Source organism: Brevibacterium sediminis, from assembly GCF_013623905.1.
Taxonomy (GTDB): domain Bacteria; phylum Actinomycetota; class Actinomycetes; order Actinomycetales; family Brevibacteriaceae; genus Brevibacterium; species Brevibacterium sediminis.
In genome coordinates, this window is the sequence record NZ_JABKDD010000007.1 from 1 (window position 1) to 115,343 (window position 115,343).

The following is a 115,343-nucleotide window of genomic DNA, read 5'->3' on the forward strand; positions in this document are numbered from 1 at the left end:
GATCAGATTCAGTCGATGCAGGATCAGCTCAACCGCAGGCCGCGGAAGGTCCTCGGGTTCGCGACCCCGGCCGAGGTCCTGGCTGATCTGTTGCATGAGCAGGTAGCCTGAGACCAGCCCACTGTTGCACTAGAACACTGAGCCCACCGGCTTCAGAGTGGCAATCTGCGCACACTTAACACGCACCGAGGCAAGGCGAGGAGCGCCCAGAGATTACTGGAGGAACTCTCCGCAGGCTTCAGTGAGGTAGTCGCCGGCGACTCCGCCCTCTTCGCCGAGGCTGATAGCGGTCATCTGGATGCCCCACCACACGCGCGGCGAACCGCCCCACTGTTGGCGGAACTCCTCGCGACGACCGGGATCTTCGGCGAGGTCGTCGGCGGCCAGGCCGATGCGGTCCTGGGCATCATCGGCGGTGCAGCGCTTCTCGTCATCCGGGCCCTTCGGGTCGAGCTCGGGGATGTCTTCGTCATCGACGGTCTTGAGGGTGTAAGCCGAGTTGCCGATCTCTTCGACCTCGAAGGTGCCGTGGATGAGCAGGAACGGGGAGGCACCGTCGTCGACGTTCTTCGAGTCGACGGTGACGCTGACGCTGTCGGGGCTGTCGGCGGTCACGGTCGTCTCGCCGGAGTCGGGGACTTCCGGGTTGCCGGTGTGCACGTAGACCTTGAGGTAGGCCTCGGTCTTCTTCTCGGCCGCCTCGGCGAGGCCCTGCCACAGCGGGTCGGTGTCCTTCGCCCCACCTGGCGAGGAATCGACGATGGACACCTTCGGTGCATCGTCTGGCGTCTCGATCGGGGTGACCTCCTCCTTGCTCACCGAAGGGCGCGGCTGGGGTCGGGTCTCATCGGGAGTCGACACGCAGGCCGTTGTCGTGGCCAGCAGTGCTGCGGCGGACAGCAGGGCAAGGGGGCGAAGTCGCATGGTTCCTCGAGGTATCTTCAGCGTCCAAGTGGTGTCGCTTCCAGCGTAATGCGCGGGACGGTCCGAGCCCGGGTGGACGCGCGGCGAGGCGGTGAAAGCAGCGCGGGTGCGAGACTTCTGCGCCGGGGTGCGACGCACTGACCCTGACGTCACAGGCCGGCCGCCCAACCGCGGCGCCCGACCCTGCTGCCTCAGCCGCGGCGCGCTGCGGCGATGAGTTCGCGCAGGCTCTGCCGCTGGCCGCCCGCGGCATCGAAGTTCGCTTCGTCGAGCCACTGCTCATACGCCGATCGCAGCGCCGGCCATTCGCTGTCGATGATCGAGAACCACGCGGTGTCGCGGTTGCGGTCCTTGTACACGAGGTGCTGTCGGAACACTCCTTCGAAGGTGAACCCGAAGCGTTCGGCGGCCGCTTTCGACGGGGCGTTCGCGTCATCGCACTTCCACTCGAAGCGTCGGAAACCGGAGGCGAAGGCGAGATCGGCGCAGAGGAAGAGCGCCTCGGTGGCTGCTCGCGTCCGCCGCAGCGCCGGACCCCAGAGGATGTGCCCGATCTCCATGACTCCGTTGGCGGTGTCGATGCGCATCAGTGCCTGCCGCCCCTCGGCTCGACCGGTGGATCGGTCCACGACGGCGAAGAAGAGGGGATCGGACGACGTGGCCGCCTCGGCGATCCAGGTATCGAAGTCGCTGCGTTCGGTCTGCGGAGACTGCGGCAGGTAGCGGAACCGCTCCTCGATCCCGTCGGCAACTGAGACCGCGGCGAACAGATCATCGTCGTGGACGGCAGGATCCAGGGGTTCGAGATCGACGTAATGACCGTGGATGGGCTCTCGCCGAGGCGGCTGTGCACCTGTGAAATTCGTGAGGTCGTCGTTCATGGCTGGGTCCTCGTCATCGGGGTTCGGATGGGTTTCGTGTGTCCGTGTCTGTGGTTGGGCAGGTGTGACTGTGCTCGGAGTGGGTTCAGTCTTCGCTGCCGTCGAAGCCGGTGGACAGCTCGCGCAGAAGTCCGGCGAGCTTGCGGCTGCCGGCGGAGGTGAGGCCGCTGAGGATCTCGCGCTCCTTCACGAGCAGGTCCGCCAGGGCGGAGTCGACGGTGGCGCGGCCGCTGTCGGTGAGGTGGACGAGCACTCCGCGGCGATCACCCGGATCGGGGCGACGCTCGACCCATCCGCGGGCCACGAGGCGGTCGATGCGATTGGTCATGGTGCCGCTCGTGACAAGCGTCTCCTGCAACAGGGTCGAGGGGGAGAGCTGATAGGGCTCACCGGCCCGGCGGAGGGCGGAGAGCACGTCGAAGGCCCATCCCTCGATTCCGTAATCGGAGAAGCTCGCCTTCCGTGCCAGGTCCAACTGCCTGGCCAGCCGCGAGACTCGGGAGAGGATCTCCATCGGGGAGACGTCGAGATCCGGACGCTCACGTCGCCAGGCTGCGACTATTCGATCCACTTCGTCCATGAATCGATTTTACGTCCATATCAAGAATCTTGAGCGCAAAGATACTTTTTGACGAGAGATTCCTTACTCTCAGGGTCCGTTTAACCTGCAGGTTTGGATGGACGGGTGCGTTTGGGAATATGGTTGTCCTTGGTTGTTGCATCCGTCAACGAACCTGCAGGGGCCAACCACCCGGCAGCAGAAACGAAGGAAAACACGTGGATCTTTTCGAGTATCAAGCACGTGACCTGTTCGAGAAGCACGGAGTGCCCGTGCTCAAGGCCCAGGTCGCGACGACGCCAGAAGCAGCGAAGAAGGCAGCCGAAGATCTTGGCGGCGGTGTCGTCGTCGTCAAGTCGCAGGTCAAGATCGGCGGCCGTGGAAAGGCCGGCGGCGTCAAGGTCGCCAAGAACCCCGATGAGGCCGAGGCTCGCGCCAAGGACATCCTGGGACTCGACATCAAGGGCCACATCACCGAAAAGGTGATGATCGCCGAGGGTGCCGACATTGCTGAGGAGTACTACTTCTCCGTCCTCCTCGATCGGTCCAACCGCACCTATCTGGCCATGTGCTCGAAGGAAGGCGGCATGGAGATCGAGCAGCTGGCCGTGGAACGTCCGGAAGCGCTCGCCAAGATCCCCGTCTCCGCCATCGACGGCATCAACGATGCCAAGGCAGCAGAGATCGCCGAGGCGGCCGGCTTCGATGCCGACACCGCCGCGAAGGTCGCCCCCGTGCTGACCAGCCTGTGGACCGTCTTCGAGAAGGAAGACGCTACCCTGGTCGAGGTCAACCCGCTGGTCAAGACCGGTGCCGGCGACATCATCGCCCTCGACGGCAAGGTCTCGCTCGACGACAACGCCGACTTCCGCCAGAAGGAGCACGAGGAGCTGCGCGACATCAGCGCAGAGAACCCGCTGGAGCTCAAGGCCAAGAAGCTCGACCTCAACTACGTCAAGCTCGACGGTGAGGTCGGAATCATCGGCAACGGCGCAGGACTGGTCATGTCGACCCTCGACGTCGTCGCCTACGCAGGTGAGAACCACAACGGCGTCAAGCCCGCGAACTTCCTCGACATCGGAGGCGGCGCCTCGGCTGAGGTCATGGCCAATGGACTCGACGTCATCCTCGGCGATGATCAGGTGAAGTCCGTCTTCGTCAACGTCTTCGGCGGAATCACTGCCTGTGACGCCGTGGCCGACGGCATCGTCAAGGCCCTCGAGATCCTCGGCGACCAGGCCACAAAGCCGCTCGTCGTCCGCCTCGACGGCAACAACGTGGAAGAGGGACGCGCCATCCTCCAGAAGGCCGCGCACCCGCTCGTCACGCTCACTGACACGATGGACGGTGGAGCCGACAAGGCCGCCGAACTGGCTGCTGCCAAGTAAGGAAAGGTCTTTACAACAATGTCTATCTTCCTGAATTCCGATTCGAAGATCATCGTCCAGGGCATCACTGGCGGAGAGGGCTCGAAGCACACCGCCCGCATGCTCGCAGCCGGATCGAACGTCGTCGGCGGTGTCAACGCCCGCAAGGCCGGCACCACTGTGAAGCACAACGACCAGGCCGGCAACGAGGTCGAACTCCCCGTCTTCGGGTCCGTCGCCGAGGCGATGGAAGCCACCGGTGCCGACGTGTCCGTGGCCTTCGTGCCGCCGGCGTTCTCCAAGGACGCCGCGATCGAGGCCATCGACGCCAAGATCGGTCTGCTCGTCATCATCACCGAGGGCATCCCGGTGCAGGACTCGGCAGAGGTCTGGGCCCGTGCGCAGGCGGCCGGAAACGCCACCCGCATCATCGGACCCAACTGCCCGGGCATCATCACCCCCGGTGAGTCGCTGGCCGGCATCATCCCGGCCAACATCACGAAGAAGGGCAAGCTGGGCCTCGTCTCGAAGTCCGGCACCCTGACCTACCAGATGATGTACGAACTGCGTGACCTCGGCTTCTCGACCGCCATCGGCATCGGCGGAGACCCGGTCATCGGCACCACGCACATCGATGCGCTCGAAGCATTCGAGGCCGACCCGGAGACCGAAGCCATCGTCATGATCGGCGAGATCGGCGGAGACGCCGAAGAGCGCGCAGCAGCCTTCATCAAGGAGAACGTGACGAAGCCGGTCGTCGGCTACGTCGCAGGCTTCACCGCTCCCGAGGGCAAGACCATGGGCCACGCAGGCGCCATCGTCTCCGGCTCCTCGGGAACCGCTCAGGCCAAGAAGGAAGCCCTCGAAGCTGCAGGCGTCAAGGTCGGCAAGACCCCGACCGAGACCGCCGAGCTCATGCGCGGACTCCTCGGCTGAGTCGAGCACTCCCGCATCGGGTGAGCGCCTGACCGGCACTGATCCGAACCACACTGCGGCCCGCCTCCACAAACGGAGGCGGGCCGCAGTGCGTCTCGGTCGGTTGGGGCGGCGCAGAGCCCTGCAACTGGTTCAAAGTGTGATTGCCGCGCACGAATGATCTGCGTATGCATTTTGAAGCCGTTATTGCCCGCAGGAGGGGCGTCTGAAGCTCCGTTGACATCGCGCGGACCGTCGTGTCAGGGCCCCGCGGAGGGTCTAGGCTGGGATCGTGAACTCTCAGACATCTGATCAGACAGCGCAGTCGACGAACCCCGCGGACCTTCTCCCCGACACCGGCACCGCAGCCCCACCTGTCGACCCCAGCCCCGAGGCGCACCCGCGCAACTTCGGGTCCGATAACTGGGCCGGGGTCCACCCCGAGGTCATCACGGCCATTGCCGAGGCCAACGTCGGCCATACGCCCGGCTACGGCGGAGATCCGTGGACACAGCGCTTCCACGACATTATGGCCCACCACTTCGGGCCCGAGGCTCAGGCGTTTCCTGTCTTCAACGGCACCGGCGCGAACGTGCTCGCCCTGCAGTCGGCGCTGCCGCGGTGGGCGGCGGTGATCACGGCCGCCTCGGCGCATATCAACTACGACGAGACCGGCGCCCCGGAGAAGGTCGGCGGGCTCAAGATCATCGGTGCTGCCACCGAGAACGGCAAACTCACCCCCGAGACGGTCAAGGGTGCGATCATCGGCCGCGGCAGCGAACACAATGCGCAGTCGTTGGCCGTGTCGATCTCCCAATCGACCGAATGGGGCACGACCTACACCCCGGACGAGATCGCGGCGATCGCGTCCACCGCGCACGAGAACGACATGATCCTCCACATCGACGGATCCCGACTCGGCAACGCGGCCGCCCACCTCGGCGTCGGCCTCGGCGACATCACGACCGCGGCCGGAGTCGACATCGTCAGCCTCGGCGGAACGAAGAATGGCTTGCTCGGCGCCGAGGCGGTCGTCGTCCTCAACCCGGAGATCGGCCAGGGACTGCGGTTCCTGCGCAAGATGAACCTGCAGCTGGCCTCGAAGATGCGCTACCTCTCCGCCCAGCTGAACGCCCTGTACGAAGGGGACCTGTGGCGAACCTCCGCCACCCGGTCGAACGAGATGGCTCAGTATCTCAATGAGAGACTCGCCGAGGTGGCCGGCAGCGGCCGTGTCCCCGGACTGGAGATCGTGCAGAAGGTCGAGTCGAACGTCGTGTTCGTCCGCATGCCCGCCGAGGTGGCCGCTCGCGCCCGGCAGAAATTCGCCTTCGCGGACTGGCCCTTGGAGAAGGACATCGTCCGCCTCATGTGCGCCTTCGACACGACGGCCGAAGACGTCGACGCCCTCGTCGCCGCCATCGCAGGGGACTGAAAGACCTCAGGCGCGGCGCTGGGAGTCCTTCGCCGCAGGCTACTTCTTCTTCCGGCGATCGACCTTGACGGAGACGACGGGGACGTCGGAGTCGAGGATGATGCGCTGGGCCGTCGAGCCCATGATGAGCTTACCCACGGGGGAGCGGCGGCGTGATCCGATGACGATCATGCGGGTGTCGGCGGTCGCCTCGGCCAGCGCCAGAAGCTCTTCGACGGGGTCATTGCCGCGGAGGAACTGAAGGATCTCGTGGGAGACCTCGGAAGACTTCAGCGTCTCCTTGAGTTCCTCGATGTCTTTGCTGGTGGCGACGCCGCGCTCGTCGGGAGTCTCACCGATTCCGGCATTGAGCACGACGAGGACATCGTCGAATGCGCGGGCCTGCTCGATGCCGAATTCGACAGCGGCCTTGCCTTCGGGCGAGGGGGAATAACCGACGAGGATTGTCATGATCTCTCCTGGTGCGACATTGGACGAAGCTCTCTCAATTAGTAGCATATCCGCGCTGTTCGGACGGGCGGCAGCTCACTCTGCGACGGGGGAAACGGGGAGCTTCGACTGAGATCTTCCTCACCTCACCAGGTGCGGGATCGTCAGCCTCGAGCGACTTCTGCTCTGTAACCGCGCGTAAACCGTGCGAAAACCCCGCGGAATCGGGCCTCCGACCCCAAATCTCAATTACTGACTGAATCGTCAGTTCGATTGACTCGGCAGTAAGGTGACCTGGGCGCTGCGTGCGCCGCGTACGAGTGAGAAAGAAGAAGCATTGACAGATCAGAATACGCATCTCGACCAGGCAGAAGCCGGTGAGACCCCAGCGCAGAAGAAGTCGGAATGGAAGACGGTCAAGGCCATCATGGCTGCCTCTTCGGGCAACCTCGTCGAATGGTTCGACTTCTACATCTACGCCTTCTTCAGCGTCTACTTCGCCGACCAGTTCTTCGTCGCTGACAACCAAGCACTGTCACTGATGCAGGCTGCCGGCGTCTTCTTCGTCGGCTTCCTCATGCGTCCCATCGGCGGCTACATCTTCGGTCGCGCCGCCGACCGCCTCGGGCGCAAGAACTCGATGCTCATCTCCATTCTGCTCATGTGCGCCGGTTCGCTGATGATGGCTCTGCTGCCCACGAGTGCGGTCGTCGGCTCCTGGGCCGCGATCCTGCTGCTCATCGTGCGCATGATCCAGGGGCTGGCCGTCGGCGGCGAGTACGGCGCCACCGCCACCTACATGTCCGAGGTCGCCACCGAAGGCAAACGCGGCTTCTACTCCTCCTTCCAGTACGTCACTCTCATCGGCGGCCAGCTGCTGGCCAGCCTGCTGGCCGTCATCATGACCCACACTCTGGGCACCGACCAGATCGAAGCCGGCTGGTGGCGACTGCCCTTCGCCATCGGCGCTGCCGCCGCGATCGTCTCCCTGTGGCTGCGCCGCGGACTCGAGGAGACGACCTCGGCGGACACCCGCAAGGACGAGAACTCCGGCAGCTTCCGCGAAGTGCTGCGCCACCCGCGCGCCTTCTTCGTCGTCCTCGGCATCACCAGCGTCGGATCGCTCGTCTTCTATGTCTTCACCACTTACATGCAGAAGTTCCTGCTGCTGCAGAACGAAGGCACCCCGGGCGAAGCCGTGTTCAACAAAGGCTCCATCGCTGACCTCATGACAATCTGCCTGCTCATCTTCGTCGTCATGCAGCCCATCGCGGGCAAGATCTCGGACAAGATCGGCCGTAAAAACAACATGCTCATCTTCGTCATCGGCATGATCGCGCTGCCCATCCCGCTGCTCGGCATGATCGGCAAGGCCGATTCCGTCCTCACTGCAGGCATCCTCATCGTCATCGCCATGGCGTTCATCAGCATGTACACCTCGATCTCCGGAATCGTGAAGGCCGAGATGTTCCCGGCCCACATCCGCGGAATCGGCGTCGGCTTCACCTATGCGGTCGGCAACTCGCTGTTCGGCGGCTCCGCCGAATACGTCGCGCTGTGGTTCCGCAACGCAGGAATCGGCACCTGGTTCGCCGTCTACGTCGTCGTCATCGCGATCGTCGGCTTCGTCGCCGTGGCTTTCATGCACGACAACCGCAAACACTCAACGATCGACAACGCCGATTCCTCGGCGTACAAACGCATCGGCAGCTGAGTGACAGACGGCTGATCCCATCACCGAGGCGGCTTACCCGGTCCACTGATCCCATCGCCGAGGTGGCCCACCCCGACCGTGAACGACGAGTGCCCCTGAACGCTGAGTTCTGGGGCACTCGTCATTCATAGATCTCGCCGCCTCGGCCGAGCCGCCTCGGCCGAGCCGCCTTGCCGGGTCGACCACTAGGTGATGTGGGAATAATTGGAAAGATGTTGGAATGTGATTGACGGTGCGTGAATAGAGTCCTAAGATCGTTCAAACCAACAGATAACCACGTGGTTATTCGTCCGTATGACGATGAGCCGCGCGAAGGGAAAGGCCGGACGTGTTCGCTGAAGAACGGCAACGACGCATCGCTGAGCTCGTCAGCGAAGCGGGCCGGGTCAATGTCACCGATCTGGCCGCCGATTTCGACATCACGACGGAAACCGTTCGACGCGACCTCGCCGCCCTCGAAAAGGCCGGAGCCCTCCAGCGCGTCCACGGGGGAGCGGTGCCTTGCCGTCCCCACAGCCTCGAAGAGCCGGCCTTCGACGACCGCGAGATCCACAACCTCGATGAGAAGACAGCGATCGCCCGGTCAGCGCTGAGCCTGCTGGAGGAGACGATGAGCATCTCCGTGGACGGCGGCACGACCTGTGCGGCCTTCGCTCGCGCGATCGCCGACGAAGCCCATGGCCGCCTCGTCGCCGGACAGGCACCGCGACAACTGCGCGTCATCACGAACTCCCTGTCCGCCATCGACAGCCTGGCCGGAGCGCCCGGCGTCGACATCTTCGTCCTCCCCGGCCGGTTCCGACCGGTCACCCGGGCCATGGTCGGACCGCAGACGATCACGGCCATCGAGGGCCATCGAGTGGATCTCGCGGTGCTCGGCACCAATGGACTCACCGGCGACGGCGTCTCCACGCCCGACCATGACGAGGCGGCGACGAAGTCAGCGTTCGTGCACTCCGGACGCAGGGTCGCCGTGCTCGCCGACTCAGCGAAGTTCGATGCCATCTCTCTGGTGCGGTTCGCGGAACTCGACCAGATCGATGTCCTCATCACCGATGACGCGCCGGAAGAGTCGTTGTCGGCCGATCTGGAGACTGCGGAAGTCGAGGTCGTCACTCCATGATCCTCACCCTCACCGCCAACCCCAGCCTCGATCGGACCATCGAAGTGCCCGGCCCCGTTCTCCGCGGCCAGGTGCAGCGCGCCGTCTGGGCCGGACAGCAGCCCGGCGGCAAGGGAGTCAACGTCTCCCGTGCCGTGGCGGCCTCCGACCGTGACACCCTGGCGGTCCTGCCCGGAGACATCGACGACCCGGTGCTCACCGGACTCGACGCGACCGGACTGGCTCATCGCTCCGTTCCCACCGGCACGCCGCTGCGGTCCAATATCACCGTCACCGAACCCGACGGCACGACGACGAAGATCAACGAACCAGGCTCGCCTCTGAGCCCGCAGGCTCAGGACGAACTGCTCGATCTCGTGGCCGAGCAGGCAGTCGGTGCGAGCTGGGTCGTCCTGGCCGGTTCGCTGCCTCCAGGAGTCGACGATGACTTCTACGCCCGCGCGATCAAACGTATCCGCCAGCTTGATCGTCCGCCGCTGATCGCCGTCGACACCTCCGGTGCTCCTCTGACTGCGGCCCTGATGGCCTCACCAGATCTCATCAAACCCAACGCCGAAGAACTCGCCGAGCTCCTCAACGCCGCCGGCCTCCTGCACGCCTCCGGTCTCCGGGACGATTCTGACCCACGTGTCGCCGTCGAATCCCTCGGCACCGCCGAACTGCAGACGATCGCCGACCGCCTCGAGTCCTCACCGCAGCTCACGGCTCGCGCCACATCGACCCTGCTCAACGCGCGCGGCCCCCGCCCGCGGTCGATCCTTGCGACCTTGGGCGCCGGCGGCGCAGTGCTCGCCCAGCCGGACGCTGCCTGGCATGCCCAGCATCCGCCTACGGACGTCGTGAGCACCGTGGGCGCGGGCGACTCCACCCTCGCCGGGTACCTGCTGGGTCTGACCGACGGCCGTGAACCCGATGCGGCTCTGGCGCGAGCCGTCGCCTACGGATCCGCAGCCGCCCGGCTGCGCGGCACCGGAGTGCCGAGCCCGGCGGACGCCCGGACCGACGCGGTGACCGTGACGTCACTGGAGACATCCGCAGCACCGCTGACAGGTAGTCCCACAGCACATACAGACACGCATACCGACGACACTTCCCACCGACATGAGGGCACAGCCCCCGAAGCCGAGGAGGCACGATGACATCGCTCATCACAACAGACCTGGTGGTCCTCGACGCGGATCAGGGGACGGCGTCGTCCGCTGTCATCCGCGCTCTGGCCGCCACGATCGCCGAACAGGGCCGCGCGAACTCCGCAGACGGATTGGCGGACGCGGCGATCGCCCGCGAAGAGAAGACCCCGACCGGCGTTCCCGGCGGCATCGCCATCCCGCACGCCCGCACCGAGGCGGTCACCGAACCCAGCCTCGCAATGGCGCGACTGAACCCGCCGGTCGACTTCGGTGCCAAGGACGGCCCCGCCGACCTCGTGTTCATGATCGCCGCCCCCGAGGGCGCCGGGAAGGACCACCTCAAGCTCCTGTCGAAACTCGCGCGGTCACTGGTGAAGAAGGACTTCGTCGCCTCCCTGCGCGCGGCGACGACCGAGCAGGAAGTCGTCGACCTCGTCGAAACCGCCCTCGGCCTACGCGAGACGCCCGAAGAGCAGACCAGCACCGAGGCGGCCCCTACCGGCGCACCCACCACCGGTGCCGCTGGGGCCCCCACCGAATCCGCCTCATCCTCGACCGACCACCCCCGCCGCGTCGTCGCCGTCACGGCCTGCCCGACGGGAATCGCCCACACCTATATGGCCGCCGACGCCCTCGTCCAGGCCGGAGCCGAGATGGGCATCGACGTCGTCACCGAGACTCAGGGCTCGAGCGGCACGACTCCGCTCGACCAGTCCGTCATCGATGCCGCCGATGCCGTCGTCTTCGCTGTCGACGTCGACGTCCGCGACAAGCCGCGGTTCGCCGGCAAACCCTATGTGCAGGTGCCGGTCAAGGCCGGAATCGATGATCCGCAGGGCCTCATCGCGAAGGCCCTCGCCGAGGCGGACGCTCCCAACGGCCGCAGGCTGGCCGCCGCTCACGCCGCCGCCGACGACGAATCGTCCACGGCAGGAAACTCTCGCGAAAGCATCGGCGCCCACCTCAAGCGCGTACTGCTGACCGGTGTCAGCTACATGATCCCCTTCGTCGCCGCCGGCGGACTGCTCATGGCACTGGGGTTCCTCCTCGGCGGATTCGACATCCCCGACTACGCCGAGGACATCGTTCTGGGCAACTCCCTGTGGAACCTGCCCACCGAATACGGTGACCTGGCATTCGGACCCGTCGGCGCCTACCTGGGCGCCGTGGCCTTCCAGATCGGCAACCTGTCGATGAGCTTCCTCGTCGCCGCCCTGGCCGGATACATCGCCTACGGCATCGCCGACCGCCCCGGAATCGCTCCCGGCTTCACCGTCGGCGCCGTCGCCGTGCTCATGGGCGCCGGGTTCATCGGCGGCATCATCGGCGGACTCCTCGCCGGCTATATCGCCCACTGGATCGGCTCCTTAGCCGCACCGAGGTGGCTGCGCGGACTCATGCCTGTCGTCATCATCCCGCTGGTGGCCTCCCTTGTCTCCTCCGGCCTGATGTTCATGGTCCTCGGCGGGCCGATCAGCGCCCTGACCAAGGGTCTCGACAGTTGGCTGAGCTCGATGACCGGAACCGCCGCCATCGTCCTCGGGCTCATCCTCGGCGCGATGATGGCCGTCGATCTGGGCGGCCCCGTCAACAAGGTTGCCTACTCGTTCGCCGTCGCCGGCCTCGCCGCAGGCTCCGTCGGCAACCCCGTGCCGTGGGAGATCATGGCCACGGTGATGGCCGCCGGAATGGTTCCGCCCCTGGCCATGGCGCTGGCCACCGCCGTCCGCCCACGCATCTTCTCCCAGGCGGAGAAGGAGAACGGAAAGGCCGCCTGGCTGCTCGGCGCCGCGTTCATCTCCGAAGGCGCTATTCCCTTCGCCGCCTCCGATCCGCTGCGCGTGATCCCTGCCTCGGTCGTCGGTGCCGGCGTCACGGGCGGCATGACGATGGCCTTCTCCGTCACCAGCCAGGCCCCGCACGGCGGCGTGTTCGTCTTCTTCGCCATCGACTCGTTCCTGCTGTTCCTGCTCTCCGTCGTCGTCGGCACGATCATCAGCGCCGTGCTGGTGCTCGCGCTCAAGATCCTCGTCCGCAAGGGCGGAGCGGCGGGCCTCGCCGAGGCGGCCGACCGGTCCGCACCGGCGACGACCGCAGCCACGTCGACCGGTTCGACCACCGGATCCGGTTCGGCCGGTGAGGCTCAGCCGGCCGAACCGGTATCGTCGAACGCTGACGCCACACGAGTCTGACCGCTCTCACCGACGAGGCAAGACAGGAAGGAATGGGGATGTCCGCAGAGTTCTCAGGCATCGGAGTCGTACCCGGACGGGTCATCGCCCCGGCGCTGACCATGCCCGACCCCGTGTCCGCACCCGTGGCGAAGCCCGCCCCGGCTGATCCCGAAGCGGAGGCGAACAGGATCCGAGAGGCCTCGGCCGCCGTCCACGCCGAACTGCGTGAGCGCGCCGAATCCGTCACCGGGGACGCCCGCGACGTGCTCAAGGCCACCGCCCTCATGGCCAAGGACCCCACCCTGGTGAAGACGGCGATCAGACGCCTGTCCGACACCGACGCGGAGACCGCGATCTGGACGGTGGCCGCGGAGACCGCTGCACAGTTTGAGAAGCTCGGCGGCTATATGGCCGAACGCGCAGCCGACGTCCTCGATGTCCGCGCCCGTCTCGTCGCCCATCTGCGTGGAGTGCCGGCCCCCGGCATTCCACACGCGGCCGAGCCCTTCGTGCTCATCGCCACGGATCTCGCTCCCGCCGACACCGCAACTCTGGATCCTGAGCTGGTCGTCGGACTCGTCTGCGCAGAGGGTGGACCGCAGAGCCATACGGCCATCCTCGCCAGGTCGTTGGGCATTCCCGCCGTGGTCGCAGCCGCCGGCGTCCGCGAGATCACCGACCACACACCCGTCTTCGTCGACGGCGGTGCCGGAGTCCTGCGCACCGAACCCGGAGCGACGGAGACCGGCCTCGTCGAGGCATGGGCGGAGACGGCTGGCCGTCTGCAGTCGTTCACCGGACCCTGTCTCTTGAGCGACGGCACCCGGATTCCGCTGCGTGCGAATGTCGGCGACGGCGCTCAGGCACGGGCAGCGGCAGCCGCCGGTGCCGAAGGCGTCGGTCTGCTGCGCACCGAGTTCTGCTTCCTCGATCGTGACACCGAACCCAGCGTCGAGGAGCAGGCCGAGGCCTATGGGCAGGTGTTCGCAGCCTTCGATGATCACAAGGTCGTCGTGCGCACCCTCGACGCCGGAGCCGACAAGCCTCTGCCGTTCCTCACCGACGCCGATGAACCGAACCCGGCCCTGGGCGTACGCGGATTCCGGACCAGTCGCCGGGCTCAGGGCGTCCTCGAACGTCAGCTCGAGGCGATCGCGCTCGCCGCCTCAAGGCATGCGGTGACCGTCCACGTCATGGCTCCGATGATCGCCACCGCCGAGGAGGCCCGACAGTTCGCAGACCTCGTTCGTGCGGCAGGACTCCCCACCGCCGGTGTCATGGTTGAGGTCCCCTCGGCGGCGCTGCAGGCGGCCACGATCCTCGAGGAAGTCGAGTTCGCGTCCATCGGCACGAATGATCTCACCCAGTACGTCATGGCCTCCGACCGCATGCTCGGCGGCCTGGCCGAACTCAGCGACTCGTGGCAGCCGGCAGTCCTGCAGCTCATCGGCATCGCCGCCGCCCAGGGCGCTGCGGCGGAGAAGTCGGTGGGCGTGTGCGGAGAGGCCGCGGCCGATCCGGCATTGGCCGTCGTGCTCGTGGGCCTCGGAGTCACCAGCCTGTCCATGGCGCCGCGGGCTCTGCCGGCAGTCGCCGAGGTGCTGTCCGGTGTCACCCTGGAGCGGGCACAGCAGATCGCCCGCAGCGCACTTGCGGCGCGCAGCCCGAGCGAGGCGAAGGCCATAGTCCGTGCCGAGCTGCCGATCCTCGACGAGCTCGGCCTGTGAGCCCGGACGTCAGGGGAGTGGCCCCGTGACGTACTCAGCACCACCGCAGACACCACCAACAGGAAATGCCGAGACACCGGTCCGGCCGAACCGCGGCCGGTCTGATCAGGAAGGACAACTCATGGCAGAGACCATCGCAACAGTCGGAAGCACCGTCGGCCTGCACGCCCGTCCAGCAGCACTGCTGGCCGAGGCTGCCGCAGACTATGACCTCGAGATCACCATCGCCCTGGAGGGCGAACCGGCCGAGGACGCCCTCGATGCGGCCAGCGTGCTCTCCCTCATGGGCCTCGGCGCGGAATACGGTCAGAAGGTCGTTCTGCGCGCCGAGGGTGACGGAGCCGATGAAGCACTGGCCAACCTCAAGCAGCTCATCGAGACCGACCACGACGCCGAAGGCTGAGCGGCACACCCTCGAGGAGGCGGCGACCGGTCCGCTCAGTTTAGACTGATCGAATGTCCGCCTCCCTGCTGCCCTCTGACTCTGCCGCCGCCCACCGCAGCCGGGGTCTGCTGGCGGTATTCCCTCAGCTGAGCGACTTGCCCGGCCTGCCGCAGGCGCGGATGCTCATCGACTACGTCATCGGTCGCCGCTGCGGAGCCCTCGACGTCTCGGGTCGTGACACCGAAGGCACCTTCGTCGCCGCCGAACTCTCAGCCGAGGTCCCCGAGAACCTCATCCTCGTCGACGACGCGCACGGTCTGCAGGCGACCCTGCTCAGCCGGCTGACTCAGGTATGCACATACAACGACCGGCTCGACGAGGCACGGACCTTGGCCGCAGCGGTCGAGTCCCTGGCCGGAGCCGGCGAATCCGCCGGAGAGGCCGGAGAGGCCAGTGCCGAAGCGGCCCCCGTGCTGGCGGTGAGCGAGCTCAATGAGATCGCGGGACTGGCCGAACTCGGCGTAGGGGAGACGTGGGCAGTCGTCAACGCTCCGAAGGCGATGAATGCGCTCACCGAGACGATCGCGGTACTGCAGCCGTTGGCGAGCACCATCATCGTCATCGGCCGCAGCGATGCGATGAGCCGGGGCGTCAACAAGGAGCTCGCCCGCGGATTCGGCCGAGTCGATGTCTCTCCCGGGGTCGGCAAGCACCGGATGATCATCGGCAGCCGCCCCCTGTCCTCTCCGAGCCTGCCGGAATTCCCACGCCGTGGGGCGATCACCCAAGGCGGTGTCGGTGAGCTCGAAGTCCGCGCACATGGGGCCTGCTTTTCCGGGACGAAGAGCGATGAGGGCTCGGAGCTGCTCATCGACTCACTGCTGAGACTGCTCCCAGGCGGGGCGCCGGAATCTGTGCTCGACCTCGGCTGCGGCAACGGCTGGCTGCTCACCGCAGCCATGCGGGCCTCGGGGGCGAATACGGGGCTCGGCGTCGATGTGTCGAAGGCGGCGGTCGCCTCGGCGAGGGCCACAGCGGAGGCGAACGGAGTCGGAGTCGATATCATCCTCGGTGATGCCGCAGATCCGGGAGAACCGGCGCTCGCGAACTTAGGCGAATTCGATGTCATCCTGCTCAATCCGCCGTTCCATCAGGGAACGGCCATCGAGACCGAGACGGCCGCGGCGCTCATGGCCACGGCCGCCGAGCATCTGGCGCCGGGCGGGCAGGTGCTCACGGTGTTCAATTCGCATCTGCGCTACCGGGATCGTCTCGAATCGATCATCGGACCGAGTCGGCAGCTGGCCCGGAACAAGAAGTTCACTGTCATCGCCAGCCGCCGCGACTGAGATCTCTCACCAGCTGTGCGATCGGGTCGGCAGGTGGCCGTCCCGATCGCACAACTTCACCGACGATTGCGGCGATAGATCCGCCAGGTGCTCACCTGATCCCAGACGGTGATGATCCAGATCGCGATGACCGTGATGATCTGCTGGAAGTCGGCGTTCCCGGTGTTCGTGAGCTCGGAGTGGAGGACCGGCTGAGTCAGCAGCGCGATGGTGAGGAAGACGGCCATGGCGATGTCGACGATCCCGCCGATGATGGCCACGGTCGGTTTCGCCGAGGCGGTCGTGAACTTGATGACCTCGACTGCGGCCATGAGCGCGAGGAAGGCCCAGTAGCCGAGCAGCCAGCCGACGCCGAGGTCGGGGTTGACGAACGTCTCCCCACCGTTGAGGTGGCCGACGTAGAGCAGAGAGGTCGGGATGAGCGGGACCATTGCCAGGGCGACGATGAAGACCAGCCCGAGCCCCGCCTCGGCGCGGATCTGCTTGCTGCGGGAATCACGTCGGTCGAGATCATCGATCGTCCACGTGCCCGGTTTCCGCTTCCGGAGCGAATCGGATGCGCCGCCGTCCATTCCGCGATCGCCGAGACCGATGATGATCGTGATGGCGGCGAAGGCGGTCAGCAGGGCGATGACAGTGTTGCCGGCCGTCTTGCCGATGATCTCTCCGATCTGGACTCCGGGGGAGACGGCGATGGTGGTCACGATGTTTGTGAGCACGGCGAGCAGACCGACGATGGGCAGGACCCAACGCAGCGCCCAGATATAGAGCGGGTAGGAATTCGGGCCGATGAGGTGCTGCGGAGAGTTCGAGTACTCCCGCGACAGCGCGACGGGATCGCCGAGCTCTTCGAGGACTTCGCGTTCGACGGTCGCCGTGTGATCCGGGGACGAATCCGCATCCTCGCCAAGGCGGGCGTCGACCATGTCGTCGATCGTGGCGGTGATCTCGGCGGCGATGTCGGGCCGGGAGTCTTCGGGCAGGTGGCGGGTGACGTTGTCGACGTAGATTTCGGTGAGCGCACTCATGGTGTGCCGTCCTTCCAGAGCTTGGTGATGCTGGAGTTGAGTTCGAGCCAGTGGCTGTGCAGTGCGGCGGCGACTTCGGCGCCGCTGTCGGTGAGTGTGTAGTACTTGCGGGGGCGGGCTTGTTCGGTGTTCCAAACAGCTGAGAGCAGGCCCTGTTTCTCGAGCCGCCGCAGGAGGGGGTAGAGGGTGTTGGCCTCGGTGGCGATGCCAGCTTCGGTCAGCGTCGTCAGCAGCGAGTAGCCGTACTGCGGCCGTCGACAGGCGACGAGGCTGGCGAAGACCACGGTGCCGCGTCGCAGCTCCTGTTCGTGGGTGGCCAGTGCCTTGTCTTCATCCTCGTTCATGCATCACACGATAGTGTGTGTCACACACTATTGCAAGAGGCAGGGTATTTCTTGCTGCGGCACGGTGCGCGGCACGGTTTAGGGTGAGCAGCCCACGTTGGAACATGGGCTATTCGCCTCAACCTGGGCTTTCCGGCACACGAGTAGCGCGGGCATCGGTAGGTAGTCTTGCCTCATGAGTTTGAGGAAGTGGGTGCTCTTCGATATCGGGGGAGTGCTGGAGGTCGTTGATGATGACACCTGGGGACAGCTTTTCGTTCGCCGGTGGCAGGAGCGCTCTGGATTCTCAGCGGAGGAGTATCGGGCGCGCATTCTGGCGGCGGACTTGCCGGTCATCGACCGTAGAGCGGACACGCGGGACGAGTACTGGTTGAAGCTGGGTCGAGCGCTCGAGATGGATTCGAACCTGATCGAGGCTATGCAGGCCGAGATGTGGCACGAATACTGCGGGAGTCTCAATACAGAGTTGTTTGAGTATGCAGCTGCGCTGCGGCCACGCGCCGGTGTGGCGATTCTGTCGAACTCAGTGGACGGGGCGCGGCGCGAGGAAGAACGGCGGTTCGGGTTCAGTGAAATCTTTGACCCGATTCTCTACAGCCACGAGACCGGTCTGCTCAAGCCGGAACCGGAGGCCTATGAGAATGCGCTTGAGCGGATGGCTGCGGACGCCGGAGCCGTGTTCTTCATTGATGACCACGAAGTCTGTGCTGAAGGCGCCCGTGCCGTCGGCATGGATGCGATCGTGCACCGTGACAATCGGTCGACGATTGATGAGATAGAGCAGTTTCTTCTTTAGGCGGCTTGACTGAACAGGAGTGAATGAAATGGCGAACAACAGTGCTTTGGCTGGTTTCATCCTCGGGCTGGCAGTGTCTGCTGGGGTGTTGATGCTGTTGATTCCTGGGCTTCTTGAAGGGCCTGAGGCATGGCAGGTGTGGGTAGCTTGGATGGCTGCCGGATGTGCCATCGCCTGCGCGCTCGGGACGAACAAGGCAATTAGCCTTCGATGATCAGAAAATCACCTTTCAGCCGAAGTTCACCGACCGTGATTACTTGGAGGTCGCCGACTACAAGCTTCTTCCGGGCGTTCTCTTCTTGGAAGTAGATGTCTTCGACGGCGGCGTCGCTCAGAAGCTCGATGGCTTCCCCGCCATCTGGTGTCGGTCTATAGGTGGCCATGTAGTGGTAAGCGTAGACGGTGTCACCGGGCTCGATCGTGTGCTCACCCGCATCCTTGACCTCACGTTCCTCCCAACTGATTTTGTATTCTGGCCGCTCCTTCTGGAGGCGAAGACAATCGGCCCCATCGGTGAAAATGCCGACCAGCGGATCTATCTTGACCTCAGGGTCGAATGGAGACGTCTGTTCAGCAAACAGAAGGTACACCGTTTGGTTGTTCATATGTCGACCATCTCTCTATTCCGGGGTGCACGGCGCCTGAGAAAGACACCCGATCCGACAGTTAACGCGACTCCCGCACCGGCCATGGCTCCACCGACTGCCACGTTCTTCTTCGCGTCGGCACGACATTGGACGATCCCATCCGACAGTGGATACCCGTTCGCTTCAGTGATCCGCATGGCGTTGGGGCCGGAGGGGCAAGCCCATATTCCCTGATCATCAATGTAGGACCCGTGCCAACCCATTTGGACGAAGAATCCACCAGCAATCAGACCGACTGAAGCCACTCCGAGCAAAGTGAGTGGCAACCATGCGTGCTGCCTTTTCATGATGATAGTCAGGAACCAGATCGCTACGGCGGCACCAACTACGAACCAGCCGAGCAACACCCATTCCGCCCACTGCACATCTTCCATGTGGTACAGCTCGACAGTGTCGTCGGTGGCTTTGATCATCATGTGCGCCGAGTAGCCATGCCTCACTGCGAAGCTCCCTTATGCCCTGTCGTAATGGTCTGGTCTCAATATGCCACACTGGCATCTATGGCTCCTGGCACAGTGCATGAGTTCGCCATGCCTGATCGGTTGATCCTCGATCTGGAGACGACCACGCACACGGTTGCTGTGCGTGACGCTTTGTGCTGACGTATCAACCTGTCGGTCGAGAAATACGCTGTTGTGCTCGAAGGGCTGGTGGATACGGAGGCGAACGGCAGTTACGCCCCGGACATTGTGGATCGGGTCAGACGGTTACGGGCTGAGCGGTTCGCGTTCTCGAGCGGCGGCAAGGTCGCTGGAAGTCGTTCATGCAGTAGCTCGTCGCGTTCACGTTGGATGCAGTATTTCGGATTGAGATGCTGAGATCCTCTGAAAAATGGAGTGACGCCTGTACAACTTTGATCCCAGTATCCCGGCCGCAGTTTCGAGCAGTGATTGTGCCGGTGCTGATGCTGCGCTCAACAGGGCCGTCGCTAGATATAACGACGCGGAGTCGGCGAAGGCAATCACGGGGTGGACGTACAGGCGGTCTCAGAAGTCGAGTAGTCCCGAAATTGAGAACTTCATTGATTCGATTTCCGAAGTCGAACAGAGTGCGAGATGTGGGACGAGCACCGCGGGCGTCTCAACACGGAGTTGTTCGAGTATGCATCCGTGCTGCGACCGTGCGCCGACGTAGCGATTCTGTTGCACTCGGTCGACGGTGCTCGCGCCGAGGAGGAACGACGATTCGGATTCTACGGTCTTGGACCCGATGCTCTGCAGTCATGAAACCGGTCTGCTCAAGCCCGAGCCGGAGGCTTATGAGAATGCGCTTGAGCGGATGCGTGCAGATGCCGGAGACGTGTTCTTCATCGATGACCACGAGGTGTGCGCTGGGGTCGCGCGTGACGTGGGTGCGAACGCGATCGTGCACCTCGGCAGCCTGTCGACGATCACGGCGATCGAGGAGCCTCTCCGATGGTCAGTCTGAGCCGAATCAGTCGAATCGACAGCTGGCTTCAAGGCCTGGGTGCGGAGACCTCAGTCAGCGAGATCAAGCATCGGTGTCGGTTTCCGGAAACCGCGTGTGACGAAGGCGAGGTAGCCGACTCCGAGAACCAGCCAGATGGCGCCGATGAGAAGAGTTCGCGGAGACAGGCTCGTCCACAGCCACAGGGTCAGACAGAATCCGATTCCCGGCAGAATGATCGAACTGAGAACAGCACGTGAACCACGATTCTTCTCGTCGATGATGAAGTGTTTGATGACCGACAGATTCACTGCTGAGAACGCGATCAGAGCACCGAAGCTGACCATCTCCGATATGAATGCGAGGTCGACGGCGAGCGCAAGCAGAGAGACTCCGCCGACTGTGAGAGTCGCAATCGTGGGTGTGTGAAAGCGTGGTGACAAGCGGCCGAAGTAGCTTTTCGGGAGCACGCCGTCTCGACCCATCGCGAAGAGAATGCGTGAGACTGATGCCTGCGAGGTCAGAGCTGAGCCGCATGCTCCGGCGACATAGGCGGCGGTGAAGAAGGCGGTGAGGAATTCGCCGCCGGCCGCCGCCATGACGTCGAGCGCGCCTGAATCGACATCGGCGAACTGATTCGACGGGTAGACCAGCTGAGCCAGGTATGACAGAACAATGTAGATGAGGCCGCCGGTGACAGTGGCGATGACGATTGCGCGGGGGACTGCTCTCTTCGCGTCCTTGGCTTCCTCGGACAAAGTCGAGACCGCATCGAAGCCGAGGAATGACAGACACAGTATCGCTGCGCCGGCCATGACATTGTAGAATCCGGGTGCCGAGCCGTCACCGGTGAATGGGGCGGTGAGGTCGACAGAACCGGATCCGGTGAATGAGGCGATGCCGAGCGCGGCGAAGACAACGATGAAGATTGCTTGAGCAGCGATGATGACGATGTTGGCCCGTGCAACGGAGACGATTCCGATGACATTGAGGATCGTGACGAGAACAATGGCAGAGACCACGAAGACCCAGGCAGGAATCATGGGGAAAGCCGCGCTGAGGTAGATGCCGATGACAAGATAATTGATCATCGGCAGGAACAGGTAGTCGAGAAGCAGTGCCCAACCGGCAACGAAACCGATTCCAGCTCCGAAGCTCTTCTGCGTGTACGTGTATGCCGAACCGGCAAAGGGCATGGCGGCAGCCATCTTCGCATATGACCGCGCGGTGAACACCATTGCCAGCAGGGTGATGACGTAAGCGGCTGGGACGCGGCCCCCGGTGACCTGGGTGACGATTCCGTAAGTCGTGAAGACGGTCAGCGGAACCATATAGACGAGGCCGAAGAAGACTAGTGAAGGTACCCCGAGTGCACGTTTCAGGTGGGTTTGGGAGGTGTCTTGAGCGGTGGCGTTGTGATTGGAATGGGACATCATTGTCCTTTCGATTCAGTCCGTCGAATGGACGGCCACGCCGCGCAGGTATGTGCGGCGAACAGGGGCATCAGACAGTTCCTGTGGGAGAAGTGTTCGAGGATCCGAATCGAGAACGATGAAGTCGGCGCTCGCGCCCGGACGGATCACTCCCCACTCGTCGGGTCTTTGGTCTGCAAATGCTTGGTGGGCAACCGCAGCCGAATAAGCGTCGAGAGAGCGTTCGACGTCGAGGATCTCTTCGGGAGTCCACCCGCCGTCGGGCTCACCGTCATCGGTCTGTCTGCTCACGGCAACGGCGAGACCCTCGAGCGGCGCCCCTGAAGTGCAGGGCCAGTCCGAACCGAACGCAAGGTGCCCGCCGCTGTCGAGGACGCTGCGCATCCGATATTGCGCCACGGCGCGTTCTCTGCCGATCCGGGGGACGGTGAGTACTGTCATGAGGTCATCGAGCTGAGCCCACAAAGGCTGCATATTCGCGATGACGCCGAGTTCAGCAAAGCGGGACAGGTCGGCAGAGTCGATGATCTGGGCATGTGCGATCACCGGCCGTCGATCACGGGCTTCGTTGTTCCGGATTGTGTACTCGATGGCATCCAATGCTTGTCGAACGGCCGCGTCGCCGATGGCGTGGATGTGGATCTGAAAACCTGCCGCGTCGACTTCGCGAACCGCCTCTGCCAGCGAATCTCCTTCCCAGACTCGCATGCCGTGGTTGTGAAGGGAGGAGCAGTAGGGCTCGATGAGCGCACCGGTTTCGTTCTCGATGACTCCGTCGGCGAAGAACTTCACGGTCTGAGCGGTCAGGAACGGATCCGAAAGTTCCTCGATCCTTCGGCGCGCAGAAAGCATTTCGGGCAGCTGTTGCGTGAAGCGGCGGGGATCGGCGTAGAACGCGAGGTTGAATCGCAGTTTGAGCCGATCCTGCTGAGAGGCGGACGCATAGGTCTCGACATCGGCTGGCTCCACCCAAGCGTCCTGGACCCAAGTGACGCCTCGAGCCAGGTAATAGTCGGCTGCCCGATCGAGAGCGCGAAGTCGGACGGAATCGTGGTGTGGCGGACGAACGGCGTCGATCAGATCAATTGCACCCCATTCACGCAGAGTGCCCAGCGGTGAGCCGTCGTCTCGGCGAGGAATCTCGCCTATCTGCGGCTCCGGGGTTGCCGCGGTGATTCCCGCGAGTTCCAATGCTCGAGAATTGCACCACACGGTGTGGTAGTCCCAAGCGCGAAGGACGACCGGTCGGTCGGACACGGCTCTGTCAAGCCATTCGGCGTCGAAGAGGCCGTCGCGTACGAGGCTGCCGTCATATGAGGCACCAGTGATCCAGTCGTCGTCGGGATGAGCCTCGGCGTACCGTTTCACTTCAGCGATGATCTCTTCGACGCTCGTGCACGATCTCACCTGTGGGCCCTCTGCTTCCATGCCACCGAAGATCGGATGAGCATGGCCGTCGCCGAAGGACGGCATGAGGAACCCGCCGTCGAGATCGATGGACTCAAACTCTGCGCCGTCGTGGCTCGAAACTTGATCGAGGACGGCCGCCACCGCATGTGAACCAGAGGCAACGACAGTGCCATCTTGAACCACAAGGGAATCCTCAGTTTGGGCGCCGGCGCCCAACCAGATGGTGCCGTTGTGGAAGTGCTGTGTCGTCAAGACTGCCGTCCTCCTGCTCCATTGCTTGTGGCCGGCCGCACCGGCGTTTACACGAACAGTGTTCGTATGTGACTGGGAACACGATACACTGCTCGAAAGATGTAGGGAAGTGCGAAATTGAGAGCGAGCATTCTGTGAGATTGAATCAGGATCGGCTGGTTGATGCCGCGCTCGCGCTTGTCGACGACCTCGGCGAAGAGTCATTGTCGATGCGAACTCTGGCGGCTCGCGTCGACAGGCAGGTGTCCTCTCTGTACAACCATGTCTCCGGCCGAGGTGAACTCATCGAATTGATGCGCGCCCGTATTGTGGCTGGAATCGACGTTCAAGTATTTTCTGGGATCGAGGAATCGTCGGAGAGCGTGCCGTGGGACAGAGCTCTGGAGCTGTGGGCCCGGACGTATCTCAGAGCCTTCGCCGACCACCCGAACCTCATCCGATTGCTGGCCACGACCTCGATTCGAGACCTCTCAACGTATGAAATGTATGACTCAGTGATCGGTGGACTTCGTCGAGGGGGATGGCCGCAGGGTCAGACCGTGGCGGTGATGCGGTCCGTTGAAGCCTATGTCCTCGGTTCCGCTCTGGACATCGTCGCTCCAGTCGACCTCATCACTCAGGAATCGGCCGGAGACAGATTTGCGGAGATTCGAGGTGCGCTGGATCCTCGATTCGGCGAGAACTCGTCAGCGGTGGCGTCCTTCGAGTTTGGGCTGACTAGCCTGATCCAAGGTCTGAAGCATCGGCTTGAGGCCGTGTCGTGAGTCAAACGGCAAGGCTCGATGTCACACTCGACTCGTTCTGGGTGCGGGTCCGCAGCTGCATCCCAGACCTACCGGAGGCGATGCCTGAAGCATGGGCCTTCGGCGCGACTCCCGAGCATGCGGACGACCTCCTCGCTCTCGTGCTGGCTGGGACCAAGACGGGCACCGCCTCGGCGCTGTGGGACATCGAAGCCGATGACGAATCCGTACCCGAGGTGGGTGAACTGAGCATCATCCTCGACGGCCGAGGCCGGCCGAGAGCCCTCATCGAAACCACGGCGATCGACATCGTTCCGTTCTGCGAGGTGACCGCCGAGCATGCCCATTCGGAAGGGGAAGGCGACCGAACCCAGGCCGCCTGGCGCGAGATCCATGAGCGTTTTTGGCAAGAGCATGGCCGGCGCGGATTCGCGCCCGAGATGCCGGTCGTCTGCGAACGCTTCCGGTTGCTGTTCGACGTAGAAGACGAGGGGTGCGTCAGCGTCTCGGGCGACGAATCACAGGGGACGAGCAGATGAACGAAGCCGAATACTGGGACCTCATCCACACGGAACGCGCGCGCCTGGCCGATCTGCTCTCCACGCTCGAACCGGAGCAGTGGGCGCTCGCCACTCTGTGTGCAGACTGGATGGTCGAGCAGGTCGTCGCCCACCTGACAGCCGCAGCCAACACCGGGAAGTGGGCCTGGATCCGCAGCATCGTTCGGGCGGGATTCGATCCTGCCAAACACAATGCGCGACTGCTCGAGCGCCGTCTCGGTGGCTCACCTGAGGAGACCCTTGCGAAGTTCCACAGCTCGATCCCACTGACTATCGCGCCGACCAAAGACTTCCCGGCCTTCCTGGGTGAAGTCATCGTCCACGGCCAGGACATCGCACGACCACTGGAACTCGACCTGACCCCTGGCGCCGAGGCGACCGTCGAGGTGGCCCGATACTTCGCCTCTAAGGACTTCGCCGTGAACTCGAAGACCCTGGTCAAAGGGCTGAAGCTCAGTGCTGTCGACGCCGACTTCGAATCCGGAAGCGGGCTGGAGGTGACCGGTCGTGTCCTCGACCTCGTCATGGCCATGGCCGGTCGACCGGAAGCGCTGAGAGATCTGACCGGGAGCGGAGTCGCCGAACTCCGGCGACAGATGGACTGAAACCTCAGAGGTCAGAGTGCTGCGACGCGCGTGCCGGAACATCCCTGACGGCGAGATGAACGTTGACGGGTGCTCAGGCGAGTCCGACGGCTCCGACCGCGACAAGAACGAATCCGAGCAATTGCAGTGAAGCGCGCACGATCTGGAAGGCGTCCCACCGTCTGCGCATGGCGATGAATCCCTCGGGGGCGGTCTCCTCGGTGATCCGTCCCGTCCGGGTGTTGATCGGGACGTTCCCGATGATCGTCACGACGAGGGCGACGCTGAGGCTGATTGCTGCCGATGCCAGCCATGCGTTGGGCTCATCGATGGCAATGATGATGGCCAGGGCGGTCGCCGCGGTCATCCCCCACCGGCATCACCCGGCCGAACGTCTTCAGCAGGCCCCTCTCCATGATCAGCTGATCGTCCGTCCTCAGCTGACGGATCACTGGATGAACCAAGGCGGCCGATCCGAATTCCGCTGAGCCGACGAAGCCGGTGACGAGGACCGCAGCCAAAGTCAAGGCATCCATGACCTCTCCTCTTAATAGGTAGTTATACTATCCATAATAGATAGTAGAGGTATCTGCTAGGGTCGAGCAAGATCAGTCACCGAACATTGCTGTCAGTGCCGGGAGGAGATGACGATGCAGGAATCAGCGGAGAAGTCGGGGATGAGGATGGCGGAGCTGTCCCGTCGTTCGGGCCTCAGCGTGCCGACCATCAAGTACTACCTCCGCGAAGGACTGCTGCAGCCGGGACGACGGACAAGCGTGAATCAAGCCGTCTACGATCGCACTCATCTCGAGCGGCTGCACCTCATCGGGGCGCTGACGTCGGTGGCCGGACTGCCGTTGGCGAAGGTGCGAGCCGTCGTTGATGCGGTGGACGGGCAGGCCTCGGAAGTCGAAGCGATGGGCGTCGTCCAGGACGCGCTCATCGACGAGGCCGAGACGGACGATACAGCCGCCTCGGCGATACTCGACCGCGCGATCACTGCGCGAGGGTGGCACTGCGCGAAGTCGTCACCGGCCTATCGGGCGGCTGTGAACGCGGTTGCCATGTTGACTACGGAGAACCTGACTCCGATCCTCGACCGGCTCGACGCCTATGTCGAGGCCGCTGAAGACGTCGGTCGCACCGACCTCGACGCGATCAGCGACGCAGTCAGTCTGGAGGAGCGGATCCGCGGAGTCGTCCTCGGCAGCGTGCTGCGCCGACCGCTGCTCGAGGCGCTGGTCCTGCTCGCACAGCAGCACTTCGCGCAGGACCTCACTCGGTCGGAAGAAAGCTGACTGGGAACAGCTCCGTCCTGGCGATGACGCGATCGCGTTCGGCGGCCTGCGCCTGACGTCGCGGATCTGCGAGGTAGGAATCGAGCGCTTCCGTGGATTCGAACCGATAGAACTGCACCTCGTTGGGACGCCCCTGGGCCCCGTCGCTCTTGGCACGATTGACGACGCGCCCTCCGTGCTCGGAGATCAGCGCGAGAACACCGTTCTCGTAGGCTGTCAGTGCCTCGGCCTGTCCTTCGCGCGCCCACAGCAGGCAGCACAACAGCACCTCGCGGTCAGCACCGGCGTTCGCTGAGCTTGCCTGTTCTTCCGGCTCCACCGAGCTCGGCCTCTCCTCACTCGGCAACTCAGTGCTCACGACTCCGTCGGCTTCGCGTCGTAGGTGAGCCAGTTCGTCTTCGCTGCGACATCGTCATAGAGCACCTGAGCCTGAGCGTTGTCATCGGCGGTGATCCACCGGACCACCGAACAGCCTTCGGCCGCGGCGATCATCTGCAGCCGGGAGATCAATGCACGACCGACACCTCGGCCGCGCGCCTCGGGATCGGTGAAGAGATCGTCGAGCCAGATGCCGACGCTGCCTGTCGAGGGACGCGAGAAACGACGATAGTCGGCGATTCCGACGATCGATCCGTCCGCCTCGGCGACGAGTCCCTGGCACTCATGGGCGGAGTCGGTCAGCCACGACCACACGCGGGAGACGATCTCCTCGGAGGGCTCCAGTCGGTAGAACTCGCGGTAGGCGCGGAAGAGCTCCTTCCACCGGGCCTCGTCGGCGGGAGCGGTGGGGCGGATCGTCGGGGCCGGGGACGTCGTCATCGGCAGTCCTCTCACTAGGTTCGGTGCACCAATGACCACACTACGTTCTCCGCGTCTGTTCGCGTACAGAAGTGACGACAGAAAAGTCCCCGGCGCGGAAGCCTCTCGACTTTCGCGCCGGGGACCGCGGTACGCGAGAGGGGACTTGAACCCCTACGTCCGAAGACACTGGAACCTAAATCCAGCGCGTCTACCAATTCCGCCACTCGCGCTGAAGCGGCCACCCTCGCGGCCGCAACGTCCTCAAGATTAGCAGGGGCGGCCCGAGTTGTTGAAAACTCGGACCGCCCCGATGCTCACGTTGAGCACGGGCAGTTCAGCCCGCCCGACGCTCAAGTTGCAGCAGACTCAGGCAGCGTCGATGCCGAGCTCCTTGCGCACGCGGGCGACGTGCCCGGTGGCCTTGACGTTGTACTGGGCGAGTTCGACCTTGCCCTCGGCATCGACGACGACGGTCGAGCGGATGACGCCCTGGACGACCTTGCCGTAGTTCTTCTTCTCGCCGAAGGCACCCCACTCGGTCATCATCGTCTTGTCCTCATCGGAGAGGAGGTCGAAGTTGAGACCTTCCTTCTCGATGAACTGCTGCAGCTTCTCCGGCTTGTCCGGGGAGATGCCGACGACGGCGATTCCGGCGGCCTTGAGTGCCGACAGCGAGTCCCGGAAATCGCAGGCCTCGGTCGTGCAGCCCGGGGTCATAGCGGCGGGGTAGAAGTACACGACGACCCGCTGACCTCGGAAATCGCTGAGGCTGACGGACTTCCCGTCCTGGTTGACGAGGGTGAACTCCGGGGCGGTGTCGCCGACCGACAGACGTGACATGAATGCTCCTCCTGATTGGGGTGGTCTCCATGATGGACAACCATTGCTGACCACCACTCTATTCCGTTGCCGAGCCCGATGCCTCGACCGATGCACGCAGTCACCTCGACCGATCCTTTCGCCGAGGCAGCCCGCCGTCTCAGTCGACCCGTGCGATGGCCTGCCCGACCGCCACGACGTCGCCGACCGCCGCGACCTGGCGCAGCGTTCCCGCGACCGGGGCTTCGACCCGGGTCTCCATCTTCATCGCCGAGAGCACAGCGACCTCGTCACCGGCCGCCACCTGCTCGCCGTCTTCGACGAGGAAGTCCACTAGGCTGCCCGGCACAGGAGCGGTGACATCCCCGGCACTCGCCGAGGCGGCTCCACCGTTTCCGGCGCCACCGACCTCGCCGCCTTGACCCGTGCCGCCCTGACCGGTCCCACCGACCGAGCCGAGGGCAGCGAGCAGTCCGGCGGGCAGCCCGATCGTGGTGAGCTTCCCATCGATCTCGATCGACATCCGCTGCATCTCGCCATCGGCGACCGGGGCCGGGCGGTCCTGAGTCTCGAAGCGCGGCAGCAGCTCGGCCTCGATCCACTGCGTGTGGATGCCGTCGACACCGTCGACGCCGAGACCGGTGAACGCCTCATCGGTGAGGATCGCCAGGGAGCACGGCACCACCGTGGCCGGACCCTCGACATGGAGTTCCTTCGCCGCTGTCACGGTGCGCGCGATCGCCTGCTCGCGGTCGGGACCGTGGACGATGAGCTTCGCGAAGAGGGAATCGAAGGCCGGCTGTACGGTGTCACCGGCACGCACACCGGAATCCCATCGCACGCCGAGGCCCCCGGGCACGTCGAGGACATCGATGCGTCCCGGAGTCGGCAGGAAGCCGCGGCCGGGATCCTCGGCGTTGATGCGCAGCTCGATCGCATGACCGACCGGCTGCGGGGTCGACTCAAGCGACAGTCCCTGTCCGAAGGCTATGCGGAACTGTTCGGCGACGAGATCGACCCCTGAGGTCACCTCGGTGACGGGATGTTCGACCTGCAGTCGGGTGTTGACCTCGAGGAACGTCATGGTGCCATCGGCAGCGAGGAGGAACTCGACGGTGCCGGCACCGCGATAGTCCACCTCGGCGCAGATGGCTTCGGCCGAACGGTGCAGGCGCTCACGCTGCTCATCCGTCAGTCCCGGGGCGGGTGCTTCCTCGATGAGCTTCTGATTGCGCCGCTGAGCGGAGCAGTCGCGGTCACCGACGGCCACGACCCGACCCTGACCGTCGCCGACGATCTGGACCTCGACATGGCGGGGACGCTCGAGGAACTTCTCGACGAAGCACTCGGGCCTACCGAAAGCCTCGACGGCCTCACGGGTCGCCGATTCGAAGGCACCGGCTACCTCGGACAGCTCGTGGACGATCTTCATTCCGCGTCCGCCGCCACCGTGGGCGGCTTTGATGATGATCGGCAGTCCCGCCTCGGCGGCGAAGGACTCGACCTCGGCCGCGTTCTCGAGGGGACGGTCGATGCCCGGTGCCAGGGGAGCGCCGACCTTCTGCGCGAGCTGACGGGCCGTGACCTTGTCGCCGAGGGCCGTGATCGTGTCCGCGGTCGGACCGATCCAGATGAGGCCGGCGGCTTCGACGGCGGCGGCGAAATCGGCGTTCTCGGACAGGAATCCGTACCCGGGGTGGACGGCATCGGCACCGGCGGACTTCGCTGCGGAGAGGATCGCATCGATGTTGAGGTACGTGTCACCCGCTGTCGTCCCAGGCAGAGCGAACGCTTCGTCTGCGAACCGGGCATGCATGGCGTCGGCGTCCTGATCAGCGTAGACAGCCACCGAAGTGTGCCCGTGCTGGGCGCAGGCGCGGATGATGCGGACGGCGATCTCGCCGCGGTTGGCGATGAGGATTCTCGACATTGTTCAGCCTTCGTTCTCGTTGGTGCGGGATCCTGCTGCGGTGCGGGACGGCTCGGCCGGGTGGGCGTTCGACGTCGGTCGGGCAGAGGTGGTGAAGCGCAGCTTCACGCCGGGAGGCAGCTGCGCGGCGAGGTCGACATCATCGACGCTGGCGATGATCGGATAGCCGCCGGTGAGCGGATGGTCGGGTCCGAAGAGCACCGGCTGACCGTTCGGCGGAACCTGCAGGGCACCGGTGACCGCGCCTTCGCTGGGCAGCTCTCCGGTTCGGGCACGTTCGAGTGGAACCTCACCGTTCAGGCGCAGTCCGACCCGGTCGGATTCGTGGGTGACCGTCCACTCCTGTGACAGCAGAGTCTCGATCCCGGCCTCGGTGAACCAATCCTCGCGCGGTCCCAGCGTCACGCTCAGCATCACGGTCTCACCCGCCTGGGGAAGATCCCTTGGCTGCGTGGGATTGGGATCGACGAGGTGGGGCGCCGTCCGCGGATCGTGCACTCCCACCGTGGTGCCTTTGTCCACGGCGGCCGGACCGAGCCCGGCCAGGGTGTCGGCGGAGCTGCTGTCGAGAGCCGTCTCGACAGCGATTCCACCGCGCACGGCGAGGTAGCGGCGGACTCCGCGCTCGGTTGGTCCGAGCTCGAGTTCGTCCCCGTCGGCCAGGGCAAAGGCCTCGCCGAGGCGGGGCGTGAGGACCGTGCCATCGGCAGCGGTCACGGTGATCGCTCCGGTGGCCCCGGTGACAGCGGCGACGCCGTCACCCGTGGAGCGCAGGAGCACTGCGCCCCCGAAGCTCTCCAGCCCGGCCGCGGTTTCGGCATTGCCGACAAGACGGTTGGCGGTGGTCAACGCGGTGCGGTCGGCGGCACCGGCGGCGGAGACTCCCATCGAAGCGAAACCGGGGCGACCGAGATCCTGGACGAGCAGCTGCAGCCCGGGACGCAGCACCTCGAGGGAGTGGGTGGCAGCAGCCGCCGAATCGGACGCCGAATCCGCTGCTGAATCCACCGCAGAATCCGACGCCGAACTTGCCGCACCTGACGAACCTGCCGCACCTGACGAACCTGACCCCGCACTCGAGCCCGCGACCTCGACGGTCTCGCGCCCCGCCTCGGCGAATTTCACGATCGTGCCGGGTACGAACAGGGCCGGTGGTTCCCGGTCCAGGTCCCACAGCTTCGCATCGGTGCGTCCGATGAGCTGCCAGCCGCCGGGGGAGGAGCGGGGGTAGACGCCGGTGAACTCGCCGGCCAATGCCACCGATCCCACGGGCACTCGCGTGCGTGGGGACGAGCGGCGGGGAACGTTGAAGAGTTCGTCGTCGCCGGCGAGGTAGCCGAAGCCGGGGGCGAACCCGGCGAACGCGACCTGCCAGGTTGCGGCCTGGTGGCGTTTGATCACCTCGGCGGGGGAGACAGAGAGGAGGTCGGCCACCTCGGCGAGGTCGTCCCCGTCGTAGTGGACATCGATCGTCACCTCACGGGCCGCATCCGAGGCCGACTCGGTGTGCCCGAGCCCGCGCACTGCCTCGGCGAGGATCTCGGCGTTCGTGCGTGCGGGATCAAAACTGATCAGCACTGTTCGGGCGGCGGGGATTAGTTCGGTGACGCCGGGCAGATCGGCGGCTTCAAGACTGTGGTGCAGGGCCATCGTCGTGCCCAGGTCCGCGCATTCGACGAGGAGGTGGCGCGTGGAGGCGGTGTGGAAGGTCAGGGAGTCGGCCGGAGGTGTCGAGGTCATTGGCGGTAGGTGTCTTCCGGTTCGTCAGTGATGAACATCTTCCCAGGTGAGTGGGTGATCGCGAAGGGGATTCTCGACGCCTGGATGGCTGCCTGTGGAGTGACTCCGCAGGCCCAGAAGACGGGAATGTCGCCGTCTTCGATGGCCGGAGCATCACCGAAATCCGGGGCGCCGAGGTCATCGATGCCGATCTGGGAGGGTTCGCCGATGTGGATCGGTGCACCGTGGACGGCGGGGAAGCGGTCGGTGATGCGCACTGCCTCGGCGACTTGGGAGGCCGGGATCGGGCGCATGGACACGACCATGTCTCCGCTGATCCGGCCGGCGGGACGGCAGGCCGTCGACGTGCGGTACATCGGCACGTTGCGACCGGCCTCCTGGTGGCGGATCGGGATGCCCGCTTCGGTGAGGCCGTTTTCGAAGGTGAATGAGCAGCCGATGAGGAAGGACACGAGGTCCGGATGCTGCTCCCAGACTGAAGTGGCGTCGGTGACCTCGTCGGTCAGGGCGCCGTTCTCCCAGATCCGGTATCCGGGAATGTCCGTGCGGATATCGCTGCCCGGGGCGAGTGCGGATGCCAGCTGTCCGGGTTCGAGGACGTCGACGACCGGGCACGGCTTCGGGTTGCGCTGGGTGAAGAGGAGAACGTCGAAGGCCCAGTCCGCGGGGACGGAGATGAGGTTCGCCTGGACGAGTCCCGGTGCCATCCCCGAGGTGGGACCGTCGAATCCTGCCCGGATGCGTGCGCGGGCTTCCGCACCCGCAGCCCGCATCGTGTCCATGGCAGATGTGCTGGTGGTGGCAGTGTTCATCGTCCGGCTCCGGCGAAGGCGGCGATCGTGACGCCTTCGGATTCGAGGAGATCACGGGCGGCCCGGGCCATGTCGATGGATCCCTGGCTGTCGCCGTGGAAGCAGATGGACTGCGCGTCGACGTCGACGAGGGTGCCGTCGACGGCTTCGACCTGTCCGGTCTGGACGAGGCGCAGGACGCGGGCGGCCACGGCCTCTGGGTCGTGGAGGACAGCGTTCGGTTCCGACCGGGAGACCAGGGAGCCGTCGGGGTTGTAGGACCGATCGGCGAAAGCCTCGGCGGCCACGGTCAGTCCCGCCTCGGCGGCGACGCGGTTGGCCACGCTGCCGGCGAGTCCGAGGAAGACCAACGAGTCGTCGATGGCTGTGATCGCGTCGACGACGACCTTCGCCTGCGCCTCATCGTGGACGATCGCGTTGTAGAGACCGCCGTGGGGTTTGACGTAGGAGACGGTTCCGCCGACGGCTGTGGTCAGGCCGATGAGCGCGCCGATCTGGTATTCGACTTGGGCCTGCAGAGTGGCGGCGGGCACGTCGAGGGCGCGGCGGCCGAAGCCCTCGTAGTCGTCGTATCCGGGGTGGGCCCCGATGACGACACCTTCCTTCGTGGCGGCGTCGACGGTGGCGCGGATGCCTTCCGGGTTGCCGGCATGGAACCCGCAGGAGACGTTGGCGCTGGTGACGAGGCCGAGCATGGCGGCATCGTCACTGACGACACGGTCGGGGACGTTCTCCCCGAGGTCAGAGTTGAGGTCGATTCTCAGTTCGCTGTTGACAGACAATGTCACCCTCCGATTCCGATCATGGCGAAGATGGGGCCGATGGACTGTGTGGCCGTGTACCACGTGACCAGTGTTGCCGCGGTGCCGATGATGAGCAACCACTTCGGGTACGAATCAGTGCGCAGCAGGCGCGGCCTGAACCAGCCGATGTACATGAAGATCGTCAGACCGATCGGCAGAATGAGCCCGTTGAAGCCGCCGACGAAGACGAGCAGTGTGGCAGGTGCCGTGCCGAGGACGAGGTAGACGACGAGCGAGACGACGATGAAGGACACCGTCGCCAGCTGCAGCGGCCAGCCGCCTTCGAGGCGTTTGGAGAACGCCGAGAGGAACGTCGCCGAGGTGTAGGCGGCGCCGATGACCGAGCTCAGAGCCGCGGCCCAGAAGATCGCGCCGAAGATGCGCATTCCCGCATCGCCGAGGACTGCGGCGAAGGCCTGACCGGCGGGGTTGGCCACGCTCGAGTCGAGGTCGAGAGCGACGCCGGAGGCGACGACGCCGAGGATGGCGAGGAAGAGGACGTAGCGCATGACACCGGTGACGAGGATCCCCGACAGAGCCGAGCGCATGACAGAACCGGCATTCTCCGGGCCGGTCTTGCCCGAGTCGAGATAGCGGTGGGCACCGGAGTAGGTGATGTAGCCGCCGACGGTGCCGCCGACGATCGTCGTCACGGTGGCGAAGTTGATGGTGTCGGGCACGAACGACTGTTTGATCGCCTCACCGACCGGCGGGTTCGAGACGATGGCGACGACACAGGTGAGGATGATCATCCCGACGCCGAGGACGAGGACGACGGCGTCGACGACCTTTCCGGCGCGTTTGAACAGGAAGATGCCGATCGCCAGGACGCCGGTGAGCAGTCCGCCGAGCTTCGGGTCGATGCCCAGCAGCGCATTGAGGCCGAGGCCGCCACCGGCGATATTGCCGATGTTGAAGGCCAGTCCGCCGACGACGATCAGGACGGACAGGAGGATGCCCGATCCCGGCACTGCCGAGGAGGCCAGCTGGGCTGCGCGTTTGCCCGAGGAGGTCACCATTCGCCAGATATTGAGCTGGATGGCGATGTCGATGAGGATCGACGCGAAGATCGCGAAGGCGAAGGCCGCACCCATCTGAGCCGTGAATGTGGCTGTCTGGGTGATGAAGCCCGGACCGATCGCCGAGGTGGCCATGAGGAAGATGGCGCCGATGATCGCGCTGCGGCTGATCTTGGATCCGATTTCGCTCTTGGCATTGTCAAGGCCCGAGGCGGCCCCATCCGTAGAAGAGGATTCCGGCGGTTGGGATTCCGGTGCGTGTGACATGGGAGTCTCCGACTGTCTGGTGGTCAATTGTTCCTTCGTGTGCGCCGATGGGGTGAGAACAGCGATGTCTGTGTCCTGGCACACGTGAAGTGGTAAACAATCTAGCACTCATTGTTCAACAAACATAGACGGGGGTCACACTTTTCTTCGTCGCTTTGTCGACGGACGGATGGGAGTTCGGGGTGCTGTTTCAGTAGGATGGAGAGGTGAATCACGATTCGTCCCTGGTCAACAGGCTCACTGACCGCCTCATCGCTGGAGAGCTGCGCCCCGGTGAGCGGCTGTCCGAAACCGCGCTGGCGAAGGAATTCGATGTGTCGCGCAATACTCTGCGTGAGGCGTTCCGGGTCCTCGGGGAGCAGGGCCTGGTCACGCATATCCCGCACCGAGGCGTCTCAGTGGCGTCACCGAGCACCGCCGATGTCGTCGACATCTACCGGGTGCGCCATCATGTCGAGTGCTCGGTGCTCGAGCACGCTCCGCGCAATCACCCGAACGCCGTGAGGATGGAGGCGGCCGTCGAAGCCGCCGAGAAGTTCGCTGCCGAAGAGAACTGGCTGGAGGTCGGCACGGCGAACATGGAGTTCCACAATGCCGTCGTCTCGCTCTCGGACAGCAGGCGGCTGATGCAGTCGTTCTCCAATGTGCTCGCCGAGCTGCGGTTGGCATTCCTCAAGGTCGAGGTCCTCGACTTCCTCCATGCGCCGTTCATCGGCCGCAACAAGGAAGTCGTCGAGATCTACCGCACGGAGGGGCCGGTGGCTGCGGCGAAGATCCTCGGCGCCTACCTCGGTGATTCCGAGCGCCAGGTGCTCGGCGCCTACGCCCGCGCCGGCCAGGACTGAGCCGCGGGGCGGCAAGCCGTATGCCATGAGCGGCCCGGCCGGAATCCCGCAATAGCCCACTCCGAGGTGAGCAGCCCAGTTTCAAGCATGGGCTGCTCACCCCCAGTTGGGCTATTGGCAAATCCCGCAGGCGAATGCTCCTCGCCGGAAACAGAACCCCACCGGCAGATGGTGTGAATGCGAAAGAACCGCCTCCGACCGAAGTCGAAGGCGGTTCTCTCTATGCTGTGCACCCCCCGGGACTTGAACCCGGAACCCACTGATTAAGAGTCAGTTGCTCTGCCAATTGAGCTAGAGGTGCTTGCCGCACATGCTGTGCAACGAGAATTAATATTACTCAGGTGTCGACCGATCATGCAAACCGAGATCGGCCCATATTCAGTTTTGTGATGAAGGTCGCAAGCCCCTGGTCAGAGTCCCTTTGCCCGCGAATCCGGCGACCCGGAACCCACTGATCAATAGTCCCTCCACCGCACCGGATTCGCCCTCGATGCCCGGAGGCACTTCAGAGATACATTCCGGAACTCGACTGTTCGGCCGGTTCGGAGATCGCGTGGACGTCGCGTTCGCGCAACAGCACATACGCGCGTCCCTCGAGCTCCACCTCGGCGAGTTCCTCGGGATCGTAGAGGACGGTATCGCCGAGGTTGGCCTGCCTCACATGGGGGCCCGCCGCTACGACCTTGCCCCACACGAGGCGTCTGCCCATGCTGGCGGTGGCGGGAATGACGATGCCCGCCGAGGATTTGCGTTCCCCGGCTTCCGCGCTGGGTTCGAGCAGGATCCGGTCATGGAGCATCCGGATCGGTAGTGCGGCATCAGCCACGCTTGCGACCGGAGAGTCCGACGATGAGGGCGGCCACACCGAGGACGGCACCGGCACCGAGTGCGATGATCTCGGGCTTGGGGGAGCCGTCTTCCTCGACGACCTCGGACTTCGCCTTGTTGACTGCCCGCGTCGCCAGCACCTTCGGGTGGATGCGGCCGACGAGCTCGTCGATGTTCTCGGCGATGCGCTCCTCGCGCAGTCGGATCGACTCCGCGAGCTGCGCGGTTGTCGCCTGGTCGACGGTCACATCTGAGGTGTAGACGTTGTCAGTCATCGGGTCGAGTCCTCCCGGTCGAGAATGCTTTGCTGCGTCTGTGACCTTGTGCCACAGTGCTTCGCTGTCCAGCTTAGCGGCTGGGCACTGTGAGTGTCAGATATCGGCCGCGGTTCGACGGAATCTTACGATCTCGACGCTCGCGTCCGCGGGCATGGTCGGGTAGTGACCGCGGAGATTGGCGATATACCGCTCCAATCCACTCGGGCGGGTGAGGTCGAGATCCTCAGGTCGCAGTTCGTCGAGTCGCTTCACCATCACCGAGGCGACTTCCACGGGGAGCGTGCCATGCGCGGTGTTCTCGAAGTACGCCAGAGCCGGACCCGTGCAGTGGCCTTCGTTCCACCGCACCGTCAGCGTCTTCGTCCCGTCCGCGACGGCCTCGAAGTATCTAGCGTGGAACCTCAGTAGCCGTTTGGGATCAGAATCCGGGTGCCGATAGGAGTGGGGGAGCAGGGCGGGGATCGGGGCAATCGACGTCTGGCCCGTGGTGTCGTCGGGCACGACGACGAGCGCATCGGGATGGAGGTCGAGGATGACCTGACGGCAGCGTCCGCACGGGGCCAGCACACCGCGGTTCCGGTCGCCAACCGCTGCGATCGTGACCAGGGGTCCGGCGTTCGCTGCCGCGGCGGCACCGATCACGACGAGTTCCGCGCAGGGTCCGCCGGTGAAGTGAAAGACGTTGACGCCGGTGTGGATGCGACCGTAGCGTCCATCGCGGCAGCGGCAACGGTGTGGTTGTCATCGCTGCCGAGTCCGCTAACGAGCTGCTCGGCAGCGGCGATGACTCGCAGTTCGGAGTCGAAGAGGCCCACGCGGCCTCACTCCTGTTTTCTGCGGCGTCCCATGAGGTAGATGATGAACCCGACCGCGGCCATTCCGGAGGCGGCGAGGACGAAGATGGGCCAGGAGCTGACGATCGTGGAAATGATGGATTCGCCGAACGAGGTCGCCGGATTCTGGTTGGCTCGCGGGGACGGCTGATCGCCACCCGTGATGAGGTCCGTATCGTCTTTGGGCGCAGGCTCGTCGGGGTTGCGAGGCACAGGGTCCGAGTAGTCAGGGGTTTCGGTATCCTCGTCATCCCCGGGCAGCCATTCGTCACCAGCGTTGCCGGGAATGGTCTCGCGCTCATCATCGGGGGAGCCGTTGCCGTTCGACGGGTCCGGGGTGGTGCCGTCGGCATCAGAGGCTCCGATCGACGAGCCGGAACCATCCTTGTCCGATTCCTTCTCGTCATCGTCGCCGGAGTCCGAATCGGAGCCCGATCTGTCGGAATCGCTGCCGCGTGAGCCGTCCGAGCCTGAGCCGGTGTCGGCGTCAGATTCTCGGCCGTCGGAGTCCTTGTCACCCGAGGTGTTCGCGCGACCCTTCGATCCCGAATCCGATGAGGTGGAGCCATCGGTCGAGGTGGTGCTGTCCGTTGAGGTGTCGCTGTCCGCAGACGACCCGTCCTTGCCGGCCCCGCGGTCGTTCGCAGAGCCGTCGTCGGAGGTGGCGCCGTCCTTGCTGGCGGTCTTGCCGCCGTCCGGGTCACTGTCTGCCTCGGCACCTTCGGATGAGGTCGACCCATCCGCTGTTGGAGAGGGATCGCTGTCTGCCGTCCCATCCTTTTCGGTGCCGGTCTCCGAATCGTCCGGCGTGGAGCCGTCGGGGTCGGTGGATGCGTCGGCCCCGTCCTCGTTGTCGGGATAGGGTTGCCCATCGGTGACGACGATCGTCCCGTCTTTGACCTCAAACGTCCATTCAGGGTCGGGTCCGGAAGGCGCGAACTCTTTGAAGTCCATCGGGTCGGCCTGGCCCTTGGCAACGACCTTGCCGTCGCTGTTGAAGAAGTACACTGTGGGTGCTGCTTCAGCGGTCGCCTCGGCAACGGACTGTCCGCTGTCGTCGGTGTCCGAATCACTCGTGCCCGAATCAGCGTTGTCGTCGGCGGACGATTGTGCCGGAATGCGCTTCATCGACTGTTCCGGTGCCTTGAAAGTCTTTCCGACCCAACTCTCCGGCAAGGTGCCTTCAGGGTTTTCCTGATTGTTCTTCGGAACGGACAGCTGATTGCCGATCATCTGCCACTTGGCGGTGAGTTCGCCCTCGATCGCGCACGGTTCGTCCGAGGTCCACTCCTGATCCTTGCAGGCCTTGTCACCGTCTTCGGTTGGACCCGGATCGGGGCCGCTGTCGGCCCCTCCCTCGGATTCGGCGCTGCTCGAATCCGCGTCGGCACCATTGGTGCCGTCAGCAGTTGAACCAGCGTCATCGCCGGAATCGGAATCTGCTCCGGCGGAAGCACCTGCCTCCGCGTTCGAACTGGCTTCGGCCGTGGGGGTCGGACTCGGCTGCGCGAATGCAGGTGTGAACGTCGCCGAGATAGGTAGTGCTGCCAGGGCAAGCGCGGCGCCGATTGCGGCGGCTCTGCGGCTGAACCTGTGTGAGACTGGCACTACGTTCCTTCGCGGTGGGGATTCCGACTTCATTGGGTCAAGGGGACATGACGTTCAGACACATCGGGCACTATCTTAATGTCTCGGCCAGATGTGTTAAAGCCGTAGGCGTGTTTCGCCGTGGCGCGGAATCAGCGATCCTGCGTCTCTGACTTCTTCGGATATGCGCGAACGGTCGAGTCGTCACCGAGCACCAGGGCCTCGTTGCCCTTGTCGACGACCGCCAGCAGGTCGGTATCGGTCTTGAACGCCTGTTTGCCGGCGAGCAGGCACGAGGTGCTCGTGTCCATCGTGCAGGGCACGATGGATCCGCGCGGTTCGGAGAGATGGATATCACGGCTGGAGACGTCCATCAGCAGCAGACCCGTCTCCAGGTCGAAGAGATATGGACCGATATAGGCGCGTTCTCCCGCCTGCCCGCGCACCCAGGACTTCTCGCCGACGATGTCAGTTGTCGTGGTCACAGTCGAGAGGATCGACCCGTCGTCGAGGGAGTGGACGACGAGCTGGATCCTGTGACCCGAGTTCGTCGAAGCGCCCTGTTCGCCCCACAACGTGATCGCCTTGCCGTGGCCAGCGGAGATCCAGTCGATGATCTTCAGTTCGTCACCGGGGCTTTCGAGCTTGATGCTGCGTTCGTCGCCGGACTTGATGTTCTTCGCTGTGACCGGACCGTTCCAGTCCGAACTGAAGATCTCATCATCGTCGATGGCCATCGGTGTCGAGCCGGCCTGCGGGGTGGGCACGTCTTCCAGGCCCTCGGCGCCGAAGGTCGAGAGCTTGTTGCCCGACTTGATGAGCACGCTCTTGCCTGCGGAGGTGATGCGGGCTTTCTCCGGCAACTGGTAGGTCTTCGGCTTCGATTCCCCGTCGAAGAGCGCCTCGGCGGTATTGCCCGACTGCCACAGCAGGGCCGGGCGGCCGTCGATGACGGTATCGACGGCAAAGGTCGGGGACTGATCGATCTTGGCTTTGTACCGGGACTTGCCGGTGTCGGCGTCGAGGACTTCGAGGCGGTTGTCGTTGACGAGGAGCACGCCGCGATCGGAGGCTGTCACCGAGGCGCGCTTGGGCACCTCGGCTTCCCACGTGGGGGAGTTGTCGTAGCTGGGAACTATGTCCTGGGTATTGTCGACGGAGAGTTCGGAGGCGGGGTTGACCTGCTGCTCCGAACCGATCGTCTGCGGGGTATCGGGGGAGTCGACGGGGACGATATTGGGAACGACGAAGGCGCCGATCATAAGGATCGCCAGACCGATGAGCACGAGTCCTGGGATGGTGATCTTCTTCAGTCGCTGCGGACGGTTGCGTGTCGACCGTTTGCGCACCGGTGTCTTCTTCACTGTCGGCGTGGCCGGTGCGGCCGGTCCGGAGAACGGAGTGCCCATCGGGTAGCTGTCGCCGTTCGACCCTGATGAGTCGTCATAGGCTGCGAAGCCGTTCTGCCCGCTGGCGGACTGGCCGTGTGTGCTCTGGCCGTTCGTGTTCTCGCCGCCTGTGTTCTGGTCGGCGTCGTCCGGTTGTCCGGCCGTCTCAGCCGAACCATGCGCGGACGAAGCGGTCGATGATTCGTCCGCGACCTCCTCGGCGCCGGTGTTGTATTTGGGAACCGCCCCGACTCGGCCATTCACATCGATGCCGATCTCGGTCGTCTTCGTACCGTCGTCGATCGTCACGGTCAGGGGAGTCGCGGTCTCCTTGGCATAGTCGCCGAGGTAGGAGATGGCCTGTCCGGTGTCCGAATAGCGACTCGTCGCCCCGTTGAGGGTGGTGTAGGTGAACCCGTCATCGGAGACGGAGATCAACGCACGAGGCATGTACAGGGTTCCTTGACATCTATCGAGGACAGGGCCGAGTCAATACTAATGAATGTCGAGGGTCGCTCCTACCAGTTTTCCGAAACCGTTATAGATCGCTACTGAATCGTTGCATGTAATGAGATCTGCGTCTCATCGAGCCGAAGGGGCGGTTCTGGTTTGCCCGGGTCAGGCGGGTGCGGTTAAGATGTATCTTGCTGTCTGCGCCTGAAGGCGCAGCGCATGTGGTGGGTATAGCTCAGCTGGTAGAGCGCCGCGTTGTGGTCGCGGATGTCGCGGGTTCAAGTCCCGTTACTCACCCCGATCGGGAAGCCCCGTGATCTGTGCAGATGGATCGCGGGGCTTCTCTCATGTTCGCTGTGTGCCCACGTTTTGCCAACACCCGCCCGATTCCGATCGCCGACAATCGTCGTCGATCCGCCCTCTTTCGATCGTCGATAATGGGGCCATGACCATCGACTGCTCCCTGACGGTCGTCGGCAGCATCAACGCCGATATCACCGCCACCACTTCCCGACTTCCCGCCGCCGGCGAGACCGTGGGAGGAGGCAGACTGTCCCGTTCTCCCGGCGGTAAGGGGGCGAACCAGGCCGCCGCTGCCGCCCGCCTCGGTGCGCGGACCCGCATGATCGGTGCGGTCGGCCCAGACTCCGACGGCAGGGCAATGCTCGAGGCCCTCCGCGCCGCCGGGGTGGATACCGATGACATCGCCGAGGCGACCGCCGAGACCGGGACCGCGCTCATCATGGTCGACGCCCACGGTGAGAATCAGATCGCCGTCTGCGAAGGAGCGAATGCCGAGGTCAGCCTCGACGGTATCGAATTCCGGGCCGACGAGGCCGTGCTCACTCAACTCGAGATCTCCCTCGATCTCATCGTCGAGCTCGCGAACCATGTGCCCGGGTTCCTCGCCGTCAATGCGGCTCCCGCCCTTCAACTGCCCGCCGAGGTGGTCGACCGTGCCGACCTCATCATCGTCAACGAATGCGAGTACTCCCAGCTGCCGCAGCTGCAGACCGCGAAGCTCGTGGCCGTCACCTACGGGGCGGAAGGGTCGGCACTGTTGCAGAGAGGTGAGCAGATCGCCTTCGCCGAGGCGGTCCCCGCGAATCCCGTGAGCACCGTCGGTGCCGGAGATGCCTACTGCGCGGCGCTGACCATCGGCCTGACCAGCGGACTCGAACCGGAGCGCGCGCTGCGGGCGGCCAACGCCGTCGGTGCGGCGGCTGTGGAAGTCGCCACGGCGCAACCGGAGTTCGATCGGTTCGAGATGTACCTGCCTACTCTCGACTGACCTGGCAGACTGAACGCAAGCGGACCCATCCGCTGCTGCCGACCGCGTTTCGTCGCGACCACCCGAGGTTCGCGCCATCGGTGGCCCGCGTCCACCCGAGGAGGATCATTGACGAACACCCCCGACCCGTCCCTGTTCACCGGGCTGAGTGCCTTTCCGCTGACCCCGCTGAAAGGTGGTTCCCTCGACGAGGATGCCTTCGTCGGTCTCATCGAACGTCTCGTCCTCGCCGGAGTCGACTCGATCACGGCGCTCGGATCGACCGGTTCGTACGCTTACCTCGACACCGACGAACGCGCCCGGGTGGCGCAGCTGAGCGTCGAATCCGCCCTCGACATCCCTGTTTTCATCGGAGTCGGTGCACTGCGGACGAGAGACGTTCTGGCCAATGTCGCCTCCGCCGAAGCTGCCGGGGCGCAGGGGGTGCTGCTGGCGCCGGTGAGCTATCAGCCGCTGACCGATGACGAGGTGTTCGCACTCTTCCGCAGCGTCACCGAGTCCACGGATCTGCCCGTCGTCGTCTACGACAACCCCGGAACCACGCACTTCACTTTCACCACTGAACTCTATTCACAACTGGCCGGGCTCGACGGTGTGGCCTCGATCAAGATCCCCGGAACACCGGCCTCGCCCGCCGGATGGGACGAGCGCATCGGAGAGATTCGTGCGGCCATCGGCAGTGAGGTGACGATCGGCATCTCCGGCGATGCCCATGGAGCCGAGGGCCTCATCGCCGGCTGTGATGCCTGGTACACGGCGGTCGGCGGCACCATCCCCGAGCCGATGCTCGAGATCACCCGGGCCGCGGAACTCGGCAATGCGCAGCTCGCCCGCGAACTCTCGGCCGAGCTGCAGCCGTTGTGGGATCTGTTCACCGAATTCGGCGGAAGCCTGCGCGTGACCGCCGCCATCGCCGAACATCTCGGACTCGTGGGTGCAGACACCCTGCCTCTGCCGGTGCGTGACCTCGATGCGGCAGCGAAGCGCAAGGTCGCCGAGGTGGCCGAGAACCTCGATCTCGGCTGAGCTCTCCCTGGCGACCTCACCGACCGCTCGCCTCAGCGCCGAGCGCTCACTGTATACGTATAACGTGAGCGGTCGACGTTAACCGAAGCAGTCGCTGAGTGTGTTCACCATCCGTCCATCTGCGGTTCGGAACCGGTCCATTCCGGGTGCCTATGAATAGGTGTTTGCGGGTTCAGCCGGCCCGCGACGCCCAATCGATCCCGGAGAACCGATGACGATCCCACTGTCCGCGAAGACGCTCACGGCCTCGGCGGCCGCCCTCCTGTTGGCCACCGGTTTCACCGTCGGCGGCACGGCGCCAGGCACGAGCACCGCTCACGCCGCGGAAGTGGACGATCCGATCAGCTCCTCGGCCTCGGACGCTCAGATCGAGATGGGCTTCCTCGGGTCCCACGAGACCGGACAGTTCGACGAGTCCGCCGCCGAGATCACCGCCGTCCACGGCGATACGGTCTTCACCGTCAACGCCCAGGCGGCCACCGTGGACGTCATCGACGCCTCCGACCCGACCAACCCGCAGAAGGTCTCCGAGATTAAGGGCACCGGGGTCGCGAACTCGATCTCCATCCGTGAGGACGGCCTGGGCGTCATCGCCCTCGAGGCCGATGACAAGACGCAGCCGGGCACCGTGATGTTCTTCGACGCGAACGACCCCGAGGCGGACATCCTCGGCGAGGTTCCCGTCGGGTCCCTGCCCGACATGGTCACCGTCACTCCGGACGGCAGCCATGCCCTGGTCGCGAACGAGGGCGAACCGGCCGATGATTTCTCGACCGACCCCGAAGGCTCGGTGTCCGTCATCGATCTCCCCGCCGAGGTGGCCGCGCCGTCGGACTCGGACGTGCACACTGCGGACTTCCACGAGTTCGAGGAGGGCGGAGCGAAGACACTGCCCGAGGATGTGCGGATCTTCGGACCCCAACCCGAAGAGGATCTGCCGATCTCGCGCAATCTCGAACCCGAGTACATCACTGTCGCCGGGGACAGGGCCTACGCGACCCTGCAGGAAGCGAACGCGATCGCGGTCGTCGATATCGCCTCGGCGTCGGTCGAGGAGATCCTCCCGTTGGGCCTCAAAGATCATGGCCAGGCCGGCAACGGACTCGATGCGTCGGACCGGGATCCCGAGGATGTTCCGACCGTGAACATCACGGAATACGAGGGGCTCAAGGGCGCCTATATGCCCGATACGATCTCGACGTTCACCTCCGGCGGCACCGATTACCTCGTGACCGCGAACGAGGGCGACTCCCGTGAGTGGGGCGACTTCGTCGATGCGGCCAGGGTCAAGGACCTCGGCGAGGACGGCCTCGCACCGGTGTGCGAGACCTCGCCGCTGGCTGACAGACTCGGCGACGCGGACCTCGGACGGCTGAACATCATCACCGATCTGGGTCTCAACGACGCCGGCGACTGCTATGAGGAGCTCGTGGCTTTCGGCGCCCGCTCATTCTCCGTGTGGACCACCGACGGGAAGCTCGTCGCCGATTCCGGGGACGAGTTCGAGAAGCTGACCGCCGAGGCGGTGCCCGAGTTCTTCAACTCCAACCATTCCGAGTCGAACCTCGAAGGACGCAGCGACGACAAGGGCCCAGAGCCCGAGGCGCTGACCATCGGCGAGGTGGGGGAGACGACCTACGCGTTCGTCGGCTTCGAACGCATCGGCGGAATAGCGGCCTTCGACCTCAGCGACCCGAGCGCCCCGAAGTTCGCGACCTACTTCAACAATCGGGCCTTCTCGGTCTCCGTCGAGGACGAGATCGAAGATGCCTCGGATCCTGCTGCGCTGCTCGCGAGCGCCGGAGACCTCGGACCGGAGGGCATTACGTTCCTCGGCTCCGATGAGTCGCCGACGGGTGAGGCTGCGCTCGTCGTCGGCAATGAGGTCTCGGGCACGACGAGCCTCTACTCGGTGGCCGATCTCGCGAACGGTGGAGACGACGGCGACGATGAGAACGCCGGGACTGACGAGGATGCTGGTGCTGATGAGAACGCCGGGACTGACGAGGATGCTGGTGCTGATGAGAACGCGGGCGCCGATGAGAACGCCGGGACAGATCAGGACGCCGGCGCAGACGACAACGCGGGTGCCGACGACAACGCGACCGAGGATGCTCAGGTCGACGCGGCCGGCAGCGAGTCCGACTCCGAGTCGGGTGCGAACGACAGCGCTCGGGCCGATGCGGGCAGCGAAGCGGATTCGCGCGCTGACGGTGCGGTTGCTGACGGGGCGGAGTCGGATAGCGAAGCTGGCTCGAGTGCAGACGGTTCCGAAGCATCCAGCGACGGTGACGGTGACCCGCTGCCGCGCACCGGTGCCGATCTCGGTCAGTACCTCATCCTCGGCGGCATCGCTGTAGGTCTCATCGCCATCGGCACTGCGGCCTACTTCTTCGCCCGCCGTCGCAGCTGAACCCCAGCCGCACACGACCGCCGACAGCTCACCTCGGCGTCGACCGCTCACCCTATGGCACGAGCGGTCGACGGCAACTCGAGCGGTCAGCGGCGGCGCCGACGCTGACTAGAGCGGTCGACGGCAACCTGAGCGGTCGGTGTGACCAGGCAGGGAAATCAGTCGATCTGGCCGATGGGCTCGCGCTTCTCGGCCTGGAACTGGTCCTCGGCACGGCCGCGGGCCCAATACGCCGAGATCGACAGCGACTCCCGCGGCACTTCGCGGTCCTTGAGGATCTTGCGGATCGCCTTGATCGTCTCGCGCTCGCCGTGGGCGAAGACCTGCGGAGTGCCCGCACGCCACTCGAGCCCCTCAACTGCGGCAATGAGCTCGTCGTCCGAGTCCACCCATCTCACCTCGACGCCTTCCGGCGCCTCGGGCAGAACGCGATCGGCGTCGTCGGCGACATAGGCCAGGACGACCCCGGTGGCTCCGGTGGGCATGGCTTCGATGGCCGAACTCACCGCGGGGATCGCGGAATGGTCGGCGATGAGCAGGTGCCAGTCGGACTCGGCGGCAGGGGCGTACTTGCCGCCCGCGCCGGAGAGGACCAGCGTGTCTCCCGGCTTCGCGCTCTTCGCCCACGGTCCGGCGATTCCGTCATCGTCGTGGATGACGAAGTCGATGCTCAGCCACTTCTCGTCCAGGTTGATCTCGCGCACCGTGTAGGTACGGCGACTCGGCAGCTTCTCGGGGGATTGCTCGCGCAGCTTCGTCAGGTCGTAGGGCGGGACGAGCCCGTGTGCCGGATCGGCGAAGAGGAGCTTGACGTACTTGTCGGTCGCATCGTTCGAATCGATGTTGTCGAAGGTGTCCCCGCCGAGGCGGATCCGCACCAGGTGCGGGCTGACTTCGGTCGTCTCGAGCACGGTGAGAACAGCCTGCTGGCGGACGGGTCGTGCGGTGCGTTCGGGGGTGTTGGGTGCGGTCGTCACAGGCGGCCTTTCTCAAACGGGGTGCCCCTGGAAGCTCACGGTCGGCCTTGAAGTGTGGAGCCGCCTCGGCGCAGGGGTTCAGTAAGGCTCACCTTATCAAATCTCTGTCGACCACCCACCGGCCCCCGTCAGTTGGAGCGGTCGGCCATCTCCCGACGACGATCGTCGCGGATGCGTTTGAGTCCTTTGACCGATTTGAGCGAATCGAGGATCTGCACACCTGGAAGGGCGGAGTTCGGTCCTTTGCACTGCATCATGTCGTCGGGGTCGAGCAGGACCACGCGGATCCCATCGTCCTTCATTCGTGACAGCGCCTCGGTGAGCATGCTCCGGGCGACGGAGTTGATCTCGTTGACGCGGCGCAGGTCGAGGACGAAGGTGTTCGTGGTGGAACCGGGTTCGTCCATCGTGCGCAGGACGTTCTCCGAACCGCTCCACTGGATGAGTCCCTGCAGGCTGCAGATGCGGACCATTTTGCCCTCAGAGTCGACGAAGCGACGGTCGCGGCGGATGATCGAGCGGGCCGGTTCCGGAGCATCCATGATGTGCAGGCTCAGCCGATCTGAGAGGTCCTGGAAGATCTTCGCTCCGCGGACGCTCGTGCCGTGCCTGTCCAGCCGCGGAGAGAACGTGGCGATGCCGACCTGACCGGGCATGACACCGAAGACACCGCCGGAGACTCCGCTCTTGGCGGGGATCCCGATCTCTGTCATCCAGTCGCCGGCCGCGTCGTACATGCCGCAGGTCATCATGACTGCGAGCACCTGCCGATTGACCCTGGGGGAGAGCACCTGTTCGCCGGTCAGCGGGTTGATGCCGCCGCCGGCCAGCGTCGAGGCCATGATGGCGAGGTCCTTGACGGTGACGGTGATCGCGCACTGTTCGATATAGCCGCGGACCACCTCGTCGGGGTCGTCATAGAAGATGTCGTAGGACCGGAGCATGTTCGCGATGGCGACATTGCGGTAGGCTTCCCGCCATTCGCCGTCGGCCACCGATTCGTCGATCGACAGCTCTCGGCCGGCGAAGCGAGAGAGTCCGGCGCGCACGATCTCCGTGCGTTCGGCCAAGCTTGCACCCGGATCGCCGAGGATGGAGTGAATAGTCATGGCCCCGGCGTTGATCATCGGGTTGAGCGGCCGACCCGACTTCTTGTCCAGGGAGAGCTCGTTGAACTTCTCACCGCTGGGTTCGACGCCGACCATCTCGAGGACCCCGGCCAGGCCCTCCTGCTCGAGGGCGAGGCCGTAGATGAAGGGCTTCGACATCGACTGGATCGAGAACTCATAGTCGGCATCGCCGGAGGTGTACTCGACGCCGTCGAGGGTGGAGATGCAGATCGCGAGCTTCTCCGGATCCGCTGAGGCGAGGTCCGGGATATAGTCCGCATTCTCGCCGGACCGATCCGGTCGGAATCGGTCGAGCGTCTCATCGAGGAAATCCGGGATAGGCGATCGCATGGCACCTCCTGCTGCAGTCGTGGTCGGTTGGCACAGCGTAGCTTGACGCAGACTGCCATTCTCACACACTCCTCCGCCGGCTGCCGATCGTCGGCAGCAGAGCCACCGGTTCGGCCGAACGGGGCCGGTGCGGAGGTACTTCGATGACGCACTCAGCGGCACAGTCTCAGCGCCGCACCCAGCGATTGTTCCAGGTCTGGCACCGACTGTGCAGCTCCTGTGACGGGACCCGGCCATAGTGTGAAGTCATGACCCGCCCCAAGCTGCTCCTCCTCATCGGCATCGCGTTCACTGTCGCCGTCATCGGCGTGATCGTGACCGCGCTGGTGCTGCGGTACTCGGCTCCCCACCCTGAGACCAAAAGCCTGCCCGAACATGCGCTGTCCCCGCAGGAGACCATCACCGAGGTGGCCCCGCACAAGGACGGTACAGTGCAGATCCGCCAAAGGCTGATCTTCGAGAGCCCGCCTGAAGGCGGAAAACCGGTCGGTCTGTGGATCAGTGATGTCGGCGTGGGCAGTGATCCGCGGACCGGCAACAGGCTGGCGATGATGCCGAAGCCGTCGGCGCTGAGAGCAGTCGAGCTGAGCACAGCCGACGATTCGACCCAGGCATCGCCGAAGACAGTCGGAGAGCTGCACATCGACGTCGAAGAGACGAAGCAGGAGGGCTTCGACCAACCGCGGGTTCTCTTCGAGTTCACCCCGCAGGATTCCGACGGAAAGGCCGTGCCGTGGAGCGAAGGCCGTCATGTCGTCGAGCTCGAATACGTCCTTGACGATGTGTTCATCACCGTGGCCGGCGAGGAATTCTTCGCCGTGCCCGTCCCCGTGATCGGGAATGGTCAGCGCACACCGACGACGCACACTTTGGACATCGACACCGACGGGCCGGTGTACTGTCCGGCCGACAACGTCGACTTCGATCTTGGTGACGGGTGTGACGCTGAGGCATTCTCGCGAGTCGATGACAGCGATGCGATCAACAGCGGCGACGCGGCCGAAGACGGAACCCATATGGTCTGGCGGGAGTCCCTGACGGACAGTCATGAAATCATCGCCTTCACTCCTCCCACGGGAATGACAGTATCCCCGATCCCTGCAGAGGAGAGGCAGTGATGAGCGAGACGAAGAGAGGATTCGGAACCCGGGGAGCGTTCTCCATTATGGCGGCGCTCGCCGTGACTGCGGTGATCACGACTGTGATCGTAGCGCCCGGCGGAGTGGATGCAGCGCCGAACCCGCTGCGAGACAAGACTGCTGAGCACACGGTCAGCATCGCCGTCGATGGCAGCTACTCGGTGCGGATGGATACGAAACTCGAGCTGGCGCTGGAGACAGCATGGGGATTCGGTGGTGACATCCATGACGGATTCCGCCTGCCCGACTCCAAGTCTCTGCTGCCGCCGTACCTGCGTGCGCGCTATTCGAATCCGCAGGGAACCATCGATTCGGCTCCCGCCGAGGCGACTATCGAGGAAGAGCTGCATTCCGTCGATATCGGATTCTCCACAGACAGGCTCACTGCAGGAGCTCATCGAGGGGTCCTCAACTACGAGGTGGCGGGGGCAGCGGTGCCTGCAGCAGACATGAACGGCGATCAGGACAATGGCGTCGTCGTGTATGTCCGTCCCTTGGACCGAGGAGACCTCGTCATCGAGTCCGCGGCACCGATCTCTGCCGTCGACTGTGAGGTCTTCTCTCCCCGTGGCGAGTCATGCGGAGAGAAGACGGGGGACTCGTGGACTGTGCCGGCCGAGGATCTCCTGCACGATCGTGCTGTCATCGACGCAGTGCGGATCACGATCGACGCCGATCCGAAGGGTGTGCCGGCCCCGGACATCGATTCCTGAGCCAGGATTGTCTGCACAGTCGCATATCTGACCCTGCTGGCCGCACCGTCAGCCGCACCGCTGCGTCCGCTTAAGACCGCCGAACAGAGATCGAGCCCCTGCCGCAGTCGGCAGGGGCTCGATCAGGTGACGCAGATGATCAGCGGTTTCCGGCAGGTCCGTTGCCGCCGTCGAGACCGTTGTCGCCACGATCATCTCCGCGGACATCGTTCCCACGAACGTCGTCGCCGCGGTTCGCACCGCCGGGCTGATCGTCGCCGCGGTTCGCACCGCCGGGCTGATCGTCGCTGCGATTCGCTCCACCGGTCTGATCACGGTCATTGCCGATGGCATTGTCGGCGGCGTCCCGGGCCTTCTTGATCTTGTCCGAGTGCTTGCCTCCGGTCAGGGAGTCAGCGACACCGGCGGCCTTGTCGAGGACGGAGTCGGTGACCTTCTCAGCTTTGTCAGAATTGAGCTTGTCCTTGACCTTGGGATCATTGGCGAGGTTCTTGGCCTTGTCGAGGAATTTGTCGAATGCCATGGCACGGTCCTTCTCAGTTGGTCGGATGCACTGTCGATGCTGATCGTGGGGATGAACACGGACGTTTCGAAGCCTAGTGCGGCTGTCTGTGACGGAACTGGCAATCGGCTGCTTCGGTTTCGCCGGTCACCGACGGACCACATGCCCGTGACCGTCTTCCTTATACGCCTGAGGCGGACTGCTTTCGTGCCTGAAGCAGTCGACGATAGTGGGCATTCCTCACAGCGAGGATGAGCGCGGCGGATACGGCCGAAAACAGGGAGGCGCTGAGGACGGCGACCTTCGCCACATCGTGTTCGACCGAACCGGCGGTGAAGCTGAGCTCGGCGACGAGGAGCGAGACGGTGAAGCCGATGCCGGCAAGCAGCCCGATGCCGGTGAGGTCGGCCCAACGCAGACCAGGATTCAACCCACCGGTGAACCGGGTGACCAACCAGGTGGAGACGAGGATGCCGACAGGCTTGCCCACGATCAGTGCCGTCACGATCCCGTAGGTCAACGGGTGGGAGAACGCCGAGGCCAGACCGTGGGTTCCGCCGATATCGACGCCGGCGGCGAAGAATGCGAAGACCGGGACGGCGAAACCGGCCGACAGCGGTCGAAGGCGGTGTTCGAGCGCCTCGGCGAGGTCGATTCCGGACCTACTGTCGGCATCCGGATGGAGGTCGCTGGAAGCACCGTGGTCGGTGCCGATCGCGCGGTTCGAACCACGACCGACGACGGCGGGGATCGTGAAGCCCAGCAGCACTCCGGCGATGGTCGCGTGGACGCCGGAGGCGTGCATGAACGCCCAGGCGGTGAGTCCGAGGGGCAGGAGGATGACCCACGAGGCCCAGGTACGGTCGACGAAGAAGCGACGGAAACGGCTCGCGATGAGCCCGTAGACGATGACGATTCCGAGCGCCGCGACAAGGGGGAGAACCGCGATGGACTCGGTATAGAAGATCGCGATGATCGCGATCGCCAGCAGATCGTCGACTGCGGCCAGGGTCAGCAGGAAGAGGCGCAGCGCTTTCGGCAGGTGGGAGCCGACGATCGCAAGGACGGCGACGGCGAAGGCGATGTCTGTCGCGGTGGGGATCGCCCAGCCGCGCAGGAGCTCCGGGCGGGTGAGCAGAAACGCCGCACAGATGAGGGCGGGGACGAGGACGCCGCCGGCCGCCGCAGTGATCGGGACGACGGCGGTGCGGAGCCGACGCAGGTCACCGCGGGTGAATTCCGCCTTGAGCTCGATGCCGACGAGGAAGAAGAAGATTGCGAGCAGTCCGTCGGCGGCCCATTGCCCGATGCTCAGCCGCAGATGCCACGGTTCGTAACCGAACTCGATATCGCGGAGTGCGAAGTATCCGGCCGACGCCGGTGAGTTCGCCCAGATCAGAGCGGCAGCTGCGGCGACGAGGAGAAGGGCGCCGCCGACGGTGTCGCTGCGGAGCGCCTGGAACAAGCGCTGTCCCAGAGGGGTCGGTGAGGCGAGTGGTGAAGCGGTTGCAGAAGTGGTGGTCACAGTGATCCCGTTCGTGGTCGGCAGAGAAAAGGGTTCGACCCGAAGAGTGGATGTGCAGACTGTGCTCAGTTCGTCGACGCTGAGCGTACGTACGTGAATCGAGCGGACGTCGTCGGCTCGGACGATGAACTCTGTCGGAAGATCACACCAGGGGTCGGGGCGGACGATCTCCGCGTCCGAACGGCTGTGTGCCCGACTGCATTTCGCCCCACGAAGTGATGTAGCCGTTGGTGCCCGAGTGCGGAAGAACCCACACTTTCGGGCGGAAAGCGGCATCCGGGGCTGACTGTGACATTGCGGACAGTCTACCTCAGCGGATCGCGCGCCTGCCCGACTTCACCGGGCAGTTATCCCAGCCCGCCGGAGAGTCGCGTATGCAGAGTCTCGGTATACGCATTCATTCCGGTGATCTCCACGTTCGTGCCCAGCGCCTCGTACTTCGTCACGATCGCATCGAGGGCGGCCACTGTCGATGCATCCCAGACATGCGATTCCGTCATATCGATGACGACCTGATCGGGATCATGTGTGTATCGGAACTGAGTGGTCAGGTCATTCGAGGAGGCGAAGAAGAGCTCGCCGCGGACCACATACCGGGCGACCGCCTCGGTGACCGTGCGCTCGACGGTGACGAAGTGGGCGACCCTCCGAACGAAGAGCACACTGGCCACGAACACTCCGACAACAACGCCGATGGCGAGGTTGCCGGTGGCGACGACGACGGCGACGGTGGCGATCATGACGAAAGTCTCGGACTTCGGCAGCATCTTAAGCGTCGAGGGACGGATGGAATGCCAGTCGAAGGTGTCGACGCAGACCATCATCATGATGGCAGCGAGTGCGACCATCGGGATCATGCCGACGATGTCGCCGAGCACGACGACGAAGATGAGCAGGAACGCTCCGGCCATGAACGTCGAGATCCGAGTCCTCGCCCCCGAAGCGCGGACATTGATCATCGTCTGCCCGATCATCGCGCAGCCGCCCATCCCGCCGAAGAGGCCGGAGATCATGTTCGCGGCTCCCTGACCCCAGGACTCACGGGTCTTGTTCGAGTGCGTGTCGGTGATCTCGTCGACGAGCTTGGCCGTCATGAGCGACTCCATCAGCCCGACCAGTGCCATGGCCAGCGAGTAAGGGGCGATCGTCGTGAAGGTCTGCCAGGTCAGCGGCACATGCGGGATGAAGAGTTCGGGCAGGCTGCGCGGCAGCTCGCCCTGGTCGCTGACAGTAGGGACATCGATGGCGAACACGACGACGATGCCGGTGATGATCACGATCGTGATCAGCGGTGCCGGTACGATCTTCGTCAGCTTCGGCATGAACACGAGCACGACGATGGCGATGGCCAGCAGCGGGTAGACCATCCACGGCACTCCGATGACGTGGGGGACCTGTGCTGCGAAGACGAGGATCGACAGGGCGTTGACGAACCCGACCATCACGCTGCGGGGGATGAACCGGATGAGCTTCGCGACTCCGGCCACGGCCAGCAGGATCTGGAACACACCGGCGAGCATGACGGTGGCGATGAACATGTCCATCCCGTGCTCGCGGGCGACGGGGGCGATGACGAGCGCGACGGCTCCCGTCGCCGCGGAGATCATGGCCGGGCGCCCGCCGAGGAACGCGATCGAGGTGGCCATGATGAATGCGGAGAACAGCCCGACCTTCGGATCGACTCCGGCGATGATCGAGAACGCGATCGCCTCGGGGATGAGGGCGAGCCCCACGACGAGTCCGGCCAGGACCTCACGGGTGAGCAGCCTCGGTGAGGTCAGTGCGGTGAGGACGGTCGGATCGGGGCGGTAGCGGCGGGCATCGTCGGCGGTTTCGGCGGGAATGGGAGTCGTCACGACCGGAACATTACCCGCCCCCGCGGTCAGCCGCGACTGCGGCGGTCGATGCGCAGAATGGTTTCGAGAAGGACAGAGATGCCGGGCATGATGTCGGCAAAGTCGGTGAACTCTTCGGGACAATGGCTGCGGCCGTCGACAGACGGAACGAAGATCATTCCCACCTGGGTCTTTGCAGCGATGATTCCAGCATCATGACCGGCACCCGAGAACATGGTTGCGCGCGTGAGACCGAAATCGTCGGCCACTTCAGTGATTGTGGAAGTGATCGGCTCATGCAGGGGGACCGGCGCATCATCGGTGGTCCATTCGATTTCGACCTCGACTCCGCGCTTCTCGGCCTCGTTCCCCGCCGCCGCAGTGAGGCGGCGCTGAGCTTCGTTGAGCCAGGAGCCTTCGGGGCCTCGGAACTCTCCTTCGAAGCTTGCGATCTGCGAAACGACGTTGACTGCCTCGGGAGTGAAGCTGATCTGTCCGCTGGTGCCTCGAGTATTCAATCCGGACTCGGCGATCGATTCTACGGCGAGCACCGTTCCAGCCGCCGCGCAGCCGGCATCGGCCCGTACGTCCATCGGAGTCGTACCCGCATGGTCCTGGCGGCCGGTGAAGAGGGCCCGGAAGTGGTTGATACCAGTGATTGTCTCGACGACGCCGATCTGTCGCCCCGCCCGTTCGAGCTCTGGGCCCTGTTCGATGTGGAGTTCGAGGAAGGCCGTGACCGGATTGAAATCGTAGGCGGCGGAGAGGAAGTCGTCGGGGTCGATACGGGAATCAGGCAGTGCGTCTGCCAGAGAACGTCCGGTGGGATCCGTCATGGCTAGGGTCTGACGGTCGACCTGACCGGTCATCGCGCGGGAGCCGACGCAGAAGAGGCCGAAGTCATTGGGCTCCTCGTTGAAGAACACCACGACCACAAGATCGTGATCGACGCGGATGTCGTGCTCCCGGATGAGCCGCACTACCTCGATTGCGCCGAGCACTCCGATGATCCCATCGAAACGTCCGCCTCCGTCGACGGTGTCGGTATGCGATCCGAGCATGATCTGACGACCACCGAGGCGGCCGGGCAGCACTCCGATGACATTGCCGGCGCCGTCGATGCGGGTGTCCATCCCGGACTGTCGCATGAGTCTGCGGGCGAATTCTCGACCCGAAACGTCGAATTCGCTCAGGGCGCGCCTCGTCCAACCGGGACGATCGGAGTCAGTCAATGTCGACAGCTCGGTGAGTTCGGAGGCGACGCGTTCGCGTGCGGGAGTGATCATGCTCATCATTGAGTCCTCTCATCAGTCAGTGCCGGAGCTTCCGCGACCCCGAATCTTCACGCAGGTTCTGTTGGGTTCGTCTACTGCAGGCTGACGCCGGATCCGTGGAGGCGGACTTGCAGTCCCGAGTCGGTGGCGGTGATGTCGGTGAGCTCGAGTCCGGCGGGCAGGAAGTCGAGATCGATGACGATATCGGAGATCTCAGAGGTGAGGAAGCCAGGCAGGCGATCAAGGGAGAACTCCGCCGAACCCAGCTTGATCGTCGTCGCGTCGACGACGGCCCGCCTGCCGTCGGCCTTCGGGTCGATGCCCACAAGCAGATCCTGACCGAGCATCGACCCTTTGAGGAAGAGTTCGCCGTCGACGGTCGTGAACGACATCCCCTCGGGCAGGTTCGCATGTTCGGCGGCGAGCTCGTCGAGGGTCGAGTGGGGGAGCACCGCAGTGCCGTCGACGGTGCCGATCGGCTTCGACCCGCCGGTGGGAACGTCATAGAGCTTCGCATCGACATCGGTGAAGTCGACACCCTCATAGGTGGCCTCATCGGCGGTGACATGCACCGAGTTCAGTTCTCTGGAAGCCAGCTGCGTGAGGATGGGGAAGCCTTCGACGGAGACCTCGGCTTCACCGTAGTCGGCAAGTCCGTCGGCGATGCGCTGCTCCGTGGTGTAGTCGACGATGCGGTCGGCCGCGACACTGCCGATGATGAGGGTTAGGACGATGACGACCGCGGAGACGATGAACGTCGTCCGCCGACTGCGACGTCGAGGCCGGTCATCCGGCCGCGGGTACTGAAGGGTCTGCGCCGTGGTCATGAGCTCCATTGTTCCGCACTCGCCGGTCCGTTCGCATTCGCCGGTCCGAGTGCGCTCGCCGGCTCGGCCGAGTCGAAGGTCCTCGCTGCGCTCATCCGTTGAGGATGATGACGTCGAGGGTGCGCGGTCCGTGGACTCCTTCGACCCGGCTGAGCTCGATGTCGCTCGTGGCCGAGGGCCCGGAGATGAACGTCAGCGGTGCGTGCGCGTCGAGCCGGGAGATTCCCTCGGGGACGATGTCGACGATGTCGTCCGTCCGGACGATGCACACATGATGGTCGGGCACGAGCGTGATCGCCCTCCGCCCGCACTCGTCCGATCCGTCGAGGACGATGGTGCCCGTCTGCGCGATCGCCACCGCCGAGGCGGTCACCACCGCCCCCTGAGCGTCGAGTTCGTCGACGCTGAGGAACTCACCCGGAGCATCGACCCGCACCCCACCGGAATACCCCGCCAGCCAGGACGAGTCGAGGCCGCGGGGGACGACGACCGAGGAATGGTCGCCGATGAGCTCGGAGATCGTCGCGCTCGGGTCGCCGTCGGCGCGGTGGACGTTGGCTCTGTAGTCGACGAGGCGGTCGATGAGCAGTTCGACGAGGGCCTCACCCGTGTATGTGCCCTCATGGTGGTATCCGGCGTCGGCGGCCGTGGCGGCAGTGTTCGCCGAGGCGACCCCACCGGATTCGGCATGTGCCGTGCCGCCGGTGCCCGGTACCGCCGTCCGCGGAGACGACGACACGTATTCCCCGCCGCCGCGGCGACCGAGTGCTTCGCTGATGCGGGCGAGGATCTCCTCGCGGGCGGTATCGGTCATCGCTGTCCCTCCTCGTCGCGGTCGTTCGCTTCCTCTTCGGCCCACAGCTGTCGGAAGCTCTTCTCGGGCAGGGCCGGGATGTCCCGGCTCGATGTCCAGGCGCCGGCGATTCCGGGCAGAGCGTTGATCTGCTCACCGCCGGTGACCTTGTGCGCGAGAGGCAGTCCCTTCTCCGCAGCGGCCATCCGCTTCCCGTCGCCCATCATCCACGACGCACCGGTGAGGGCGGCGTCGAGCTGGGAGGACACAGGGGAGTGGTTGGCCTTGACATCTTCGCCCCGCAGATGGACGAGGATCTCGGGAATGTTGATCTTCACCGGGCACACGTCGTAGCAGGCCCCGCACAGGCTCGACGCGTACGGCAGCGAACCGTTGCCCTGCTCTTCGACACCGGTGAGCAGCGGGGAGAGGATCGCCCCGATGGGGCCGGGGTAGGTCGAGCCGTAGGCGTGGCCGCCGGTGCGTTCGTAGACCGGGCAGACGTTCATGCATGCCGAGCAGCGGATGCAGTTGAGCGCCGTGCGTCCGTGCTCATCGGCCAGGGCCCGGGTGCGTCCGTTGTCGAGAAGCACGAGGTGGACGTTCTGCGGCCCGTCGCCATCGGATCGACCGGTCCAGAACGAGGTGTAGGGGTTCATCCGCTCACCCGTGGACGAGCGCGGCAGCAGCTGCAGGAACACCTCGAGATCGGCGAACCTCGGCAGCAGCTTCTCGATCCCCATGACGGTGATGAGCGTCTCCGGCAGGGTCAGGCACATGCGCCCATTGCCCTCGGACTCGACCACTCCGAGAGTGCCGGTCTCCGCGATACCGAAGTTCGCTCCGGAGATCGCGACCTTCGTGGTGAGGAATTTGTGGCGCAGGTGTCGGCGGGCCGCCTCGGCGAGGACGGCCGGTTCGTTCGTCAGCTCCCCGGCGTCGGGCATCTTGTCCATGAAGATCTCACGGATCTCATCCCGGTTGCGGTGGATGGCGGGAACGAGGATGTGGCTGGGTTTGTCCTCGCCGAGCTGGACGATGAGCTCGGCCAGATCCGTCTCGAACGCATCGATGCCTTCGGCCTCGAGGTGCTCGTTGAGACCGATCTCCTGGGTGGCCATCGACTTGACCTTGATGACCTCACGGCGGCCTGTCTCGAGCACCGGCGCATTGTCCTCGACGAGTTCGGCGACGATGGCATTGGCCTCATCGGCGTCGCGGGCCCAGTGGATGATGCCGCCGGCGGCGGTGAATGCCTCTTCGAACTGCGCGAGATACTCGGGCAGGTTTGCCATCACTTCGTTCTTCGTGGCCTCACCGGCGTCGCGCAGGGCTTCCCAGTCGTCGAGCTCGGAGACGACCTCGGCGCGCTTGGACCGAATCGTCGAGGTGGCGTGGCCTATGTTGTTGCGCAGCTGCTGGTTGCTCAGATGCTCGTGCGAGACCTCGGGAAAGGCCTCGGCTTCGATGATGTTGCCCTGCCCGCCGGGCAGATCGCCGCGTCGCTTCGACGGCAGCAGCGGCATTCCCAGAAAGGTCATCGCAGGCTCCCTCCGCTCACTTCTGCTCCTTCGCTCGGCACCCGCAGCGGGTCCTCCTTCGTCGACGCGAGGATCCGGGCCAGATGGACCGCGGCCTGACCGACGCGGAACCCGGACTGGGTGCGGCTCGGCTCAGCCGGAGAGGTGCCCCGATGGCCTGGGGTGAGGTGGTCGTCATCGTCGGCACCGACGACCGTCGTCAGCGTCTCGGTCGTGTGCCCCCGCTCATCGGTCGAACTCGTCTCCTTGACGTGGACGGCGGTGACGTCCGGGGCACCGTCGAAGCTTCCGGTGCGTTCGAACCGCGACATTCCCCCGCCGATGTGCAGCAGACAGGAGGCATCGCCGCCGGTGCAGACATCGGCTTCGGTCGCCTGGATCGTGCGCACCTTGTCGGCGAGCATCGCCGAGGGCACCTCCGGGTTCTTCACGGAGAAAGTGCCGCCGAACCCGCAGCAGGAATCGGCCAGAGGCAGTTCGACGAAGTCGATGCCCTCGACGGACCGGACGAGGGAGGACTGTCGATCGCCGAGGCGCAGCAGCCGCATTCCGTGGCACGACGGGTGATACGTCACACGGTGCGGGAAATAGGAACCGAGATCGGCCGCGGCATCCGTGACGCCTTGGACGTCGGTGAGGAACTGGGTGAGCTCATAGGTGCGGCCGGCCACCTCGGCGGCCTCGGAAGCCAGGGCATCATTGCCCACCCGGGTGGCGACCATCGGCTGCTGGTGGCCGAGCGAGGCCACGCATGAAGCGGACGGGGCGACGGCGACATCCCATTCGGTGCTCGTGAAGGCGCGGACGTGATTGGCGATGACCGGTTCGGCCTGCGCGAACTTGCCGGAGTTGATGTGCATCTGCCCACAGCACGACTGGCCTTCGGGGAAGATCACCTCATGGCCGAGTCGGCGCAGAATTCTCACGGTTGCCTGCGCAACCTCGGGATACATCGCATCGACGATGCAGGTGGCGAACAGTGCGATCCTCATCTGACCTCCAAGCCGGACGCTGTGCTGATGCGGTTGGCGGGATCGGCTTCCGACCGGGACGATGCCGTGGTCGCAAACGGTCCGTGTCACTCCATGCTCAGACCGTAGCACCGGGTCCTGACGCGGCAAATGTGCGCGACCGGACGGGCGCGCCGGTGCGAGGATCGACGCGGGAGTCCGGCCGCCTCGGGGGAGGGGGAAAGCGATTTAGGACCTATGAGACTGCGCTATTGACCTGCGCCGGTCGGTGCGGGCAGCGACACACGCGCAGACCCATTTACCTGGGAGGAGACCGCCCATAGGATGACGATATGGATTCCCAGCGCACACAGAACATCAGAACGGTCTCGGCCCGCATCAACTCCTTCCACTCGTCGATCTACTTCTCGCAGACGGTCGGCGCCGAGTACGCCAAGTACGGACTCGAACCCGGTGTCGAAGGCAATATGGCCGCCCGTTCGGCTCCGCTGGGACGGGTGAATCCCGGAGTCGTGTCCGCCGCGTACTACAACTATTCCCCGAATTTCGTCGCCGGAATGCTGCCGCGCCTGTGGGAGACGGTGAGCCCGGAGCAGATGGTCCAGGCCCGCTTCGACGCAGTGGGCGCGTACATGGCCGAACTCTTCGGTGACCGTGATGACATCGCCCTGCTCACCGAGGCGGCCACCCAAGTGACGGAGACGCTGGCACCCGTGCTCGCCGCCATGGACTTCTCCGGCCGCACCCTGGCCGCAGCCACCGCCGACGTCATCGGCGGCCACCAGGCGGCCACCGCATTCGAGAAGATGTGGGACGTGGCGACCGTGGCCCGCGAATTCCGCGGCGACGGCCATGTCGCCTCCCTCGTCACCGCCGGTGTGCCCGGAATCGACGCCCTCATGCTCGACGTCGCGACCGGTGCCGGGTTCCGTCCGCGAGCGGCACAGAAGACACGCGGCTACACGGATGAGGAATGGCAGACCGCGCAGTCCAGGCTCGCCGAGGCGGGGCTGATCACCGTGGACAAGGATGAACGCGGGCACGACCTCCCCACCATCACCGAGGCGGGACGTGACCTGAAGGAACAGGTCGAAGCCCTCACCGACGGCACCGTTGCAGCCGCGTGGTCGGTGCTTGACGATCAGACGATCGAATCTCTGCTCTCGCCGAGCCGTGACCTGCTGCGCGTCATTGCGAAGTCAGGTGCCTTCCCGTCGAACATCTTCGCCCGCCCCGAGAAGAAGGCCGGCTGAGACACGATCAGCTCTGCCGCGCCCGCTCCACATGCGAGCGGGCATGGGCGAGGGCAGCCGGAAGCTCATCGAAGAGATGCTTGTGGTGACGCAGTGCGGCGAGCACCCCGACCTGTTCGAACAGTCCGGCCTGGCTGTCTCTGACGCCCTTGATGAGCACCGTGATCCCGCGGCGTTCGAAGGCTGTGACCATATCGGTGAGGATGTGTGCGCCGGTGGCGTCGACGAGTTCGAGCTGCGACATGCGCAGCACGACGACCTCGACTCCCCGCAGCCCCAGAACCTCATCCGAGATGCGATCGGCCGAGGCGAAGAACAGCGGTCCGTGGAAATGGACGATGGCAATCCTCTCATCACCCGGATACTCGGACTCTGATTCCGAGAGTCGTTCGATGCGCACCGAGGTGATCGACGACAGCTTCCGCAAAGCGAAGACCGCGGCAACGACGACGCCGATGCCCACGGCGACGATGAGGTCGAATGAGATGGTGATGAGCGCAGTGATGACGAACCCGAAGGCATCGGACTTCGTCGAGCGCAGAATCGACCGCATCGTCTTGAGATCGACCATCCGGACCGCCGTGACGAAGAGGACTCCGCCGAGGGCCGCCAGCGGAATCCGACTCACCGGTCCCGCAGCCACCAGCACGATGAGCAGCAGCACGGCCGCGTGGACGATCGAGGCCAGGCGCGTGCGACCGCCGGCACGGATGTTCACGGAGGTGCGGGCGATGGCACCGGTGGCAGGGATGCCGCCGAACAGCGACGATCCGATCGAGGCGACGCCCTGGCCGACGAGCTCACGGTCAGGCTGGTAGGCGCCGGCGTCGGACATCGACGAGGCGACCCTGGCCGAAAGCAGCGACTCAATGGCCGCGAGCGCGGCGATCGTGCCCGCCGCCGGCAGCAGTGACGGCAGGGAGGCCGGGTCGACGACCGGCAGGCTGGGGGTCGGCAGCGACTGGGGGATCTCTTCGATCGTGGCCAGGGGATTGGGCACGATTCCGGCGAGCACGGTGACGACGACGATGCCGACCAATGATCCGGGGATCGACTCATGGAACTTCGGAGCCAGCAGCATGCAGACGGCGACGATCGCGACCGCACCCAGGGAGTAGGGCAGATACGAACAGTCCGCCGACGAAACGAGCTGCACGGCGGCGGCGAAGGCATTCGTGCTCACCTCGCCCGGAACCAGATCATCGGGGGTCGTCACGAACGGCACCTGTTGGAGGAAGATGATCGCAGCGATGCCGACGGTGAAGCCTTCGATCACCGGCCAGGGAATGAAGGACACCGTCCGGCCGAGCCGCAGCAGTCCGGCCACGACGACGATGAGTCCGGCGATGAGGGTGACGGCGATGACGGCCTCGGCGCCGTGGCTGGCGACGATCGGCACGAGGACGACGGCCATGGCACCGGTGGGACCGGAGATCTGCAGGTGGGATCCGCCGAAGACCGCGGCGAGGAAGCCTGCGACGATTGCGGTGATGAGTCCCTGTTCGGCAGTGAGCCCGGAGCTGACTCCGAAGCCCAGAGCCAGGGGCAGGGCGACGATGCCGACAGTGGCACCGGCGAGGAGGTCCTTCGGCCAGGAGCGGCGGGTCTCACGGTAGTCGGCGACCGACGGCAGCAGAGACCGGGTGCGGCGCAGCGGAGATGTCGGGCTCATGCCGTATCAGCGCCCGGGATCTTCGGCAGCGAACGGGCTTCGGCGAGTCGCTGCTCATCGTCTTCGAGCATCGTCAGCAGCAGGCTCCTGGCCACCGCGAGCAGCTCTGCGGTGCGCCGGTCGGCCAGACGGTAGTAGACATGGCTGGCCCGACGTTCGGATTCGACGAGACGGTGGCGCCGCAGCACTGCGAGATGCTGCGAGAGGTGCGAGGCCTCGAGTGCGGTCTCGGCCTGCAGATCGGCCACGCTGACCTCGTCGTTGCCGGAGAGGAGCTCGAGGATGCGGATGCGGAAGGGGTGGGCGAGGCCCTTGAAGAGGTTCGCCTTGACCTCGTACAGGGGTCGCTGAAGCTGATTCAATGGCATGATGAAACCATCATATCGAACGCTCGGGTTCAGATCCGGCTGGTCTCAGAGAATGAACAGCCCGGTTCCGCAGCTGCGGAACCGGGCTGTGCTCACGATCGCCTCGGAAGGCGGCGGTCAGTCCTCGTCGGTCGCCTTCGGGTAGGCCTCGGCCACCTCGGCGGCAATCGATTTCGCCTCATCGGAACTCGGCCCCTCGGCGGAGAACACGGCCTTCCGGTAGTACTGGAGCTCGATGATCGAGTCGATGATGTCTCCGAGTGCACGGTGGCCACCGTGCTTGGCCGGTGCCTGGAAGTAGGCGCGTGGGAACCACTGCTTGGACAGTTCCTTGATCGAGGAGACATCGATGATCCGGTAGTGCAGGTGCTCGACGAGTTCGGGCATCTGTTTGGTGAGGAACACCTTGTCGGTGCCGACCGAGTTCCCTCCCAACGGTGCCTTGCCGGCCTCGGGGACATGCTTCTTCACGTATTCGAGGACTCGGGTCTGCGCCTCGGCGACGGTGGTGCCCGCGTCGAGTTCGGTGATCAGGCCCGAGGTGGTGTGCATGTTCGTGACGAATTCGTTCATGTTCGCCCGTGCCTCCGCCGAGGGCTTGATGACGATGTCGATTCCGTCGTCGAGGGGGTTGAGCTCGAAGTCGGTGACGATCGCAGCCACCTCGATGAGTTCGTCCCGCACCTCGTCGAGGCCGGTCATTTCGCAGTCGATCCACACAATTCTGTTGTTGCTCACTCGCCCAGCTTAGGGCAGACAGCAGGGAGCGGGACATTCCGGGGCGCAATCGGCGCCGCTGCGCGGCTTGGGCGTGTGAACGTCGACACACACTGAGCGTGCGCACAAAGGCGATGTCCGGTATGTGACTTAAACTTGAAGAGTCCCCGAACTGGGGTGCCATTTTTGCTCGGCTGAGGGAAGGTTCGCTCGTGCGTTACACATTCGCTGTGATTCTCATGGTGGTGGGTGTCGTCGTCGGTGGCCTCGGCATCCTGCAGAAGACCCTGTGGGCGCCGGAGGATACGATCACTGCCACCGCACAGATCGATGCCGACAAACCGGCAGTCATCGTCGACCCCGGAATGCTCAACCTCTACGAAACCCCGACCACGCTCACGGTCAAGGGCAGCGGTGACCTCACGATCGCCCAAGCTCCGATCGAGAACGTCGAAGCCTGGGCGGGACAGTCCGCCTATGACCGCGTCACCGGACTCGCCGAAGGCGGCAAGCTCACGACCAAGGCGACCGATGGTGAGGGCAAGGTTCCCAATCCCGCCGGGGCCGATCTGTGGCAGTCGGAAGTCACCGGCACCGATTCGGTGGAGCTGGAATGGAACGACGAGGCCAACCGCACCGGATTCCTCATTGCCGGTGACGGCGAAGCCGGAGCCGTCAAATCCGTGACCCTCACCTGGCCCAACCATGCCGAGACTCCCTGGGCGCTCCCGCTGATGATCATCGGCGGTGTCCTCTTCGTCGTCGGCGTCGTCCTCCTCTTCCTCGGTGCGAACAATTCGAAGAAGGAAGCGAACCGCCGCAAGGCGCGCCAGGAGCGCCGCCGCAAGCTCGCCGAATACGGCACCGCCTTCGCCGTCGTCCCCGTGCTCGCCCTGAGCGCCTGCGGGCCCGAAGAGCTGCCGAAGCCCGAGCCCTCCGAGGCTCCGAGCTCCGCGGCCGCGGGCGTCACCGATGACCAGGCCAAGCGGATCCTCGACTCCGTGGCCGCCGACGTCAAAGCCGCGGACAAGAAGACCGATAAGAAGGCACTGGCCGAACGCGCCGCCGGTCCTGCGCTCAAGCAGCGTGAAGACCTGTACAAGGTGAAAGACGATGTCGAAGACCAGAAGATGGCGCCGGAGGTGGCCAGCGAAGAGATCGTCGCCAACTACACCTCGGCCACCGATGCCTGGCCGCGCGTGACCAGCCTGATCACCTCCGCCGGTGGGAATTCGCAGCTGCTCGTGCTGACCCAGGAGGATCCGCGCAGCAACTACAAACTGTGGTCGCAGACCCAGCTGACGGCCGGCACGAAGCTGCCCGAACTGCCCGACTCGCGTCAGGGGGCGAAGATGCTCGAACCCGGATCCAAGGACTTCGTCACCACTCCGGAGAAGGCCGTTGCCGATTACGCTAAGGCCCTCGGCAGCGGGGCGGACTCGAAGGAGGCGAAGAAGTTCGAGTCCGATGACTTCTCGAAGTCCATCTGGAAGAACCAGAAGGACCAGAAGGCCAGCGCCGAAGAAGGCAAGGCCGAAGTCGACTACAAGTACACTCCGGGCAAGGAACTCGTCGCCCAGGGCACCGCCGGGGACGCCGCCATCGTCACCGGAGTCATCGACGCCGAATCGACGATCAGCCCCGAGTCGAAAGAGGGTCGCACCGGCACCCTGTCGCTGTCGTCGCCGCAGAAGGAACTCGTCGGCTCCGCGACGACCAAGGAGCCGGTGACGACGAAGACCACCCAGGTGCTCACCTTCCTCGTCCCCAAGGACGGCAAGGTCAAGCTCATCGGCGGTCTCGAGACTCTCGCCGGAGCCGAAGCAGGCTGAGGCGGAAGGGTCGGCACCGTGGTGTTCCTTCCCTGACGGCTGAGGAAATAGCCGTGAGCGCACCGGTGTTGATACGTTCTGTTGGATAAGCAAGGACCAGGTGCGTCACGGTTTGCGCCGAGCCCACCGACCGCGTCACAAAGGAGACCACGTGTCAATGGATCCCTCGCAGGAGAGCACGCAGCCCAATCAGGGACTCGACCTGTCGGCGGTGCGCAGCAAGAACATGCCCGCCGAACAGGCCGGTCAGACCGGTCAGGGCGGTCAGGCCGCCGGTGCGGGAGCCGGTGCTGACGGTGCCGCCGGCGGCCCGGCCGGTGGGGATCCGAATGCGGTCGCCGTTCCGGGACTGGTCTTCGACGTCGACGAATCGACGTTCACCAGCCTGGTGGCGATCTCCGACCGCGTGCCCGTCGTCATCGACCTGTGGGCCGAATGGTGCGAACCCTGCAAACAGCTCTCGCCGATCCTCGAACGCGTCGTCACCGCGTACGGGGGACGTCTGGTGCTGGCCAAGGTCGACGTCGATGCGAACCCGCGTCTGCAGCAGGCCTTCGGCGTTCAGTCGATCCCCACGGTCGTCGCCCTCATCAAGGGTCAGCCCGTGCCGCTGTTCCAGAGCGCTCTGCCCGAACCTCAGGTCCAGGCGTACTTCGACGAGCTGCTCAAGCTCGCAGGTGAGAACGGTGTGACCGGGCATGCGGCCGTCGGGGGAGCCGAGCCCGAACCGGCCGGCCCTGCCCACCCGGAGGCCGAAGAGGCACTCGCCAAGGGCGACTTCGACACAGCCGAGAACCTGTTCAAAGCCGCGCTGGCGAACTCTCCCGCCGATGAGGAGGCGAAGTTCGGTCTCGCCCGTGCAGGCCTGGGCCGCCGCCTCATCGACCAGGAACCAGCCGATCTCATCGCCGCCGCCGATGCGGACCCCAAGAACGTCGAAGCCGCGAAGGCCGCGGCCGACGCCGAAGTGGTCAGCGGCAAAGCAGGTAGCGCCTTCAACCGACTCATCTCACTCATCCGCACCACCGCGGGTGATGAGAAGGAGTCCCTGCGCCTGCGGGTCCTCGATCTCTTCGAGGTCCTCGGCGCCGACGACCCAGCCGTGACCAAGGCACGGACCGCACTCATGAGGGCACTGTTCTGATCCAGCGAATCCGACTCATCACCGCCATCCTCTTCGGCGTAGCGGCACTCACGCTCGCCGGACTGGTCATCTCTGCGCTCTCGGTCGTCGGCACCGACGAGATCACCGAGACGCCGGCCTTCAAGGTCAAGGACGGTGCCTACGCCGTCGTCCTCGACGAGGCGATCGTGCCCTATTCGGGTTCGAGCGTGACCGTGACGGCGAAGAACTCGAAGGGCACGGAGCTGTTCGTCGGCACCGCCAGCGGGGTCGACGCCGACAGCTACCTCGACGGGGTGGCGCAGGAGCAGATCAGTGATGTGTCGTTCCCGAACTCCGCCTCCCACCGGTTCACTCCCGGTGATGCGAAGCCTGAGGCCGATATCGCCGATCGCGACTGGTGGATCAGCTCGGACACGGGAAAGACGGTCGCGAAGACCTTCGACCTCGATGCCGAACCGCAGGTGCTCGTCATCGCTCCTGCGAACTCCGATGACAGCCTCGACGGAACGACGGTGAGTCTCCAGATGCGCGTCAAGGGCGTGTTCGCACTCAGCCTGCTCGGCATTGCCGGCACGATCATCCTCGCCGGATTCTCGGTGTTCTTCTTCATGCGCTGGTGGGCCTCGCGCATCCGCCCGCCGAAGAAGGACGTCGGACCCCCGAGCGGCAGCGAACCCGACAGCAACGACAGCGGACCCGACGGTGGCGGAGACGGTCCCTCGGGCGGCTCTGGCCGCGGCGGCCCGGAACCGGCCGCAGACCGCACGGTCAAGGGCGAGCCGGGACCGGCGACCCAGCCGATCTCGACAGTGCAGCCGGACACGGCCGGCCAAGCGCCGCCTCGGCGACGGGATCTGCGGAACCGGCGGTCCTTCCGCGCGGTGACGGCCTCTGTCTTGGGCACCGGACTCGTGCTCAGCGGCTGTGCGAATATGCCGATCGCCAAACCCAGCAGCCCGGACACCACTCCGTACGAGCGCACGGCGGTGCGTGCCGGAGAGGCCGGGAAGTTCATGACGAACTACACGGAATCGCTGGACAAGACACTCGGCGACAAGGGCTCCGACCTCGACAAGATCCAGGCGGCGCCGCTCATCGACCACACCCGCGCGCAGATCCAGATCGCGGACAAGGCGAAGCAGAAGCTGCGCGCACCAAACTTCACCGAGGTCGTCGCCGGCAGCCCGAACTTCACCGAATATCCGATGTGGTTCTACGCCTTCGGAACCGCGGACAAGAAGTCCACGGATGGGGACAAGCAGCTGACCCAGGTGATGCTGGTGACGCGGGAATCGGCGTCGACCGATCCGCTCGTGCGTTCGGCGTCCTATATCCCCACCGACCAGATGCCGACCCTCATGGCCGATGACAGCGGCGCCGTGGAGAAGGGACCCGAGGACTTCTCCGAGGATCTGACGACCGCGTCCGGTGACGTCTCGTCATTCCTCGTCGACGGCAAGGCGAAGTCCGGGGGCCCCGAGGGACTCAAGGAAGGCGGATTCAAGGGATTCCGCGACTACCTGGGTGACCTGCGGGACAAGGACTCCGGCTTCGACAAGGTCGATGTCGACTGCAAGCCCTATGAGGACCTCAAGTTCGAGGACATGACCTTGAGCACCGAGAACGGTGCGATCGGAATGGGCGAGGTGCGGTGCACCCTGACGATCAAGGCACCGTCGGACTACGCACTCGACCTCGGCGACACCGTCGAAGCCGTGAAGACGAACGACAAAGAGGGCGACACCATCAAGGTCGACACCGCGCACCCCTATGTGCTGATGAAGACCGGTGATGAACTCACCGCCGTCGCCACCGACTGGAACGTCCTGTCCTCCAAGGTGGAGTGACCCGGGCTCAGCCGCGGTTCGCGTGGATTGTCAGCCGCGGCTGGCGCGGCGGCCGACGCGCAGCAGCCACCACAGGCCGATGAGCGGCAGGAGCAGCGGAATATAGCCGTATCCGCTGCCGAAGTTCGACCACACCGACGGCTTTGCGAAGTCCTCGGGGTGGGTGTGGCTGAGGATGCCGACGACGATGACGCCGAGGAACTCGATCGCACAGGCCGCGACGGCGATCCGGTGCGAGACGCGGTTGCCGATGACCAGGCAGACCGTGGCGAGGATGTAGATCACCGCAGCGAAGGCCGAGAGCGAGTACGCGATCGGCGCGACATCGAATTCGCGGATGAGCTGGTAGCCCGCCCGGGCCGTGGCCGAGAGCGCGAAGACCCCGTACACCGCCGTCAGCGCCCGTCCCGGTCCGGTATGCATCGCCGAGAACGGCGACCGTCCCGTCTGTCCCCTCGCCGAGGCGGCCGTGGAGTCCGCGTCGCCCGCTGACTTCGCATTGCCTGCCGCGTTCGCGCTGCCTGCTGAGTTCGCATCGTCGGCGGAGTCCCCGCCGAACCGATTGCGCCTGGTCACTGCCAAATCTGGTCCAATCTCTCGATCATCACGATCACCGTCAGTCCTGCCGCGGCCAGCACACCCGGCCCCCAGCGGCTCAGTTCCGCAAACGCCCAGAACCCGGCCAGCGCCATGACCATAATCGCCGTGATGATGTAGCCGAAGTAGAGCAGCGGGTCGACATCATGCGTGGAGCCGAAGGTCGCAATCGAGATGATCAGCTGCACGATGAGCAGCAGCAGAAGCAGAGCGGCACCGCCGAGCAGGGCCTTGCCGGCCGGACGGTTGCGGATGGTCTCGACGATCGACCACAGGGTCAGGATGCCGGTGGCGGCATAGAGGACGATGGTGAAAACGGTGAACACGGAGACCAGTTTAGTCGGCCACACCGGCGGGCAACTCGTCCGGATGTGCCGCTGCGCAGGTGAGATGCCGCACGGATCCTGGCCGTAGCCTGGCTCACGCCCTAAAATTGCAGGGTGCCCATCTATCTCGATCACGCAGCCACCTCGCCGATGCCCGCCGAGGTGCTCGAGGTGTACACGAAGGAGCTGGCCCGCCGGGCCAACCCCTCGGCCCTGCACGCGGTCGGACAGGCGGCACGGATGCGCATCGAAGAAGCACGCGAAGGAATCGCCCGCGCGGTCGGTGCGGCCACCTCGTCGGAGGTGATCTTCACCTCCGGAGGCACCGAGGCGGACAATTTCGCTCTCAAGGGCCTCTACCTCGCCCGCAACAACGGAACGTTCACGGAGCCTGCGCGCCCGCGGGTGCTGACGACGACGATCGAACATCCTGCGATCCTCGAGACCGTGGAGTGGCTGGAGCGCCTCGGCGCCGAAGCCGTCTACCTGGACGTCGACTCGGCAGGGCGTCTCGATCTGGACGCGGCGACCGCCGAACTGCGCCGCGAACCCGAACGCACCGCGCTCATCAGCGTGATGGCCGCGAACAACGAGATCGGCACTCTGCAGCCGATCGCCGAGATCGGTGAGATCGCCGCCGAACTCGGCATTCCCTTCCACATCGACGCCGTGCAGGCGCTCGGACAGATCCCGCTCGACTTCGCGGCACTCAAGGCGACGGCCATGACGATCACCGCGCACAAGATCGGCGGCCCCGTCGGCATCGGCGCACTCCTGCTCGACCGCGCAGCGAGCCCGACGCCCATCCTCCACGGCGGGGGACAGGAGCGCAGCGTGCGTTCGGGCACCCTCGATGTCGCCGGTGCCGTGGCTTTCGCCGCCGCCGTCGATCTCGTCACTGCCGACCTCGAGTCCCGGTCGGCCCGACTGTCGGGGCTGCGGGACCGCCTCATCGCGGGAATCGAATCGAGCATCGACGGTGCCGTGCTCTCCGGTCCGCGCGGAGCGGACCGCCTGCCGGCCAATGCCCACTTCACGTTCCCGGGCTGCGAAGGGGACTCGCTGCTGTTCGGTCTCGATGCCAGGGGATTGGCCACCTCGACGGGATCGGCCTGCTCTGCCGGTGTCTCCCGTCCCTCCCATGTGCTCCTGGCCTGCGGGATGGATGAGGACAGCGCCCGCACCACCCAGCGCTTCACGCTCGGTCACGACACGACCGAATCCGATGTCGATGCCCTGCTCACGGCCCTTCCCGAGGTCGTCGACCAGGCACGCCGAGCCGGGATGGTTTCGGCAACACCCCGATGGATGCAAGGAGCATCATGAGAGTACTCGTCGCCATGTCCGGCGGAGTCGATTCCTCCGTCGCAGCCGCCCGTGCCGTCGACGCCGGACACGAAGTCGTCGGCGTTCACCTCGCCCTGTCCCGGATGCCCGGGACCCTGCGCACCGGATCGCGCGGCTGCTGCACGATCGAAGACTCCCGCGACGCCCACCGGGTGGCGGGAATGCTCGACATCCCCTTCTACGTCTGGGACTTCTCCGAGAGGTTCAAGGAAGACATCGTCGATGACTTCATCGCCGAATACGCCGCCGGACGCACCCCGAACCCGTGCATGCGCTGCAATGAGCGCATCAAGTTCGCCGCCCTCCTCGACCGGGCCCTGGCGCTCGGCTTCGACGCCATCGCCACCGGCCACTACGCCGAGGTGCTGCGTGACGACGAGGGCCGGCCCGAACTCCACCGCGGTGAGGATCTGGCCAAGGACCAGTCCTACGTCCTCGGTGTGCTCACCTCCGACCAGCTCGAGCACTGCTACTTCCCGATCGGTGCGACGGCGTCGAAGGCCGAAGTGCGCGCCGAGGCGGCCGAGCGCGGATTCTCCGTAGCGAACAAGCCCGACTCCTACGACATCTGCTTCATCCCCGACGGGGACACGAAGGCCTGGCTGGCCGATAAGATCCCGATGCGACCCGGACTCATCAAGGACTCCGAAGGCGAAGTGCTTGGGCGTCACGACGGAGCGATGACGTATACGATCGGTCAGCGCAAGGGCCTCGGCATCGAGAAGCCTGCCGCGGACGGCAAGCCGCGCTTCGTCACCGGCCTCGACCCGGCCACGAACACCGTCACCGTCGGGTCGCGCGCCGACCTCGCGGTCTCGCATCTGACCGGAATCCGCACCTCCTGGGCCGGAGCGGCCCCCTCGGACATGGGTTCGACTCCGGAGACCGGGATCGACTGCGAAGTGCAGATCCGTGCCCACGCCGATCCGGTGCCGGCCCGTGCGTGGCTCGGCGAATTCGTCGCCGAGGCGCCCGAACACGAAGTCAACCCCATCGTCGACGAGGTCGAGGTGCCTGCCGCACGTCCGGCCGGGCAGCTCATGCACGTCGACGTCGATGAGGAGCTGTCCGGAGTGGCCCCGGGCCAGACCATGGTCATCTACCGCGGCACCCGTGTCCTCGGCCAGGCCACCATCGACTCCACGGCCAAGGACCGCATCACCCCGGCACCCGAATTCGCCGGTGCCTGAGCCGCTTCACCTCACTGAAGCGACGGCCCCGGGACCGATGTCGGTCACTGGCGATACTCTGGGGGCATGAAGGAAAGTCCCCAAGATGTCGTCACGGCACCTTATGGAACCTGGTCCTCACCTCTGGGCGCCGCCGAGGTGGCCGCCGGTGCCGCTCCGATCTTCGACGCCGCCTTCAGGGGAGACGAGATCTTCTATTCGACGAAGATCCCCGCCGAGAAAGCCCGCACCGGGCTCGTCCGCACCTCACTGTCGCGTCCGGGAGAGCGTGAGCAGGTCATTCCGACCGGGTTCAACATCCGCTCCGCCGTCCACGAATACGGTGGCGCCTCGTGGGCTCTCGACCAGAACAGCGAAGTCATCTACTTCGTCAACGCCGCAGATCAGCGCGTCTGGCAGATCATTCCCGGGCGAGCCCCGCATGCCCTGACCCCGGACACCTCGGGGCGGATCCGCTACGGAGATCTGCACATGAGTCCGTGGGGACTGCTGTGCGTGCGCGAGGACTGCCGGTCCACCCGTCGTGAACGCGCGATTGTGCTGCTGACCAAGCACGGGACGACGAATGTGCTCTCGACCCACTCTCATTTCATGGCCTGGCCCAGACTCTCACCCGACGGCAGCAGCTTGGCATTCATCGGCTGGGAGCACCCGAACATGCCCTGGGACGGAACGACCCTGTGGCTGGTCGATGTGCGCACGCCGGCCACCCCTGCGGTCGCCGTGCTCAGCGGCGACGGCGTCGAACGGCCACGCAGAGCCGATCCGGGCATGCCGAGCCCGACCGATCCGGGCATCTCCCTGCTCCAGCCGGAGTTCACCTCCGATTCCTCCCTCCACGTCATCTCCGACCATCACGGGCAATGGTCGTTATACGGGCTCGACATCGACCCCGTCGCCTCGCGTCCCCTGGTCACCGACGACCGTCAGACGCCGGCGCCCGAAAGAATCGGATTCGACCGGCTGCGACCGGTCATCGACACCGGCGAGGAGATCGGTGGTGCCCTCTGGCAGCTGGGCACGCGGTGGCACCTCAACGACGGGGATGAGGTGTGGGCGCATTCTCAGGCGGCCACCGCGACGCTCGTGCGCTGCCGCCTCACCCCCTCCGATACAACGCTGGGTCCTTCCGACACGGCCTGGGAGACCATCGACACGACGGGGGAGACCTTCGGCACGATCGAACTCCTCGACCTCGGACGCACACACCTGCTGCTGACGGCGAAATCGACAAGGCGCCCCGGAGTCCTCTATGCCGTCGACCGGGTGACCGGACTGTTCACCGAGATCGCAAGCGAACGCCTCGACACCCACCAGGGCTATTACTCCCGCCCGCAGGTCGGCGAGCTCGGGGGAGTGCCCGTCGTCATCCACCCGCCCCACAACCCGCGCTTCGCAGCTCCCGTCGACGAACTCCCGCCCTTCGTGGTCTCGATCCACGGCGGACCGACGGGACAGGCGACTCCGGAGATGACGGCCCGCACGAGCTTCTTCACCTCCCAGGGCATCGGCGTCCTCGAGGTCAACTACGGCGGGTCGACCGGATTCGGTCGCGCCTGGCGTGACCGGCTGCGCGGCGGGTGGGGAGTCGTCGACGTCGAGGACACCGTCGCCGCCGTCAACGGACTCATCGCAGCCGAACTCGCCGATCCGAATCGCATCGCCATCTCCGGAGCCTCCTCGGGCGGGTGGACGGTGCTGTCCGCCCTGGCCTCGACGAACGTGTTCGCCTGCGGCACCTCGTATTTCGGGGTGACTGACCTCATGCGCTTCGTCGTCGACACCCACGACTTCGAATCCCACTACATCGACGGCCTCGTCGGACCCTGGCCCGCAGCCCAGGACGAATACATCACTCGGTCGCCGATCCGCCGGACCAGCGATATCACGGTGCCCGTGGCCGTCATGCAAGGCGACCGCGACCCGATCGTCCCACCCTCACAGGCCCAGGAATTCGTCGATACACTCGAACTGGCCGGAGTGGAGTACATTTACCGTCTGTACAAGGGCGAATCCCACGGCTTCGTCCGCGCCGAAACCATCATCGATTCCCTGGAAAGCGAGTTCGGATTCTATGTCGACGTCTTCGGAATCCCCCGCGCCCACCAGCATGGCTGAACCCCGATCTTCCGACCGCGAAAGCTCCGACCGCGACCGTCCCGGTGCCACCTCCACCGAGGCGGCCGCCCCCGATGTCCCGATGTCCGTTCTGCCCGCCGCCACGACCACGGGAATCTGGCTGCCCGGAGCCCGCGATCCGCACCGCGGCTATATCGCGACCAGTCCGGTCCGGGAGGCTGCGGCCTCCGGTTTCGACATCCTCGCCGACCAGCTTCCGCCGGTACCCCTGACCGCTCACCAATCCGAGGGCAGATGGGGCGCCGACGCCATCGGTCGCGCCGTCGGCCTGCTCACCGAACTCCACGTCGACCGCACATCCTACGGATGGCGCCTGACCGCCTCGGCGGGCAAAGACGAACGGCTCGAGGACTCGGCATTGATCGAAGCCTTCGACGCGATCGCCGAATACGGTGGGTCCCGGCCCGGGCAGGTCCAGATCAGCCTGCCGGGACCGTGGTCGCTCGTGACCGCGTTGAGCCTGAGCTCCGGCGCTCGTGTGCTCGGCGACTATGGGGCACGCCGCGACGTCGTCCAGGCCTACGCCTTCGGCATCGCCGCCTTCACCGACCGCATCGCGAGCCTGGGTATGCAGCCGACCGTCCGCCTCGTCGAATCCCGCCTGAACCCGGTCCTCACCGGCACCTGGCCGACGGTGTCCGGGTGGGCGAGCCTGCCCGCCATCAGCGAAACCCAGGTGTGGGCGGCGCTCGAATCCACGCTGCGCCACCTCCCGCCCACCGTGCTCGCCCTGCCGGACCTCGATTCTTTGAACCTGCAGGGCAAGGAGATTCCCGCCGCCGAGGCGGTCCGCCGCACCGGCGCCCGATCCGTGTCAGTGCCGTTGGCTAGCCTGAGACCACACAGCTGGGAGCAGCTGGCGATCCTCGCCGAGGCGGGGCTCGGCACCTGGATCCACCTGCCGGCAGCGGCCGGTGTGCGATCGGACGCGGTCAACCACTGGTGCGAACGGATCCGCACCCCGTGGTCGCGCATCGGCATGGGGGTCGCGAGTCTGCGCGAATTCGGGATCATCGCCGGACCCGAACTGCCGCTGACCTACCCGCCGCTGCTGGAAGACCAGCCGGGGATCGGACCCGAGCACAATCGGGGAACCATGACCATCGCCGCCGGTCTGCGGCGGGCTCTTGAGGAGATCGAATGACCACGACACCGGAGAACGCCGACTCGTCGACGCCCGAGCATCAGACCTCGGATTCGACCACACCCGACCTGCAGGGCGTCGACCTCACCGACGCGACCGCTCGCGCTCAGGCCCATGCTCAGCTGACCGAGAGGATCGAGGAGCTGCGGGCCGCCTACTATCAGGACTCCCTGCTCGTCTCCGATGCGGAATACGACGAACTCGTCCATCGCCTCGAAGACCTCGAGGCGCAGTTCCCCGAACTCGTCACCGACTCCTCGCCGACGCAGACCGTCGGCGGCGTCGTCGACACCTCGACCTTCGACCCGGTCGAACACATCGGTCCGATGTACAGCCTCGACAACGTCTTCGACTACGACGAACTGCGTGCCTGGTACGAACGGGTGCGGTCGGCCACCTCGGTGAAGTCGAAGTTCCTGTGCGAACTCAAGATCGACGGCCTCGCCGTCAATCTGCTCTACCAGAACGGCGAACTCGTGCGGGCGGCGACCCGCGGCGACGGACGCATCGGTGAGGACATCACCGCGAACGTGCGCACGATCTCCGATATCCCGCACCGCCTCGACACCGAGCACCCGCCGGCCGAGGTCGAGATCCGCGGTGAGGTGTTCTTCCCCGTCGAGGACTTCGCCGAACTCAACGCCTCCCTCGTCGCCGAGGGCAAGGCCCCGTTCGCGAACCCGCGGAACTCCGCGGCCGGTTCGCTGCGGCAGAAGGACCCGGCCGTCACCGCACGCCGGCCCCTGCACATGCTCGTCCACGGAATCGCCGTGTGGACACCGGCCGATGATTCGCATCCGGAGCCTGCTCACCAGTCCGAGGTCTACGAGCAGTTCCGGTCGTGGGGTCTGCCGATCAGCGACTACTTCAAGGTCCTCGCCACCGTCGACGAGATCGAAGACTTCATCTCCTATTACGGCGAACACCGTCACGATGTCACCCACGAGATCGACGGAATCGTCATCAAGATCGACGATATCGCCGTGCAGGAGACGATGGGCTATACGTCTCGCGCACCGAGGTGGGCGACGGCCTTCAAGTACCCGCCAGAGGAAGTCACGACGAAGCTCATCGACATCCAGGTGCAGGTGGGTCGGACCGGGCGCGTGACCCCATTCGCCGTGATGGAACCGGTCACCGTGGCCGGATCGACCGTCGAGCGGGCGACCCTGCACAACGGGTACGAGGTCAAACGCAAGGGCGTGCTCATCGGCGACACCGTCACCCTGCGCAAGGCCGGAGACGTCATCCCCGAGGTGCTCGGCCCGGTCGCGGCGCTGCGGGACGGATCCGAGCACGAGTTCGTCATGCCCACCCACTGCCCGTCCTGCGGGACCGAGCTCGGTGAGCAGAAGGAGGGCGACAAGGACCTGCGGTGCCCGAATTCTCGATCGTGCCCGGCGCAGCTGGCCAACCGCATCTTCTACTTGGCCTCCCGCGCGGCCTTCGACATCGAAGCTCTCGGCGAGGAGGCCGCACTGGCGCTGACGGCGCCGGCCGAACCGGACACGCCCCCGCTGACGTCGGAGGCCTTCCTCTTCGACCTCACCCCGGAGGATCTGGGCGATGTCAAGATCTGGCGGAACAAGAAGTCCAAGGGAGTGGAGACCGGTGAGCGAGAGCTTGTCCCGTATTTCTACACCCGGGGAACCGCGAAGAAGCCGAGCGCCCCGAGCGCGAACACGAAGAAGCTCTTCGACGAGCTGGAGAAGGCGAAGGATCAGGATCTGTGGCGGGTGCTCGTCGCCTTGTCGATCCGCCACGTCGGACCGACCGCGGCACGGACCCTGGCCGCGAAGTTCCGGACTCTTGAGGCCATCCGTGAGGCAAGCCTCGAGGAGCTGTCGGCCGTCGAGAGCATCGGTCCGACGATCGCCCAGAGCATCCGCGATTGGTTCGAGATCGACTGGCACGTCGAGATCGTCGAGACCTGGGCGGCCGCCGGGGTGCGGATGGAAGACGACGAGGTCGAGGCCGCCGCGCAGACCCTTGAGGGGCTGACGATCGTGGCGACCGGTTCGCTGAGTTCGTTCACCCGCGATGGCATCAAGGAGGCGATCCTCGGTGCCGGCGGCAAGGCGGCGGGATCGGTCTCGAAGAAGACCGATTATGTCGTCGCCGGTGAGAATGCCGGGTCGAAGTTGGAGAAGGCGGAGTCGCTGGGCGTGCCCGTCCTCGACGAGGACCAGTTCAGGGTTCTGTTGGAGACCGGCAGCCTCGACTGAGGTGTGCCCTGGCCTCGTGCCTGGTCCCTGGTGCCTCGCTGCAGGAGGGAATACATCCCGGTTCCGGGAGGTTCCATGGTGCGGCTGTGATTCGTTCGTGACCGAACTCGAAGTCGGGGTTCAGACTCAGCCAAGCTCAGAGACAGCTTCGAGTGGAAGAGTGTGGGACATGAGATGGATCCCCAAAGTCCTCGCCGGAACCTGCGTGGTCGTCGCCGCGGCACTGACCGCGGTGCCGGTGACGGCGGGCCTGGCGGACCTGGTGCTGGGGCCGGGACCGAACAGCACCAAACGCAATGCTCAGCCGGCACTGACCTCGATGCGCACCCCGGCCGCTCCGGTCACCGCGCGGACCGAGGAGTCGACGATTGCGTTCGACGGCATCTCGACGGACGCGCACGAGGTCATCGAAGGCACCATCGTCGACGATTCTGCGGTCGGCGCATTCTCAGCCGGCACGGACCTCGTCGCCGCCACCGCGGCCGACGCCCGGACCCGCATCGCCGATCTCGCCGCCGACCTCCAGGCCGGAGTCTCGGCCGGAGAATTCACCCAGGCCGACGCCGACCGCGTCGTGGCCGACATGGCCGGATACATCCACGGCACCCGCACCTGGCCCGAACGCCTCCCCGCCTAATAATTACTACCTGACGGCGGCCCAGCAACCTCGCGCGAGGTTGCTGGGCCGCCGTCAGGTAGTTCTGGGGGAAGGTCACAGTGCAACGGCGGGGGCGGGTCGGCTGAAGAGACTAGACTGGTGGCGAGTGAAAACGACGATGAAAGGCAGGGAATGACGGAGTCTTCCGCAATCACCCCCGAACAGGTGGAGTATCTGGCTTCACTGTCTCGGATCGCCATGAGCGACGATGAGCTGAAATCGCTCGCCGGTGATCTGAGCACAATTCTGGGAAACGTCGCCAGGGTCAACGAAGTGGCCGGCGACGATGTGCCCGCAACCAGCCACCCCATCCCGCTGACGAACGTCATGCGCCCCGACGTCGTGGGCGAGACGCTCTCCAGCGAACAGGCACTGGCCTCGGCCCCGGCAGCCGAGGACGACAAGTTCCTCGTCCCGCAGATCCTCGGGGAGGAATGAGATGACTGAACTGACGAACAAGAGCGCCCTCGAACTCGCCGCAGGTCTGAAATCCGGCGAGTTCTCCTCCGTCGACGTCACACAGGCGCACCTCGACCGCATCTCCGCCACCGAGGATGACTTCAACTCCTTCATCACCGTCACCGACGAGCTCGCTCTGGAGACCGCGAAGGCCGTCGACGCCAAGCGCTCCGCCGGTGAGGACCTCCACGCCCTGGCCGGTGTTCCGGTGGCGCTGAAAGACCTTGTCGTCACCGAAGGCACGCGTACGACCGCCGGGTCGAAGATGCTCGAGAACTGGGTTCCGCCCTACGAATCGACCGTCCACAACAAGGTCAAGGCCGCAGGACTGCCGGTGCTCGGCAAGACCAACCTCGACGAGTTCGCCATGGGCTCGACGACCGAGCACTCGGCCTTCGGCAACACCCGCAACCCGTGGAACCTCGACCACGTGCCCGGAGGATCGTCGGGGGGCGCGGCCGCAGCGCTGGCCGGATTCCAGGCCCCGCTGTCCGTGGGCACCGATACGGGCGGATCCGTCCGCCAGCCCGCCGCGTTCACCGGCACCGTCGGCGTCAAGCCGACCTATGGTTCGATCTCGCGCTTCGGCATCATCGCCATGGCCTCGAGCCTCGACCAGGTCGGACCGATGGGCCGCAACGTCGCCGACGCCGCAGCCCTGCACGAACTGCTGGCCGGACATGATCCGCTCGACTCGACCTCGCTGCCCGATGAGGTCGGCGGATTCCTGAGCGCCGCCCAGACCAGCGAGCTCAAGGGCAAGAAGCTCGGCGTCATCAAGCAGCTGGCCGGTGAAGGATACCAGGACGGAGTCCGTACCGCGTTCACGGCAGCGCTGGAAACCGCTGCCGCTGCCGGAGCCGAGATCGTCGAGGTCGACTGCCCGTCGATCTCCTACGCCCTCGACGCCTACTACCTCATCATGCCCTCCGAGGTGTCTTCGAACCTCGCTCGCTATGACGGCATGCGCTACGGCCTGCGCGTCGAACCGGAATCCGGTCCCGTCACCGCCGAGACCGTCATGTCGGCCACTCGTGCCGCAGGCTTCGGATCGGAGGTCAAGCGCCGCATCATCCTCGGCACCTACGCCCTGTCGGCCGGCTACTACGACGCCTACTACGGCTCGGCGCAGAAGATCCGCACCCTGGTCCAGAACGACTTCGCGAAGGCCTTCGCCGCCTGCGACGTCCTGGTGTCCCCGACGACCCCGACAACCGCACTGAAGTTCGGTGCGGAGAAGGCCGCCGACCCGATGGCACTCTACCTCGGCGACGTGGCGACGATCCCGGCGAACCTCGCCGGAATTCCCGGACTGTCTCTGCCTGCGGGCCTGGCCGATGGTCTGCCCGTCGGCTTCCAGATCCTGGCTCCGGCCCGTGAGGACGTCAAGCTCTACGAGGTGGCCGGACCCTTGGAAGCCGCACTCGAATCCGCCGGCGGACGCGTGCTCGACACTCTCGCGGAAGGACTGAACGCCAAGTGAAATACGAAGACGCGATCAAGAAATACGATCCGGTCATCGGCATCGAGGTCCACGTCGAACTCGGCACCGCGACCAAGATGTTCGACGCCGCCCCCAACACCTTCGGCGGGGGACCGAACACGAACGTGACCCCCACCTCGCTCGGCCTGCCCGGATCCCTGCCCGTGGTCAACGAGAAGGGTGTGGAGTACGCGATCAAGATCGGTCTGGCCCTCGGCTGCGAGATCGCCGAAACCTGCCGGTTCGCTCGCAAGAACTACTTCTACCCGGACGTGCCCAAGGACTTCCAGACCAGCCAGTCCGATGAGCCGATCGCGGCCGAAGGCCAGGTTGAGGTCGAGCTCGAAGACGGCACCATCGTGACCGTCCCCGTCGAGCGCGCCCACATGGAGGAAGACGCCGGCAAGAACACCCACGTGGGAGGGGCCACCGGCCGCATCCAGGGGGCCGACCATTCCCTCGTCGACTACAACCGCGCCGGTGTGCCGCTCGTTGAGATCGTCACCCACCCGATCACCGGTACAGGGGAACGGGCCGCCGAGGTGGCCGCCGCCTATGTGCGGACCCTGCGGGACATCTTCCGCGCCCTCGACGTCTCCGAAGCCCGCATGGAGCAGGGCAACGTCCGCGCCGACGTCAACGTGTCCCTGCGGGAGAGCCCCGAGGCTCCGCTGGGCACCCGCACGGAGACGAAGAACGTCAACTCCTTCCGCTCGATCGAACGCGCAGTGCGCTTCGAGATCGCTCGCCAGGCGACTCTCCTCGAGGCGGGGGAGAAGGTCGTCCAGGAGACCCGTCACTTCCACGAGGAGACCGGAGAGACCTCCTCGGGGCGTCCGAAGTCCGACGCCGACGACTACCGCTACTTCCCGGAGCCGGACCTCGTCCCGCTGCAGCCGTCCCGCGAATGGGTCGAGGAGCTGCGGGCGAGCCTGCCCGAGCTGCCGGCACAGAAGCGCCGCCGCCTCCTCGGGGAATGGAAGTTCTCCGACCTGGAGATGCGCGACATCGTCAACGCCGGACTCCTCGAAGCCATCGAGGACACCGTCACCGCCGGTGCGAAGCCGGCAGCGGCACGCAAATGGTGGACCGGTGAGGTCGCCCGCCTGGCCAACCAGGAGGACAAGCACCCCACCGAGATCGTCACACCCGCCCAGGTGGCAGGACTCGTCGATCTCATCAACGAGGGCAAGCTCAACGACAAGCTGGCCAAGGATGTGCTCACCGGAGTCGTCGCCGGCGAAGGCGAGCCCGCCGAGGTGATGAAGGCCCGCGACCTCGAAATCGTCGAGGACACCGGTGCACTCGAAGCCGCCGTCGAGGAGGCTATCGCGGCCAACCCCGATGTGGTCGAGAAGATCAAGGGCGGAAAGATGCAGGCCATCGGAGCGCTCATGGGTCCGATCATGAAGGCCACCCGCGGGCAGGCCGATGCCGGAAAGGCCAAGGACCTCATCCTCGCCAAGTTGGGCGTCTGAGTACAGGTCCGACTCCGATCCTGGTCGACGGCGGCGCCTGACAGTGCCGAGCAGGACTCAGGATTGATCCAGCCACACCCTCTAGACTGTGCGTCCAAGGGAACCGACCGGTTTCCCGAGCACAGCGGAGGGTGTGGCTGTTCGCATTCCCCGCAGCCGATGGCCCGCAGGGACAGGGCCGAGTGCGTGACCCACACGCGTGGAGGTGAAGCGGTGTCTGAGTGGAAATCGCTGTGGAAGAGCGAATGCGGGAAGTCCGCGCCGATCTATCGGGTGCTCGTGCCCGACAGCGTCAACGAGGCGGTGCTGCGAGCCTGGAGTGCCCGCGGATACCGCTACACGGCCGGAGCCCCGAGCGCGATCATGCTCACCGGTAGGATGAGCCGGAACTTCTTCCGCTCCAGCGTCCTGTTCAAGGGCGGCACTGCCGCCGGCACCGCCGTGACCGCGGGATTCGCGGCTCCCGGGGGACTGGCTCTGGTCTCGGGATTCGCCGACGCCGCACTGACCTTCGGCGGAATGGGTGCGGCTACCGCCCTGGGCACCGGAATCTTCGCCGCCGTCACCGGGCGCAAGTACCTGCGTGACCCGAAGCGACTGAGTCGGAAGAACCGGCGCAAGGTCGCCGGCGCCCAGTGGGTGACTCCGGCCAGTCTCGGCTATCTGCCGGGGCGCAAGGAAGGCCGGGACACCGACGAACAGCGTCTGTTCCATCTCGCGGTCACGATCGCTCGCAAGATCGTGCACACCCGTGCCTGGACCCACCCGATACTCAAAGACCACGTCTCCCGCGTCGACCTCGACCATGCCGTGGCCTCCATCGGAGTGCGGCTGCAGGAACTCGTCAGCCTGCGCGAGGAGATCGAAGGCATCCGCGATGCGGGAACCGCGAAGTCGGTGGAGACCTATCTGTCGAAGCTGGCCGTCGCATTCTCGTCGATGGCCCGCCGGGTGGAGTCGATGCACGAATACTACGAGCGGCTGCTCGAACTCGATCAGCAGCTGATGCTGCTGCACAACTCCGAACGCTCCCGCGAGCTCGGCGATCGAGTGCTCGATGTGCTGTCTCGCACCGCAGCCGATGATTCCGCCGATTGGCAGTTCAGGGAGCTGCGCATCGATGCGGATTCGCAGTCGTCGATCATCTCCGGACTCGTCGCCGAACTCGACCAGACTGCCGATGATTTCGACGACTTCGACACCCGGCTCGCCGCGGCTCAGAAGTCCGTGGACGAACTCGAAGCCTGAGCTCGCCCCCGGCTCAGTGACCGAAAGGGTCGGGGTCGACTCCCGGCATCCATGACTGGCCCGGCTGGTTATAGCCGTGAGCCTCCTGGGCTTTCTTCCACTTCTTCGACCACCGCTTGTCGAGACGGTCGACGTAGAGGGTTCCCTGCAGGTGGTCGTATTCGTGCTGCATGATGCGCGCGAACCACCCGTCAGCGCTCAGGGTCACCGGTTCGCCTTTCTCATCGAAGCCGTTGACGGTGACCCTGTCGGCACGTTTGAGGGGGAAATCGAGACTCGGCACCGACAGGCATCCTTCGGTCTCATCGTCGGGATCAGGACGGGTATCGGGAACCTTCGAGGCAATGAGCACGGGATTGACGAAGGTGCCGCGACGACGCACACCATAGTCATCGTCGGCGTTGAACACGAAGATGGACTTGCCGACACCGATCTGCGGTGCGGCCAGTCCGACACCGTTGCTGGCGTCGAGCGTCTCGTGCATGTCTGCGACGAGTTCGGCAAGGTCCTCGTCGAACTCGGTGATCTTCTCGGCACGACGATGCAGAACGGGCTCGCCGTAGACGACGATGGGATGAATAGCCATGGGGACAATCGTATCGGTCACCTGAGACCGTCTCAGACTCGGCCCGATCGCAGCGCTCGGGCGCGATCTCGGGGGAGGGCCGCCTCGGTGACCGTGTCCACCGATTGCTCAGCGGTTGATCGTATCCCGCGCTCGATCGAGTGGATGGATATGCGGCCATCTCGGGTATGTGATAGGGGCCGTCATAAAGTTTCGCCCCCAGCGAACACAGATTGTTGAGCAACATATCTGGGAACACGTTCAAGGTCGGCGTGGTTATGATGAGGGCAAGCCGTCTCGGACCACGAGATGCAAGCTGTCGCTCCACCCGTTCAGGTGCACGTCCGCCGAACGGCGAGTGGCCGCCGACGGCGGTGCACAAAGAATCGTGAAAGGACTTACTTTGACCATCTTCAACAACGTCTCCGAACTCGTCGGCCGCACGCCGCTGGTGCGCATCAACAAGGCCAGTGACCGGTCGGGCGCCGAGATCGTGGCGAAGCTCGAATCCTCGAACCCCGGCAACTCCGTCAAGGACCGCATCGGCGTGGCGATGATCGACGCCGCCGAGAAGTCCGGCGAACTCAAGCCCGGCGGAACCATCGTTGAGGCGACTTCGGGCAATACCGGCATTGCGCTGGCCATGGTCGGCACCTCCCGCGGCTACAAGGTCGTCCTCACGATGCCCGAATCGATGTCGAAGGAGCGCCGTGCTCTGCTGCGCGCCTTCGGAGCCGAGCTCGTCCTCACCGACAAGGCTGCGGGTATGAAAGGTGCCGTGGCGAAGGCGGAAGAGGTCGCCGCCGAGGGGGCCGTGCTCGTCCGTCAGTTCGAGAACAAAGCCAATGCTGAGATCCATAAGGCCACGACCGGCCCCGAGATCCTCGCCGACACCGATAACAAGGTCGACATCTTCGTTGCCGGCATCGGCACCGGCGGCACCATCTCCGGCGCAGGCGCCGCTCTGCGTGAGGCGCTGCCTGAGGTCAAGATCGTCGCCGTCGAACCCTCCGCCTCGCCGCTGCTGACCGAGGGCACTGCCGGACCGCATGCCATCCAGGGTCTGGGTGCGAACTTCGTGCCGGGCATCCTCAACACTGAGATCTACGACGAGGTCGTCGACATCGACAACGAGGTCGCCATCGAGCGGGCCCGCGAGGTCGCCAAGGAAGAGGGTCTGCTCGTCGGAATCTCTTCGGGTGCTGCCCTTGCTGCGGCTGAGCAGGTCGCTTCGCGTCCCGAGAACGCGGGCAAGCGCATCGTCGTCGTCCTCCCCGACTTCGGCGAGCGCTACCTGTCGACACCGCTGTTCTCGGAATACCTCGACTGAGCGCGAGTGAACAGCGTGAGGGCGTCAGACTTCGGTTTGGCGCCCTCGCTGTCTGAGACGTTCCCTGTCGGAGGGTCGCGGGAATTCTTCCGACCGGATCCGACTTGCACGAGATAGACCGAGACGACTGAGCAAGGGAGTCAATGATGAAGGCACTGTGGGCAGCGGCCGCGGCAGCTGCGGGGGCGGCCGCCTTTGGGCTGAGCCGACCCGGTGTGCGCGAGACGCTGAGAGAAGACCTCGAGACGGTGAAGCGACGCGATCCGGCGGCGCGCAATGATTTCGTCTCCCTGGTCTCCTACCCCGGGATGCATGCCATCTGGGCGCACCGCGGACTCCACCGGCTGTGGCAGCACGATGCCGGAAAGGTTCCGGCGCGACTGATGTCCCAGCTCGTGCGGACGCTGACCGGGGTGGAGATCCACCCAGGGGCCAGGATCGGGCGTCGCTTCTTCATCGACCACGCCAACGGAGTCGTCATCGGGGAGACCTCGGAAGTCGGCGACGATGTCATGCTCTACCATCAGGTCACCCTCGGCGGTACGTCGATGGCACAGACGAAGCGCCACCCGACGATCGGCAACCACGTGCTCGTCGGAGCCGGGGCGAAGATCCTCGGCCCCGTCGTCGTCGGCGACAACTCCGCGGTCGGAGCCAACGCCGTCGTCGTCAAGGACGTGCCGGCCGACTCGAGCGCTGTCGGCATCCCCGCGACCGTGCGCTCGAAGAAGAAGGACGGCGCCGCTTCGGCGAAGGCGGGAGCCGAGTCGTCGACGACGCACCCGGATTTCGTCCTCGAGGATCCGGCCCTCTGGATCTGAGTCCACCGCCGCGGCCATGCTCCGGTTCGCTGCTGTGCTCAGCGAACCGGTCTCGGCGAACAGACACGAAAAGCGGTTCCTGCCTACGGGCGGGAGCCGCTTTTCGTGCATTGTTGGGTCGATCCACGGTGAAAATCGGGCTGGAACCGCGGAAACACCGTGGATCGACCCAACAGTCGACCGTTTGCGATCATGGCCTCGCGTCCCACCCAGGTGACCGCTCTGGGGCCGGGAATACTTTCGCGACCATCTCTGTTAAGATTTCAACTAGTTACTTCAAAATTGAAGTTAGTCCAATCAGCAGGGCGGACGCGAGAACCGCAGCAGCCCAGATGCAGGAGGCGTCATGGAATTCGGAATCTTCACCATCGGCGATGTCACCACCGACCCCACCGACGGCACCACCGTCAGCGAACACCAGCGGATCAAGAACACCGTCGAGATCGCCAAGAAGGCCGAGGAGGTCGGACTCGACGTCTTCGCCACCGGGCAGCATCACAACCCGCCCTTCGTGGCCCCGGCGAACCCGCCGGTCCTTCTGGCCAACATCGCCGCACAGACGGAGAAGCTCGAACTCTCGACGGCGACCACGCTCATCACCACGACCGATCCCGTGCGCATCGCCGAAGACTACTCGTACGCGCAGCACCTCTCCGACGGTCGCATCAGCCTGATCATGGGCCGCGGCAACACCGGCCCCGTCTATCCGTGGTTCGGCAAGGACATCCGTGCCGGCATCCCGCTGGCGGTCGAGAACTACAACCTGCTCTACCGTCTGTGGCGTGAGAAGAACCTCGACTGGGAAGGCAAGTTCCGCACACCGCTCAACGGCTTCACCGTCACCCCGACCCCACTGGACGAAGTGCCGCCGTTCGTCTGGCACGGTTCGATCCGCAGCCCCGAGATCGCCGAACAGGCCGCCTACTACGGTGACGGGTTCTTCCATAACAACATCTTCTGGCCGACCTCGCACACTGCGCGGATGGTTCAGCTCTACCGTCAGCGCTATGAGTACTACGGCCACGGCACGGCCAGCCAGGCGATCGTCGGCCTCGGCGGTCAGGTATTCATGCGCAAGAACTCCCAGGACGCCGTCCGCGAGTTCCGTCCCTACTTCGACAACGCCCCGGTCTACGGCCACGGACCCAGCCTCGAGGACTTCTCGACGCAGACTCCGCTGACCGTCGGCTCGCCGCAGCAGGTCATCGAGCGGACCCTGAGCTTCCGGGACTGGGCTGGGGACTACCAGCGCCAGCTCTTCCTCATCGATCATGCGGGACTGCCGCAGAAGACGGTGCTCGAACAGCTCGACCTCCTCGGCGAAGAGGTCATTCCCGTCCTCCGTGAGGAGTTCGCGAAGGGCCGCCCGGCCGACGTCCCCGACGCTCCCACCCACGAATCCCTCGTCATCCGCCATCGCGAAGGCCGGGACCCGATCCCCGGCGGCGGAGAAGGTTCCCGCGCCTTCGAGGACCGTCAGGCACGCGCCGCCGAAGCGGCCCAGAATCCGACACAGGAAGGAGCCGACCGCTCATGAGCACGAACACGATGAACATCGTGGCCGTGACCACCTCCCTGAGCGAGGACTCGACCACGCTCAAGCTCACGAACCGGATCCTCGGTCAGACCGCCTCGGCGGGGGAATCGGTGGGCATCGACGTGACCACGGACGTCATCAACGTCCGCAACCTCGCCACCGCGCTCACGGATATGACCCTGACCGGGTTCCGCTCCGAAGCGTTGGAGCAGGCCTTCGCGACCATCGCCGCCGCCGATGCGATCGTCACCGTCGCACCGGTGTACAAGGCAGCCCCCGTCGGCCTGCACACCTTGTTCTGGCAGCTCGTCGACGACAGGGCGCTGAGCCGCAAGCCCGTGCTCATCGCCTCCACCGGCGGCACTGCCCGCCATTCGCTGGCCGGGGACGCGGTGCTGCGGCCGATGCTGTCCTACCTCAAGGGCATCGTCGTGCCCACCACGGTGTTCGCCGCGACCGACGACTGGGGAACCGTCGAAGGCGGCCGTGCGCTGACCGCCCGGATCCGTCAGGCGGGGGAGGAACTCGTGTCCCTGACCGCAGCGATCATCGGCGCCGGAAACGACGACCTCGCCGAGGTGGCCGACCCCGATTCGCACGCAGGTGCAGGGGCGAACGCGACCCGGGGCACCTCCTCGGCGAATCGCGGAATCGTCGACGAATTCGACCCCGCGAACGTCACCCCGTTCGCGCAGCTGCTCGAGGGCTGAGATGACGGAGATCAGATTCGGGCTCGGAAGGGAGGCGCTGGCGCAGAACGCGTGGCGGACCTATTTCGAGACCTCGCAGCGCCTCCGTCAGGCCCTCGAGGTCCAGCTCAAGGACGATGCAGGGCTCGACGTCAGCGACTACAACACTCTGCTCCTGCTGTGGGAGGCGCCGGAGCGGACGCTGACGATGAGTGCCCTGGCGAAGAAGCTCGTCTTCTCGCCGTCGCGGCTGAACTATCGGATCAAGGTCCTCGTCGACGCGGGACTGGTGACGAAGACCCAGTGTCTCGATGACGGGCGTGCCCACAATGTCGCTCTCACCGAGGCGGGGGCGCGGGCATTCCTGTCCGCCGGGTCCCAGCACAAGAGCTATGTCGACGAGATCTTCTTCGATCATGTCAGCGATGCCGAACTCGAGGTGATCGAGGCCGTCTTCACTCGGATCGGAAGAGCGCTGCCCGAGTGACGAGGCGCGTCATCTCAGAGTGACGAATCCCTCGGCACCGGGCCTGGCCGCGTGCCACAATGAGGGCATGTCCATCACCACAATCGCCTTCCCGAACTCCGAGCTCCGCAACCGTGTGATCGCTCGGATCCCCGCTCACCAGCGCGCGAACGTCGACCTCGTCGTCTTCTCCGATTCCGAACGGTCGGCCAAGCTCAGTCGTGACGATGTCGATGTCGTCATCCTGCCGTACATGGATTCCGGGCCGACGATCGAGCTGCTCGACGAGCTGCCCAACCTGCGCATGGTCATCACTCAGACGACCGGATTCGATCCCGTCGCCCACCTGCCCGAACGCGGAATCCAGGTGGCGACCGCCTCCGGCGTGCACACCGGGGGCACCGCCGAGCTCGCCCTGGCGCTGACCCTGGCCAGCCTGCGCGGAATCGATGACGCCGTGCGCTCGCAGGTCTCGCGGGTATGGGAGCACCAGCGTCACCGCTCGCTGCAGGACCGGCGGGTGATGATCATCGGCGTCGGCGAGATCGGCTCGGCCATCGCCGACCGCTTCGACCCCTTCGAAGTCCAGCTCACCCGAGTGGCCTCGACCGCACGTGAGGACGAGCGCGGGAAGATCCACGGCGTCGACGAGCTGCCGGAACTACTGCCCCACACCGAGGTGGTCGTGCTCATCACCCCGCTCAACGAGGGCACCCACCACCTCGTCGATGAGAAGTTCCTCAGCCTGCTTCCCGACAATGCGCTCATCGTCAACGTCGCCCGCGGCAAGGTCGTCGACACGGAGGCGCTTGTGGCGGAACTCGCCGCGGGCCGGCTCCATGCCGCCCTCGACGTCACCGATCCGGAGCCGCTGCCGCGCAACCACGCGCTGTGGGGCACCCCGAACACCCTCATCACACCCCATGTCGGAGGCGACACCTCGGCGTTCGAACCACGGGTCGTGAAGATCCTCGCCGAGCAGGTCAGGCGGATCAACGACGGCGAGCAGCCGGTCAACCTCATCAAGGCCTGAGATGCCGTGAGCTGGGGCCCGAGGCGCAGCGAATCGCGGGCCTGAATCGCCGGCAATAGGTCACGCGAATCTGACCTAAGCAGGGCCGGAACATGGCCCCGCGGTCGGACTCTCGCATGGTTCCCACGAGAGGTTCCACCATGCGAGAGTCCGGCATGCGGATGCTGAAATCGGGCGTAGCATGCCTGCATGAGCATCGATACAGACAACACCACTCCCGACATCAAACCCCGTTCTCGCGATGTCACGGACGGCCTCGAGGCCACCGCCGCACGCGGCATGCTGCGCGCCGTCGGCATGGGCGACGACGACTGGGTGAAGCCGCAGGTCGCGATCGCGACATCGTGGAATGAGATCACCCCCTGCAACATGTCGCTGCAGCGTCTCGGTTCGGCCGCCAAGGAAGGCGTCCACGAGGCCGGTGGCTTCCCGCTGGAATTCGGCACCATCTCCGTCTCGGACGGAATCTCGATGGGCCACGAGGGAATGCACTACTCGCTGGTCTCCCGCGAGGTCATCACCGACTCCGTGGAAACCGTGATGAGCGCCGAACGACTCGACGGCTCCGTGCTCATGGCCGGCTGCGACAAGTCGATCCCCGGAATGCTCATGGCCTCCGCCCGCCTCGGGCTCTCGAGCGTCTTCCTCTACAACGGTTCGATCATGCCCGGAACCGCGAAGATGGAGGACGGCTCGGAGAGGGAAGTCACCCTCATCGACGCCTTCGAAGCCGTCGGCGCCTGCCGTGCGGGCACCATGTCCCAGAAGGACGTCGACGCCATCGAGCGCGCCGTCTGCCCCGGTGAGGGTGCCTGCGGCGGAATGTACACCGCGAACACGATGGCCTCGGCCGCCGAGGCCATGGGCATGTCCCTGCCGGGCTCGGCTGCTCCGCCGGCCATCCACCGCAACCGCACGATGTTCGCTCGCAAGTCCGGTGAGGCTGTTGTCAACATGCTGCGCCAGGGCATCACCACGAAGGACATCATCACCCGCGAATCGCTGCACAACGCGATCGCCGTGGTCATGGCCTTCGGCGGTTCGACGAACTCGGTCCTCCACCTGCTGGCCATCGCGCACGAAGCCGGAGTGGAGCTCGAACTCGATGACTTCAACCGCATCGGCGACAAGGTTCCGCACCTGGGCAACGTCAAGCCCTTCGGACAGTACGTGATGAACGACGTCTTCAAGATCGGCGGCGTGCCCGTGATCATGAAGGCTCTCCTCGATGCCGGTCTGCTCAACGGCGACTGCCTGACCGTGACCGGCAAGACCGTGGCCGAGAACCTTGAGTCGATCAACCCGCCAGACCCGGACGGGAAGATCCTGCGCGCGCTCAACAACCCGATCCACGCCACCGGCGGCCTCACTGTGCTGCAGGGATCGTTGGCTCCCGAGGGTGCGGTCGTGAAGTCCGCGGGCTTCGACGCCGATGTCTTCGAGGGCACCGCTCGCGTCTTCGACCAGGAGCAGCCGGCCATGGACGCCGTGCTCAATGGAGAATTGAAGAAGGGCGACGTCGTCGTCATCCGCTATGAAGGACCCAAAGGCGGACCCGGAATGCGCGAGATGCTCGCGATCACCGGCGCCATCAAGGGCGCGGGCATCGGCAAGGACGTCCTGCTGCTCACCGACGGTCGCTTCTCCGGCGGTTCGACCGGCCTGTGCATCGGCCACATCGCCCCCGAGGCAGTCGACGGCGGTCCGATCGCGCTCGTCGAGGACGGTGACAAGATCACCGTCGATATCGCGGCCCGCTCGATCGAGCTCCACGTCGACGAGGAGGTGCTGGCCGAGCGTCGCAAGACCTGGACGCTGCCCGAGAACCACCGCCTCACCGGTGTGCTCGGCAAGTACGCGAAGCTCGTGCAGTCGGCATCGAAGGGCGCGGTCTGCTTCTGATCCAGTTCTAGGTCCGTTGCTGATTCCGCTTGCCTTCGGGTGACGCTCAGCGATATGGAACGGTTTCACCATCGCCGAGGCGGTGCAGACGTCACGTCTGCACCGCCTCGGCGATCGGCTCTAGGATGTAGGTCACACGACTTCAGGAGAGGAACACAATGCGCATCGTCGTTCTCGATGACTATCAGCAGGTGGCAGGCAAGTTCGCGGACTGGAGCGGTCTCGACGCCGAGGTCGAGTTCATCGATCGTCACATCGTCGACGACGATGACCTGGTGCAGGTCCTCTCCGGCGCCGAGGTGGCTGTGGCGATGCGGGAGCGAACCGCCTTCACCGCCGGCCGGCTGGAACGGCTGCCGGACCTCCGTCTGCTCGTGACCACGGGACGGGTCAACGCCTCCATTGACGTGGAGGCGGCGCGTGCGCAGGGGATCGTGGTCTGCGGAACCGAGTCGACCACCTCGGCGACACCGGAGCTGACCTGGGGACTCATCCTTTCCGTTCTGCGCAGCATCCCGGCCGAGGACGCCGCTGTCCGAGGCGGCGGCTGGCAGTCGACCGTCGGGGGAGACCTCGATGGGCACCGCCTCGGCGTGGTCGGTCTGGGACGTCTGGGAACGAAGGTCGCGCGGGTCGGTGCGGCCTTCGGAATGGACGTCGTGGCGTGGAGCCAGAACCTCGACGCGGAACGGGCGGACGCCCTGGGCGTGCGCGCGGTGAGCAAGGACGAACTGTTCTCCACCGCGGACGTGGTGACGATCCACTACAAACTCAGCGACCGCAGCCGAGGACTCGTGGGAGCCGCCGAACTTGAGACGATGAAGCCCGACAGCATCCTCGTCAACACCTCGCGCGCCGGACTCGTCGACACCGACGCGCTCATCACCATGCTGGAAGCAGGTGGGATCCGTGGGGCCGGACTCGACGTCCACGACGAAGAGCCGCTGCCGGTGGACCATCGCCTCCGCAGCACACCGCGCACTGTGCTCACCCCGCACCTGGGATACGTCACCGAAGACACCTATCGGATCTTCTTCACTCAGGCGGTCGAGGACATCGCAGCCTGGGTCACAGGAGAGCCGATCCGCGTGCTGGGCTGATGCGCCAACGGATATGGTGAGGTGGGAGAGGCGCCACGCAACTCGGCTCCTCCGTGCGAGAACTATGAACGAAAGCAGAGGCACAATGGTCGACCAATCCGACAGAGACGACGGAGAGAAGACAGTCCTCGACGCGAGTCTGGAGGTCTTCCGTGCCCACGGGATGACGACGATCTTCGGAAATCCGGGATCGAACGAACTGCCGTTCCTCGCAGGACTGGGCGACGACTTCCGGTTCGTCCTCGGTCTGCACGAGCAGGTCGTCGTCGGTATGGCCGAAGGATTCGCACGGGCCACGGGAGGGCCGGCGTTGGTGAATCTGCACGCCGCCTCGGGGTCGGGCAACGGCATGGGGGCGTTGACGAACGCCCACTACGGCCACGTTCCGCTGGTCGTCCTCGCAGGTCAGCAGGTGCGCCGCACCGTCGGTCAGGAGACGATGCTCGCCAGCGTCGATGCCTCGATGCTGCCCGCCCCGCTGGTGAAGTACTCGCACGAGCCGCTGTCGGCCACCGACGTGCCGCGCACGCTGTCGCAGGCGGCACTCGAGGCAACCACCCAGCCGAGTGGTCCCGTCTATGTGTCCGTTCCGCTCGATGACTGGGACGAACCGGCCCTCCCCGATGACGCACTGTTGGCGAAGCGTTCGGTGACGACGGCAGGAACCATGCCGGAGTCGCTGCGCCGCGAACTCACGGACGTTCTCGACGGGGCACAGAACCCTGCCCTCGTCCTCGGCCCGCAGGTCGATGCCGCAGCCGTGGCTGATCCGACGGTCTATGAGGACGCAATGGTGCTGGCCGAACGCCTGAACGCCTCCGTCTACGTCGCACCCTCACCGACGCGGTGCCCGTTCCCGACGACCCATCCGAACTTCGAAGGCGTCCTGGTTCCGGGCATCCGATCGGTGCGCGACCGATTGTCCGGCCACGACGTCGTGCTCGTTATGGGAGCCGCCACGTTCCGGTACCACCGCTGGGAGCCGGCGAACTATCTGGCGCCGGGCACCGAGGTCATCCAGATCACCCAGGACCCGCGTGAGGCGACACGGGCACCGTTCGGCCGCGCCGTCGTCGCGGACGTCGCGACCGCGCTCGCCGACCTCGCTGCAGCGACGACGGATCGAGGAACTCGCCGAGGCGACCGTGGGTCTCGAATCGTCACCTCCCCGCCGCGGTCAGAGCAGGGAATGACCGGCACCGAGGTGCTCGCCGTGCTCAACGATCATGTCGACGACAGCGTCGTGTACGTCAATGAGACGACCACCCTCGACCTCGACTACCTCGAGCGGATCGTCATCGACAGGCCGGGCATGTACCACTTCCCGGCCTCGGGAGGGCTCGGCTTCGGGTTGCCGGTCGCGCTGGGTTTGGCGATCGGCGACCCGGAGAAGACCATTGTCGCCACCGTCGGTGACGGGTCGGCGAACTACGGGCTCACAGCTCTGTACACGGCCGCCCAGTTGGGCACGAAGACGATCTTCGTCATCGTCAACAACTCCGGATACGGTGCGCTCTCCGGATTCGCCGAGCGGATGGGCGTCCCTGACATCCCGGGGCTGACTCTGGGCACGATCGACTTCGTGTCGTTGGCGCAGGGCTACGGTGTCCCGGCCAGCCGGACCACGACTCGCGAGGAATTCGACGCGGCCTACCGTGAAGCGCTGCAGGCCGACGGACCGGTGCTCATCGACGCCGTCGTCCTCGGCGTCGACGGGCGGACGGTGGCGTGACAGAACGACGAAGCCGCCGGAGAGTCGGAACTCTCCGGCGGCTTCGTCATTGCTCGACCTGACTGCCCAACCGGCCACGTCGGTCACGATCGTTGGTCGGGGTGGGCCGCCTCGGCGAGGTTTTGGTCGAACCTGAACGGGTCAGTTCACCTCGGCGGGATCGGCCGAGACGCGGCCGCCGTTTTCGAGCGCGTCGATGGCTGCCACCTCGGCGTCGGTGAGTTCGAAGTCGAAGACGTCGAAGTTCTGCTCCATGCGGTCGCGGTTGTTCGACTTCGGGAAGACGACGTGACCTTTCTGCAGGTGCCAGCGGATGATCGCCTGAGCCCAGGACTTCTCATGGGCGGCGGCGATCTCACCGATGACGGTGTTCGCGTAGTCGACCTTGCCCTGGCCCAGCGGACCCCAGGCTTCGATCTTGATGTCGTGCTCGGCAAGCAGCGGACGGGTCTCGACCTGCTGGAACTGCGGGTGGACCTCGATCTGGTCGACGGCCGGGATGATGCCCGTATCGAGGATCTCCGGCAGGAAGCGGTGGTCGAAGTTCGAGACGCCGATCGAGGTGGTCAGGCCCTGGTCGCGGTAGCCGGGGAAGGCCTCCCAGGTCTCGACGGAGTTCTTGTTCGCCGGGGTCGGCCAATGGATGAGGTAGAGGTCGACATGGTCGAGGCCGAGCTTCTCCAGGGATTCTCCGAGGGCCCGCTTGGATTCCTCCGCACCGTGGCGGTCATTCCACAGCTTGGTCGTCACGAAGAGTTCGTCGCGGGAGATCCCGGACTTCGCGATGGCCCGGCCTACGCCTTCCTCATTGCCGTAGACGGCAGCGGTGTCGATGTGGCGGTAGCCGACTTCGAGGGCGTCGGTGACGATGCGTTCGGTCTCGTCGGGGTCGACCTTGAAGACGCCGAATCCCAGCTGCGGGATCGTCTTGCCGTCGTTGAGAGTGAGTGTGGGAACCGTCATGGTGCCGCCTTTCGTCACGTATGCACTGGTCAGGACGGATCCGAGGCTGATCGGGTCCGCCGGTTCGGCACCCGGTGAGGGCACCGAACCGAGCGTATAACGTCACCGGGCCCCGGAGCATTCCATGGACGGTCAGCTTCTGCCCTCGTCCTGTGCGCGCTTCTTGCCCGTGGACTCTTCGGCGGCGATCTGGGCTTCGTCGAAGACCGAAGGAGCACCGGTGCCGGTGTCGGTCTCGTCCTCGCGGCCCGGGGTGTGCAGATTGAACTTGATGATCGCCCACCGGAACAGGAAGTAGTAGATGACGGCATAGGCCAGGCCGATGACCAGCAGAAGCAGGACCGGTCCGATGCCGCCGGACAGTTCCGACGCTCGACCGAGGTTGAGCAGATAGTCCAGCGCACCGGCCGAGAAGCCGAATCCGGATTTGATGCCGAGCGCATTCACCAATGCCAGAGATGTGCCGGTGAGCACGGCGTGGACCGCGTAGAGCGGGAATGCGACATAGGCGAAGGCGTATTCGAGCGGCTCCGTGATTCCGGTGATGAACGCGGTCAGCGCCACCGAGAGCATGATGCCGCCGACGACCTTGCGACGCTTCGGGTGGGCGGTGCGGTAGATCGCCAGGGCTGCGGCCGGCAACGCGAACATCATGATCGGGAAGAAGCCGGTCATGAACGACCCCGTCCAGTCGGCCGTGCCGTCCACACCGGAGAAGAAGCAGGTGATGTCGCCGTGCGCGGTGTCCCCCGAGGAGGTCGTGCACGAACCCAGCTGGAACCAGGGCAGATTGTTCAGCAGATGGTGCAGTCCGAAGGGAATGAGGAGACGGTTGATGGTACCGAAGACGAACCCTGTGCCCGGGTTGGCGCCGTGCTCCATGAGGAAGCCGCCCACGCCCTTGTTGATGAGGGCGTCGAAGACAGGGTAGATGAGGGCCATGATCACGGCGATGATCATTGTCGCGACCGCAGTGACGATCGGGACGAAGCGGCGTCCGCCGAAGAAGCCGAGGTAGGTCGGCAGTTTGATCCGGTGATAGCGCTGATAGAGCAGGGCGGTGATGATGCCGACGACGATTCCGCCGAGCACTCCGAAGTTGATGACGTTCTCGCCCTCACCGTTGTCCGAGCCGAAGCCCGGAGCCATGGCGGTGAAGACTCCGGTGAGGACCATATAGCCGACGACGGCAGCCAGTGCCGTGGAGCCGTCGGCCTTCTTCGCGAAGCCGATGGCCACACCGACGGCGAAGATCAGCGGCAGGTTGTCGAACAGAGACGAACCGGCGGCCGCGAAGACCGTCGCCACCGGCAGCAGCCAGTCCGCGAACTGGCCGAGTCCCTCGGCGCCGAGCATGTCCGGCTGGCCGAAGCGCATGAGCAGGGCCGCGGCCGGAAGCACGGCGATCGGGAGCATGAGGGAGCGCCCGACGCGTTGGAGCTGGGCGAACCCTGGTATCGCCTTCCTGCGCTTCTTCGGTGCCTCAGCGGATGCGGTGGTCATCGGATTCCTCCTCGGAAGTGGGGCCGTCGGTCACGAGTCGCCGTAGACTTGTGACGCAGATCGCAGAACGTGAAATCGACGCCGGCGCGTGGACGCCGGAGATGAAGGTGACAGACATGGACAAAGCAGCACAGATCCTCGCCGGACTGGGCGGTGCCGACAACATCGACGACATCGAAGCGTGCATCACTCGCCTGCGCGTCGAGGTCGACGATGACTCTCTCGTCAACGAACAGGCGCTCACGGCAGCCGGTGCTTTCGGTGTGGTGGTGCAGGGAAGCGCGGTCCAGGTCGTCGTCGGTCCGGAAGCCGACAACCTCGTCGATGACATCGAAGACCTCATGGGCTGAGTCACGTCTTCGTCTCCTCTGCTCGCCGGTGAGCATCTGCTGGTCGACAGTGATCCTTGTCTGTAGTCTGAGGTCAGTCTAGGCGAAGTACAACTGATTTTGGAGAAAGGCGGCCTGCTGACTATGGCAGTCACGATCGCTGCACCCATCACCGGCACGGTGATCCCATTGACGGAGGTTCCCGACCCCGTCTTCGCAAAGGCGCTCGTCGGCCCCGGTGCGGCCGTCGACCCCGGCGAGGCCGCGACCCTGACGGTCACGGCTCCTGTCGCGGGAAAGCTGACGAGCCTCAAACCCCACGCCTTCGTCATCTCCCACCGACCCGATCAGGGTGTGCTCGTCCACCTGGGCATCGACACCGTTCACCTGAAGGGAGGGGGTTTCACGCTCCGTGCCGAGGCCGGGCAGCAGGTCGAGGCCGGCGAAGAGATCGTCGTCTGGGACTTGGCCGCCGCCCGTGAAGCGGCGAAGTCCGTGGTCGTTCCGGTCGTCGTTCTCGAAGCCGACGCCGAAGACCTGTCTCTCGCCGAGGCGGGGCCGATCGCGGCCGGCGACGTCCTCATCCGCATCGGCTGAGGACGTCCGAGTCAGCTGAGGCGTCTCACTCCGCGAAGAGGGTATGAACCTCGCCCGTATGCTCGCGTCCGCCGAGCGCGGTGAGCTCAAGGACGACGGCTGAGCCGATGACCTCGGCGCCGAGATCGGCGACCAGGGACTGGGCCGCTGTGAGCGTTCCGCCGGTGGCGAGGATGTCATCGATGAGCAGCACGCGCTCGCCCTCCTTCAGAACATCGGGACCTTCGATCGTGGCAGTGCCGTATTCGAGCGTGTACGACACAGCAGCCGCTGGGCGGGGGAGCTTTCCAGCCTTGCGGATCGGCAGGATTCCGACTCCCGTCATCGCGGAGATGGTACCCGCGAAGAGGAAGCCACGGGCCTCGAGCCCGCCGACGATATCGAACTGACCTGCGAAAGGCTCGATGAGCGCCTCGGTGACGGCCCGCATCGCCGGACCATCGGCGAGCAGCGGGGAGATGTCGCGGAAGACAACTCCCGGTTCGGGATAGTCAGGAATTGAGGTGATGAGGCTCTGGGCGCGGCCGAGATCAGATTGAGTCACGGCACAACGATACTCGGTGACGCCATTGTGCCCTCAGCGCGGATCGGCACAATGGGAGGTGCCGGGGGGTCGCTGGGGATCGGAGGAACCATGACAACGGATGAGACGCACGATCGAATCGCCGAGGCATTCGCCCGGGTTCCGCGCGAACCGTTCTTGCCGATGGCGGAACGTCAGAACGCCTCAGACAATGTGCCCCTGCCGATCGGGCACCGGCAGACGAATTCGCAGCCGAGCACCGTCGCGGACATGCTCCGGCTGCTTGATCCGCAGCTGGGGGACACCGTCCTCGACCTCGGATCTGGCTCCGGATGGACCTCGATGCTGCTCGCCGTCCTCGTCGGGCCGACCGGGCGGGTGCTCGGGGTCGAACGGCATCCCGAGCTCGTCGAATCCTCGCGGGCGGCCATCGAAGCTGTCACCGCCGATTCCGCTGGCCGAGAGACCCTCGCCGAGGTGGTCCTCCACGAAGCCGTTACAGGTGCCCTCGGCCTCCCGGCTGAGGCACCGTTCGACCGGATCCTCGTCTCCGCCGGGGCAGAATCACTGCCCGACCAGCTCGTCGATCAGCTGACCGTCGGCGCCACCATGGTCATTCCCGTCGCAGGGGAGATGCTCCGCGTCGTTCGAGACGGTCCTGGCTCCGACGAGCTGACGATCACTCGTCACGGCCGGTATCGGTTCGTGCCGCTCGTCGTCGGCGAATGAACCAGGAGACAGTGATGGCCAAGCCGGCAAAGGCCATCGGCATAACCATGTACAAGTCCTCCGAGTCGTAGAGGGGAGTCCTCCACGACCACGGCAGCAGGGGGTGGCCGAGCTTCGCCTCGGCCACGATGAGTCCGCAGAGGGCGGGGAAGAAGACCACTCCGATGATCAACCCGAACCAGGACGTCTTCTCGGTCTCATCAATGGAAGGAACGTCCAGCTCGATTCCACGCTTGCGCGCGAAGCGCTGGGTCGCATGGCGTGGCAGATCGAATGTCGTTGCGACTATCACAAGCCCTCCCGCCCACCACAGTCCCGAGGCAACGAACAGGAGGGCGATGATCGCTGCGGTCCACCTCGTCGCCTGGCCGCCACGGGCAATGGCGTCGCCGATGATCCGACGCTCTTCCGTTCGGCTGCTCATCTCGGCATCGCTGTCGATCTCGACCACATCGTCGATGTCGGCCGCTGCTTCGGTCTCGTTCTGTGCCTCGGAGTTCACGGGTGTCCTCCTCGTCGATTCGATTCGTCTTTTACACAGCAACATACTTTGCCGGAACTGCTGAGTCGACCACGCTGGTGATGGCGAAGGGACGGAAGTGGGACGGCAGGAGGACGAGAGGACCTCACACGAGGGAGTCGCGCCAGGCCTGGTGCAGCTGTGCGAACTTCCCGGTGCCGGAGATGAGTTCGTCGGGTGTGCCGTCCTCGATGATCCGACCGGATTCCATGACCAGCACGCGGTCGGCGATCTCGACAGTGGACAGGCGGTGGGCGATGATGATGGCTGTCCTGCCTTCGAGCACCGTGGCCAGGGCGTTCTGCACCAGCCGCTCCGACGGGATGTCGAGGTGCGCGGTCGCCTCGTCGAGGACGACGACATCCGGATCGGCGAGGAACACCCTGGCGAAGGACACGAGCTGACGCTGGCCAGAACTCAACCGGCCGCCGCGCTTCTTCACATCCGTGGCATAGCCCTCGGGCAGCCGGCGGATGTACGCATCCAAGCCGACCGCGGTCGCGGCCGCCACGACATCGTCATCGCTGGCGTCCGGATTGCCGATGCGGATGTTGTCGGCAATGGTGCCGGCGAAGAGGAACGACTCCTGCGTCACCATGACGACCGACGATCGCAGCTGTGCATCGTCGAGGTCACGCAGATCCACCTCGTCGAGGGTGATCCGTCCAACGCTTGGATCGTAGAAGCGGGTGACGAGCTTGACCAGGGTCGACTTGCCCGCGCCGGTGGCGCCGACGAGCGCGACGATCTGTCCCGCCGGGATGTGGAGATCGAAGCGGGGGAGGACGTCGGAGCCGTCGGAGTAGGCGAAGCGGACGTCGTCGAGATCGAGGGCACGACCGCTGGCAGCCGCGTCACTGGTTGCGTGCGCAGGCAGAGCCTGCGGCTGGGTCGGTTCGACCACCTCGGGGTCGGTGTCGAGCACCGCCGCGATCTTCTCCAGCGCCGCCGAGGCGGACTGGTAGAGATTGAAAGCCTGAACGAGTTCATCGAGAGGACCGTAGAAACGACGCAGGTAGAGGATGAAGGCGGCGAGCACGCCGATCTGCGTCCACCCCTCGATGACGAGCCACGCACCGATGACGATGATGACCGTCTGCGTGACGTTGCCGATCAGCCGCGTCCACCCGGCGAACCAGGCCACCCCGCGCAGGGCATCCGTGTTCGCATCCCGATACCGGGCATCCTGATCGCTCAAGGTCCCGCGCCGCTCGGGCTGACGCCGGTACGCCTGCACGGCGCGGATGCCGCCCATCGTCTCGACGAAGTGGACGATGACCTTCGCGATCGACGTCCGCGTGCGCCGGTAGGCGCTGCGCTGAGTCGAATGCGCCGCCTTCGTGATGAAGAACAGCGGCACGAATCCAGCGAAGACGACGATCGCCAGCGGCACATCGAGGACGACGAGAGTGACGGCGATGAAGAGCATCTGCAGCACCGCCAGCGCCGTGTCGAAGAGCGAATACGACAGGAACTGCTGCACCGATTCCATGTCCGAGGTCTGCCGGGACACGAGCCGTCCCGAGGTTGACGTCTCGTGATAACCCAGGTCAAGACGCTGAACATGGGTGAAGACCCGCTCGCGCAGGGTGAAGAGGATCCGCTGAGCGGTGATCCCGACGAGCCTGGTCGACGTGAACGCCAAGATCGCCGAGGCGATTGCTGAGACCACGAAGAGCGTGACCGCCCGGATCAGGGGATCCATATCGCCGTCGAGGGCTGCGGGCACACCTCGATCGAGGGCATCAGCGATGAACACCGGCCCGATGACCATCAGCGCAGCCGTGAGCACGACGATGACGGCGAGGAAGACGGCCATCGCCAGGTGCGGCCTGACCAGCGACATCAGCAGGGTGCGGGCCTTCTTCGCAATGTCCGGCGGCAGCGACTCGATCTCGTCGTCGCTGTCGAGACGTGGCATGCTCATGGTGTCCCTCCTTCCTTCGCCGAGGCGGCCGCACCCGGATACGTGTGTGCATCGGCTTTCGCGCTCGCCCCCATGAGTTCGCGGTAGAGCTTCGAGGACTCGAGCAGCTGTTCGTGGGTGCCGAGCGCTGCGATCCGGCCCTCGTCGAGCACCGCCACCACATCGGCCAATGCCGCTGTGGATGGGCGGTGGGCGATGATGAGAGTCGTCGAATCCGGCAGGATCTCCCGCAGGGCCCGCTGCACCCGATCCTCGGTGTCGACGTCGACGGCCGAGAGCGGGTCGTCGAGAACGAGGATGCGCGGACGCCCGATGACCGCACGAGCCAGAGCGAGGCGCTGACGCTGACCGCCGGAAAGCGACAGTCCCTGTTCGCCGACCTGCGTATCCAGACCATCGGGCAGTCGGGAGACGAAATCCTTCGCCGCCGCGATCTCGAGGGCCCCCCAGATCTCTTCCTCGCCCGCGCCCGGGGAACCCATCTCGACGTTCTCGGCCACGGAAGTCGAGAACAGGATCGGGTCCTCGAAGGATACGGACACGAGGTGACGCAGCTCGTTCACCGGCATGTCTCGGATATCGACGTCGTCGATGCTCACCGTGCCGGCAGAGACGTCCTGAAGCCTGGGCACCAGAGACGCCAGAGTCGTCTTCCCCGAGCCGGTTGCCCCGACGAGAGCGAGAGTCTGACCGGGCTCGATGGTGAGATCGAGACCGCGCAGGGTCAGTCGCTCGGTATCAGAGAAATGGAAATCGACGTCGTCGAAGCGCAGCTTCCCGCGGTAGTGGCCGACTTCGGGAGCATCGTCGACACCGCCGTCGGTATCGGTGATGTCATGACGGATGTCGATGACCTCCCAGTACCGTCCTGCGGCGGTCAGCGCCATGAGCGCATCGGCGAGCAGGAAGCCGAGCATCTCGATGGGCATCCGCAGCACCATCGAGATCGTCACGGCCGCCACGACCGTGCCGATCGTCGTCCAGCCCTCGATGACACCCCACGTGCCGACGGCGACGATCGCGGCCTGAGCCAGGGTCGGCAGCAGCAGGAGCACGCTCCACAGCCAGGAGTCGAGCTTCGCTTTGCGGATCTCCAAGGATTTCAGCCGGGTGGAGATCTCGGAGAAGCGCTCGGCGGCCCAGGGGGAGCGTCCGAACGACTTGAGGATGCGGATGCCCTGGATGGACTCCTCGACGTCGGTGGTCAGTTCGCCCATAGTGTCCTGCGACCGACGGGAGGTCTCCCGATAGTGCTTCTCGAAGACGGCGACCGCGATGATCGCCGGCACTGCCATGATGATCATGATCAGACCGAAGACGGGCTGCATGATCACGAGCATCACCGTGCCGACGGCGAGCACGATCGGTGTGGAGAGGAGGAACGGGAGCCCGAACGCGAAGAAGCGACGCAGCTGAGACAGATCATTCACCGCGCGCGAGAGGAGCTGGCCGGACTCCCAGGAGTCGTGGATCGCCACCGAGGTGTACTGCAGACGATCGAACAGGCGCGAACGCCACGTCACCTCCCAATGGGAGACGACGGGAGCGACGACCATGCGCCGTGCCCACATCCCGACAGCCTCGGCGATGCCGATGAACAGGACCCCGAGGACCGGCAGCCACAGGCCCGACAGATCGCGGTGGGCGATGGGTCCGTCGACGATGTAGCCGGTGATCACGGGGACGATGAGCTGGATTCCGTTGGCCAGGAGAGTGAGGACGAGCACGAGGACGTACACGCCGATGCGGGAGCGGAGGTCAGGCCAGAAACGGAGGAGGGGGCGCACGAGAATCCAGCCTAGTCGCAGACTGTGATCTATTCCACGAATCTGGCAAACAGGCTTCCCGTTTCTCTGTGCGCTGAAAATTGAGGTCGAGCGGAACGGCGGTAGGGAATGGGGACGCTGTGCCGCCTCGGCGAGTCTCGCCTGGCAATCATCGTCGGTCTCGAATGTCGGGACGAACGTTTGCGAGGTTTGACACCCTCGAGTGCTGCGGGGAACTATTGAGGCATGACTCACCTTCTTGTCGTCGTTATTACCCAGCGCGCGGATCTTCCGTAGCCTGTCGAGACGACACGTTCCGCGCGCCCCTACCGAATCCGGAGGGGCTTTTTTAATGCGGAGATGAGAAGGAAACCCAGGAAGGATAGGAATCGATGGCAGCCAAGCCCTCGACCGCGAAAGACACGGGCACTCAACCCGCGTCCGCACCGGTCACAGCCACACCGTCCAGCATTCGCCGCAACACCGGGCCGGAGGTCCTCACCGGCGCACAGGCGATCGTCCGCAGCCTCGAGAAGCTCGAGGTCGACACGGTATTCGGGCTTCCCGGCGGAACCATCCTTCCCACCTACGACCCGCTGTTCGAGACGGACAAGATCCGTCACATCCTCGTCCGTCACGAGCAGGGCGCCGGCCACGCGGCCGAAGGCTATGCGGCCGCATCGGGCAAGCTCGGCGTGTGCATCGCCACCTCGGGTCCGGGCGCGACGAACCTCATCACGGCCCTGGCCGATGCGCACATGGACTCCGTGCCGATGCTCGCGATCACCGGTCAGCAGGCCTCATCGTTGCTCGGCACCGACGCCTTCCAGGAAGCCGATATCGTCGGCATGACGATGCCGGTGACCAAGCACAGCTTCCTCGTCACCCGTGCCGAGGACATTCCGGCGGCGCTCGTCAACGCCCACCACATCGCGACCACCGGCCGTCCCGGCCCCGTGCTCGTCGACATCACCAAGGATGCGCAGACCGGCACGGCCCCGTTCGTCTGGCCGGAAGAGCCGGTGCTGCCCGGCTACCGCCCGATCCTCAAGCCGCACGCCAAGCAGATCCGCGAGGCCGCACGCCTGATGTCCGAGGCTCAGCGCCCGGTGTTCTACATCGGCGGTGGAGTCATCCGCTCGGAGGCCGAGAAGGAGCTGCTGCGCCTGGCAGAGGCCACGAACATCCCCGTGGTCACCACGCTCATGGCGCGCGGAGCCTTCCCCGACTCGCATCAGCTGCACTTGGGCATGCCCGGAATGCACGGCAGCGTGCCTGCCGTCACCGCCTTCCAGAAGGCCGACCTGCTCATCGCCATCGGTGCCCGCTTCGACGACCGCGTGACCGGCAAGCTGGACTCGTTCGCGCCGAACGCCCAGGTCATCCACGCCGATATCGACCCGGCCGAGATCGGCAAGAACCGAGAGGTCGATGTCGCCATCGTCGGCGATGCCCGCGAAGTGCTCGCCGAGATGCTCGCAGAGATGCGCAGCAAGTTCCCCAAGGCTCTGGAGCGCCAGCGCGAACCGTGGTGGCGCTTCCTCAACCGTCTCAAGCAGACCTACCCGCTCGGCTATGAGACGCACGGCGAACTGTGCGATCCGCAGTACGTCATCTCCCGGATCTCTGCGCTCACCGGCCCCGAGGCGGTCTATGCCGCAGGCGTGGGGCAGCACCAGATGTGGGCCGCTCAGTTCATCGAATTCGAACGCCCCAAGTCCTGGCTGAACTCCGGCGGGCTCGGCACCATGGGCTACTCCGTGCCCGCGGCCATGGGTGCGAAGGTCAGCCAGCCCGACCGCGTGGTGTGGGCGATCGACGGTGACGGCTGCTTCCAGATGACGAATCAGGAGCTGGCCACCTGTGCGCTCAACAACATCCCGATCAAGGTCGCGATCATCAACAACTCGTCGCTGGGCATGGTCCGTCAGTGGCAGACCCTGTTCTACGACGGCCGCTACTCGAACACCGACCTCAACACCGGGCACGAGACGATCCGCATCCCCGACTTCGCCAAACTGGCCGAAGCCTACGGCTGTGAGGCGATCCGCGTGGACCGCAACGAGGATGTCGACGCCGCGATCGAGAAGGCGCTGTCGATCAATGACCGACCGGTCGTCCTCGACTTCACGGTCCCACCGGATGCGATGGTGTGGCCGATGGTCGCGGCAGGCGTGTCGAACGATGAGATCGAGTACGCCCGCGGCATCCGTCCCGAGTTCGACGGAGAGGGCGAAGAGGAGGCCGAGGCTGCCATCGCCGAGGCCGGAGCGAACGAAGACGGCACGGTGCGTTCCGTGGCTCAGATCGAAGGAGGCCTGGAATGAACAGCAGCCGACACACACTCTCTGTCCTGGTCGAGAACAAGCCCGGCGTGCTCACCCGGTTCACCGGGCTCATCGCCCGCCGCGGCTTCAATATCCACAGCCTCGCCGTCGGTGTGACAGAACATGAGGAGCTGAGCCGGATCACCGTCGTCGTCGACGTCAACGACGTTCCGCTGGAACAGGTGACGAAGCAGCTGAACAAGCTCGTCAACGTCATCAAGATCGTCGAACTCGAACCTGAGTCCTCGGTGCGCCGTGCGCACATCATCTACAAGGTGAAGGCGAATGCGGCCACACGACCCCAGGTCGCCTCGGCGGTGGAGATGTTCCGCGCGAAGATCGTCGACGTCGGACCCGACTCCGTGAGCATCGAGGCCACCGGTGAGCTCGGCAAGGTCGAAGCCCTGCGCGAGGTCCTCGAACCCTTCGGGATCAAGGAGATCGTGCAGTCGGGAACCGTGGCCATCGGCCGCGGGGCGAAGTCGATCACCGACCGCGCACTGCGTGGCTGATTTCGCGTTCCAACTTGTGGAACCCCGCTCATCTCAATACGTGAACAGCAGTACCGAACTGTGAAACAATGGGGACATCACCCCGTAACCCGAAGGAGCTAGAACTATGGCAGCAGAACGCTATTACGACGACAATGCAGACCTGTCGATCATCCAGGGCAAGAAGGTCGCCGTCATCGGCTACGGCAGCCAGGGCCACGCCCACTCGCTGAGCCTGCGCGACTCCGGCGCCGAAGTCCGCATCGGCCTCAAGGAAGGCTCGGCCAGCCGCGACAAGGCCACGGCAGAGGGCCTCGAGGTCGGCACCCCCGCCGAGGTGGCCGCATGGGCCGATGTCATCACCATCGCCGCACCCGACCAGGTTCAGGCCGAGATCTTCAACAATGAGATCAAGGATCAGCTGGCTCCCGGCAAGACCCTCGTGTTCATCCACGGCTTCAACATCCGCTACGACTACATCAAGGCTCCCGAGGGCGTCGACGTCATCATGGTCGCACCGAAGGGTCCCGGCCACGTGGTTCGTCGTGAGTTCGTCGACGGCCGCGGTGTGCCCGTGCTCGTCGCCGTCGAGGTCGACGCCTCCGGAAAGGCCTGGGACACCGTGCTGTCCTACGCCAAGGGCATCGGCGGCCTGCGCGCCGGCGGCATCAAGACCACCTTCACCGAGGAGACCGAGACCGACCTGTTCGGTGAGCAGACCGTGCTCTGCGGCGGTGTCTCGCACCTCGTCCAGTACGGCTTCGAGACCCTGACCGAGGCCGGATACCAGCCCGAGATCGCGTACTTCGAGGTCCTCCACGAGCTCAAGCTCATCGTCGACCTCATGGTCGAGGGCGGCATCGCCAAGCAGCGTTGGTCCTGCTCCGACACCGCTGAGTACGGCGACTACGTCTCCGGCCCGCGGGTCATCACCCCCGAGGTGAAGGAGAACATGAAGGGCGTCCTCGACGACATCCAGAACGGAAAGTTCGCCGAGCGCTTCATGAACGACCAGAAGAACGGCGCACCGGAGTTCAAGGAGCTGCGTGCCAAGGAAGAGCAGCACCCGATCGAATCCACCGGTCGCGAGCTGCGCAAGATGTTCGCATGGCTCAAGGACTCCGACGACGACTACACCGAGGGCACTGCCGCTCGCTGAGTCGGAATCATCGGCTGAGTCTCAACCTCGCCGAGGCGGCCCCAACGCTGCGATGCTGTGACCGCCCCAGCTGGGAGAGCTGAGAGAAGGAGCCCTGGACACCATTCGGTGTCCAGGGCTCCTTCACATTCACAGATCTCGGCTGGTCAGACGGCCGGTGCTGTCGCTCTGGCAGCCGGCTCGCCCGGTCAGGCGGCCAGCCGGGCAGCGCGTCTGGCGGCTTGGATCTGCGGATCCGGCAGGGGAGCGGATTCGATGAGCTCCTTCGTATACGCCTGCTGGGGCGCAGTGAGCACTTGAGCGCTCGTGCCCTGTTCGACGATCGCTCCATGCCTGAGCACGACGACGGTGGAGGCGAGCTGCTCGATGACTGCAAGGTCATGACTGATGAACAGACAGGCGAAATCGTGGACCTCGTGGAGTTCGGCCAGCAGACGCAGCACCCCGCGTTGGACCGAAACGTCGAGCGCGGACGTCGGCTCATCGGCGATGAGCAGCTTCGGATCCAGAGCGAGTGCCCGCGCAATGGCCACACGCTGACGCTGACCACCGGAGAGCTCGTGCGGATAGCGCTCGGCGAAGTCACCGGGCAGCTGCACATCGTCGAGGAGCGCAGCCACGCGTGCGTCGATCGTGTGAGAATCGAGGCGACGATGGACCCGCAGGGGCTCGCCGATCTGAGAACCGATGGTCCGCCGCGGATTGAGTGCGCCGCGTGGGTCCTGAAAGACCACACCGATATCGGCGCGGCGACGTCGCTGAGCCCGGTTCGGGCGGGTGGACACGGCCTGACCGTCGACGAAGACCTGACCGCTGCTGAGCTTCTGCCCGCCGGTGAGGACAGTGGCGATCGTCGACTTCCCGGAACCGGATTCGCCCACGAGTCCGGTGATCGAACCGGCAGGAATCTGCAGGTCGATGCCCTCGATCGCGGTGACCGGGCCCGCCGAGCTCCTGTGCACGACTGTGGCAGATCTGAGCTCGGCGGCGATTGCCGGAGCAGTTGATCCATCTGGTGCTGTCGATGCATCCGGAGCGCTGGATGAACCGGTCTCCGGTTTCGACCTTCCAGATCCGAAGTCACCGAGGCGGGGGACCGCAGCCAGCAGCTGGCGCGTATATTCTTCCTGCGGGTCCGAGAACAGTTCGTCGACCTTGCCCTGTTCGACGATGCGACCGTTCTTCATCACGGCCACTTCGTCGGCGATATCGGCGACGACACCCATATCGTGGGTGATGAGGAGGACGGCCTGCCCTTCCTCAGTCGCTTGGGAGCGGAGAAGGTCGAGGATGCCCGTCTGGACCGTGACATCGAGAGCCGTCGTCGGTTCGTCGGCGATGAGCACACGCGGGGCATTGACCGTCGCCAAGGCGATCATCGCTCGCTGCAGCTGACCACCCGAGAGCTGATGCGGATAGGCTCGCATGATCCGGTCCGGGTCGTCGAGGCCGACCTTGACCAACTGGGCTCGTACCCGGTCTCTCACCGATGTTTCGGCAGCAGATGCGGCACCGGCCGTCGCCTCCGCACCTCCAGCGGGTTCTGCTCCACCCGGCGAAGAGCCCGCGCGGTGACGGTGAGCACGAACCGCCTCGGCGATCTGATGACCGAGGCGGAACATCGGATTGAACGCGCTCATCGGCTCTTGGAAGACGACGCCGATTTCCGCCCCACGCACTCCGCGCAGCCCAGTGGGGTCGAGCCCGACGAGTTCACGGCTGTCTGCAGCTGTACCGGTTAGGCCCGCAGAGCTCAGAAGCACGGACCCCGTCTGCTCCGCGCTTCCTGCCAAGCCGAGTGCAGCCAGTGCGGTCACGGACTTGCCCGAACCGGACTCGCCGACGAGGGCGAGGATCCGGCCGGGAACGAGGTCGAAAGACACCTCACGGGTGATGACCTTGGGCCCGAACGACACGCTGTGGTCACGATAGGACAGTGCAGCGCGGTCAGTCGGAACGGTCTCAGGCGACGGCGCAGAATCGGCAACCATGGATCAGCCCTTCAGCGATGCCTTGAAGTAGACCGGGTAGGCGGGGAAGTCGCCGATGACGAAGTTCTCCACGTTCGACCCGTGCAGGTAGGAGTTCTTGTTATAGGTCAGCGGTACGATCGGCGCCTGCTCCATGATCGCCTTGTCGGCCTCGGCCCAGACCTTCTGAGCTGCGGTCGGGTCGACGGTCTCGGTGGCCTTCTTGATGAGGGCATCGACCTTCTCATCGGAGAAGTGCGAAATGTTGTAGTTGCCGTTGCCGATCTGTGAGGAGTCGAAGAGCGGAGCGATATTGCCGTTTGCCGATGGGAAGTCCGGCTGCCAAGAGCTCAGGGCGAGATCGTAGTCGCCCTTGGCATCCGTTGCGTCGGCGGAGAAGGTGTTCGAGTCGACGGATTTGATGGTGACCTTGATATCGGCGCGTGCCAGCGCTTCCTGGACAGCTTCTGCTTCGGACACGGAGGTGGCGTCATTGGCGACGAGCAGCTTGAGGTCACCGAGCTTCGCTCCGGATTCCTCGAGCAGGGACTTCGCCTTCTCCACAGAGCCTTCCGGCTTCGCCTCGTACAGGTCGTAGTCGACGCGTCCGGGGATGCCTGGGGTGATGAGGGTCGAGGCGAAGTCGCCCGAGATCTCGCCTCCGGCGGCGATGCGGAACGTGTCCTTGTTCACCGCATAGTTGATCGCCTGACGAACCTTGACGTTGTCGAGTCCCTTCGAATCGTTGTTCATCGCCAGGTATGACAAAGCTCCGGGGCCTGAGGTGACCAGACGCGACTTCGCATTCGGATCGTTCTGCACCTGGGCGAGCTGAGCAGCGGGCACGAAGCTTGCCGAGAAGCCGTTCTTCGCATCCCCGGAATCGGAGATGAGCGCCTGCGCAGTCACCGAAGCATCCTGACCGAGTTTGAAGACGACTTCGTCGGGGCCGGCGGTACGCACCGGATCGGTCTTCTCATCCCAATTGTCATTGCGGGTCAGCACCGCCTCGGCACCGGACTTGTTCGACTCGACCTTGTACGGACCCGATGCGATGGGATCGAGGCCGTATTTGCCCGGATCGTCCTTCGATTCGGGCACGGGGGAGAAGGCCGGCATCGACGCGATCCACGGGAAGTCGCCGAATGAGGAATCGAGGTGGAAGACGATCGTCTTCTCATCAGGAGTCTCGATGGACTTGAGCTCCTTGCCCTTGAACGGGCCCGCATAGTCATCGCCGCCCTCAAGCAGCGTCTTGTGATAGCTGAGCCCTCCGGAGAGTTCGGTGGAGAAGGAGCGTTCGATGCCGTACTTGATATCGGCCGAGGTGATCTCCGAGCCGTCTTCGTACTTCAGCCCGTCCCTCAGCGTGAAGGTCCAGGTCTTGCCGTCGTCGCTGGCTGTACCGGTGTCAGTGGCGAGATCCGGGACGACCTTCGCCTGTTTGCCTGGCTGGATGTCCCAGGTGGTCAGGCGGCGGTGGACGAACGACAGGGACGTGATCGCCAGGCCCTGGCTCTTGCCCGGATCGAAGTCCATGTCCGGGGCGTCGGAGAAGATGTTGAGCGTCCCTCCCTTGTGCGTTTCGCCGAGGGTGTTGGACTCCCCGCCGTCCTTGTTCAGTTCAGGGTTGGCATTGCAGCCGCTGAGGACGAGACCCAAGGACAGGGTGGCGGCGATGAGTGCTGCGCGTTTCATGGTGTGCCTTTCAGATGTGCGGCGCTGACTGCGTCGCGAAGTCGGTCAAGAGACGAATGAGGAGGAGAGCTGGTATCGACATCGCCGCCGAGGCGGCCCCGTGCGCATGTGTTCGTGTGCGGTGCTCATCGGCCGGTCACCGTTCATCGGACGGCCTTGATTCGCGGGTCGAGCAGCGAATAGCTGAAATCGGCCAGCAGGTTGGCGATGATGACGACGGCGGCTGCGAAGAGAGTCACACCGACGATGACCTGGATGTCGAGGTTCGACACCGCTTCGAGCAGCAGAGTCCCGACTCCGCCGAGCCCGAAGACCTTCTCCGTGATCACGGCGCCGCCGAGGAGTCCGCCGATATCGATGGCGAAGAGGGTCGTCAGAGGCACCACGAGGTTGCGCAGGCCGTGTTTGCCGATCACCGTCGTTTCGGACAGTCCCTTGGCCCTGGCAGTGCGGATGAAGTCCTGGCTGAGCACTTCGAGCATCTGTCCGCGAGTGAGCCGGGCATAGATGGCGCCATTGGCGATGGCGAGCACGATCCACGGCAGGATGAGGTGGAAGGCCCACATTCCGGGGTTCTCGGTGAACGGCACGTAGCCGCCGATCGGCAGCACGTTGAGGGTGAAGCCGAAGAGGAGGATGCCGAGCAGCCCGAGCAGATAGGTCGGTGCGGAGATGCCGGTGATGGCGGCGCCCATGACCGTGCTGTCGGCGGCAGTTCCGCGTTTGAGAGCGGCGATGAGACCGGCGGCTATTCCGCCGATGCCCCACAGGACTGCAGCTCCGAGGGTGAGCGAGAACGTGATCGGCAGGCGGTCGATGACGAGATCGGTGACCGAATCGCGCAGACGGAACGAATACCCGAAGCAGGGTGCGTTGCAGTGGATTGCGGCCGCGCCCTCACCATAGGTGCGCCCGCCGACGATGCCGCCGAGGAAGTCGAAGAGCTGCTTCCACCAGGCCTGATCGACGCCGAGATAGCGCTCGACCTCGGCCAGACGTTCCGGGGAGCAGGGTTTGCCGCACGAATACTGTGCTGGGTTCGCAGGCATGAGGTAGAAGATCGCGAAGCACGCAGCGGCGATGATGAGCAGTACGAGGGCCGCGCCGAGGAGGCGCATGAGGATGAATTTCGTGCGGTTCATGCCTGCCCTCCCGCGCTCAGCGGATCAGTCGAGACGGGAGCAGCCGCGGGGGCCGCCTCGGTGCTGGTGGTTGTCGAGGCCTCAGCCTCGGACGGGTCGAGGGCATCGCGGAGCCCGTCGCCGAACATGTTGAATCCGAGCGTGACGAGGAACAGAGCCATTCCGGGGAAGATGAGATACATCGGGTCGACTTGGACCCAGCTGATGGCATCGGAGATCGACCGGCCCCATGACGGAGTGGGCGGGTTGACGCCGACGCCGAGGAAGGACAGCGCCGCCTCGGCGCCGATCTTGCCCGGAATCGACACTGTCGTGAAGACGATGATGGTGGCGAGGATGTTCGGAATGATCTCGCGGATGATGATGCGGCCGCTGCCGATGCCCTGCGCCGCGGCGGCGCGGACGAATCCGCGCTCCCGCAAGGACAGGGTCTCGCTGCGGACGACGCGGGCGATCGACGGCCAGCCGAAGAACCCGATGACGAGGATGAGCAGCAGCGGTCGGGGGACGCTGGCCGGGACCGTTGCGGACAATGCGATGGCGAAGATGAGGAACGGGAAGCCGAAGATGATGTCGGTCAGCCTGGAGAGCAGACGGTCAGCGACTCCACCGTAGAAGCCGGCGATGAGACCGACGGCGACGCCGACCATGATGGACACCGCGGTGGAGGCAAGACCGATGAGCAGTGACACCTGCGCCCCATAGCTGACGATGGCGAAGAGATCTCGGCCCGTGCGGGGTTCGACGCCGAACCAGTGTTGAGCACTTACCCCGCCCAATGGTCCGGTCGGGGCTGTGTCCGGGCCGAGTGCATCCGGGTTGTAGGCATACGGGCTGTTGCCGGTGATCGCAGAGAATGCGGGAGCGAGCGCAGCGAGGGCGACGAAGAAGACGACGAGCGCGAGGCCGATCATGGCGGGACGGGACCGCCTCAGGCGCGTCCAGACGGTGATGCGCTGACCGCGTGGGGGTGGTGCTTGAGCCATGTTCTGCTTTCTTAGACGGCGTCGCCGTTCTTGAGCCGAGCGGGTGTGCTCGGAGAAGGGCGGGTGCGACCCGGAGGTGGCCGGGTTCGGCTTGGTTGCCTGAACTGCTCAACAATTATTACTCCTGAATTCCTCCTGGGCAAAGTCTGGATGCTTTCTCGGTCTGTGGACGGTCGGCTCCCGTGGGCGGCGATCGGCCGGTCCGTCTGGGATCTGTGAGCCCTCTGCCTAGCCTGAGCGCAATCATTCGTGGGCATGGAGGGTGATCTGGACTACTGTGGATGTGTGACGAATTACAGATTCGAAGACTTCGAGCCCACCATCGACGAAGCCACCGGCGAGCCGGACGAGCGCACCAAGGCGTACTTCGCCTCGACGAGTGTGGGCTTCCACGACCCGCGTTCGACGGATGCGGCCCTGGTGGGCAGGGTGAAGCGGGCGATCGCCGATGGGCGCAAGCTCACCGCCGTCTACGCCGACCAGGAGTTCGGCCACGGATTGGATTCGTCGATCCCGGTCGCGACCTTCGCTTGGTTCGAAAAACTCGTCAACGTCGGCGGCGGTCGGCTGGTCCCGGGTCACCTCATCACCTGGATCACGGTGCGACCGACCCACCGGCGGCGCGGTCTGCTGCGGTCGCTGATGACCACGGACCTCGCCGAGGCGAAGGCGGCCGGCTACCCGTTCGCCGCACTGACCGCGACCGAAGGCGGAATCTACTCGCGCTTCGGCTTCGGTGTGGCCACCTGGCTGCGTTCGATCGAGGTCGACACCTCTCCCGGCTTCAAAATGGTCCGCGAACCCGATCGCCGTGTCGAGATGTGCCTGCCCAGCGAGCTGCGCGAACTCGCTCCGAAGATCTACGACCGTTTCATGCGGACCTCGCCCGGAGCGATGGAGCGCCAGCAGACCTACATCGAACGCGCCACCGGCGCCCTCAACACTGAGACGGGCGAAGAGGACCGCGGTGTCCGCGCGGCCCTGCACTTCGACGAACAGGGCGAGCCCGACGGCTATGTGTCCTACAAGTTCGCCGGCTGGTCGAAGACCCCGCCGACCGTCGACATCATCGACTTCGTGGCCGTCACCGATGCGGCCTACGCCTCCCTGTGGTCGTTCCTCGCCGCCATCGACCTGTCGACCCGCGTGACCTTCGGCGAGTCCGCCGAATACTCCCCGCTGCCGTGGCTGCTCACCGATTCCAGGCGTGTGAAGACCGTCGCGAGCGAGGACAACATCTGGATCCGCATCCTCGACGTCAAGGCCGCACTCGAAGCCCGGCCCTGGTATGTGCCCGGAACGCTGACGATCGACATCGACGATTCCCTCGACCTCGCAGGGGGACGCTTCACGATCACCTCTGACGGTGAGAGCGCCGAGGTGACCCCTGCCTCCGATTCGACGCCGGCAGACCTGGGGCTCGGCATCGCCGAGCTCGGGTCCCTGTACCTCGGCGGCGCCGATCCCGTCATCCTCGCCCGGGCCGGACGCATCGATGAGCAGACGCCGGGATCCGCCGTACTCGCCAGCGCAATGTTCAGCCTCGGTCGGGCACCGTATTCTCCGAACGGATTCTGAGCACGCCACGGATTCTGAGCAACCCGAACGGTCTGTTGAGCGATTCTTCCCAGAATCTGAGACCTTGTGAAGGAATCCTGAAAGTCTCATAAGGTGGACGCGTCCCGGACGCAACAGGAGGAAATCAGTGCCCAAGCCCGTCGTGCTCATCGCCGAAGAACTGTCACCGGCCACCATCGAAGCTCTCGGAGGAGACTTCGAGATCCGTCACACCGAGGGCGCCGACCGATCCCAGCTCCTGCCCGCCATCGCCGACGCCGATGCGATCCTCGTCCGGTCTGCCACGCAGGTCGACGCCGAAGCCATCAACGCTGCGAAGAAACTCAAGGTCATCGCCCGCGCCGGCGTCGGACTCGACAATGTCGATGTCCCCGCGGCCACCTCGGCGGGTGTCATGGTCGTCAACGCACCCACGTCGAACATCATCTCCGCAGCCGAGCTGACGATGGCCCACATCCTCGGCTCGGCTCGCTACTTCGGTGCCGGAAACACCTCGCTGAAGGCGGGGGAGTGGAACCGGAAGAAGTACACCGGCGTCGAACTCTACGAGAAGACCCTGGGCATCGTCGGCCTCGGCCGCATCGGCGGACTCGTCGCCGAACGCGCGAAGGCCTTCGGCATGCGACTCGTCGGCTACGACCCCTACATCACCCAGGCCCGCGCGGCTCAGATGGGCGTCGAGGTCCTCGACCTGCCCGGTCTGCTTGCCGTGTCCGACTTCGTCACCGTGCACATGCCGAAGACGCCGGAGACGGTCGGCATGATCAGCACCGAGGAGCTCAAAGCCGCCAAGCCCGGAGCCCGGTTCATCAACGTCGCCCGCGGCGGCATCATCGACGAGGCAGCCCTGGCCGAGGCTGTGGCCAACGGCGAGGTCGGCGGTGCCGGAATCGACGTCTGGAACGTCGAACCGCCGGAGCACTCGGCACTCATGGATCTCGATGCCGTCAACGTCACCCCGCATCTGGGCGCCTCGACTCATGAGGCCCAGGAGAAGGCCGGCGTCGCCGTGGCGAAGTCCGTGCGCAAGGCCCTGGCCGGGGAACTCGTCCCCGACGCGGTCAACGTCGCAGGAGGCGCCATCCACGAGGATGTGCGCCCGGGCATTCCCCTGGCCGAGCGTCTGGGCCGGGTCGTCAACGCTTTGGCCGACTCCTCGGTCACGCACTTCAAGGTCGAGGTCAACGGCGAGATCGCCGACAAGGACGTCTCCGTCCTCAAGCTCTCCGCGCTCAAGGGCCTGTTCAAGGACGTCGTGTCCGATCAGGTCTCCTATGTCAACGCTCCGCTGCTGGCCGAAGAGCGTGGAATCGGCGTCGAGCTCGTCACCGATCCGTACTGCGAATCGTTCCGCAACATCACCCGACTGACCGCGACGACGAGCACCGGGCAGCGCATCTCCGTGTCCGGCACGGTCACCGGTCCGAAGCTCGTGCAGAAGCTCACCGAGGTCGACGGCTACTCGCTCGAGATCGAACTGACCGACAACCTGCTGATCTTCCGCTACGAGGACCGTCCGGGAATCATCGGTCAGCTAGGTCTGGCAC

General features: G+C 65.1%; 107 protein-coding genes and 3 tRNA genes (1 of these 110 running past the window's edge). 56 read left to right on the plus strand and 54 right to left on the minus strand.

The window, feature by feature from the left end:
• Positions 1-213: 213 nt before the first annotated feature.
• The 3 genes from HK108_RS11125 to HK108_RS11135 all read right to left on the minus strand — a co-directional run bounded on the left by HK108_RS11125 (position 214) and on the right by HK108_RS11135 (position 2,385).
• Positions 214-924, minus strand: a complete 711-nt coding sequence (locus tag HK108_RS11125; protein ID WP_172171087.1) for a hypothetical protein — start codon at positions 922-924, stop codon at positions 214-216.
• Positions 925-1,115: 191 nt separating this feature from the next.
• Complete coding sequence (locus HK108_RS11130) at positions 1,116-1,805, minus strand: GNAT family N-acetyltransferase (protein ID WP_181271602.1); 690 nt, start codon at positions 1,803-1,805, stop codon at positions 1,116-1,118.
• A gap of 85 nt (positions 1,806-1,890) precedes the next feature.
• On the minus strand, positions 1,891-2,385 hold the full coding sequence (locus HK108_RS11135; RefSeq protein WP_181271603.1) for a MarR family winged helix-turn-helix transcriptional regulator: 495 nt from the start codon (positions 2,383-2,385) through the stop codon (positions 1,891-1,893).
• Positions 2,386-2,582: 197 nt separating this feature from the next.
• Between HK108_RS11135 and sucC the strand changes: the two genes are divergently transcribed.
• The 3 genes from sucC to HK108_RS11150 all read left to right on the plus strand — a co-directional run bounded on the left by sucC (position 2,583) and on the right by HK108_RS11150 (position 6,081).
• The gene (gene sucC / locus HK108_RS11140; protein ID WP_139908545.1) at positions 2,583-3,752 is read left to right on the plus strand and encodes an ADP-forming succinate--CoA ligase subunit beta; all 1,170 of its coding nucleotides are present in this window, start codon (positions 2,583-2,585) and stop codon (positions 3,750-3,752) included.
• Between the two features lie 18 nt (positions 3,753-3,770).
• A complete protein-coding gene (gene sucD, locus HK108_RS11145; protein WP_139468939.1) occupies positions 3,771-4,667 on the plus strand; it encodes a succinate--CoA ligase subunit alpha in 897 nt (298 codons plus the stop codon).
• Between the two features lie 271 nt (positions 4,668-4,938).
• Positions 4,939-6,081 (plus strand): threonine aldolase family protein, encoded by a 1,143-nt coding sequence (locus tag HK108_RS11150; RefSeq protein WP_181271604.1) that lies wholly within the window; start codon positions 4,939-4,941, stop codon positions 6,079-6,081.
• Positions 6,082-6,120: 39 nt separating this feature from the next.
• On the opposite strand, the gene HK108_RS11155 is transcribed toward HK108_RS11150, so the two are convergent.
• Positions 6,121-6,531 (minus strand): universal stress protein, encoded by a 411-nt coding sequence (locus HK108_RS11155; protein ID WP_139468937.1) that lies wholly within the window; start codon positions 6,529-6,531, stop codon positions 6,121-6,123.
• A gap of 316 nt (positions 6,532-6,847) precedes the next feature.
• Here HK108_RS11155 and HK108_RS11160 point away from each other — a divergent pair, with 316 nt between their 5' ends.
• The 7 genes from HK108_RS11160 (at position 6,848) to HK108_RS11190 (ending at position 16,112) form a co-directional block, all read left to right on the plus strand.
• Entirely contained in the window at positions 6,848-8,224 is a 1,377-nt protein-coding gene (locus HK108_RS11160) for an MFS transporter (protein WP_229664088.1), read from the plus strand.
• A 328-nt stretch (positions 8,225-8,552) separates the two neighbouring features.
• Positions 8,553-9,347, plus strand: coding sequence for a DeoR/GlpR family DNA-binding transcription regulator (locus HK108_RS11165; protein WP_172171091.1), 795 nt, complete (start codon positions 8,553-8,555; stop codon positions 9,345-9,347).
• Complete coding sequence (locus tag HK108_RS11170; RefSeq protein ID WP_181271605.1) at positions 9,344-10,486, plus strand: 1-phosphofructokinase family hexose kinase; 1,143 nt, start codon at positions 9,344-9,346, stop codon at positions 10,484-10,486. The genes HK108_RS11165 and HK108_RS11170 overlap by 4 nt, the downstream gene beginning before the upstream one ends.
• Positions 10,483-12,669 (plus strand): PTS fructose transporter subunit IIABC, encoded by a 2,187-nt coding sequence (locus tag HK108_RS11175; RefSeq protein WP_181271606.1) that lies wholly within the window; start codon positions 10,483-10,485, stop codon positions 12,667-12,669. Before HK108_RS11170 ends, HK108_RS11175 begins: the two co-directional genes overlap by 4 nt.
• Positions 12,670-12,707: 38 nt before the next feature.
• Complete coding sequence (gene ptsP, locus HK108_RS11180; protein WP_181271607.1) at positions 12,708-14,378, plus strand: phosphoenolpyruvate--protein phosphotransferase; 1,671 nt, start codon at positions 12,708-12,710, stop codon at positions 14,376-14,378.
• Positions 14,379-14,499: 121 nt separating this feature from the next.
• Entirely contained in the window at positions 14,500-14,781 is a 282-nt protein-coding gene (locus tag HK108_RS11185; RefSeq protein ID WP_135808719.1) for an HPr family phosphocarrier protein, read from the plus strand.
• Between the two features lie 53 nt (positions 14,782-14,834).
• Positions 14,835-16,112 carry a class I SAM-dependent methyltransferase gene (locus HK108_RS11190; protein ID WP_181271608.1) on the plus strand — a complete coding sequence of 426 codons (1,278 nt, stop codon included), beginning with the start codon at positions 14,835-14,837 and terminating at the stop codon, positions 16,110-16,112.
• Between the two features lie 56 nt (positions 16,113-16,168).
• On the opposite strand, the gene HK108_RS11195 is transcribed toward HK108_RS11190, so the two are convergent.
• On the minus strand, positions 16,169-17,140 hold the full coding sequence (locus tag HK108_RS11195) for an HAAS signaling domain-containing protein (protein ID WP_181271609.1): 972 nt from the start codon (positions 17,138-17,140) through the stop codon (positions 16,169-16,171).
• Positions 17,137-17,484, minus strand: coding sequence for a PadR family transcriptional regulator (locus HK108_RS11200; RefSeq protein WP_139468929.1), 348 nt, complete (start codon positions 17,482-17,484; stop codon positions 17,137-17,139). Before HK108_RS11200 ends, HK108_RS11195 begins: the two co-directional genes overlap by 4 nt.
• A gap of 175 nt (positions 17,485-17,659) precedes the next feature.
• Here HK108_RS11200 and HK108_RS11205 point away from each other — a divergent pair, with 175 nt between their 5' ends.
• Together HK108_RS11205 and HK108_RS11210 are read left to right on the plus strand one after the other, a co-directional pair.
• The gene (locus HK108_RS11205; protein WP_219922330.1) at positions 17,660-18,280 is read left to right on the plus strand and encodes an HAD family hydrolase; all 621 of its coding nucleotides are present in this window, start codon (positions 17,660-17,662) and stop codon (positions 18,278-18,280) included.
• Positions 18,281-18,308: 28 nt separating this feature from the next.
• On the plus strand, positions 18,309-18,494 hold the full coding sequence (locus tag HK108_RS11210; protein WP_181271610.1) for a hypothetical protein: 186 nt from the start codon (positions 18,309-18,311) through the stop codon (positions 18,492-18,494).
• Here HK108_RS11210 and HK108_RS11215 read toward each other — a convergent pair.
• A complete protein-coding gene (locus HK108_RS11215) occupies positions 18,481-18,885 on the minus strand; it encodes a hypothetical protein (protein ID WP_181271611.1) in 405 nt (134 codons plus the stop codon). The genes HK108_RS11210 and HK108_RS11215 overlap by 14 nt on opposite strands.
• Complete coding sequence (locus HK108_RS11220) at positions 18,882-19,343, minus strand: hypothetical protein (protein WP_181271612.1); 462 nt, start codon at positions 19,341-19,343, stop codon at positions 18,882-18,884. Before HK108_RS11220 ends, HK108_RS11215 begins: the two co-directional genes overlap by 4 nt.
• A 234-nt stretch (positions 19,344-19,577) precedes the next feature.
• Between HK108_RS11220 and HK108_RS18880 the strand changes: the two genes are divergently transcribed.
• Together HK108_RS18880 and HK108_RS11230 are read left to right on the plus strand one after the other, a co-directional pair.
• Positions 19,578-19,745 (plus strand): hypothetical protein, encoded by a 168-nt coding sequence (locus HK108_RS18880; RefSeq protein WP_229664109.1) that lies wholly within the window; start codon positions 19,578-19,580, stop codon positions 19,743-19,745.
• 382 nt (positions 19,746-20,127) lie between these two features.
• Positions 20,128-20,355, plus strand: a complete 228-nt coding sequence (locus HK108_RS11230; RefSeq protein ID WP_139908532.1) for an HAD family hydrolase — start codon at positions 20,128-20,130, stop codon at positions 20,353-20,355.
• A 50-nt stretch (positions 20,356-20,405) separates the two neighbouring features.
• On the opposite strand, the gene HK108_RS11235 is transcribed toward HK108_RS11230, so the two are convergent.
• Positions 20,406-21,767 carry an APC family permease gene (locus tag HK108_RS11235; RefSeq protein WP_181271613.1) on the minus strand — a complete coding sequence of 454 codons (1,362 nt, stop codon included), beginning with the start codon at positions 21,765-21,767 and terminating at the stop codon, positions 20,406-20,408.
• A 15-nt stretch (positions 21,768-21,782) separates the two neighbouring features.
• Positions 21,783-23,429: an amidohydrolase gene (locus HK108_RS11240; RefSeq protein WP_219922332.1), complete on the minus strand. Its 1,647-nt coding sequence runs from the start codon at positions 23,427-23,429 to the stop codon at positions 21,783-21,785.
• A gap of 68 nt (positions 23,430-23,497) precedes the next feature.
• Here HK108_RS11240 and HK108_RS11245 point away from each other — a divergent pair, with 68 nt between their 5' ends.
• The 3 genes from HK108_RS11245 to HK108_RS11255 all read left to right on the plus strand — a co-directional run bounded on the left by HK108_RS11245 (position 23,498) and on the right by HK108_RS11255 (position 25,337).
• Complete coding sequence (locus HK108_RS11245) at positions 23,498-24,193, plus strand: TetR/AcrR family transcriptional regulator (protein WP_229664089.1); 696 nt, start codon at positions 23,498-23,500, stop codon at positions 24,191-24,193.
• An 80-nt stretch (positions 24,194-24,273) separates the two neighbouring features.
• Positions 24,274-24,711 (plus strand): ASCH domain-containing protein, encoded by a 438-nt coding sequence (locus tag HK108_RS11250; protein ID WP_139909825.1) that lies wholly within the window; start codon positions 24,274-24,276, stop codon positions 24,709-24,711.
• The gene (locus HK108_RS11255) at positions 24,708-25,337 is read left to right on the plus strand and encodes a maleylpyruvate isomerase family mycothiol-dependent enzyme (protein ID WP_181271615.1); all 630 of its coding nucleotides are present in this window, start codon (positions 24,708-24,710) and stop codon (positions 25,335-25,337) included. Before HK108_RS11250 ends, HK108_RS11255 begins: the two co-directional genes overlap by 4 nt.
• Before the next feature lie 73 nt (positions 25,338-25,410).
• Here the strand turns inward: HK108_RS11255 and HK108_RS18885 are convergent, their stop codons facing one another.
• Together HK108_RS18885 and HK108_RS18890 are read right to left on the minus strand one after the other, a co-directional pair.
• On the minus strand, positions 25,411-25,683 hold the full coding sequence (locus HK108_RS18885; RefSeq protein ID WP_229664090.1) for an anthrone oxygenase family protein: 273 nt from the start codon (positions 25,681-25,683) through the stop codon (positions 25,411-25,413).
• Complete coding sequence (locus HK108_RS18890) at positions 25,640-25,852, minus strand: hypothetical protein (protein WP_229664091.1); 213 nt, start codon at positions 25,850-25,852, stop codon at positions 25,640-25,642. The genes HK108_RS18885 and HK108_RS18890 overlap by 44 nt, the downstream gene beginning before the upstream one ends.
• A 114-nt stretch (positions 25,853-25,966) precedes the next feature.
• On the opposite strand from HK108_RS18890, the gene HK108_RS11265 reads away from it, so the two are divergent.
• Positions 25,967-26,614, plus strand: coding sequence for a MerR family transcriptional regulator (locus HK108_RS11265; RefSeq protein WP_229664092.1), 648 nt, complete (start codon positions 25,967-25,969; stop codon positions 26,612-26,614).
• On the opposite strand, the gene HK108_RS11270 is transcribed toward HK108_RS11265, so the two are convergent.
• The 9 genes from HK108_RS11270 to HK108_RS11310 all read right to left on the minus strand — a co-directional run bounded on the left by HK108_RS11270 (position 26,592) and on the right by HK108_RS11310 (position 34,805).
• On the minus strand, positions 26,592-26,972 hold the full coding sequence (locus tag HK108_RS11270; protein WP_229664093.1) for a hypothetical protein: 381 nt from the start codon (positions 26,970-26,972) through the stop codon (positions 26,592-26,594). The two genes, HK108_RS11265 and HK108_RS11270, sit on opposite strands and share 23 nt — an antisense overlap.
• Complete coding sequence (locus tag HK108_RS11275; RefSeq protein WP_139468923.1) at positions 26,969-27,433, minus strand: GNAT family N-acetyltransferase; 465 nt, start codon at positions 27,431-27,433, stop codon at positions 26,969-26,971. Before HK108_RS11275 ends, HK108_RS11270 begins: the two co-directional genes overlap by 4 nt.
• A gap of 130 nt (positions 27,434-27,563) precedes the next feature.
• Positions 27,564-27,645: transfer RNA gene (locus tag HK108_RS11280), tRNA-Leu, on the minus strand.
• Positions 27,646-27,781: 136 nt separating this feature from the next.
• Entirely contained in the window at positions 27,782-28,255 is a 474-nt protein-coding gene (gene bcp, locus HK108_RS11285; RefSeq protein ID WP_101553572.1) for a thioredoxin-dependent thiol peroxidase, read from the minus strand.
• 139 nt (positions 28,256-28,394) lie between these two features.
• Positions 28,395-30,164 (minus strand): ATP-binding protein, encoded by a 1,770-nt coding sequence (locus HK108_RS11290; protein WP_181271616.1) that lies wholly within the window; start codon positions 30,162-30,164, stop codon positions 28,395-28,397.
• Between the two features lie 3 nt (positions 30,165-30,167).
• Entirely contained in the window at positions 30,168-31,904 is a 1,737-nt protein-coding gene (locus tag HK108_RS11295) for a 5-oxoprolinase subunit B/C family protein (protein ID WP_181271617.1), read from the minus strand.
• Positions 31,901-32,716 carry a putative hydro-lyase gene (locus HK108_RS11300; RefSeq protein ID WP_229664094.1) on the minus strand — a complete coding sequence of 272 codons (816 nt, stop codon included), beginning with the start codon at positions 32,714-32,716 and terminating at the stop codon, positions 31,901-31,903. Before HK108_RS11300 ends, HK108_RS11295 begins: the two co-directional genes overlap by 4 nt.
• Entirely contained in the window at positions 32,713-33,498 is a 786-nt protein-coding gene (locus HK108_RS11305; protein WP_229664095.1) for a LamB/YcsF family protein, read from the minus strand. Before HK108_RS11305 ends, HK108_RS11300 begins: the two co-directional genes overlap by 4 nt.
• Positions 33,499-33,500: 2 nt before the next feature.
• A complete protein-coding gene (locus HK108_RS11310; protein WP_181271618.1) occupies positions 33,501-34,805 on the minus strand; it encodes an NRAMP family divalent metal transporter in 1,305 nt (434 codons plus the stop codon).
• Between the two features lie 206 nt (positions 34,806-35,011).
• On the opposite strand from HK108_RS11310, the gene HK108_RS11315 reads away from it, so the two are divergent.
• Complete coding sequence (locus HK108_RS11315) at positions 35,012-35,650, plus strand: GntR family transcriptional regulator (RefSeq protein ID WP_139908521.1); 639 nt, start codon at positions 35,012-35,014, stop codon at positions 35,648-35,650.
• Between the two features lie 228 nt (positions 35,651-35,878).
• Here the strand turns inward: HK108_RS11315 and HK108_RS11320 are convergent.
• The 7 genes from HK108_RS11320 to HK108_RS11345 form a co-directional block, all read right to left on the minus strand.
• A tRNA-Lys gene (locus HK108_RS11320) sits at positions 35,879-35,951 on the minus strand.
• 204 nt (positions 35,952-36,155) lie between these two features.
• Positions 36,156-36,476 carry a GroES family chaperonin gene (locus HK108_RS11325; RefSeq protein ID WP_039209700.1) on the minus strand — a complete coding sequence of 107 codons (321 nt, stop codon included), beginning with the start codon at positions 36,474-36,476 and terminating at the stop codon, positions 36,156-36,158.
• On the minus strand, positions 36,469-36,753 hold the full coding sequence (locus HK108_RS11330; RefSeq protein ID WP_062862037.1) for a DUF3618 domain-containing protein: 285 nt from the start codon (positions 36,751-36,753) through the stop codon (positions 36,469-36,471). Before HK108_RS11330 ends, HK108_RS11325 begins: the two co-directional genes overlap by 8 nt.
• Positions 36,754-36,849: 96 nt before the next feature.
• Complete coding sequence (locus tag HK108_RS11335) at positions 36,850-37,398, minus strand: ASCH domain-containing protein (RefSeq protein ID WP_219922333.1); 549 nt, start codon at positions 37,396-37,398, stop codon at positions 36,850-36,852.
• On the minus strand, positions 37,395-37,571 hold the full coding sequence (locus tag HK108_RS18655) for a hypothetical protein (RefSeq protein ID WP_219922334.1): 177 nt from the start codon (positions 37,569-37,571) through the stop codon (positions 37,395-37,397). Before HK108_RS18655 ends, HK108_RS11335 begins: the two co-directional genes overlap by 4 nt.
• Positions 37,572-37,577: 6 nt before the next feature.
• Positions 37,578-39,197 carry a hypothetical protein gene (locus HK108_RS11340; protein WP_181271619.1) on the minus strand — a complete coding sequence of 540 codons (1,620 nt, stop codon included), beginning with the start codon at positions 39,195-39,197 and terminating at the stop codon, positions 37,578-37,580.
• Positions 39,198-39,328: 131 nt separating this feature from the next.
• Complete coding sequence (locus HK108_RS11345; protein WP_181271620.1) at positions 39,329-41,014, minus strand: hypothetical protein; 1,686 nt, start codon at positions 41,012-41,014, stop codon at positions 39,329-39,331.
• Positions 41,015-41,241: 227 nt separating this feature from the next.
• On the opposite strand from HK108_RS11345, the gene HK108_RS11350 reads away from it, so the two are divergent.
• From HK108_RS11350 to HK108_RS11365, 4 genes are all read left to right on the plus strand, one after another.
• Positions 41,242-41,314, plus strand: a tRNA-His gene (locus HK108_RS11350).
• Positions 41,315-41,462: 148 nt separating this feature from the next.
• Positions 41,463-42,308: a ribokinase gene (locus HK108_RS11355; RefSeq protein ID WP_181271621.1), complete on the plus strand. Its 846-nt coding sequence runs from the start codon at positions 41,463-41,465 to the stop codon at positions 42,306-42,308.
• Positions 42,309-42,416: 108 nt separating this feature from the next.
• Positions 42,417-43,334 carry a dihydrodipicolinate synthase family protein gene (locus tag HK108_RS11360; RefSeq protein WP_181271622.1) on the plus strand — a complete coding sequence of 306 codons (918 nt, stop codon included), beginning with the start codon at positions 42,417-42,419 and terminating at the stop codon, positions 43,332-43,334.
• Positions 43,335-43,545: 211 nt separating this feature from the next.
• A complete protein-coding gene (locus tag HK108_RS11365; protein ID WP_181271623.1) occupies positions 43,546-45,747 on the plus strand; it encodes a choice-of-anchor I family protein in 2,202 nt (733 codons plus the stop codon).
• 158 nt (positions 45,748-45,905) lie between these two features.
• Here HK108_RS11365 and HK108_RS11370 read toward each other — a convergent pair whose 3' ends face one another.
• Together HK108_RS11370 and HK108_RS11375 are read right to left on the minus strand one after the other, a co-directional pair.
• Complete coding sequence (locus tag HK108_RS11370; protein WP_181271624.1) at positions 45,906-46,724, minus strand: siderophore-interacting protein; 819 nt, start codon at positions 46,722-46,724, stop codon at positions 45,906-45,908.
• Positions 46,725-46,852: 128 nt separating this feature from the next.
• On the minus strand, positions 46,853-48,184 hold the full coding sequence (locus HK108_RS11375) for a glutaminase (RefSeq protein ID WP_139908515.1): 1,332 nt from the start codon (positions 48,182-48,184) through the stop codon (positions 46,853-46,855).
• A 248-nt stretch (positions 48,185-48,432) separates the two neighbouring features.
• Between HK108_RS11375 and HK108_RS11380 the strand changes: the two genes are divergently transcribed.
• Entirely contained in the window at positions 48,433-49,302 is an 870-nt protein-coding gene (locus HK108_RS11380) for a hypothetical protein (RefSeq protein ID WP_181271625.1), read from the plus strand.
• The gene (locus HK108_RS11385; RefSeq protein ID WP_181271626.1) at positions 49,302-50,036 is read left to right on the plus strand and encodes a hypothetical protein; all 735 of its coding nucleotides are present in this window, start codon (positions 49,302-49,304) and stop codon (positions 50,034-50,036) included. The genes HK108_RS11380 and HK108_RS11385 overlap by 1 nt, the downstream gene beginning before the upstream one ends.
• A gap of 139 nt (positions 50,037-50,175) precedes the next feature.
• Here the strand turns inward: HK108_RS11385 and HK108_RS11390 are convergent, their stop codons facing one another.
• From HK108_RS11390 to HK108_RS11430, 8 genes are all read right to left on the minus strand, one after another.
• The gene (locus HK108_RS11390; protein ID WP_181271627.1) at positions 50,176-50,559 is read right to left on the minus strand and encodes an antitoxin; all 384 of its coding nucleotides are present in this window, start codon (positions 50,557-50,559) and stop codon (positions 50,176-50,178) included.
• A gap of 160 nt (positions 50,560-50,719) precedes the next feature.
• Entirely contained in the window at positions 50,720-52,063 is a 1,344-nt protein-coding gene (gene nhaA / locus HK108_RS11395) for a Na+/H+ antiporter NhaA (protein WP_373284085.1), read from the minus strand.
• A 347-nt stretch (positions 52,064-52,410) separates the two neighbouring features.
• Positions 52,411-53,919, minus strand: coding sequence for a SulP family inorganic anion transporter (locus HK108_RS11400; RefSeq protein ID WP_229664096.1), 1,509 nt, complete (start codon positions 53,917-53,919; stop codon positions 52,411-52,413).
• 26 nt (positions 53,920-53,945) lie between these two features.
• On the minus strand, positions 53,946-55,184 hold the full coding sequence (locus tag HK108_RS11405) for a M20 family metallo-hydrolase (RefSeq protein ID WP_181271629.1): 1,239 nt from the start codon (positions 55,182-55,184) through the stop codon (positions 53,946-53,948).
• Between the two features lie 80 nt (positions 55,185-55,264).
• Positions 55,265-55,999, minus strand: a complete 735-nt coding sequence (locus HK108_RS11410; protein WP_139468907.1) for an LmeA family phospholipid-binding protein — start codon at positions 55,997-55,999, stop codon at positions 55,265-55,267.
• Between the two features lie 91 nt (positions 56,000-56,090).
• A complete protein-coding gene (locus HK108_RS11415; RefSeq protein WP_139468906.1) occupies positions 56,091-56,813 on the minus strand; it encodes a LutC/YkgG family protein in 723 nt (240 codons plus the stop codon).
• A complete protein-coding gene (locus HK108_RS11420; RefSeq protein WP_229664097.1) occupies positions 56,810-58,333 on the minus strand; it encodes a lactate utilization protein B in 1,524 nt (507 codons plus the stop codon). The genes HK108_RS11415 and HK108_RS11420 overlap by 4 nt, the downstream gene beginning before the upstream one ends.
• Positions 58,330-59,325 carry a (Fe-S)-binding protein gene (locus HK108_RS11430; RefSeq protein ID WP_219922335.1) on the minus strand — a complete coding sequence of 332 codons (996 nt, stop codon included), beginning with the start codon at positions 59,323-59,325 and terminating at the stop codon, positions 58,330-58,332. The genes HK108_RS11420 and HK108_RS11430 overlap by 4 nt, the downstream gene beginning before the upstream one ends.
• 311 nt (positions 59,326-59,636) lie before the next feature.
• Here HK108_RS11430 and HK108_RS11435 point away from each other — a divergent pair, with 311 nt between their 5' ends.
• On the plus strand, positions 59,637-60,557 hold the full coding sequence (locus HK108_RS11435) for an SCO6745 family protein (RefSeq protein ID WP_139908507.1): 921 nt from the start codon (positions 59,637-59,639) through the stop codon (positions 60,555-60,557).
• Between the two features lie 7 nt (positions 60,558-60,564).
• Here HK108_RS11435 and HK108_RS11440 read toward each other — a convergent pair whose 3' ends face one another.
• The 3 genes from HK108_RS11440 to orn form a co-directional block, all read right to left on the minus strand.
• A complete protein-coding gene (locus HK108_RS11440) occupies positions 60,565-62,229 on the minus strand; it encodes a SulP family inorganic anion transporter (RefSeq protein ID WP_181271630.1) in 1,665 nt (554 codons plus the stop codon).
• A complete protein-coding gene (locus HK108_RS11445; protein WP_062862026.1) occupies positions 62,226-62,597 on the minus strand; it encodes an ArsR/SmtB family transcription factor in 372 nt (123 codons plus the stop codon). Before HK108_RS11445 ends, HK108_RS11440 begins: the two co-directional genes overlap by 4 nt.
• Before the next feature lie 117 nt (positions 62,598-62,714).
• On the minus strand, positions 62,715-63,299 hold the full coding sequence (gene orn, locus HK108_RS11450) for an oligoribonuclease (RefSeq protein ID WP_139468963.1): 585 nt from the start codon (positions 63,297-63,299) through the stop codon (positions 62,715-62,717).
• A 227-nt stretch (positions 63,300-63,526) separates the two neighbouring features.
• Between orn and HK108_RS11455 the strand changes: the two genes are divergently transcribed.
• The 3 genes from HK108_RS11455 (at position 63,527) to HK108_RS11465 (ending at position 68,119) form a co-directional block, all read left to right on the plus strand.
• Complete coding sequence (locus HK108_RS11455) at positions 63,527-65,146, plus strand: DUF8094 domain-containing protein (RefSeq protein WP_229664098.1); 1,620 nt, start codon at positions 63,527-63,529, stop codon at positions 65,144-65,146.
• Between the two features lie 157 nt (positions 65,147-65,303).
• The gene (locus HK108_RS11460; RefSeq protein ID WP_181271681.1) at positions 65,304-66,290 is read left to right on the plus strand and encodes a tetratricopeptide repeat protein; all 987 of its coding nucleotides are present in this window, start codon (positions 65,304-65,306) and stop codon (positions 66,288-66,290) included.
• Positions 66,291-66,478: 188 nt separating this feature from the next.
• Positions 66,479-68,119 carry a hypothetical protein gene (locus HK108_RS11465; RefSeq protein ID WP_229664099.1) on the plus strand — a complete coding sequence of 547 codons (1,641 nt, stop codon included), beginning with the start codon at positions 66,479-66,481 and terminating at the stop codon, positions 68,117-68,119.
• A 30-nt stretch (positions 68,120-68,149) separates the two neighbouring features.
• Here the strand turns inward: HK108_RS11465 and HK108_RS11470 are convergent, their stop codons facing one another.
• Positions 68,150-68,542, minus strand: a complete 393-nt coding sequence (locus HK108_RS11470; protein ID WP_181271683.1) for a hypothetical protein — start codon at positions 68,540-68,542, stop codon at positions 68,150-68,152.
• 149 nt (positions 68,543-68,691) lie between these two features.
• Complete coding sequence (locus HK108_RS11475) at positions 68,692-69,042, minus strand: hypothetical protein (RefSeq protein WP_139468900.1); 351 nt, start codon at positions 69,040-69,042, stop codon at positions 68,692-68,694.
• A 114-nt stretch (positions 69,043-69,156) separates the two neighbouring features.
• Here HK108_RS11475 and HK108_RS11480 point away from each other — a divergent pair, with 114 nt between their 5' ends.
• The 10 genes from HK108_RS11480 (at position 69,157) to HK108_RS11525 (ending at position 82,413) form a co-directional block, all read left to right on the plus strand.
• Positions 69,157-70,368, plus strand: coding sequence for a cysteine desulfurase family protein (locus HK108_RS11480; RefSeq protein ID WP_181271631.1), 1,212 nt, complete (start codon positions 69,157-69,159; stop codon positions 70,366-70,368).
• The gene (gene mnmA, locus HK108_RS11485) at positions 70,365-71,579 is read left to right on the plus strand and encodes a tRNA 2-thiouridine(34) synthase MnmA (RefSeq protein ID WP_139468898.1); all 1,215 of its coding nucleotides are present in this window, start codon (positions 70,365-70,367) and stop codon (positions 71,577-71,579) included. Before HK108_RS11480 ends, mnmA begins: the two co-directional genes overlap by 4 nt.
• 66 nt (positions 71,580-71,645) lie before the next feature.
• The gene (locus HK108_RS11490; RefSeq protein WP_181271632.1) at positions 71,646-73,697 is read left to right on the plus strand and encodes a S9 family peptidase; all 2,052 of its coding nucleotides are present in this window, start codon (positions 71,646-71,648) and stop codon (positions 73,695-73,697) included.
• Positions 73,690-74,862, plus strand: coding sequence for a uroporphyrinogen decarboxylase/cobalamine-independent methonine synthase family protein (locus HK108_RS11495; protein ID WP_229664100.1), 1,173 nt, complete (start codon positions 73,690-73,692; stop codon positions 74,860-74,862). The genes HK108_RS11490 and HK108_RS11495 overlap by 8 nt, the downstream gene beginning before the upstream one ends.
• Positions 74,859-77,087 (plus strand): NAD-dependent DNA ligase LigA, encoded by a 2,229-nt coding sequence (gene ligA, locus HK108_RS11500; protein ID WP_181271633.1) that lies wholly within the window; start codon positions 74,859-74,861, stop codon positions 77,085-77,087. The genes HK108_RS11495 and ligA overlap by 4 nt, the downstream gene beginning before the upstream one ends.
• A gap of 169 nt (positions 77,088-77,256) precedes the next feature.
• Entirely contained in the window at positions 77,257-77,724 is a 468-nt protein-coding gene (locus tag HK108_RS11505; protein WP_139468894.1) for a hypothetical protein, read from the plus strand.
• 153 nt (positions 77,725-77,877) lie between these two features.
• A complete protein-coding gene (gatC, locus tag HK108_RS11510; protein ID WP_181271634.1) occupies positions 77,878-78,183 on the plus strand; it encodes an Asp-tRNA(Asn)/Glu-tRNA(Gln) amidotransferase subunit GatC in 306 nt (101 codons plus the stop codon).
• Position 78,184: 1 nt separating this feature from the next.
• Positions 78,185-79,687: an Asp-tRNA(Asn)/Glu-tRNA(Gln) amidotransferase subunit GatA gene (gene gatA / locus HK108_RS11515; protein WP_181271635.1), complete on the plus strand. Its 1,503-nt coding sequence runs from the start codon at positions 78,185-78,187 to the stop codon at positions 79,685-79,687.
• The gene (gene gatB / locus HK108_RS11520) at positions 79,684-81,165 is read left to right on the plus strand and encodes an Asp-tRNA(Asn)/Glu-tRNA(Gln) amidotransferase subunit GatB (protein ID WP_139908498.1); all 1,482 of its coding nucleotides are present in this window, start codon (positions 79,684-79,686) and stop codon (positions 81,163-81,165) included. The genes gatA and gatB overlap by 4 nt, the downstream gene beginning before the upstream one ends.
• 213 nt (positions 81,166-81,378) lie before the next feature.
• Positions 81,379-82,413, plus strand: coding sequence for a hypothetical protein (locus tag HK108_RS11525; protein WP_229664101.1), 1,035 nt, complete (start codon positions 81,379-81,381; stop codon positions 82,411-82,413).
• A gap of 13 nt (positions 82,414-82,426) precedes the next feature.
• Here the strand turns inward: HK108_RS11525 and def are convergent, their stop codons facing one another.
• Positions 82,427-82,999, minus strand: coding sequence for a peptide deformylase (def, locus tag HK108_RS11530; RefSeq protein ID WP_139468891.1), 573 nt, complete (start codon positions 82,997-82,999; stop codon positions 82,427-82,429).
• Between the two features lie 382 nt (positions 83,000-83,381).
• On the opposite strand from def, the gene cysK reads away from it, so the two are divergent.
• The 9 genes from cysK (at position 83,382) to mdlC (ending at position 93,588) form a co-directional block, all read left to right on the plus strand.
• Positions 83,382-84,308, plus strand: coding sequence for a cysteine synthase A (gene cysK, locus HK108_RS11535; protein WP_139468890.1), 927 nt, complete (start codon positions 83,382-83,384; stop codon positions 84,306-84,308).
• A 146-nt stretch (positions 84,309-84,454) separates the two neighbouring features.
• Positions 84,455-85,129, plus strand: coding sequence for a serine O-acetyltransferase EpsC (epsC, locus tag HK108_RS11540; RefSeq protein ID WP_139908497.1), 675 nt, complete (start codon positions 84,455-84,457; stop codon positions 85,127-85,129).
• Positions 85,130-85,475: 346 nt separating this feature from the next.
• Positions 85,476-86,666 carry an LLM class flavin-dependent oxidoreductase gene (locus HK108_RS11545; RefSeq protein ID WP_139468889.1) on the plus strand — a complete coding sequence of 397 codons (1,191 nt, stop codon included), beginning with the start codon at positions 85,476-85,478 and terminating at the stop codon, positions 86,664-86,666.
• Positions 86,663-87,376, plus strand: a complete 714-nt coding sequence (locus HK108_RS11550; RefSeq protein ID WP_229664102.1) for an NAD(P)H-dependent oxidoreductase — start codon at positions 86,663-86,665, stop codon at positions 87,374-87,376. Before HK108_RS11545 ends, HK108_RS11550 begins: the two co-directional genes overlap by 4 nt.
• Before the next feature lies 1 nt (position 87,377).
• Positions 87,378-87,842 (plus strand): MarR family winged helix-turn-helix transcriptional regulator, encoded by a 465-nt coding sequence (locus tag HK108_RS11555; protein ID WP_139468888.1) that lies wholly within the window; start codon positions 87,378-87,380, stop codon positions 87,840-87,842.
• A 67-nt stretch (positions 87,843-87,909) separates the two neighbouring features.
• Positions 87,910-88,854 carry a 2-hydroxyacid dehydrogenase gene (locus HK108_RS11560; RefSeq protein ID WP_181271636.1) on the plus strand — a complete coding sequence of 315 codons (945 nt, stop codon included), beginning with the start codon at positions 87,910-87,912 and terminating at the stop codon, positions 88,852-88,854.
• Between the two features lie 189 nt (positions 88,855-89,043).
• Entirely contained in the window at positions 89,044-90,756 is a 1,713-nt protein-coding gene (ilvD, locus tag HK108_RS11565; protein WP_181271637.1) for a dihydroxy-acid dehydratase, read from the plus strand.
• Positions 90,757-90,914: 158 nt separating this feature from the next.
• On the plus strand, positions 90,915-91,856 hold the full coding sequence (locus HK108_RS11570) for a D-2-hydroxyacid dehydrogenase family protein (RefSeq protein ID WP_181271638.1): 942 nt from the start codon (positions 90,915-90,917) through the stop codon (positions 91,854-91,856).
• 85 nt (positions 91,857-91,941) lie between these two features.
• Complete coding sequence (gene mdlC, locus HK108_RS11575) at positions 91,942-93,588, plus strand: benzoylformate decarboxylase (RefSeq protein WP_181271639.1); 1,647 nt, start codon at positions 91,942-91,944, stop codon at positions 93,586-93,588.
• Between the two features lie 141 nt (positions 93,589-93,729).
• Here the strand turns inward: mdlC and HK108_RS11580 are convergent, their stop codons facing one another.
• Both HK108_RS11580 and HK108_RS11585 read right to left on the minus strand, forming a co-directional pair.
• Positions 93,730-94,551, minus strand: coding sequence for an aldo/keto reductase (locus HK108_RS11580; protein WP_139468878.1), 822 nt, complete (start codon positions 94,549-94,551; stop codon positions 93,730-93,732).
• Between the two features lie 132 nt (positions 94,552-94,683).
• Entirely contained in the window at positions 94,684-96,054 is a 1,371-nt protein-coding gene (locus HK108_RS11585) for a PTS transporter subunit EIIC (RefSeq protein ID WP_181271640.1), read from the minus strand.
• Here HK108_RS11585 and HK108_RS11590 point away from each other — a divergent pair.
• Together HK108_RS11590 and HK108_RS11595 are read left to right on the plus strand one after the other, a co-directional pair.
• The gene (locus HK108_RS11590) at positions 96,042-96,404 is read left to right on the plus strand and encodes a PTS sugar transporter subunit IIB (protein ID WP_139468876.1); all 363 of its coding nucleotides are present in this window, start codon (positions 96,042-96,044) and stop codon (positions 96,402-96,404) included. The two genes, HK108_RS11585 and HK108_RS11590, sit on opposite strands and share 13 nt — an antisense overlap.
• A 123-nt stretch (positions 96,405-96,527) precedes the next feature.
• The gene (locus HK108_RS11595; RefSeq protein WP_181271641.1) at positions 96,528-96,980 is read left to right on the plus strand and encodes a PTS sugar transporter subunit IIA; all 453 of its coding nucleotides are present in this window, start codon (positions 96,528-96,530) and stop codon (positions 96,978-96,980) included.
• Positions 96,981-97,005: 25 nt separating this feature from the next.
• Here the strand turns inward: HK108_RS11595 and HK108_RS11600 are convergent, their stop codons facing one another.
• Positions 97,006-97,524 (minus strand): adenine phosphoribosyltransferase, encoded by a 519-nt coding sequence (locus tag HK108_RS11600; protein WP_139908485.1) that lies wholly within the window; start codon positions 97,522-97,524, stop codon positions 97,006-97,008.
• 90 nt (positions 97,525-97,614) lie between these two features.
• Between HK108_RS11600 and HK108_RS11605 the strand changes: the two genes are divergently transcribed.
• The gene (locus HK108_RS11605; RefSeq protein WP_139908484.1) at positions 97,615-98,232 is read left to right on the plus strand and encodes a protein-L-isoaspartate O-methyltransferase family protein; all 618 of its coding nucleotides are present in this window, start codon (positions 97,615-97,617) and stop codon (positions 98,230-98,232) included.
• Here HK108_RS11605 and HK108_RS11610 read toward each other — a convergent pair.
• The 3 genes from HK108_RS11610 to HK108_RS11620 form a co-directional block, all read right to left on the minus strand.
• Positions 98,183-98,734 (minus strand): hypothetical protein, encoded by a 552-nt coding sequence (locus HK108_RS11610; protein WP_181271642.1) that lies wholly within the window; start codon positions 98,732-98,734, stop codon positions 98,183-98,185. The genes HK108_RS11605 and HK108_RS11610 overlap by 50 nt on opposite strands.
• A 124-nt stretch (positions 98,735-98,858) precedes the next feature.
• Positions 98,859-100,679: an ABC transporter ATP-binding protein gene (locus HK108_RS11615; protein WP_181271643.1), complete on the minus strand. Its 1,821-nt coding sequence runs from the start codon at positions 100,677-100,679 to the stop codon at positions 98,859-98,861.
• Positions 100,676-102,466, minus strand: a complete 1,791-nt coding sequence (locus tag HK108_RS11620) for an ABC transporter ATP-binding protein (RefSeq protein WP_229664103.1) — start codon at positions 102,464-102,466, stop codon at positions 100,676-100,678. Before HK108_RS11620 ends, HK108_RS11615 begins: the two co-directional genes overlap by 4 nt.
• A 371-nt stretch (positions 102,467-102,837) precedes the next feature.
• Between HK108_RS11620 and HK108_RS11625 the strand changes: the two genes are divergently transcribed.
• The 3 genes from HK108_RS11625 (at position 102,838) to ilvC (ending at position 106,422) form a co-directional block, all read left to right on the plus strand.
• A complete protein-coding gene (locus HK108_RS11625; RefSeq protein WP_139468870.1) occupies positions 102,838-104,772 on the plus strand; it encodes an acetolactate synthase large subunit in 1,935 nt (644 codons plus the stop codon).
• The gene (gene ilvN, locus HK108_RS11630; protein WP_139468869.1) at positions 104,769-105,284 is read left to right on the plus strand and encodes an acetolactate synthase small subunit; all 516 of its coding nucleotides are present in this window, start codon (positions 104,769-104,771) and stop codon (positions 105,282-105,284) included. Before HK108_RS11625 ends, ilvN begins: the two co-directional genes overlap by 4 nt.
• A 106-nt stretch (positions 105,285-105,390) precedes the next feature.
• Entirely contained in the window at positions 105,391-106,422 is a 1,032-nt protein-coding gene (ilvC, locus tag HK108_RS11635) for a ketol-acid reductoisomerase (protein WP_101544534.1), read from the plus strand.
• A gap of 188 nt (positions 106,423-106,610) precedes the next feature.
• Here ilvC and HK108_RS11640 read toward each other — a convergent pair whose 3' ends face one another.
• The 4 genes from HK108_RS11640 to HK108_RS11655 form a co-directional block, all read right to left on the minus strand.
• The gene (locus tag HK108_RS11640; protein WP_139468868.1) at positions 106,611-108,413 is read right to left on the minus strand and encodes an ATP-binding cassette domain-containing protein; all 1,803 of its coding nucleotides are present in this window, start codon (positions 108,411-108,413) and stop codon (positions 106,611-106,613) included.
• A gap of 3 nt (positions 108,414-108,416) precedes the next feature.
• On the minus strand, positions 108,417-110,090 hold the full coding sequence (locus tag HK108_RS11645) for an ABC transporter substrate-binding protein (protein WP_181271644.1): 1,674 nt from the start codon (positions 110,088-110,090) through the stop codon (positions 108,417-108,419).
• 143 nt (positions 110,091-110,233) lie between these two features.
• Complete coding sequence (locus HK108_RS11650) at positions 110,234-111,232, minus strand: ABC transporter permease (RefSeq protein WP_181271645.1); 999 nt, start codon at positions 111,230-111,232, stop codon at positions 110,234-110,236.
• On the minus strand, positions 111,229-112,218 hold the full coding sequence (locus HK108_RS11655) for an ABC transporter permease (protein WP_181271646.1): 990 nt from the start codon (positions 112,216-112,218) through the stop codon (positions 111,229-111,231). Before HK108_RS11655 ends, HK108_RS11650 begins: the two co-directional genes overlap by 4 nt.
• A gap of 285 nt (positions 112,219-112,503) precedes the next feature.
• Between HK108_RS11655 and HK108_RS11660 the strand changes: the two genes are divergently transcribed.
• Both HK108_RS11660 and serA read left to right on the plus strand, forming a co-directional pair.
• Positions 112,504-113,796, plus strand: coding sequence for a GNAT family N-acetyltransferase (locus HK108_RS11660; RefSeq protein ID WP_139468864.1), 1,293 nt, complete (start codon positions 112,504-112,506; stop codon positions 113,794-113,796).
• 127 nt (positions 113,797-113,923) lie between these two features.
• Positions 113,924-115,343: the 5' portion of a phosphoglycerate dehydrogenase gene (gene serA / locus HK108_RS11665; RefSeq protein WP_172171209.1), read on the plus strand. The gene runs 173 nt beyond the window's last position; 1,420 of the gene's 1,593 nt are visible here — the first part of the coding sequence; its start codon is at positions 113,924-113,926; the stop codon falls past the right edge of the window.

Excerpts from the sequence above, each read along its gene's own strand:
- HK108_RS11125 (WP_172171087.1), bottom strand. The coding sequence starts at position 924 with ATGCGACTTCGCCCCCTTGCCCTGCTGTCCGCCGCAGCACTGCTGGCC.
- HK108_RS11130 (WP_181271602.1), bottom strand. The coding sequence starts at position 1,805 with ATGAACGACGACCTCACGAATTTCACAGGTGCACAGCCGCCTCGGCGA.
- HK108_RS11135 (WP_181271603.1), bottom strand. The coding sequence starts at position 2,385 with ATGGACGAAGTGGATCGAATAGTCGCAGCCTGGCGACGTGAGCGTCCG.
- sucD (WP_139468939.1), top strand. The coding sequence starts at position 3,771 with ATGTCTATCTTCCTGAATTCCGATTCGAAGATCATCGTCCAGGGCATC.
- HK108_RS11155 (WP_139468937.1), bottom strand. The coding sequence starts at position 6,531 with ATGACAATCCTCGTCGGTTATTCCCCCTCGCCCGAAGGCAAGGCCGCT.
- HK108_RS11170 (WP_181271605.1), top strand. The coding sequence starts at position 9,344 with ATGATCCTCACCCTCACCGCCAACCCCAGCCTCGATCGGACCATCGAA.
- HK108_RS11175 (WP_181271606.1), top strand. The coding sequence starts at position 10,483 with ATGACATCGCTCATCACAACAGACCTGGTGGTCCTCGACGCGGATCAG.
- ptsP (WP_181271607.1), top strand. The coding sequence starts at position 12,708 with ATGTCCGCAGAGTTCTCAGGCATCGGAGTCGTACCCGGACGGGTCATC.
- HK108_RS11185 (WP_135808719.1), top strand. The coding sequence starts at position 14,500 with ATGGCAGAGACCATCGCAACAGTCGGAAGCACCGTCGGCCTGCACGCC.
- HK108_RS11190 (WP_181271608.1), top strand. The coding sequence starts at position 14,835 with ATGTCCGCCTCCCTGCTGCCCTCTGACTCTGCCGCCGCCCACCGCAGC.
- HK108_RS11195 (WP_181271609.1), bottom strand. The coding sequence starts at position 17,140 with ATGAGTGCGCTCACCGAAATCTACGTCGACAACGTCACCCGCCACCTG.
- HK108_RS11200 (WP_139468929.1), bottom strand. The coding sequence starts at position 17,484 with ATGAACGAGGATGAAGACAAGGCACTGGCCACCCACGAACAGGAGCTG.
- HK108_RS11205 (WP_219922330.1), top strand. The coding sequence starts at position 17,660 with ATGAGTTTGAGGAAGTGGGTGCTCTTCGATATCGGGGGAGTGCTGGAG.
- HK108_RS11210 (WP_181271610.1), top strand. The coding sequence starts at position 18,309 with ATGGCGAACAACAGTGCTTTGGCTGGTTTCATCCTCGGGCTGGCAGTG.
- HK108_RS11215 (WP_181271611.1), bottom strand. The coding sequence starts at position 18,885 with ATGAACAACCAAACGGTGTACCTTCTGTTTGCTGAACAGACGTCTCCA.
- HK108_RS11220 (WP_181271612.1), bottom strand. The coding sequence starts at position 19,343 with ATGATGATCAAAGCCACCGACGACACTGTCGAGCTGTACCACATGGAA.
- HK108_RS11235 (WP_181271613.1), bottom strand. The coding sequence starts at position 21,767 with ATGTCCCATTCCAATCACAACGCCACCGCTCAAGACACCTCCCAAACC.
- HK108_RS11250 (WP_139909825.1), top strand. The coding sequence starts at position 24,274 with ATGCCTGAAGCATGGGCCTTCGGCGCGACTCCCGAGCATGCGGACGAC.
- HK108_RS11255 (WP_181271615.1), top strand. The coding sequence starts at position 24,708 with ATGAACGAAGCCGAATACTGGGACCTCATCCACACGGAACGCGCGCGC.
- HK108_RS18885 (WP_229664090.1), bottom strand. The coding sequence starts at position 25,683 with ATGACCGCGGCGACCGCCCTGGCCATCATCATTGCCATCGATGAGCCC.
- HK108_RS18890 (WP_229664091.1), bottom strand. The coding sequence starts at position 25,852 with ATGGATGCCTTGACTTTGGCTGCGGTCCTCGTCACCGGCTTCGTCGGC.
- HK108_RS11265 (WP_229664092.1), top strand. The coding sequence starts at position 25,967 with ATGCAGGAATCAGCGGAGAAGTCGGGGATGAGGATGGCGGAGCTGTCC.
- HK108_RS11275 (WP_139468923.1), bottom strand. The coding sequence starts at position 27,433 with ATGACGACGTCCCCGGCCCCGACGATCCGCCCCACCGCTCCCGCCGAC.
- bcp (WP_101553572.1), bottom strand. The coding sequence starts at position 28,255 with ATGTCACGTCTGTCGGTCGGCGACACCGCCCCGGAGTTCACCCTCGTC.
- HK108_RS11290 (WP_181271616.1), bottom strand. The coding sequence starts at position 30,164 with ATGTCGAGAATCCTCATCGCCAACCGCGGCGAGATCGCCGTCCGCATC.
- HK108_RS11295 (WP_181271617.1), bottom strand. The coding sequence starts at position 31,904 with ATGACCTCGACACCTCCGGCCGACTCCCTGACCTTCCACACCGCCTCC.
- HK108_RS11300 (WP_229664094.1), bottom strand. The coding sequence starts at position 32,716 with ATGAACACTGCCACCACCAGCACATCTGCCATGGACACGATGCGGGCT.
- HK108_RS11310 (WP_181271618.1), bottom strand. The coding sequence starts at position 34,805 with ATGTCACACGCACCGGAATCCCAACCGCCGGAATCCTCTTCTACGGAT.
- HK108_RS11330 (WP_062862037.1), bottom strand. The coding sequence starts at position 36,753 with ATGACTGACAACGTCTACACCTCAGATGTGACCGTCGACCAGGCGACA.
- HK108_RS11345 (WP_181271620.1), bottom strand. The coding sequence starts at position 41,014 with ATGCCTCGTGCGTTGATCTCCGTCTCCGATGACGGGTTCACCTACACC.
- HK108_RS11355 (WP_181271621.1), top strand. The coding sequence starts at position 41,463 with ATGACCATCGACTGCTCCCTGACGGTCGTCGGCAGCATCAACGCCGAT.
- HK108_RS11365 (WP_181271623.1), top strand. The coding sequence starts at position 43,546 with ATGACGATCCCACTGTCCGCGAAGACGCTCACGGCCTCGGCGGCCGCC.
- HK108_RS11375 (WP_139908515.1), bottom strand. The coding sequence starts at position 48,184 with ATGCGATCGCCTATCCCGGATTTCCTCGATGAGACGCTCGACCGATTC.
- HK108_RS11380 (WP_181271625.1), top strand. The coding sequence starts at position 48,433 with ATGACCCGCCCCAAGCTGCTCCTCCTCATCGGCATCGCGTTCACTGTC.
- HK108_RS11385 (WP_181271626.1), top strand. The coding sequence starts at position 49,302 with ATGAGCGAGACGAAGAGAGGATTCGGAACCCGGGGAGCGTTCTCCATT.
- HK108_RS11390 (WP_181271627.1), bottom strand. The coding sequence starts at position 50,559 with ATGGCATTCGACAAATTCCTCGACAAGGCCAAGAACCTCGCCAATGAT.
- HK108_RS11405 (WP_181271629.1), bottom strand. The coding sequence starts at position 55,184 with ATGATCACTCCCGCACGCGAACGCGTCGCCTCCGAACTCACCGAGCTG.
- HK108_RS11410 (WP_139468907.1), bottom strand. The coding sequence starts at position 55,999 with ATGACCACGGCGCAGACCCTTCAGTACCCGCGGCCGGATGACCGGCCT.
- HK108_RS11415 (WP_139468906.1), bottom strand. The coding sequence starts at position 56,813 with ATGACCGATACCGCCCGCGAGGAGATCCTCGCCCGCATCAGCGAAGCA.
- HK108_RS11420 (WP_229664097.1), bottom strand. The coding sequence starts at position 58,333 with ATGACCTTTCTGGGAATGCCGCTGCTGCCGTCGAAGCGACGCGGCGAT.
- HK108_RS11430 (WP_219922335.1), bottom strand. The coding sequence starts at position 59,325 with ATGAGGATCGCACTGTTCGCCACCTGCATCGTCGATGCGATGTATCCC.
- HK108_RS11435 (WP_139908507.1), top strand. The coding sequence starts at position 59,637 with ATGGATTCCCAGCGCACACAGAACATCAGAACGGTCTCGGCCCGCATC.
- HK108_RS11440 (WP_181271630.1), bottom strand. The coding sequence starts at position 62,229 with ATGAGCCCGACATCTCCGCTGCGCCGCACCCGGTCTCTGCTGCCGTCG.
- HK108_RS11445 (WP_062862026.1), bottom strand. The coding sequence starts at position 62,597 with ATGCCATTGAATCAGCTTCAGCGACCCCTGTACGAGGTCAAGGCGAAC.
- orn (WP_139468963.1), bottom strand. The coding sequence starts at position 63,299 with ATGACCGGCCTCGACGAGGTGCGGGACGAACTCATCGAGGTGGCTGCG.
- HK108_RS11460 (WP_181271681.1), top strand. The coding sequence starts at position 65,304 with ATGGATCCCTCGCAGGAGAGCACGCAGCCCAATCAGGGACTCGACCTG.
- HK108_RS11470 (WP_181271683.1), bottom strand. The coding sequence starts at position 68,542 with ATGCATACCGGACCGGGACGGGCGCTGACGGCGGTGTACGGGGTCTTC.
- mnmA (WP_139468898.1), top strand. The coding sequence starts at position 70,365 with ATGAGAGTACTCGTCGCCATGTCCGGCGGAGTCGATTCCTCCGTCGCA.
- HK108_RS11490 (WP_181271632.1), top strand. The coding sequence starts at position 71,646 with ATGAAGGAAAGTCCCCAAGATGTCGTCACGGCACCTTATGGAACCTGG.
- HK108_RS11495 (WP_229664100.1), top strand. The coding sequence starts at position 73,690 with ATGGCTGAACCCCGATCTTCCGACCGCGAAAGCTCCGACCGCGACCGT.
- ligA (WP_181271633.1), top strand. The coding sequence starts at position 74,859 with ATGACCACGACACCGGAGAACGCCGACTCGTCGACGCCCGAGCATCAG.
- HK108_RS11505 (WP_139468894.1), top strand. The coding sequence starts at position 77,257 with ATGAGATGGATCCCCAAAGTCCTCGCCGGAACCTGCGTGGTCGTCGCC.
- gatC (WP_181271634.1), top strand. The coding sequence starts at position 77,878 with ATGACGGAGTCTTCCGCAATCACCCCCGAACAGGTGGAGTATCTGGCT.
- gatA (WP_181271635.1), top strand. The coding sequence starts at position 78,185 with ATGACTGAACTGACGAACAAGAGCGCCCTCGAACTCGCCGCAGGTCTG.
- def (WP_139468891.1), bottom strand. The coding sequence starts at position 82,999 with ATGGCTATTCATCCCATCGTCGTCTACGGCGAGCCCGTTCTGCATCGT.
- epsC (WP_139908497.1), top strand. The coding sequence starts at position 84,455 with ATGAAGGCACTGTGGGCAGCGGCCGCGGCAGCTGCGGGGGCGGCCGCC.
- HK108_RS11545 (WP_139468889.1), top strand. The coding sequence starts at position 85,476 with ATGGAATTCGGAATCTTCACCATCGGCGATGTCACCACCGACCCCACC.
- HK108_RS11550 (WP_229664102.1), top strand. The coding sequence starts at position 86,663 with ATGAGCACGAACACGATGAACATCGTGGCCGTGACCACCTCCCTGAGC.
- HK108_RS11555 (WP_139468888.1), top strand. The coding sequence starts at position 87,378 with ATGACGGAGATCAGATTCGGGCTCGGAAGGGAGGCGCTGGCGCAGAAC.
- HK108_RS11560 (WP_181271636.1), top strand. The coding sequence starts at position 87,910 with ATGTCCATCACCACAATCGCCTTCCCGAACTCCGAGCTCCGCAACCGT.
- ilvD (WP_181271637.1), top strand. The coding sequence starts at position 89,044 with ATGAGCATCGATACAGACAACACCACTCCCGACATCAAACCCCGTTCT.
- HK108_RS11570 (WP_181271638.1), top strand. The coding sequence starts at position 90,915 with ATGCGCATCGTCGTTCTCGATGACTATCAGCAGGTGGCAGGCAAGTTC.
- mdlC (WP_181271639.1), top strand. The coding sequence starts at position 91,942 with ATGGTCGACCAATCCGACAGAGACGACGGAGAGAAGACAGTCCTCGAC.
- HK108_RS11580 (WP_139468878.1), bottom strand. The coding sequence starts at position 94,551 with ATGACGGTTCCCACACTCACTCTCAACGACGGCAAGACGATCCCGCAG.
- HK108_RS11590 (WP_139468876.1), top strand. The coding sequence starts at position 96,042 with ATGCGGTGGTCATCGGATTCCTCCTCGGAAGTGGGGCCGTCGGTCACG.
- HK108_RS11585 (WP_181271640.1), bottom strand. The coding sequence starts at position 96,054 with ATGACCACCGCATCCGCTGAGGCACCGAAGAAGCGCAGGAAGGCGATA.
- HK108_RS11595 (WP_181271641.1), top strand. The coding sequence starts at position 96,528 with ATGGCAGTCACGATCGCTGCACCCATCACCGGCACGGTGATCCCATTG.
- HK108_RS11605 (WP_139908484.1), top strand. The coding sequence starts at position 97,615 with ATGACAACGGATGAGACGCACGATCGAATCGCCGAGGCATTCGCCCGG.
- HK108_RS11615 (WP_181271643.1), bottom strand. The coding sequence starts at position 100,679 with ATGAGCATGCCACGTCTCGACAGCGACGACGAGATCGAGTCGCTGCCG.
- HK108_RS11625 (WP_139468870.1), top strand. The coding sequence starts at position 102,838 with ATGGCAGCCAAGCCCTCGACCGCGAAAGACACGGGCACTCAACCCGCG.
- ilvN (WP_139468869.1), top strand. The coding sequence starts at position 104,769 with ATGAACAGCAGCCGACACACACTCTCTGTCCTGGTCGAGAACAAGCCC.
- ilvC (WP_101544534.1), top strand. The coding sequence starts at position 105,391 with ATGGCAGCAGAACGCTATTACGACGACAATGCAGACCTGTCGATCATC.
- HK108_RS11640 (WP_139468868.1), bottom strand. The coding sequence starts at position 108,413 with ATGGTTGCCGATTCTGCGCCGTCGCCTGAGACCGTTCCGACTGACCGC.
- HK108_RS11645 (WP_181271644.1), bottom strand. The coding sequence starts at position 110,090 with ATGAAACGCGCAGCACTCATCGCCGCCACCCTGTCCTTGGGTCTCGTC.
- HK108_RS11650 (WP_181271645.1), bottom strand. The coding sequence starts at position 111,232 with ATGAACCGCACGAAATTCATCCTCATGCGCCTCCTCGGCGCGGCCCTC.
- HK108_RS11655 (WP_181271646.1), bottom strand. The coding sequence starts at position 112,218 with ATGGCTCAAGCACCACCCCCACGCGGTCAGCGCATCACCGTCTGGACG.